Source organism: Methylibium rhizosphaerae (assembly GCF_006386545.1).
GTDB lineage: Bacteria > Pseudomonadota > Gammaproteobacteria > Burkholderiales > Burkholderiaceae_C > Pseudorivibacter > Pseudorivibacter rhizosphaerae.
The window spans coordinates 1-115,343 of record NZ_SWAR01000008.1 but is presented as its reverse complement, the minus strand read 5'-3'; the positions used below and the strand labels follow the sequence as shown (position 1 = coordinate 115,343).

67 protein-coding genes, 3 tRNA genes and 2 pseudogenes (1 of these 72 running past the window's edge) are annotated in these 115,343 nt (G+C 67.5%); 20 read left to right on the top strand and 52 right to left on the bottom strand.

From position 1 onward, the window contains the following. The 34 genes from E8D38_RS08640 to E8D38_RS08475 all read right to left on the bottom strand — a co-directional run. A protein-coding gene (locus E8D38_RS08640; protein ID WP_246099408.1) for a cation-translocating P-type ATPase crosses the window boundary here: on the bottom strand, window positions 1–2,290 show its 5' portion. Its footprint begins 374 nt before the window's first position; only the first 2,290 of its 2,664 coding nucleotides appear in the window; the start codon lies at window positions 2,288–2,290; the stop codon falls past the left edge of the window. Continuing rightward, complete coding sequence (locus tag E8D38_RS08635; RefSeq protein WP_140627919.1) at window positions 2,287–2,565, bottom strand: hypothetical protein; 279 nt, start codon at window positions 2,563–2,565, stop codon at window positions 2,287–2,289. Before E8D38_RS08635 ends, E8D38_RS08640 begins: the two co-directional genes overlap by 4 nt. 73 nt (window positions 2,566–2,638) lie before the next feature. Then, window positions 2,639–5,308 (bottom strand): bifunctional acetate--CoA ligase family protein/GNAT family N-acetyltransferase, encoded by a 2,670-nt coding sequence (locus tag E8D38_RS08630; protein ID WP_140627916.1) that lies wholly within the window; start codon window positions 5,306–5,308, stop codon window positions 2,639–2,641. Further along, complete coding sequence (locus E8D38_RS08625) at window positions 5,305–6,411, bottom strand: S1C family serine protease (RefSeq protein ID WP_219851690.1); 1,107 nt, start codon at window positions 6,409–6,411, stop codon at window positions 5,305–5,307. The genes E8D38_RS08630 and E8D38_RS08625 overlap by 4 nt, the downstream gene beginning before the upstream one ends. Next, window positions 6,402–7,799: an MBL fold metallo-hydrolase RNA specificity domain-containing protein gene (locus E8D38_RS08620; RefSeq protein WP_140627910.1), complete on the bottom strand. Its 1,398-nt coding sequence runs from the start codon at window positions 7,797–7,799 to the stop codon at window positions 6,402–6,404. Before E8D38_RS08620 ends, E8D38_RS08625 begins: the two co-directional genes overlap by 10 nt. Window positions 7,800–7,823: 24 nt before the next feature. After that, window positions 7,824–8,264 (bottom strand): universal stress protein, encoded by a 441-nt coding sequence (locus tag E8D38_RS08615; protein WP_181178998.1) that lies wholly within the window; start codon window positions 8,262–8,264, stop codon window positions 7,824–7,826. Between the two features lie 197 nt (window positions 8,265–8,461). Beyond that, window positions 8,462–9,052 carry an NUDIX hydrolase gene (locus E8D38_RS08610; RefSeq protein ID WP_140627904.1) on the bottom strand — a complete coding sequence of 197 codons (591 nt, stop codon included), beginning with the start codon at window positions 9,050–9,052 and terminating at the stop codon, window positions 8,462–8,464. A 67-nt stretch (window positions 9,053–9,119) separates the two neighbouring features. Further along, window positions 9,120–9,196, bottom strand: a tRNA-Asp gene (locus E8D38_RS08605). 49 nt (window positions 9,197–9,245) lie between these two features. Beyond that, window positions 9,246–9,321 (bottom strand) — tRNA-Glu (locus E8D38_RS08600). A gap of 33 nt (window positions 9,322–9,354) precedes the next feature. Next, a tRNA-Ala gene (locus E8D38_RS08595) sits at window positions 9,355–9,430 on the bottom strand. A 73-nt stretch (window positions 9,431–9,503) separates the two neighbouring features. Then, entirely contained in the window at window positions 9,504–10,904 is a 1,401-nt protein-coding gene (gltX, locus tag E8D38_RS08590) for a glutamate--tRNA ligase (RefSeq protein ID WP_140627900.1), read from the bottom strand. Between the two features lie 33 nt (window positions 10,905–10,937). Next, window positions 10,938–12,455, bottom strand: a complete 1,518-nt coding sequence (gene purF / locus E8D38_RS08585; protein WP_140627897.1) for an amidophosphoribosyltransferase — start codon at window positions 12,453–12,455, stop codon at window positions 10,938–10,940. 53 nt (window positions 12,456–12,508) lie between these two features. After that, entirely contained in the window at window positions 12,509–13,006 is a 498-nt protein-coding gene (locus tag E8D38_RS08580; RefSeq protein ID WP_140627894.1) for a CvpA family protein, read from the bottom strand. Between the two features lie 4 nt (window positions 13,007–13,010). Next, window positions 13,011–13,766, bottom strand: a complete 756-nt coding sequence (locus tag E8D38_RS08575) for an SPOR domain-containing protein (protein ID WP_181178997.1) — start codon at window positions 13,764–13,766, stop codon at window positions 13,011–13,013. A gap of 93 nt (window positions 13,767–13,859) precedes the next feature. Continuing rightward, window positions 13,860–15,170: a bifunctional tetrahydrofolate synthase/dihydrofolate synthase gene (gene folC / locus E8D38_RS08570; protein ID WP_140627891.1), complete on the bottom strand. Its 1,311-nt coding sequence runs from the start codon at window positions 15,168–15,170 to the stop codon at window positions 13,860–13,862. 75 nt (window positions 15,171–15,245) lie between these two features. Continuing rightward, on the bottom strand, window positions 15,246–16,118 hold the full coding sequence (gene accD, locus E8D38_RS08565; RefSeq protein WP_140627888.1) for an acetyl-CoA carboxylase, carboxyltransferase subunit beta: 873 nt from the start codon (window positions 16,116–16,118) through the stop codon (window positions 15,246–15,248). Further along, on the bottom strand, window positions 16,115–16,930 hold the full coding sequence (gene trpA / locus E8D38_RS08560) for a tryptophan synthase subunit alpha (RefSeq protein WP_140627885.1): 816 nt from the start codon (window positions 16,928–16,930) through the stop codon (window positions 16,115–16,117). Before trpA ends, accD begins: the two co-directional genes overlap by 4 nt. After that, window positions 16,927–18,144 carry a tryptophan synthase subunit beta gene (trpB, locus tag E8D38_RS08555; protein WP_140627882.1) on the bottom strand — a complete coding sequence of 406 codons (1,218 nt, stop codon included), beginning with the start codon at window positions 18,142–18,144 and terminating at the stop codon, window positions 16,927–16,929. Before trpB ends, trpA begins: the two co-directional genes overlap by 4 nt. Window positions 18,145–18,160: 16 nt before the next feature. Continuing rightward, window positions 18,161–18,835 (bottom strand): phosphoribosylanthranilate isomerase, encoded by a 675-nt coding sequence (locus tag E8D38_RS08550; RefSeq protein WP_281286092.1) that lies wholly within the window; start codon window positions 18,833–18,835, stop codon window positions 18,161–18,163. Next, window positions 18,832–19,614, bottom strand: a complete 783-nt coding sequence (truA, locus tag E8D38_RS08545) for a tRNA pseudouridine(38-40) synthase TruA (RefSeq protein ID WP_140627876.1) — start codon at window positions 19,612–19,614, stop codon at window positions 18,832–18,834. The genes E8D38_RS08550 and truA overlap by 4 nt, the downstream gene beginning before the upstream one ends. Before the next feature lie 93 nt (window positions 19,615–19,707). Beyond that, window positions 19,708–22,317 (bottom strand): motility hub landmark protein FimV, encoded by a 2,610-nt coding sequence (locus tag E8D38_RS08540; RefSeq protein ID WP_342779522.1) that lies wholly within the window; start codon window positions 22,315–22,317, stop codon window positions 19,708–19,710. A 332-nt stretch (window positions 22,318–22,649) separates the two neighbouring features. Continuing rightward, window positions 22,650–23,783, bottom strand: a complete 1,134-nt coding sequence (gene asd / locus E8D38_RS08535; protein ID WP_140627870.1) for an aspartate-semialdehyde dehydrogenase — start codon at window positions 23,781–23,783, stop codon at window positions 22,650–22,652. A 175-nt stretch (window positions 23,784–23,958) separates the two neighbouring features. Further along, window positions 23,959–25,038: a 3-isopropylmalate dehydrogenase gene (gene leuB / locus E8D38_RS08530; RefSeq protein WP_140627867.1), complete on the bottom strand. Its 1,080-nt coding sequence runs from the start codon at window positions 25,036–25,038 to the stop codon at window positions 23,959–23,961. Window positions 25,039–25,120: 82 nt separating this feature from the next. Beyond that, window positions 25,121–25,768 (bottom strand): 3-isopropylmalate dehydratase small subunit, encoded by a 648-nt coding sequence (gene leuD / locus E8D38_RS08525; RefSeq protein WP_140627863.1) that lies wholly within the window; start codon window positions 25,766–25,768, stop codon window positions 25,121–25,123. A gap of 14 nt (window positions 25,769–25,782) precedes the next feature. Then, a complete protein-coding gene (locus E8D38_RS08520) occupies window positions 25,783–25,914 on the bottom strand; it encodes an entericidin A/B family lipoprotein (RefSeq protein ID WP_140627860.1) in 132 nt (43 codons plus the stop codon). A gap of 24 nt (window positions 25,915–25,938) precedes the next feature. Further along, window positions 25,939–27,351: a 3-isopropylmalate dehydratase large subunit gene (gene leuC / locus E8D38_RS08515; protein ID WP_140627857.1), complete on the bottom strand. Its 1,413-nt coding sequence runs from the start codon at window positions 27,349–27,351 to the stop codon at window positions 25,939–25,941. Window positions 27,352–27,362: 11 nt separating this feature from the next. Beyond that, window positions 27,363–28,322, bottom strand: coding sequence for a LysR family transcriptional regulator (locus tag E8D38_RS08510; protein ID WP_140627855.1), 960 nt, complete (start codon window positions 28,320–28,322; stop codon window positions 27,363–27,365). A gap of 271 nt (window positions 28,323–28,593) precedes the next feature. After that, complete coding sequence (locus E8D38_RS08505; RefSeq protein ID WP_140627852.1) at window positions 28,594–29,904, bottom strand: citrate synthase; 1,311 nt, start codon at window positions 29,902–29,904, stop codon at window positions 28,594–28,596. 36 nt (window positions 29,905–29,940) lie between these two features. After that, window positions 29,941–30,207: an FAD assembly factor SdhE gene (locus tag E8D38_RS08500; RefSeq protein WP_140627850.1), complete on the bottom strand. Its 267-nt coding sequence runs from the start codon at window positions 30,205–30,207 to the stop codon at window positions 29,941–29,943. Between the two features lie 35 nt (window positions 30,208–30,242). Continuing rightward, window positions 30,243–30,950 carry a succinate dehydrogenase iron-sulfur subunit gene (locus E8D38_RS08495; protein WP_140627847.1) on the bottom strand — a complete coding sequence of 236 codons (708 nt, stop codon included), beginning with the start codon at window positions 30,948–30,950 and terminating at the stop codon, window positions 30,243–30,245. A gap of 49 nt (window positions 30,951–30,999) precedes the next feature. Continuing rightward, complete coding sequence (gene sdhA, locus E8D38_RS08490) at window positions 31,000–32,775, bottom strand: succinate dehydrogenase flavoprotein subunit (protein WP_140627846.1); 1,776 nt, start codon at window positions 32,773–32,775, stop codon at window positions 31,000–31,002. Next, on the bottom strand, window positions 32,775–33,140 hold the full coding sequence (sdhD, locus tag E8D38_RS08485; RefSeq protein ID WP_140627844.1) for a succinate dehydrogenase, hydrophobic membrane anchor protein: 366 nt from the start codon (window positions 33,138–33,140) through the stop codon (window positions 32,775–32,777). The genes sdhA and sdhD overlap by 1 nt, the downstream gene beginning before the upstream one ends. Window positions 33,141–33,166: 26 nt before the next feature. Beyond that, window positions 33,167–33,607 (bottom strand): succinate dehydrogenase, cytochrome b556 subunit, encoded by a 441-nt coding sequence (sdhC, locus tag E8D38_RS08480; RefSeq protein ID WP_140627841.1) that lies wholly within the window; start codon window positions 33,605–33,607, stop codon window positions 33,167–33,169. Between the two features lie 123 nt (window positions 33,608–33,730). Continuing rightward, window positions 33,731–34,519, bottom strand: coding sequence for a GntR family transcriptional regulator (locus tag E8D38_RS08475; RefSeq protein ID WP_140627839.1), 789 nt, complete (start codon window positions 34,517–34,519; stop codon window positions 33,731–33,733). Window positions 34,520–34,714: 195 nt separating this feature from the next. On the opposite strand from E8D38_RS08475, the gene E8D38_RS08470 reads away from it, so the two are divergent. The 7 genes from E8D38_RS08470 (at window position 34,715) to acnA (ending at window position 46,619) form a co-directional block, all read left to right on the top strand. Continuing rightward, window positions 34,715–35,701 (top strand): malate dehydrogenase, encoded by a 987-nt coding sequence (locus tag E8D38_RS08470; RefSeq protein WP_140627837.1) that lies wholly within the window; start codon window positions 34,715–34,717, stop codon window positions 35,699–35,701. A 95-nt stretch (window positions 35,702–35,796) separates the two neighbouring features. Further along, the gene (locus tag E8D38_RS08465) at window positions 35,797–36,789 is read left to right on the top strand and encodes an HpcH/HpaI aldolase/citrate lyase family protein (RefSeq protein ID WP_140627835.1); all 993 of its coding nucleotides are present in this window, start codon (window positions 35,797–35,799) and stop codon (window positions 36,787–36,789) included. Window positions 36,790–37,136: 347 nt separating this feature from the next. After that, on the top strand, window positions 37,137–37,631 hold the full coding sequence (locus E8D38_RS08460; RefSeq protein ID WP_140627833.1) for a hypothetical protein: 495 nt from the start codon (window positions 37,137–37,139) through the stop codon (window positions 37,629–37,631). Between the two features lie 155 nt (window positions 37,632–37,786). Beyond that, the gene (gene acnB / locus E8D38_RS08455) at window positions 37,787–40,378 is read left to right on the top strand and encodes a bifunctional aconitate hydratase 2/2-methylisocitrate dehydratase (protein ID WP_140627830.1); all 2,592 of its coding nucleotides are present in this window, start codon (window positions 37,787–37,789) and stop codon (window positions 40,376–40,378) included. Window positions 40,379–40,481: 103 nt separating this feature from the next. Then, window positions 40,482–42,989 (top strand): ankyrin repeat domain-containing protein, encoded by a 2,508-nt coding sequence (locus E8D38_RS08450; RefSeq protein WP_246099407.1) that lies wholly within the window; start codon window positions 40,482–40,484, stop codon window positions 42,987–42,989. 139 nt (window positions 42,990–43,128) lie between these two features. Further along, window positions 43,129–43,713, top strand: a complete 585-nt coding sequence (locus E8D38_RS08445) for a thioredoxin fold domain-containing protein (RefSeq protein ID WP_140627826.1) — start codon at window positions 43,129–43,131, stop codon at window positions 43,711–43,713. A 188-nt stretch (window positions 43,714–43,901) separates the two neighbouring features. Continuing rightward, window positions 43,902–46,619 (top strand): aconitate hydratase AcnA, encoded by a 2,718-nt coding sequence (gene acnA, locus E8D38_RS08440; RefSeq protein WP_140627824.1) that lies wholly within the window; start codon window positions 43,902–43,904, stop codon window positions 46,617–46,619. 62 nt (window positions 46,620–46,681) lie between these two features. Here acnA and E8D38_RS08435 read toward each other — a convergent pair whose 3' ends face one another. Together E8D38_RS08435 and E8D38_RS08430 are read right to left on the bottom strand one after the other, a co-directional pair. Then, entirely contained in the window at window positions 46,682–47,032 is a 351-nt protein-coding gene (locus E8D38_RS08435; RefSeq protein ID WP_140627822.1) for an ArsC family reductase, read from the bottom strand. After that, window positions 47,029–47,538 (bottom strand): outer membrane protein assembly factor BamE, encoded by a 510-nt coding sequence (locus E8D38_RS08430; RefSeq protein WP_140627820.1) that lies wholly within the window; start codon window positions 47,536–47,538, stop codon window positions 47,029–47,031. The genes E8D38_RS08435 and E8D38_RS08430 overlap by 4 nt, the downstream gene beginning before the upstream one ends. A 119-nt stretch (window positions 47,539–47,657) precedes the next feature. On the opposite strand from E8D38_RS08430, the gene E8D38_RS08425 reads away from it, so the two are divergent. Continuing rightward, the gene (locus E8D38_RS08425) at window positions 47,658–48,623 is read left to right on the top strand and encodes a tripartite tricarboxylate transporter substrate binding protein (protein WP_140627818.1); all 966 of its coding nucleotides are present in this window, start codon (window positions 47,658–47,660) and stop codon (window positions 48,621–48,623) included. 646 nt (window positions 48,624–49,269) lie between these two features. On the opposite strand, the gene E8D38_RS08420 is transcribed toward E8D38_RS08425, so the two are convergent. The 13 genes and pseudogenes from E8D38_RS08420 to E8D38_RS08365 all read right to left on the bottom strand — a co-directional run bounded on the left by E8D38_RS08420 (window position 49,270) and on the right by E8D38_RS08365 (window position 102,264). Next, the gene (locus tag E8D38_RS08420; protein ID WP_140627816.1) at window positions 49,270–50,439 is read right to left on the bottom strand and encodes a beta-barrel domain-containing protein; all 1,170 of its coding nucleotides are present in this window, start codon (window positions 50,437–50,439) and stop codon (window positions 49,270–49,272) included. Further along, a pseudogene (locus tag E8D38_RS29470) lies at window positions 50,436–51,152 on the bottom strand (ATP-binding cassette domain-containing protein); the annotation flags it as partial. The pseudogene E8D38_RS29470 and the gene E8D38_RS08420, both read right to left, overlap by 4 nt. 231 nt (window positions 51,153–51,383) lie before the next feature. Further along, window positions 51,384–52,205: pseudogene (locus E8D38_RS29465) on the bottom strand (ABC transporter transmembrane domain-containing protein); the annotation flags it as partial. A gap of 454 nt (window positions 52,206–52,659) precedes the next feature. Continuing rightward, on the bottom strand, window positions 52,660–54,036 hold the full coding sequence (locus E8D38_RS08410; RefSeq protein WP_140627812.1) for a TolC family protein: 1,377 nt from the start codon (window positions 54,034–54,036) through the stop codon (window positions 52,660–52,662). After that, entirely contained in the window at window positions 54,037–56,400 is a 2,364-nt protein-coding gene (locus tag E8D38_RS08405) for a hypothetical protein (protein WP_140627810.1), read from the bottom strand. A gap of 171 nt (window positions 56,401–56,571) precedes the next feature. After that, window positions 56,572–57,429, bottom strand: a complete 858-nt coding sequence (locus tag E8D38_RS08400; RefSeq protein WP_140627808.1) for an efflux RND transporter periplasmic adaptor subunit — start codon at window positions 57,427–57,429, stop codon at window positions 56,572–56,574. Then, window positions 57,426–59,456 carry a preprotein translocase subunit SecA gene (locus E8D38_RS08395; protein WP_181178996.1) on the bottom strand — a complete coding sequence of 677 codons (2,031 nt, stop codon included), beginning with the start codon at window positions 59,454–59,456 and terminating at the stop codon, window positions 57,426–57,428. The genes E8D38_RS08400 and E8D38_RS08395 overlap by 4 nt, the downstream gene beginning before the upstream one ends. After that, entirely contained in the window at window positions 59,456–61,654 is a 2,199-nt protein-coding gene (locus E8D38_RS08390; RefSeq protein ID WP_140627804.1) for a site-2 protease family protein, read from the bottom strand. Before E8D38_RS08390 ends, E8D38_RS08395 begins: the two co-directional genes overlap by 1 nt. 3 nt (window positions 61,655–61,657) lie before the next feature. Further along, a complete protein-coding gene (locus tag E8D38_RS08385) occupies window positions 61,658–63,286 on the bottom strand; it encodes an HlyD family secretion protein (RefSeq protein ID WP_219851688.1) in 1,629 nt (542 codons plus the stop codon). A 161-nt stretch (window positions 63,287–63,447) separates the two neighbouring features. Further along, window positions 63,448–64,863 carry a TolC family protein gene (locus tag E8D38_RS08380; RefSeq protein ID WP_181178995.1) on the bottom strand — a complete coding sequence of 472 codons (1,416 nt, stop codon included), beginning with the start codon at window positions 64,861–64,863 and terminating at the stop codon, window positions 63,448–63,450. A 265-nt stretch (window positions 64,864–65,128) separates the two neighbouring features. Next, window positions 65,129–65,842, bottom strand: coding sequence for a hypothetical protein (locus tag E8D38_RS08375; RefSeq protein WP_140627797.1), 714 nt, complete (start codon window positions 65,840–65,842; stop codon window positions 65,129–65,131). A gap of 53 nt (window positions 65,843–65,895) precedes the next feature. After that, on the bottom strand, window positions 65,896–101,148 hold the full coding sequence (locus tag E8D38_RS08370) for a tandem-95 repeat protein (protein WP_140627795.1): 35,253 nt from the start codon (window positions 101,146–101,148) through the stop codon (window positions 65,896–65,898). 333 nt (window positions 101,149–101,481) lie between these two features. After that, window positions 101,482–102,264 (bottom strand): AcaB family transcriptional regulator, encoded by a 783-nt coding sequence (locus E8D38_RS08365; protein WP_140627793.1) that lies wholly within the window; start codon window positions 102,262–102,264, stop codon window positions 101,482–101,484. A gap of 406 nt (window positions 102,265–102,670) precedes the next feature. Here E8D38_RS08365 and E8D38_RS08360 point away from each other — a divergent pair, with 406 nt between their 5' ends. From E8D38_RS08360 to E8D38_RS08325, 9 genes are all read left to right on the top strand, one after another. Next, window positions 102,671–103,480 (top strand): hypothetical protein, encoded by an 810-nt coding sequence (locus tag E8D38_RS08360; protein WP_140627791.1) that lies wholly within the window; start codon window positions 102,671–102,673, stop codon window positions 103,478–103,480. A gap of 215 nt (window positions 103,481–103,695) precedes the next feature. After that, window positions 103,696–104,007 (top strand): hypothetical protein, encoded by a 312-nt coding sequence (locus E8D38_RS08355; protein ID WP_140627789.1) that lies wholly within the window; start codon window positions 103,696–103,698, stop codon window positions 104,005–104,007. Window positions 104,008–104,034: 27 nt separating this feature from the next. After that, a complete protein-coding gene (locus E8D38_RS08350) occupies window positions 104,035–104,439 on the top strand; it encodes an ATP cone domain-containing protein (protein ID WP_140627787.1) in 405 nt (134 codons plus the stop codon). A 27-nt stretch (window positions 104,440–104,466) separates the two neighbouring features. Continuing rightward, a complete protein-coding gene (locus E8D38_RS08345; protein WP_140627785.1) occupies window positions 104,467–105,471 on the top strand; it encodes a DUF7146 domain-containing protein in 1,005 nt (334 codons plus the stop codon). 244 nt (window positions 105,472–105,715) lie between these two features. Then, a complete protein-coding gene (locus E8D38_RS08340; protein WP_140627783.1) occupies window positions 105,716–106,780 on the top strand; it encodes a DUF932 domain-containing protein in 1,065 nt (354 codons plus the stop codon). Between the two features lie 338 nt (window positions 106,781–107,118). Further along, a complete protein-coding gene (locus E8D38_RS08335; protein ID WP_140627781.1) occupies window positions 107,119–107,421 on the top strand; it encodes a hypothetical protein in 303 nt (100 codons plus the stop codon). Then, window positions 107,408–107,692: a hypothetical protein gene (locus E8D38_RS28245; RefSeq protein WP_181178993.1), complete on the top strand. Its 285-nt coding sequence runs from the start codon at window positions 107,408–107,410 to the stop codon at window positions 107,690–107,692. Before E8D38_RS08335 ends, E8D38_RS28245 begins: the two co-directional genes overlap by 14 nt. Window positions 107,693–107,696: 4 nt before the next feature. Further along, a complete protein-coding gene (locus E8D38_RS08330; RefSeq protein WP_181178992.1) occupies window positions 107,697–108,431 on the top strand; it encodes a helix-turn-helix transcriptional regulator in 735 nt (244 codons plus the stop codon). 18 nt (window positions 108,432–108,449) lie between these two features. Beyond that, entirely contained in the window at window positions 108,450–109,550 is a 1,101-nt protein-coding gene (locus E8D38_RS08325) for a fatty acid desaturase (RefSeq protein WP_140627776.1), read from the top strand. On the opposite strand, the gene mnmH is transcribed toward E8D38_RS08325, so the two are convergent. Next, entirely contained in the window at window positions 109,540–110,631 is a 1,092-nt protein-coding gene (gene mnmH, locus E8D38_RS08320) for a tRNA 2-selenouridine(34) synthase MnmH (protein WP_140627774.1), read from the bottom strand. The two genes, E8D38_RS08325 and mnmH, sit on opposite strands and share 11 nt — an antisense overlap. A 178-nt stretch (window positions 110,632–110,809) precedes the next feature. Further along, the gene (locus E8D38_RS08315) at window positions 110,810–111,490 is read right to left on the bottom strand and encodes a LexA family transcriptional regulator (RefSeq protein WP_140627772.1); all 681 of its coding nucleotides are present in this window, start codon (window positions 111,488–111,490) and stop codon (window positions 110,810–110,812) included. A 241-nt stretch (window positions 111,491–111,731) separates the two neighbouring features. Between E8D38_RS08315 and E8D38_RS28240 the strand changes: the two genes are divergently transcribed. Genes E8D38_RS28240 through E8D38_RS08305 form a run of 3 tightly spaced genes read left to right on the top strand, consistent with a single transcriptional unit; the run spans window position 111,732 to window position 114,768 of the window. Further along, window positions 111,732–112,316 carry a hypothetical protein gene (locus E8D38_RS28240; RefSeq protein ID WP_181178991.1) on the top strand — a complete coding sequence of 195 codons (585 nt, stop codon included), beginning with the start codon at window positions 111,732–111,734 and terminating at the stop codon, window positions 112,314–112,316. A gap of 13 nt (window positions 112,317–112,329) precedes the next feature. Beyond that, window positions 112,330–112,965 (top strand): FlhC family transcriptional regulator, encoded by a 636-nt coding sequence (locus E8D38_RS28235; RefSeq protein WP_181178990.1) that lies wholly within the window; start codon window positions 112,330–112,332, stop codon window positions 112,963–112,965. A 45-nt stretch (window positions 112,966–113,010) separates the two neighbouring features. Next, a complete protein-coding gene (locus E8D38_RS08305) occupies window positions 113,011–114,768 on the top strand; it encodes a TraI domain-containing protein (RefSeq protein WP_140627768.1) in 1,758 nt (585 codons plus the stop codon). A 65-nt stretch (window positions 114,769–114,833) separates the two neighbouring features. Here E8D38_RS08305 and E8D38_RS08300 read toward each other — a convergent pair whose 3' ends face one another. Next, the gene (locus E8D38_RS08300) at window positions 114,834–115,211 is read right to left on the bottom strand and encodes a zinc ribbon domain-containing protein (RefSeq protein ID WP_140627766.1); all 378 of its coding nucleotides are present in this window, start codon (window positions 115,209–115,211) and stop codon (window positions 114,834–114,836) included. Between the last annotated feature and the right edge of the window lie 132 nt (window positions 115,212–115,343).

Genomic DNA, 115,343 nt, shown 5'->3' with positions numbered 1-115,343 from the left:
ACAGCGTGTGCTGCCACAGACCGCCGCCCAGCACGCTCTCTCCGGGGGCGCGCGGCGGGCGCTGCATCACGCCCCGCTCGGCCGGCTCGGCGGCCAGCGCGAGGCCGGGCAAACCGTCGGTCACCAGGTTGACCCACAGGATGTGCAGCGGCAGCAATGGGATGGGCAGCCCCAGCAGCGGCGCGAGGAACAGCGTCCAGATCTCGCCGGAGTTGCCGGTCATCGCATAGCGCACGAACTTGCGGATGTTGTCGAAGATGCGCCGGCCTTCGCGCACCGCCGCCACGATGCTCGCGAAGTTGTCGTCCAGCAGCACCAGGCTGGCCGCCTGCCGCGCCACGTCGGTGCCGCCGCGGCCCATGGCCACGCCGATGTCGGCCGCCTTCAAGGCCGGCGCGTCGTTCACGCCGTCGCCGGTCATCGCCACGAACTGGCCGTGCGACTGCAGCGCCTGCACGATGCGGATCTTCTGCGCGGGGTCCACCCGCGCATACACCCGCACGTCGCGCACCGCTCGCGCGAGGCTCGCGTCGTCGAGCCGGGCGAGCTGGGCGCCGGTGAGGACCGCGTGTTCCCCGGCGCCACCCTCGCCTTCGGCCGGTGCGATGCCGAGCTGCCGGGCAATGGCGAGCGCGGTGGCCGGGTGGTCGCCGGTGATCATGACCGGCACGATGCCGGCGCTGCGGCAGGCCGTCACCGCCTCCAGTGCTTCAGGGCGCGGCGGGTCGGCCAGGCTCACCAGCCCGAGCAGCACGAGGCCCTGCTCCAGCGCAGGCGCCTGCAGTGCCGCCGGGTCGTGCAGCCAGCGGCGCCGGGCGATGGCCAGCACCCGCATGCCGCGGGCCGCGAGGTCGGCCGCGGTGTCCAGCGCAGCCGCCACGTCGAGCGGCTGTTCGCCTTGTGCGGTGGCCACCGCGGTGCACAGCGGCAGCACGCTTTCGGGCGCCCCCTTGGTGACGACCAGCCAGTCGCCCGGCTGCCCATGCAGCGTGCTCATGCGCTTGCGCTGCGAGTCGAAGGGCCATTCATGCCGGCGCTGCAGGTCCCGCCGCAGCGCCGCGGCATCGACGCCGGCTGCCTGCGCAGCCTCGGCCAGCGCGGTTTCCGTCGGGTCGCCGCTCCAGCAGCCTTCGGCATTCAGGCTGGCGTCGTTGCACAGCAGCGCGGCCTGCCACACGGCGGACGGCTCAAGGCGGCCCCAGCGTTCCAGCGCCTGCACGCGCATGCGGTTGCAGGTGAGCGTGCCGGTCTTGTCGGAGCAGATCACGCTCACCGAGCCCAGCGTCTCGACCGAGGGCAACCGGCGCACCAGCGCGTTGACCTGGACCATGCGGCGGGCCCCGAGCGCCAGCAGCACCGTCACCACCGCCGGCAGCGCCTCGGGGATGGCCGCCACCGCCAGGCTGATGGCGGTGAGTGCCATCAGCAACAGCGGCTCGCCCCGCAGCAGCACGCCCACGCCGAACATCACCGCGCAGATCGCCAGCACGACCAGCGACAGCCGCTTGCCGAAGTCGGCGAGCCGGCGCTGCAGCGGCGTGCTGCGCTCCTCGGTGTCGCGCAGCAGCCCGGCCACGCGGCCCAGCTCGGTGTGCACGCCGGTGGCCACCACCAGGCCTTCGGCCCGCCCATGGGTGACCAGCGTGCCCTTGAAGGCCATGTTGAGGCGGTCGCCCAATGCGTGTTCGCCGTGCGGCAGCGCTTCGCTGTGTTTTTCGACGGTGGCCGATTCACCGGTGAGCGCCGATTCGTCGACACGCAGTTGCGCCACCTCGTGCAGCCGCAGGTCCGCCGGCACCAGGTTGCCGGCCTCCAGCAGCACCACGTCACCGGGCACCAGCTGGGCGGTCTCGATGCATTGCGACAGGCCGCCGCGGCGCACGGTGGCCTGCGGCGTGGCCAACCGCTGCAGGGCTTCGAGGGCGCGCTCGGCCCGCCATTCCTGGGTGAGTCCGATGGCGGCATTGAGCAGCACGATCACGACGATGGCCGCGGTGTCGGCCGCATCGCCCACGAATCCGGACAGCACGGCCGCCGCCAGCAGCACCAGCACCATGAAGTCGCGGAACTGGTCGAGGACGCGGCGCAGCAGGCCGCGCGGCGGCGGCTCGGGCAACCGGTTCTCGCCGTGCACGGCACGCCGCTGCGCTGCTTCGGGCGGCGCCAGGCCGTTGCGCGGGTCGACCTCGAGTCTTTCGGCCACGAGGTCGGCGCTGTGCAGGTGCGCACCGTCGACCTGCCGGTGGCCGGCGCCGCCGGCAGGCGGCGCCTCGGCATGTGGCTGCCTCAAGGCTTGGGCATCATCTTGCATTCGCCTTGCATGGCCATCATGCCGCCGGCGCCTTGCGCCGGGGCCTGCCCATGATCTTGCGGCGCACTGGCGCCTGCCGCGGCATGCATCGGCATGCGCTCGTGACCGGCCTTCATGTCCTTCATGTGGCTGGCGCACTCGCTGCCCGCGGCGCCGTCCTTCGCCGCCTGCATGCCCGAGTGGCGGGGCGGCCCCGGCTGCGCGCAGCCGGCCAGTGCAGAGGCGAACACGATGCAGCAGACGAGGGTCTTCATGGCAGCTCCTAGCGAGTGATTCGGGTGGTGCACGCACTCTGCGCCGAAGCACGACGCGCGACCTTGACGCGCCTCAATGCCGCAGTTCGAGCTGCAGCAGCACCACATCCTCGACCGGGTGCCGCCGCGACTCGAAGCCGAGGCCGCGGGCCAGCGCCACCATCGCATCGTTGGCCGGCAGGCACTGGCCCACCAGCCGCCGCACGCCGCGCTCGCGCAGGTAGCGCAGCAGCTTGGACAGCAGCAGGCGGCCGATGCCCTGCCCCTGCCAGCCATGGCGCACCTGGATCGAGAACTCGGCCTGCTCGCCGTCGGGGTCGCACACCGAGCGCACCTCGCCCAGCAGCCCGGCCTCGCCGTGCGCCGGGGCCACCGCGACGAAGGTCATGTCGCGGTCGTAGTCGATCTGGCTGTAGCGGGCCAGCTCCGAACGCGGCACCTCCCGGCGGGCCAGGAAGAACCGCAGCCGCATCTCCTCGGGCGTGGCGCTCGCATACAGCGAGCGCAGCAGCGGCTCGTCTTCCGGGCGGATGGGGCGCAGCAGCACCGCCTCGCCGCCGAGCTGCACCGGCTCCTCGAGCTGCGCCGGGTACGGACGGATCGCCAGCGGCACCGCACCCTGCGCAGGCTGCAGCTTCACCCGGGCATCGAGCGCGAGCACGCCGTGTTCGTCGGCCAGCAGCGGATTGATGTCGAGCTCGGCGAGCTGCGGCAGGTCGCAGGCCATCTGCGACACCTTGACCATGGCCTCGTGCACGGCTCGCAGGTCGGCCGGGCTGCGGTCACGGTAGCCCGCCAGCAACCGGGCCACGCGGGTGCGGCCCACCAGGTCGGCTGCAAGGTTCGTGTTCAGCGGCGGCAAGGCGATCGCGCGGTCGGCCACCACTTCGACCGCCGTGCCGCCCTGCCCGAACAGCACCACCGGGCCGAACACCGCATCGCTGGCCAGGCCCACGATCAGCTCGTGCGCACGCGGGCGGCGCACCATGGCCTGGACGGTGAAGCCGGCGACGTGGGCGTCGGGCCTCAGCCTGGCCACGCGGGCCAGCATGGCGTCGGCTGCCTGTTGCAGCTCGGCGGCGGAGCCCAGGTCGAGCGCCACGCCGCCCACGTCGGACTTGTGCGAGATCTGCGGCGACAGGATCTTGAGCACCACCGGGTAGCCGATCTCCGCCGCCGCGGCCAGTGCGGCTTCGGTGCCGGGCACGCTGCGGGTGGCGACCACCGGCACGCCATAGGCGGCCAGCAAGGCCTTCGCCTCGGTTTCGTTCAGCTCGTCGCGGCCGTCGGCCAGGGCGGCCTCCAGCAACGCGCGGGCTGCTGCCACGTCGGGGGCGGCGCCATCGCCGCCCGCGGTGGGCGCCTGCAGCAGGGCTTCCTGGTTGCGCCGGTACTGCACCAGATGCAGGAAGGCCTGCGCGGCCCGCTCCGGGGTTTCGTAGGTGGGCACGCCGGCTTCGGCGCAGGCGGCGCGGGCCGGCGCCACCGCCGTGCCGCCGAGCCAGCAGGTCAGCACCGGCTTGGCGGCCGCGCGCATGAGGGGCAGGCAGGCGTCTGCGATCTCGGGGCTGGGCACTACAGCAGTGGGCGCGTGCATGAAGAGCACCGCATCGGCCTCCGGCGCTTCGAGCAACGCCTGCAGTGCCGCGGTGTAGCGCTCCACGGGGGCATCGCCAATGATGTCCACCGGGTTCGCATGCGACCAGGTGGCCGGCAGCGCAGCGTCGAGCCGCTGCAGCGTGGCGGCCGCCAGCGGCGCGAGCGCGCCCCCGGCCACCGACAGCGCGTCGGCGGCCAGCACGCCGGCCCCGCCGCCGTTGGTGACGATGGCCAGCCGCTCGCCGTGCAGCGGCTGTGCGTGTGCCAGCGTCTCGGCCGCATCGAACAGGTCTTCCAGGGTGAGCACGCGCAGCATGCCGGCGCGGCGCACCGCCGCATCGAACACCGCATCGGAGCCGGCCAGCGCGCCGGTGTGCGAGGCCGCCGCACGCGCGCCCTCGGGCGCGCGGCCGGCCTTCACCACCAGCACCGGCTTGTTGCGGGCGGCGGCCCGCGCGGCCGACATGAACTTGCGCGCGTGTTTCACCGACTCGACGTACATGAGGATGGCGCGCGTGCCCGCGTCGCTGCCCAGGTAGTCGAGCACGTCGCCGAAGTCGACGTCGGCGCTGTCGCCCAGCGAGATGAAGTGCGAGAAGCCGATGCCGCGCGCGTCGCTCCAGTCGAGCATGGCGGTGGCCAGCGCGCCTGATTGCGACACGAAGGCCAGCCGCCCGGGCCGCGCTGCCAGGTGCGCGAAGCTGGCATTGAGCCCCACGCCGGGCACCAGCAGCCCCACGCAATTGGGGCCGAGGATGCGCAGCAGGTGGGGCCGTGCCGCATCGAGCATGGCCTGCTCGAGTGTCGGCCCGCCGGGTCGTTGCGCGGCCTTGAGGCCGGCGGTCAGCACCACCGCGGCACGCGTGCCCTTGCGCCCCAGCTCGGCGACCAGGCCAGGCACCGTGGGCGCCGGCGTGCAGATGATCGCGAGGTCGGGCGCCTGCGGTAGCTGGCCGACGCCGGCCCAGGCCCGCAGGCGGGCCACGGTGTCGCGCTTCGGGTTCACCGGCCAGACAGGGCCGGCGAAGCCGCCTTGCAGCAGGTTGCGCATGACCAGCGCGCCGATGCTGCCGGCCCGGTCGGAAGCACCGATCACCGCCACCGAGGCGGGCCGGAACAAGGCTTCGAGGTTGCGGACACTCAATGCGGGCTCCCTGGCCATGCGAGTTGTCGATAGCCGCCTTCGCGGTACACGGTCATCACCGTGCCGGGCACGCTGCGCCACGCAAGCAGCAGCCGCACCAGCTCGGCGCTGTCGCCCACCGGCAGGCGGTTCATGCCGACCACGATGTCGCCCGCCTTCAGGCCCAGGCGTTCGGCCAGGCTGCCAGGCGACACCGCCTTCACGAGCGCGCCGCTGCTGTAGTGCCGGCCGGCGGCCAGCGCCAGCTGCGGCGGCACATCTTCGAACGCCGCGCCCAGCCGTGGCCGCTGGCGGCCGCCGCCGCTGCGCAGCTCGGCGGCCAGCTGCAGGACGATCTCGATGGGGATGGCAAGCGCCACGCCCGGTGCGCCGATGCCGCCCACCACGATGCGCGAATTCATGCCGACGATGGCGCCGGAGGTGTCGAGCAGCGGCCCGCCGGAGTTGCCCGGGTTGAGCGCCAGGTCGGCCTGGATGAACAGCACATCGCTGTCTTCGATGAAATGTCGGCGCGCACCGCCCACGATGCCGGCGACCACGGTGCGCTCCAGCCCGTAGGGCTCCCCCAGCGCCAGCACCCAGTCGCCCGGGCTCAGCGACAGCGAGCTGCCGAAGCGCGGCACGATGGGCTCGGCCAGCGGCACCTTCAGCAGCGCGATGTCGGCGTCTTCATCCACCCCCACCAGCTGCGCGGCCAGCACGCGCTGGTCGGCCAGCTTGACCACGATGGACTGCACGCTGGTGACCACGTGCGCCGCGGTGACCAGGTAGCCCTGCGCGTCGACGAAGAATCCCGAGCCGATGGACGCCGGGTCGCCTGTTCCGGGGTCGGGTTGGAGCTGTTCGGGCGCCATGCCGATGGCCGGCCGCGACACCGGGTCGGCATCGGCCAGGTTGAGCTTCTTGCCGACGCCGTAGACGCCCACCGCGGCATGAACGCCGCGGTTGACCGCCTCGGCGAAGTCGGCCGGACCGGGCGCTGCCAACGAGACGACAGCCGATGGCTGCGGGGCCGGCTGCCACGTGGCGCAGGCGGCCGGCATGCTGGCGAAGGCTGCTGCCAGCCACGCCCGCGAGGCGAGCGGCCACAGGCTCACGACCACGCCCCGCTGCCCAGGTCGATGCGGTCGCGGAACATCGGCACCCGCGCCGACCAGCCGAGCTCGCGCTCGATGCGCTGGCGCAGCGCGTCGGCGGCGCCCGCCTCGCCATGCGTGACGAACACGCCGCGCGGCGCCTGCGGCGCGGTGCGCAGCCAGTCCATGATCTCGCTCGCATCGGCATGTGCAGAGGCGCCTTCGAGCTGCACCACCTCGGCCCGCACCGGCACGTCGATGCCGTGGATGCGTACGCTGGGCGCGCCGGCGGCCAGCGTGGCCCCTCGTGTGCCGGGCACCTGGTAGCCGGCCAGCACGATGGCATTGCGGTGGTCGGACGCGAAGGCCTTGAGGTGGTGCAGCACCCGCCCGCCGGTGGCCATGCCGCTGGCCGAGACGATGACCATCGGCCCGCGCCGCGCGCTCAGCCGCTTCGAGTCTTCGACCGTGCGCACGAAGGTCGCGCCGCCGCACATGGCATGGCATTCCTCGTCACTGAGCCGGTGTTCGCGCCGGAAGTGCTTGTAGAGCCCGGTCACGTCGATGGCCATCGGGCTGTCCAGATACACCGGCAGGTGCGGGATCGCCTCGCGCTGGCGCAGCCTCGCGATGTGGTGCAGCAGCGCCTGCGCGCGCGCCACGGCGAAGGCCGGGATCACCACCACGCCCCCATGTGCGGCCACGCGGCGGATCACCGCGCCGAGTGCGTCCTCCAGGTTTTCGGCCAGGTGTTCGCGGTCGCCGTAGGTGGATTCGGTGACGAGCCAGTCGCAGGCCTGCAGAGGCTGCGGCGGCCGCATGATGGGGTCGTGCGGCCGGCCGATGTCGCCGCTGAAGGTGATGCTGGTGCCTGCCAGCTCGAAGCGCGCGCTGGCGGCGCCCAGGATGTGCCCCTGAGGAGCGAGCCGCACCTGCATGCCGGGGGCCGGCTCGAAGCCCTGGCCGAACGGCACCGTCTCGAAACGCTCCAGACTGGCGAGGGCGTCCGCCCGGGTATAGAGCGGCTCGGCAGGCTTGTGCTTGGAGAAGCCATGCCGGTTGGCGAAGGCCGCATCTTCTTCCTGCAGGTGGCCGGAATCGGGCAGCAGCACCTCGCACAGCGCGCGCGTGGCCGGCGTGCACCACACCCGGCCCTTGAAGCCGTCGCGCACCAGCCGCGGCAGGTAGCCGCTGTGGTCGAGGTGCGCATGGGTGAGGACCACCGCGTCGATGTGGCGCGCGCCCACGGGCAGCGGTTCCCAGTTGCGCATGCGCAGCGTCTTGTAGCCCTGGAACAGGCCGCAGTCCACCAGCACCCGGTGGCCCGCCGCCTCGAGCAGGTAGCGCGAACCGGTCACGGTGCCGGCGGCGCCGAGGAAGGTGAGCTGCGCCGAAGTGTCAGGTGGGGTGTTCATGCGAGGTCCTTGTGTGGGGTCTCTTCAGCGCAGCACCAGCACCGGCAGCTGCGTGCGGGCGAGCACGCCCTTGGTCCGCGAGCCCTTGAGCACGCCGTCCAGGCCGGTGCGTGCGTGCGTGCTCATCACCACCAGGTCACAGCCTTCGCGGCGCGCGATCTGGGCAATGGCGTCTTCGATGTGACCGGTGCACACGTAGTGGCCGCTGAATGGCACGCCCTGCGCCTGCGCCATGGCCGCGAAGCGCGACATGACCTGGCTGGCATGCCGCAGCTGCTGGCCGGCGTGTTCGTGCAGCGTTTCGAGGTAGTGCGAAGCCGAATGGCCCGAGCCCAGCGATGCCTCGGGCTCGACGATGAGGCCGGTGACGCGGGCCGCCATGGCATGGGCCAGCTGCACGCCGCTGCGCATGGCGGTCTCTGAGAACAACGTGCCGTCCACCGGCACGAGCAGATGGCGATACATGGTCGTCATTCGTCGGGGATGGGAGGCATCTTGCGTGCGCACCGCCCCGGCACGTTTGACGCGCGTCAAGGGCGCCTCGCCTGTGGGCCTGGCGCCTTGCTCGCGAGGAGCGGCCACTCTCTCCGTTCGTTCGGGCTGAGCCGTCGATACCTCAGGCCAGGGTATGCCTGGCGGCGCCCTCGCTCATGGTCCGAAGCTCATGGCCACCGAGGAATGGCCCCGACGCCATGCAGCTTTTCAAGGACGCGGCGCACCCGCGAATCTGTCGAGCTCGCCAGTTGCTCCACCGGCGCCCACTTCGCGGCGTGAACCTCCTCGAGCTGCGCTTGCAGTTCAAGATGCTCGGGCGCCACGGCCAGGAACTGGAAGTCGTGATGGACGTGCGGACCTTCCCCCTTGGCCGGGTTCGCAGGGATGTCGTGGCTGTCGATGTCGAGCGGGATGCCGTGGGCCAGCGACCAGGGATGCGCCTGCGCATCGGCGACGCCGGTCTCCTCGCGGACTTCGCGCAGCGCTGACTCCCAGACCGTTCCGCCCTCGTAGTGACCGCCGGGCGTCAGCCACTTGCGGAGGAACGCGTGCTCGATGAGCAGGATCTTCGTGCCGCCCGGATTGAGCACTGCCACGCTGCTGGTGAGGTGGCCCGTCATGTTTGACCGGATGAAGAGGTTCTCACCGCTGGCGAGCTGGCGCTGGAGCAAACCGAAGCGGTGGTGCTCACCAACGAAGTGACGCAGGTACTTCGCGAGAAGGCCCTCGACCTCCGCCCGGATGGATCCGTATTCCAAGACCGACTCCAAAGTCCAAAAGGCAAACGGGGCAACCACCGTAAAGTGATTGCCCCGTCTGGATTTGTGGCGGAGTGGACGGGACTCGAACCCGCGACCCCCGGCGTGACAGGCCGGTATTCTAACCGACTGAACTACCACTCCGCGTCGGTGACGGTGTTCGCGCACTGAGTGCGGCAAGTACCGTCGAACTTGGCGACCCCTAGGGGATTCGAACCCCTGTTACAACCGTGAAAGGGTCGTGTCCTAGGCCTCTAGACGAAGGGGTCATGTTCTTCGTCGACTTGAACTGCGCTTCCATTTGGTGGAGGTAAGCGGGATCGAACCGCTGACCTCTTGCATGCCATGCAAGCGCTCTCCCAGCTGAGCTATACCCCCTTATGGGTTTGCTTCATGGTTTTTACTCCGTGAAGCGCGCTGTTCAAGCGAGACGGAGAGTATATACCGCTTTTTACGCGGAGCGCAAGCGGGTCACGACTTCATCGCGTGAGAAGAGTTCGAGCACCGCGTCGATCGAGGGCGTCTGCGCACGACCGCACACCAGCACGCGCACCGGCACCGCCAGCTGCGGCATCTTGAGCTTGTGCTCGGCGATGGTGTCCTTGATGGCCTGGCTGATCGCCGCCTTGTTCCAGTCGGCATGCGCGAGCCGGTCGGCCAGTGCAGCGATCGCAGGCTTCACCGCGTCGGTCACGTGCGCGGCACGGTCTTCGTCCGATGGCGAGGTCGCGACGAAATACATCGCCAGCCAGTCCGCGAGTTCCACCGTGGTGGAGCAGCGGTCCTTGAAGAGACCGCACATGCCGGCCAGGCGTTGGTCCACAGGCGCGGTGATGCCGCGCTTGTCGAGCTGCACCTGCACCAGCGATGCGAGCACCGTGTCGCTGGTCATCTTCATGTGCTGGGCATTCACCCAGCGCAGCTTGGCCTCGTCGTACTGCCCTGCGCTCTTGCCCAGATGGTCGAGGTCGAACCATTGCAGGAACTGCTCGCGCGAGAAGATCTCGTCGTCGCCATGGCTCCAGCCGAGCCGCGCGAGATAGTTCACCACTGCGTCGGCGAGGAAGCCTTCGTCGCGGTACTGGGTGACGGGCTTGGCGCCGTTGCGCTTGCTCATCTTCTCGCCCTGCTCGTTGAGCACGGTGGGCAGGTGCGCATACACCGGCGGCTCCTGGCCGAGCGCACGGAAGATGTTGATCTGGCGCGGCGTGTTGTTCACGTGGTCATCGCCGCGGATCACGTGGGTGATCCGCATGTCGATGTCGTCGACGACCACGCAGAAGTTGTAGGTGGGGGTGCCGTCGGGCCGGGCGATCACGAGGTCGTCGAGTTCGTCGTTGCTGAACTCGATGCGGCCCTTGACCTTGTCCTCCCACACGACCGAACCGCCGATGGGGTTGCGGAAGCGGACGACCGGCTGCACCCCGGCCGGGACCGGCGGCAGGGTCTTGCCGGGCTCGGGTCGCCAGGTGCCGTCGTAGCGGGGCTTCTGCTTGGCCGCCATCTGGCGCTCGCGCAGTGCGTCGAGCTCGGTGGTGGACATGTAGCAGTGGTAGGCGAGCCCCGCTTCGAGCATCTGCCTGAGCACTTCCTTGTAGCGCTCCATGCGCTGCATCTGGAAGAACGGGCCTTCGTCGTGATCGAGGCCCAGCCACTTCATGCCTTCGACGATCACGTCCACCGCCGCCTGCGACGAACGCTCGAGGTCGGTGTCTTCGATGCGCAGGATGAACGTGCCCTGCTTGGCGCGCGCGAAGGCCCAGGGGTACAGCGCCGAGCGGATGTTGCCCAGGTGGATGAAGCCCGTGGGCGACGGCGCGAAGCGAGTGCGGATGTGTTGGTTGTTGCTCATGCTGGTTGCGGGGCCTTCGACCGGCCGGCTCGGCTATTCGTTCGCGTTCTGCAGCGCCAGGCGCGAGCGGGAGTCTTCTTCGTCTTCGGACTGGCTGCGGCGCTGTGCTTCCATGGCCGCGAAGTCGTCCGGGCTCACGTCGCCGGTGATGTAGACGCCGTCGAAGCACGACGCCTCGAAGCCCGCCAGCCCCGTGTTGAGCGAGCCGACCGCTCGCTTCATGGCGGCAACGTCCTGGTAGATCAGCGCGTCGGCACCGATGTACTCGCGGATTTCCTCGATGGTGCGGTCATGCGCGATGAGTTCGCTCTTGGTCGGCATGTCGATGCCGTACACGTTCGGGAAGCGCACCGGCGGCGCCGCGGACGCGAGGTAGACCTTTCGGGCACCGGCTTCGCGGGCCATCTGCACGATCTCCTTCGAGGTCGTGCCGCGCACGATGGAGTCATCGACCAGCAGCACGTTGCGGCCCTTGAACTCCGAGCCGATGGCATTGAGCTTCTGGCGCACCGACTTCTTGCGCATGCCCTGCCCCGGCATGATGAAGGTGCGGCCGACGTAGCGGTTCTTCACGAAGCCTTCGCGATACGGCTTGCCGATCTTCTGCGCGAGCTGCATGGCCGACGGCCGGCTCGACTCCGGGATCGGGATCACCACGTCGATCTCGTTCGGCGGCATGGTGGAGATGAGCCGCTGTGCCAGCGTCTCGCCGAGGTTGAGGCGTGCCTGGTACACCGAGATGCCGTCCATCACCGAGTCGGGCCGGGCGAGGTACACGAACTCGAACATGCAGGGGCTGAGGCTTGCATGGTCGGAACACTGCTGGGTGTGGATGCGGCCGTCGAGGTCGACGAACACCGCTTCACCGGGCGCGACGTCCCGCAGCAGCTTGTGGCCCGTGCCTTCGAGCGTGACCGACTCGCTGGCCACCATGACTTCCTTGCCGTCGGGCAGATCGGCCTCGCCGATGCACAGCGGGCGAATGCCATGCGGGTCGCGGAAGGCCAGCAGGCCGTAGCCGGCGATCAGGCACACCACCGCATACGAACCCTTCAGCCTGCGATGCACCACACGCACCGCCTTGAAGATCTCGGCCGGCGTGAGCTTGGGCAGGTCGCGCGCCGCAAGTTCGAGCTCGTGCGCCAGCACGTTGAGCAGCACCTCGGAATCGCTTTCGGTGTTGATGTGCCGCCGGTCGATCGCGAACAGCTCCTGCTTCAGCAGGTGTGCGTTGGTGAGGTTGCCGTTGTGCACCAGCACCAGGCCGAACGGCGCGTTCACGTAGAAGGGCTGGGCCTCTTCCTCGTTGTAGGCGTTGCCCGCCGTGGGATAGCGGACCTGGCCCAGGCCCACCGTGCCCGGCAGCGCCCGCATGTTGCGGGTACGGAACACGTCGCGCACCATGCCGCGCGCCTTGTGCATGAAGAACTTGGTTCCAACGGCGGTCACGATGCCGGCTGCGTCCTGGCCGCGGTGCTGCAGCAGCAGCAGCGCGTCATAGATCAGCTGGTTGACCGGCGCCTTCGAGATCACACCGACGATGCCACACATACTTCACCCCACAACAACGATCAGATCCAGAGACAGAGACGAGCGCTGGCCGATCAGGCCGGCAAGTGACGCACCACCTCGTCGGGCAGCATCGGCTTGAGTGCCTTGAGCCCTGCCTGCAGCAGCGCCACCCCGAACGAGTCGTGCCACGCATCAGTTTTGGCCAGCGGCGTCATCCCTGCAAGCGTCACGGCCACGAGCCCGATCAATACACCACGCGCCAGCCCGAAGACCGCACCCAGCAGGCGGTCGGCGACGCTCAGCGGCGACGCCTGCACCAGCTTCTGGATCAGCCACGTCAAAAAGCCCCAGCCCAGCAGCACCACGACGAAGCTACATGCGAACGCGGCGCCAGCATTCAAGGCCGAGCCCGGTGCGCCGACCGGCAGCGACGGCGCCACCACCGGGGTCAGCCACTGGGCCGCGAAATAGGCGATCACCCAGCCGAGCAGCGACAGCACCTCGTACAGGAAGCCCCGCAACAGGCCGACCAGCACCGAAAGGCCCAGCACCGAGATCAGCGCGATGTCGATCCAACCCACCGGCGCCATCCGGTCAGAGCGTGAGCAACGCAGGCGACAGCCCGGCCTGCTTGAGCTTGGCCACGGCTCTTTCGGCCTCAGCGCGATCGCCGTAGGGGCCAACGCGCACGCGGATGCGCTTGCCGCCCCCCGTCTCGACCACCTGGGTATAGGTCTTCAGCCCCAGCTTCTCGACCCGCTGGCGCACCTCGCGCGCGGCGTTCGCATCGCCGAAGGCACCCACCTGCACGACGAAGCGGCCCGCACCTTCTGCGGCCGCTTCGCGACCCTCGAGCAGCGCCTGGGCGCGCGCACCCTCCTTGGCGGGCTTGGCTTCGGCGGGCTTTTCGGGGGCCTTGGTCGGCGCAGGGGTGGCCGTGGGCCGCGGTGACGGCGTCGGGCTGGGCGTGGGCGTTGCAGCGGGCGTGGGCGCAGCCGCCACTTCGCGCGGCGCTTCGGCCGCAGGCACCGGCGTACTCGAGGGGGCCGGCCGCGACGAGGAAGTCGCAGCGGGAGCCGCCGTCGGCCGGGGCTTGGGTTGCGGCAGCGCCGCGACGCCGTCCTTGGCCGGGATCTCGATCGGGATGTCGACCGGCAGCGGCCTGGGCTGGGTATCGAAGAGGATGGGGAAGCCCACCACGCCCAGGCCGACCAGGACCGCAGCGCCGATGAGGCGCTGACGCGCCCTCGTGCGTGCACGATCGGCCTCGCCCGGCTCAGCGGTTCGCGCTGTCTTGCGGCCTGAGGAAGATTCGTCGGGGCTTCGTTTCAGGAATGACAGCAGACCCATGTGCGGTTGCGTAGGCAGTAGGAAGGTGCCGAACGTGGCGTGGGGCGCCACCCACTGCTGCGTTGAAACCCGGAACAGGGCCGGCGCGCGCGCTCAGCCCAGATGTTTGGCCGCCATGCGGGGCAGACCGTCCTTCATCACGCCGCCCACTGTGTAGAACGATCCGAAGACGACGATTCTATCAGCGGGGTCTGCAGCCTCGAGTGCCGCCAGGAGGGCCGAGCGCGGGTCGCCGTGCGCGCTCGCATCGATGCGAGCCGGCAGGACCGCGCCTCGGGCACGGGCCTCCCCTTCCGCGGAGCGCACGAGTTCGACGAGCGCTTCTGCCGTGGCGGCGCGCGGCGTGGGCAGGTTGGTGCAGTACCAGCCGTCCACTACCGGCAGCATGCGCGTCAGCAGCGTGGAGATGTCCTTGTCCGCCATCGCGCCGAACACGGCAAAGGTGCGCGGATAGAACGCCATCTGGTCGAGGTTGTTGGCCAGCGCCGCCACTGCGTGCGGGTTGTGCGCCACGTCAAGCACCAGCGTCGGCTGGCCCGGCACGATCTGGAACCGTGCCGGCAGCTCGACCAGCGCCAGCCCGGTGCGCACCGCCTGCGCGGAGATCGGCAGCCGGTGGTGCATGGCGGACAGTGCCGCCAGCACGCCCGAGGCATTGAGCAGCTGGTTGGCGCCTCGCAGCGCCGGGTAGGCCATGCTGTTGTAGCGCTTGTTGCGCCCGGCCCAGGACCACTGCTGCTTGTCGCCGCTGTAGTTGAAGTCGCGACCGAACAGCCACAGGTCGGCATCGATGGCTTGTGCGTGATCCTTCACGCTCTGCGGCGGCACCGGGTCCGACACGATGACCGGCCGGCCGGTGCGCATGATGCCGGCCTTTTCGCGGCCGATCGACTCGCGGTCGGGCCCCAGGTAGTCGGTGTGATCGAGGTCGATGCTCGTGATGATGGCGCAGTCGGTGTCTATCGCATTCACCGCATCGAGCCGGCCGCCCAGCCCCACCTCGAGGATCACCACGTCCACCTCGGCCATCGACAGCGCACGTGCGATGACGAGCGTGGTGAACTCGAAGTAGGTCAGCGACACCTCGCCTCGCGCGGCCTCCACCGCCTCGAAGTGCGGCACCAGCACATCAGCCTCGACCATCCTGCCGTTGACGCGGCAGCGCTCCTCGAAGTGCACGAGGTGGGGCTTGGCATACAGGCCTACCCGGTAGCCGGCCTGCAGCAGGATGCTCTCGAGCATTGCGCAAGTGGAGCCCTTGCCGTTGGTGCCCGCCACGGTGAACACCGGCACGTCGAACTTCAGGCCGAGACGCTGCAGCACCGTCTGCACGCGGTCGAGGCCCATGTCGATGGTCCTGGGATGGATGCGCTCGCAGTAGGCGAGCCAGTCGTCGAGGGTCATGGAAGCATGTGTGCCGGGAACGAAAAAGCCGGCGCCCAGGCCGGCTTTGCTTGCGCAGTGGAACCTACGGTGGCGTCAGGCCACCGCGTCGGCGGGCTGGCGCTGCAGCATCGCGACGATGCGTGCCACCGTCATGCGCAGCTCGCGACGGTCGACGATCATGTCGAGCGCTCCCTTGCTGAGCAGGAACTCGCTGCGCTGGAAACCTTCAGGCAGCTTCTCGCGCACGGTGTTCTCGATCACGCGCGGGCCGGCAAAGCCGATCAGCGCCTTGGGCTCGGCGATCACCACGTCGCCCATGAAGGCGAAGCCGGCCGAAACGCCGCCCATGGTGGGGTCGGTCAGCACGCTGATGTAGGGCAGCTTGGCCTTGGCCAGGCGGGTGAGCGATGCATTGGTCTTGGCCATCTGCATGAGGCTCAGCAGGCCTTCCTGCATGCGCGCGCCGCCGGTGGCGGTGAAGCAGATGAACGGCGTCTTCTGGTCGCAGGCGGCTTCGACCCCGCGCACGAAGCGCTCGCCGACCACGGAGCCCATCGAGCCGCCCATGAAGTCGAACTCGAAACCAGCGGCCACCACCGGCACGGTGTGCACGGCGCCGCCCATCACGATGAGCGCATCGGTTTCGCCGGTGGACTCCATCGCCTCCTTGAGGCGATCGGGGTACTTCTTGCTGTCCTTGAACTTGAGGGCGTCGACCGGCACCACTTCCTGGCCGATCTCGTAGCGGCCTTCGGGGTCGAGGAAGCCGTTGAGCCGCGCACGGGCACCGATGCGGTGATGGTGCGAGCACTTCGGGCAGACGTTGAGGTTCTGTTCGAGGTCGGTCTTGTAGAGCACCGTCTCGCAGGCCGGGCACTTGATCCACAGGCCTTCGGGCACCTGCCGGCGCTCGTTGGGGTCGGTAGGCTGGATCTTGGGCGGCAGGAGTTTTTCGAGCCAACTCATCTAGTCGCTCCTTTCATGTTGTCAAGGGCGCTGCGGATCTCGGCAATGAACTGCCGGCCCGCTGCAACCACGGTGTCACGCGTCTGCTCTTCGAGCAGTTGCACGATGCGAGAGCCGATCACCACGGCGTCGGCAACCTGGGCCACCGCCTGGGCTGTGGCGGCGTCGCGAATCCCGAAGCCTACACCCACCGGCACCTGGACATGGTTGCGAATGCGTGGTACGGCCTGCGCCACGGCGGAGGTGTCGAGGTGACCCGCTCCCGTGACGCCCTTGAGCGAGACGTAGTACACGTAGCCGGTGGCCACACGGCCCACGTCCTGCATGCGCTGCTCGGTGGAGGTGGGTGCGAGCAGGAAGATGGGGTCGAGGCCCGCGGCCTTCAGCGTCGAGGCGAAGGCCTCGCACTCTTCGGGCGGGTAGTCCACGATCAGCACGCCGTCCACGCCGGCCGCCCTGGCATCGGCCACGAACGCCTCTATGCCATAGCGCTCCACCGGGTTGGCATAGCCCATCAGGACGACCGGCGTGGTGTCGTTCCTTTCGCGGAAGGCCCGGGTCATGGCCAGCACGTGCTTGAGGCCGATGCCCTTGGCCAGCGCCCGCTCCGAGGCACGCTGGATCACCGGGCCGTCGGCCATCGGGTCCGAGAACGGCACACCGAGCTCGATGACATCGGCGCCGGCCTCGGCCATCGCCAGCATCAGTTCGGTGGTCGCGTCGGCAAACGGATCGCCTGCGGTCACGTAGGGGATCAGCGCCTTGCGGCCCTCGGCCTGCAGACGTTTGAAGGTGGCAGCGATGCGGCTCATCGGGCACCGCCTTTCATGAGGCTCACGCCGGCCAGGTCGGCCACCGTGTTGATGTCCTTGTCTCCGCGCCCGGAGAGGTTGACGAGGATGTGCTGGTCGGGCCGCAGGGTGGGTGCGAGTTTCATCGCATAGGCCACCGCATGGCTCGACTCGAGAGCCGGGATGATGCCTTCGGTGCGGCACAGGTGATGGAAGGCCTTGAGCGCCTCGTCGTCGGTGATGCCGACGTATTCGGCCCGGCCGATGTCCTTCAGATAGGCATGCTCGGGCCCGACGCCGGGGTAGTCGAGCCCGGCAGACACCGAGTGGGTCTCGATGATCTGGCCGTCTTCGTTCTGCAGCAGGTAGGTTCGGTTGCCGTGCAGCACCCCGGGCGAGCCGGCCGACAGCGAAGCCGCATGGCGGCCGGAATCGAGCCCTTCGCCCGCGGCCTCCACACCGATGAGCCGCGTGCCCTCATGCTCGATGTAGGGATAGAAGATGCCCATCGCATTGCTGCCGCCGCCCACGCAGGCGATCACCGCATCGGGCTGGCGGCCGGCGATCTGCGGCATCTGCACCAGGCATTCGTCACCGATCACGCGCTGGAAGTCGCGCACCATCATCGGGTAGGGGTGCGGGCCCGCCACCGTGCCGATGATGTAGAAGGTGTTCTCGACGTTGGTGACCCAGTCGCGCAGCGCTTCGTTGAGGGCGTCCTTCAGGGTCTTGGAGCCGCTTTCGACCGGCACCACCTTCGCGCCCAGCAGGTGCATGCGGTAGACGTTGGGCGACTGGCGCTTCACGTCTTCGCTGCCCATGTAGACCACGCATTCGAGGCCGTATCGGGCGCAGATGGTGGCGGTCGCCACTCCATGCTGCCCTGCCCCGGTCTCGGCAATGATGCGCGGCTTGCCCATGCGGCGCGCCAGCAGGGCCTGGCCGATGGTGTTGTTGACCTTGTGCGCGCCGGTGTGGTTCAGGTCCTCGCGCTTCAGGTAGATCTGCGCGCCGCCCAGTTCGCGGCTCATGCGCTCGGCGTGGTAGATGGGGCTCGGCCGGCCCACGAAGTGGGCGAGTTCCTTCCGGAATTCAGCCTGGAACGCCGGGTCGGCGCTGTATTTTTCGTAGGCGGCCTTCAGTTCGTCGAGCGCATGGACGAGCGTCTCGGCCACGAAGGTGCCGCCATAGGGTCCGAAATGCCCGCGCGCGTCGGGCTGGTGATAGTTCAGCATGGTGAGGGTGTCTTCTTCAGGCGATGCTCGAAGCGATGCGGGCGTCAGCCTCGCGCACTGCTTCGCAGAACCGGCGTATCGCGTCGGCATCCTTGATGCCTTTGGCGCTTTCGACGCCGGAACTCACGTCAACGGCCCAGGGCCTGACCTGAAGAACCCCATCGGTCACGTTTGCAGGATTCAACCCACCAGACAAAACGACCGGAGCGGGAACGTTTGGTGGAATGAGCGACCAATCGAACACCTTTCCGCCACCGCCGTAGCCCTCGACGAGAGCATCGAGCAACACGGCGCGGGCGCCAGAAAACCGAGCTGCGAAGTCTAGCAAATCGAGCCCCGGCCCCATGCGGGCGGCCCGCAGGTACGGCCGGCCCGCGGCTTCGCAGGCTTCGGGCGTTTCGTCGCCGTGGAATTGCAGCACGAGGTTCGGCACGGCCCGGCAGGCCGCTTCCACCTCGAACAGCTCTGCATTCACGAAAAGGCCGACCGGCGTGACGAAGGGCGGCAGCCGCCTCGCCAACGCAGCCGCGCGCTCGAAGCCGACGGCGCGGGGGCTCCTGGCATAGAACACGAAGCCGATGGCATCGGCCCCGCAGTCGACCGCCACGTCGACGTCCTGTTCACGCGTCAGGCCGCAGATCTTGATGCGCGTACGCTGGGGCATGGTGGTGGACCTTTGTCGCTCGCTCAGGGCAGCCAGTCCATCGCCGGCGTGCGTTCCGGGATGGCCAGCGAGGCTTCGTAGTATGGACCGAGAAAGTACAGGCCATCCGGCGAGAAGGTGGGCGCCGCCAGCTGCCGGCTGCGGCCGTCGAGCACGTCCTTCAGCCAGGCTGCGGGCCTGACGCCGGAGCCTACGGCAATGAGGCAGCCCATGATGTTGCGCACCATGTGATGCAGGAAGGCGCTGGCGTCGAAGTCGAAGCGCCAATAGGCGCCATGACGGCTGATCTCGATGCGCCGCAGCGTCTTGACCGGCGACGCCGCCTGGCATTCGGCCGAACGGAAGGCGCTGAAGTCCTGCTCGCCCAGGAGGTGGGCGGCGGCAGCGCGCATGGCGTCGCCGTCCAGCGGCCGGAACACCCAGCCGACGGAACCCGACTCGAGCGCCGGACGCACCGGCGACTCGAGCACGACGTAGGCGTAGCGCCTGCCGCGCGCGCTGTTGCGTGCATGGAACTGATCGTTCACCTCGAGGCACCACTGCACCGCGATGTCGGCCGGCAGGTAGGTGTTGGTCCCGCGCACCCATGAGAACACCTCGCGATCGAGCTCGGTGTCGAAATGGACCACCTGGTTGAGCGCATGCACGCCCGTGTCGGTGCGGCCGGCGCAGACGGTGCGCACCGGCTGAGCCGCGAAGCGCGCCAGCGCCGCCTCCAGATGGTCCTGCACCGTGCGCCCGCCCGGCTGGCTTTGCCAGCCGAGATAGTGCTGGCCGCGGTAGCTGATGCCCAGAGCGATTCGCATGGACCCTTGATGCAAACGGGGCCGCCCCGAAGGGTCGGCCCCGTGTTGATGAACCTGCCGCCTGCGGAGACCAGGATCTCCGCGACAGCGGCATCAGGCTAGGCTGTCGAGCATGCCCTGCGCCTTCGTCTTGAGCGAGCCGCTGGCCTTGGCCACCACTTCCTGCAGCAGGTCGCGCGCGCCTTCCAAGTCGCCGATCTGGCGGAATTCCTCGGCCAGCTCGAGCTTGCGCGCCAACGGATCGCCGTCGCCGCCACCGAGGCCTTCGGTCATGTCGAGGCCGCCGAGATCAGGCAGGTCTGCGTCAACCGGCGCCCCGCCGCCATTGGCCGGTGCGTTGAGGTCGAGCGAGATGCCTGCGAGATCGAACTCCAGCGACGAATCCTTCGCACCTGCCGTGGCGGGCACGGTCGGCGCCAGCGTGGGCAACTCGAAGTTCAGGTCGTTGTCGCGCACGTCGGCCGTGGCGGGTGCATCGAAGCTCGGCGGAGCCGTGAAGGGCTGCGTGACATCGAGCTTCGCGGCCGGAGCCGAGCCAAGGTGGTCGCCGGCGATGTCGAGGTCGAGGTCCACGCCCGAAGCGGAGTCGATGCCGGAATTCCCCGCTTCGAAGCGCGAGGGCGACGGGAGCACCGACTGCGGCATCGTGCTGGCGCCGAGCGGTTCGGCCACCGGCTTGCCGCCGGCCTGCACCGCCTCGGGCTGACCGCCCGGCTGGTACATCGGGTTGTCCGCGTCGATCGAAACACCGAGCTCCTGCGCCTTTGCCCAGTCTTCGCCTTGCCCGCCGGTCAGCGCGAACAGCTGCGTCGCAAGCAGTTCGAAGCCCTTCGTGTCACGACGCTTCGCATACACCTCGAGCAGCTTGGTACGAATGGCCAGGCGGTCAGGGCTGCTGCGCATGGCCTCCTTGAGGATTTCCTCGGCCTGCAGGTCACGGCCATAGGCCAGGTACACGTCGGCTTCCGCCACCGGGTCCACGTCGCCGATGGCGTCGAGCTGACTGAGCGAATAGCTCATCGAAGACGGCACGCCGGTCGCGTCACGCGTGTCGATGCGCTGGCCGCCGCTGGCGCCGAAGAAGGAGTCCGGCTGGAGGCGGCTCTCGAGGAAGGAGGTCTCGCCGCTGTCGGCCTTCTTCTGGGCGCGCATGCGATACAGGCCGAAGGCGGCCAGCAGCAGCACGAGCGCGCCGGCTCCCGGCAGCACCAACGGGTGCTCCAGCAGGTTGGCGAGGAAGCCAGGTTCTTCGACGGGCGGCGGAGCTGGACGCGGCGGCCGCACGGGCGGTCGCGCGGCAACCTCGGGCGCTGAGGCGGCAGCGGCAGCGGCAGCGGCAGACGCAGCGTCAGGCACCGAAGCGACCGGGTCAGCCGGCAATGCGGCGGACGCAGCCGGCAGGGACACAGCGGCAGGCGTCGGGGCAGGCGTCGGGGCAGGCGTCGGGGCAGGCGTGGGCGTTGCGACCGGCGTGGGCGCCGGGGTCGGCGCGGCAGCAACGACCGGAGCGGGCGTGGGAGTAGCGACGGGCGGCTTGACGGCCGGCGTCGGCGCCGCGGCCGGGACGCTGATGCCAGGCTTCGTTGCCGGCGCTGCGCCGGTGCCACCGGCCACGGCGCTTGCGCCCTGCAGTTTCTTCAGGTCTTCGACGTTCTTCGACAGCTCGGCCACGCGGGTCGCGGCGTCCTTCTTGGCACGCTCCTCGGCCAGCTTCTGCTCGGGCGCGGCGCCCTTGGCCGGGGCGGCGCCGCCCTTGCTCAGGGTCAGCTTGTCGGGGGTGGTCGCAGCACCCTGCTTGCGGTCCTGCACCTCAGCCTGAACCTGGCCGCCGGCCTTCTGCGCGGGGCTTTCGCCGGTTGCGGCCGGCACCTTGCCGGCGAGGCGCTGCCGGTAGGCACCGAAGTCGGCGCTTTGCGCCTGGATGAGCTTGCGCGCCTCGGCGGGAGACAGTTCCTGCGCCTTCTCGGCGCTCGGCACGGACAGCACGACACCGGACTTGAGCCGGTTCATGTTGTTGTCGAGGAAGGCCTGCGGATTGGACATGTACAGGCCGACCAGCATCTGGTCGAGCGAAACGCCGGGGCGCTGAGTCTTCGACGCGATGCGAGACAGCGTGTCGCCGCCGCGCACGCGGTACTCATCGGAGCCCTCGCCGGCGGCGGCAGGCGAGGCGGCAGCCGCCTTCGGCTCGGCAGGTGCAGCTGGCGCGCGGGGAGCGGCCGGGGCACGGGCAGCCGGAGCAGGCTCCGTGGTACGCGGGGCCGGTCGCGCCGCAGCCGCAGGCGCGGAGGCCTGCGGCGCCGGAGCGACGCCGGGCGAAGTGCCTGCCACTTGAGTCGGCGCGCGCAGCGTGGGCGGGTCGAACAGCAGCGTGTACTCGCGCACCAGCCGGCCCGTGTTCCAGGAGATGTCGAGGATCACGTCGACGAACGGCTCCTGGACCGCGCGATCGCTGCTCAGGCGAAGGTACGGCCGGCCGTCGGCGCGGCGCAGCAGCGTGACGGTGGTGTTGGGGAGGACGGCGTTGTAGTCGACACCCGCGGCGCGATACGACTCGGGCGGCGCGACGCGGACCCGCAGGTTGGACTCCTCATCGGGAGTCATGCTGGTGATGTCGATTTCCGCCTTGAGCGTTTCGCCCAGCGCGGACTGCACGTTGAGCCGGCCCAGGCCGAGGGCCCAGGCCTCAGGCGCGGCAGCCAACAATGCAGAAAGCGCGGCAATTGCCACGCTTTTTACAGCCCACTTCGCAGGCGACCGCCCTGCAGACATCGAGTTTCGTTTCAAGGCGTCTCCCAAAACATCAGCGGGCACAGGGAGGCGAGAGAGGCGCCCGGCCCGTCAGTTATCGCTGCGCCAGTGCGCAGATGTAGAAAACAGATGAAAACACAATAACATCAAGCAGATACGCTGACAAGCTAATCCAATTGCTGACGTTCGTTTCGGGCGCGAAGGAAGCGGTTATCCGGTACTTTGTCGCAACCGGGCAACGCGCCCCCTCTTCTCAACCCGCGTGCAATTTGTTACGCATCTTGTTACGCATCGAGCAGGATGCGCAGCATCCGACGCAGCGGTTCGGCAGCGCCCCACAGCAACTGGTCGCCGATCGTGAAGGCGCCGAGGTACTCCGGGCCCATCGCCAGCTTGCGCAGGCGCCCCACCGGGATGGTCAGCGTGCCGGTCACCGCCACCGGAGTGAGCTCGTGGATCGTCGCTTCACGGGTGTTGGGCACCACCTTCACCCACGCGTTGTCGTGCGCAATCAGTTGCTCGACGTCCGCCAGCGGCACGTCCTTCCTGAGCTTGATGGTCAGTGCCTGGCTGTGGCAGCGCATCGCGCCGACGCGCACGCAGAAACCGTCGACCGGCACCGGCGCAGTCCCGAAGCCCTCGCCCTGGCCGAGGATCTTGTTCGTCTCGGCCATGCCCTTCCATTCCTCGCGGCTCACGCCGTTGCCCAGGTCCTTGTCGATCCAGGGGATGAGCGAGCCGCCCAGCGGCACGCCGAAGTTGGCGGTCTCTTCCGCACCCAGGGCGCGCTGCTTCTCGACGATCTTGCGGTCGATCTCGAGGATGGCGCTCTTCGGGTCGTCGAGCAGGGCCTTCACCTCGGCGTTGAGCGCGCCGAACTGGGTGAGCAGCTCACGCATGTGCTGGGCGCCGCCGCCGGAGGCGGCCTGGTACGTCTGCGTGCTCATCCACTCGACCAGGCCGGCCTTGTAGAGCGCACCCACGCCCATGAGCATGCAGCTCACCGTGCAGTTGCCGCCGATCCAGTTGCGTCCGCCCTTGGCCAGGGCGTTCTTGATCACCGGGAGGTTGACCGGGTCGAGGATGATGACCGCGTCGTCCTTCATGCGCAGCGACGAGGCCGCATCGATCCAGTGACCGGTCCAGCCCGCCGCCCGCAGCTTCGGGAACACCTCGTTGGTGTAGTCGCCGCCTTGCGCCGTGATGATGATCTCGCAGCGCTTGAGCGCCTCGATGTCGTGGGCGTCCTTCAGCGTGGTTTCGTTCTTCGCGAAGGCCGGCGCCTTGCCGCCCGCATTGGAAGTGCTGAAGAACAGGGGCTCGATGTGGGCGAAATCGCCCTCCTGGCTCATGCGGTCCATCAGGACGGAACCGACCATGCCGCGCCAGCCAACCAGGCCGACCAGAGGTGTAGACATAGGAAACTCGCTCGCTAGCAAAAACAGATGAAATGGTGACACAACCGGGATGCCCGGCTGGCGATCGATCCATGCGGCGCGCAGGCCTGCCGGCCCGCACAAGGGCGTGATGTGCCCGAGCGGCCTGCCCGACCCGCGAGACCCATGGATCGCGGGCTCGCGGCGGGAGGCCTTCTCAGCCTTGGGTTTTCAGATGGGCGACCACGGCGTCGCCCATCTCCTTCGTTCCGACCTTCGTCGTGCCGTCGCTGTGAATGTCGGCGGTGCGGTAGCCCGCCTCCAGCACCGCCTGCACCGCGGCCTCGATACGTGCAGCGGCTTCGGGCTGGTTGAGGCTGAAGCGCAGCATCATCGCGGCGCTCAGGACGGTGGCCAGCGGGTTTGCGATGCCCTTGCCGGCGATGTCGGGGGCGCTGCCGTGGCTCGGCTCGTACAGGCCCTTGTTCTGGGCGTTTAGCGAGGCGCTGGGCAGCATGCCGATGGAGCCGGTCAGCATGGCGGCTTCATCGGACAGGATGTCGCCGAACATGTTGCCGGTGACGATGACGTCGAACTTCTTCGGCGCCTTGACGAGCTGCATCGCGGCGTTGTCGACATACATGTGGTCGAGCTCGACGTCGGGGTACTGCGCGTGCACCTCGGTCACCACGTCCTTCCAGAACTGGAAGGTCTCCAGCACGTTGGCCTTGTCGACGCTGGTGACGCGCTTGCCACGCTTGCGCGCCGCCTGGAACGCCACATGCGCGATGCGCTCGATCTCCGGGCGGCTGTAGCGCATGGTGTCGAAGGCCTCGGGGGCGCCGGCAAAGGCGCCGTCCGGCGACTCGCGGCGGCCGCGCGGCTGGCCGAAGTAGATGTCGCCGGTGAGTTCGCGAATGATGAGGATGTCGAGCCCTGCCACCAGCTCGGGCTTGAGGCTCGAGGCATGCGTGAGCTGCGGGTAGCAGATGGCGGGGCGAAAGTTCGCGAACAGGCCCAGGCTCTTGCGCAGGCCGAGGATCGCCTGCTCGGGACGCAGCGCACGCTCGAGCTTGTCGTACTTCCAGTCGCCCACGGCGCCGAACAGCACTGCGTCGGCCGATTGGGCGAGCTTCAGGGTGGACTCGGGCAGCGGGTGGCCGGCGGCCTCATAGGCGGCACCACCCACCGGGGCGCTTTCCATCTCGAACGAGAGGTCGAGCGCCTTCAGCACCTTGACGGCTTCCGCAACGATTTCGGTACCGATGCCGTCACCCGGCAACACTGCGATCTTCATGAGTCTTTCTCTCGAACACGCCCGGCCTCGCCGGCGGGCGAGGCGCCATTGTCTCAGTTCTTCAGGAGCCGCCCCGCGACGCCTACACGATGCGCTGGTTCAGCCACGGCTGTTTCGCCAGCCGCTGCGCCTCGAAGGCCTTGATCTTGTCGGCATGACGCAAGGTCAGGCCGATGTCGTCGAAGCCGTTGAGCAGGCAGTACTTGCGGAACGGTTGCACGTCGAACGGCAGCTCGGTGCCGTCCGGCTTGACGACCACCTGGCGCTCCAGGTCGACCGCGAGCTCGTAGCCGACGAAGGCCGCCACTTCGTCGAACAGCCTGGCCACTTCGTGCTCGGGCAGCGTGATGGGCAGCAGGCCGTTCTTGAAGCAGTTGTTGAAGAAGATGTCGGCAAAGCTCGGCGCGATGAGCGCGCGGAAGCCGTACTGCTCGATCGCCCATGGGGCGTGCTCGCGGCTCGATCCGCAGCCGAAATTGCGCCGGGCGAGCAGCACCGAAGCGCCCTTGTAGCGCGGCTGGTTCAGCACGAAGTCGGGGTTCGGCTTGCGCGAAGCCGGATCCTGGCCGGGCTCGCCTGGGTCGAGATAGCGCCATTCGTCGAACAGGTTGGGACCGAAGCCGCTGCGCTTGATCGACTTCAGGAACTGCTTGGGGATGATCGCGTCGGTGTCGACGTTCTCACGGTCAATCGGCGCGACCAAGCCCTTGTGGATACGGAATGCTTGCATGTCGTGGGCCTTGGTTACTTCTTGCGCGAAGCCGCGTCTTCGATCTTGTCGCCGACTTTCTGCACGTCCTTGCCTAAACCTTCCATGGTGTTGCAGCCGGCCAGCACGAACAGCGAAGCGATAAGGGTCAGCAGTGCACGGGTCATGAGTGTTCCTCGTGGAGTGGGTCTTCAGGCAATGCGACGGACGTCGACGAAATGACCTTCGATGGCGGCGGCCGCCGCCATCGCCGGGCTGACGAGGTGGGTGCGGCCGCCCGCGCCCTGCCGGCCCTCGAAATTACGGTTGCTGGTGGACGCACAGCGCTCGCCGGGCTCGAGCCGGTCGGCGTTCATCGCAAGGCACATCGAGCAGCCGGGCTCGCGCCATTCGAAGCCGGCGGCCTTGAACACCTGGTCCAGCCCTTCACGCTCGGCCTGTTCCTTGACCAGGCCGGACCCGGGCACCACCATCGCGAGCTTCACGTTCGAGGCCACCTTGCCGCCCAGGCGCCGCACGACTGCAGCCGCCTCGCGCATGTCCTCGATGCGCGAGTTGGTGCACGAGCCGATGAACACCTTGTCGATGCGGATGTCGGCGATCGGCTTGTTGGGCTCCAGCGCCATGTACTGCAGCGCCCGCTCCATGGCGTTGCGCTTCACCGCGTCCTTCTCGCGCTCGGGGTCGGGCACGCGGTCCTCGATGGACAGCACCATCTCGGGCGACGTGCCCCAGGTCACTTGCGGCCGGATCTGCGATGCATCGAGCTCGACCACGAGGTCGAACTTCGCCCCCGGGTCGGAGTGCAGCGTGCGCCAGCAGGCCACCGCCTGCTCCCATTCGACGCCGCTGGGCGAATACGGCCGGCCCTTGACGTACTGGATGGTGGTGTCGTCCACGCCGATGAGGCCGGCGCGGGCACCGGCTTCGATGGCCATGTTGCAGACCGTCATGCGGCCTTCCATGCTGAGCGCACGGATCGCGCTGCCGCCGAACTCGATGGTGTAGCCGGTGCCGCCGGCAGTGCCGATGCGGCCGATGATGGCGAGCACGATGTCCTTGGCGCCGCAGCCCTTGGCCAGCGTGCCCTCCACCTTCACCAGCATGTTCTTCGCCTTCTTGGCCAGCAGCGTCTGCGTGGCCAGCACATGCTCGACCTCGCTGGTGCCGATGCCGTGCGCCAGCGCGCCGAAGGCACCGTGCGTGGAGGTGTGCGAGTCCCCGCACACCACCGTCATGCCGGGCAGCGTGGCGCCCTGCTCCGGGCCGATGACGTGCACGATGCCCTGGCGCTTGTCGGCCATCTTGAACTGCGTGATGCCGTAGCGGTCGCAGTTCTTGTCGAGCGTCTCGACCTGCAGCCGGGACACCGGGTCGGCGATGCCGTGCGAGCGGTCGGTGGTGGGCACGTTGTGGTCGCTCACGGCCAGGTTGGCCGACAGGCGCCACACCTTGCGATGCGCGAGGTCCAGACCCTCGAACGCCTGCGGGCTGGTCACTTCATGCACCAGATGGCGGTCGATGTAGAGCACGGCGGTGCCATCCTCTTCGGTGTGGACGACGTGCTCGTCCCAGATCTTGTCGTACAGGGTGCGGGCGGTCATGGTGGGGGACCTCAAACAGAAGCAGGAATTTTCGCGCGTTTCACAGCCGCGCGGCGTGGGGTGGCGGGGGGATCGTCGCTCGGGCTGGCCTGGCGCGACAGAAATTCAACGAAGCGGCCGACCACCGCCGGCAGCACTTCCTGCTCGCGCACGGCGATCAGGTATTCGCGTTCGGCCCAGGGCTCGTCGAGCTGGAGCACCTGCAGCGAGAACAGGCGCGCCAGGCGCTGGGCCACCGCGGCCGGCATCACCGCCACGCCGAGGCCTGCCTCGACCAGCTGGGCGATGGCGTCGAAGCCGCGGACCTGGAGCCGTGCACGCAGCGGTTTGCCGACGGCAGCCGCCTGGGCGAGCATCTGCTCCTGGACGATCGCACCGGTGTGCAGGCCCACGATGTCGAAGTCGAGCAAGGCTTCGAAACGCACTGCGGCCTGCCCTGCCAGCGCATGCCTGGACGGCACGATGGCCGCGAGCCGCCCGCGGCGATAAGGACGGGTCGAAAGCCGCGGCTCGTGCTGCGGCGGCGCAAAGATGCCAACGTCGGCACGGCCTTCGGCCACACTGCGCTGCACCTCGGCGCTGGTCTGGTCTTCGAGGCTGATGCGCACGGTGGGATGGGCCCGCGAGAAGGCGGCGAGATCCGGTGGCAGGCACTCCGAGATGGACGAGGCGTTGGCGGCGATGCGCAGGTGCCCGCGTATGCCCCTGGCGAACTCGCTCACTTCGCTTTCCAGCGCATTGAGCGACGCATGCAGCGAATGGATGTGGCGCACCAGGGCCCGCCCGGCGGCGGTGAGTTCGACGCCTCGTGCCCGGCGCTCGAACACGGTGACACCCAGGCGCGCCTCGAGATCGGACACGCGCTTGCTGGCCGCAGCCAGTGCCAGATGCTCACGCTTCGCACCTTGCGTGATGCTGCGCGACTCGGCGATTGCGAGCACGAGATTGAGCGTGACCAGATCGAAGCGCATGGCGAGCGGGAACCGCGGGAAGGAGCGAAGGCGGGACCCGGCTTCGCGAACCACGTGCTCTGACCGGTAAGCCAGGCCGCAGTAGCGTTGATGCCGGCCGGTAAGCCGGCGCCCGCCGATGCCCCGTACCCGCACGATATGCGAAGGCTCAGTCGCGTCTCTTAGAGAGTTTTGAAGCCAGCCTTCGCAAGACACGAAGGATAAGTCATGCCACGCGCCAAAACAAAAACCCCGGCGCGGTGGCCGGGGTTTCGTGGCGCCAGGCGACCGCTCAGCGCTGGGCCAGCGGCTTGACGTCGCGCTTGCCGGAGCCCACGTAGAGCTGGCGGGGACGGCCGATCTTGTACTCGGGGTCGCCGATCATCTCGTTGAGCTGGGCGATCCAGCCCACCGTGCGCGCGAGCGCGAAGATGGCGGTGAACAGCGACACCGGGATGCCGATGGCGCGCTGCACGATGCCCGAATAGAAGTCGACGTTCGGGTAGAGCTTGCGGGCGACGAAGTATTCGTCTTCCAGCGCGATCTTCTCGAGTTCCATGGCCAGCTTGAACAGCGGGTCGTTCTCCAGACCCAGTGCGGTCAGCACCTCGTGGCAGGTTTCGCGCATCAGCTTGGCGCGCGGGTCGTAGTTCTTGTAGACGCGGTGGCCGAAGCCCATCAGCTTGATGCCGCTGGTCTTGTCCTTCACCTGCTTGATGAACTCGCCGATGCGCTCGACACCGCCGGCCTTCTGGATGTCTTCCAGCATGTTGAGCGCCGCCTCGTTGGCGCCGCCGTGGGCGGGGCCCCACAGGCAGGCCACGCCCGCCGCGACGGCGGCGAACGGGTTGGTGCCCGACGAGCCGCACAGGCGCACGGTCGAGGTGGAGGCGTTCTGCTCGTGATCGGCGTGCAGGATGAAGATGCGGTCCAGCGCACGCACCACCACGTCGTTGGGCTCGTATTCCTCGCACGGCGTGGCGAACATCATGCGGGTGAAGTTCGCGGTGTAGCTCAGCGAGTTCTTCGGATAGATGTACGGCTGGCCGATCGAATACTTGTACGCCATGGCCACCAGCGTGGGCATCTTGGCGATCAGGCGGATCGCGGCGATCTCGCGGTGCTGCGGGTTGTTGATGTCGGTGCTGTCGTGATAGAAGGCCGACAGGCCGCCCACCAGGCCGGTCAGCACGGCCATCGGGTGCGCATCACGGCGGAAGCCGCGCAGGAAGAACTGCATCTGCTCGTTGACCATGGTGTGGTTGGTCACGAGCTTCACGAAGCCGGCCTTCTGCTGGGCGTTCGGCAGGTCTCCGTACAGCAGCAGGTGGCAGGTTTCCAGGAAGTCGCAGTTCTCGGCCAGCTGCTCGATGGGGTAGCCGCGGTACAGCAGCTCACCCTTGTCGCCGTCGATGTAGGTGATCGACGAGTTGCACGACGCGGTCGACAGGAAGCCGGGGTCGTAGGTGAACTTGCCGGTCTGCGCGTACAGCTTGCGAATGTCGATCACGTCCGGACCGACGGTGCCCTTGTAGATCGGCAGCTCCATGGCGGGGCTGCCATCGGAAAACGACAGGGTGGCTTTGACGTCGGACGGAGTCATGGGCATTCCTCGGTTGGCTAAAGGAGAGAGTTTCTTTCAGGCAGGCGTTCGCATCAGGGCCAGCACGGCGTGCACTTCGTCGCGGTCGAGGTCACCCGAGGGCTCCTTGCGGGCCAGCAACAGGTCGAGCAGATCGTTGTCGGCGAGTTCCATCAGGGCCTCGAGGCCGGCAGCCTGCCGGCGCGTGAGCGTGGCTTCGTGACTCGAGAAGAAGCGCTCGATGAACAGGTCGTTCTCCAGCAGGCCCCGGCGGCAGCGCCACCTGAGCTTGCTGAGTGCTGCTGAATCGAGTGCAGTGTCCATCACCGGCCTTGCATGTGGCTGAAGGATGAACGCGCCTAGACGGCGCGCCGCACCATCAGTTCCTTGATCTTGCCGATCGCCTTGGTGGGGTTCAAACCCTTGGGGCAGACGTCCACGCAGTTCATGATGGTGTGGCAGCGGAACAGGCGGTACGGGTCTTCAAGGTTGTCCAGGCGCTGCGAGGTCGCCTGGTCACGGCTGTCGGCAATGAACCGGTACGCCTGCAGGAGACCGGCCGGGCCGACGAACTTGTCGGGGTTCCACCAGAAGCTCGGGCAGCTCGTCGAGCAGCTCGCGCACAGGATGCACTCGTACAGGCCATCGAGCTCCTCGCGCTCCTCGGGCGACTGCAGGCGCTCCTTCTCGGGCGGCGGCGTGTCGTTCACGAGGTAGGGCGTGATGGAGTGGTACTGCGTGAAGAACTGCGTCATGTCCACGATCAGGTCGCGGATCACCGGCAGGCCGGGCAGCGGCTTCAGCACGATCGGGTCCTTGAGCGTGCGCATGTTCGTGAGGCACGCGAGCCCGTTCTTGCCGTTGATGTTCATCGCGTCCGAACCGCACACGCCTTCGCGGCACGAACGGCGGAACGACAGGGTCGGGTCGACCGCCTTCAGCTTGACCAGCGCGTCGAGCAGCATGCGCTCATGACCATCGAGCTCGATCTCGATCGTCTGCATGTACGGCTTGGCGTCCTTGTCGGGGTCGTAGCGGTAGATCTGGAAGGTGCGCTTTTGCGTCATCGTGGGCTCCGAATACTTCCGAATGCTTTGCTTTGTGGGCGGCGCGGGGTCAGAACGTGCGGACCTTGGGCGGGATCGACTCGACGGTCAGCGGCTTCATGTTCACCGGCTTGTAGTCGAGGCGGTTGCCTTCGCTGTACCACAGCGAGTGCTTGATCCAGTTGGCGTCGTCGCGGTTCGGGAAGTCGTTGTGCGCATGGGCGCCGCGGCTTTCCTTGCGGGCGGCGGCGGAGATCATCGTGGCCTTGGCGCATTCGATGAGGTTCTCGACCTCCAGGGCCTCGACACGCGCGGTGTTGAACACCTTGGAGTTGTCGGCCAGGCCGATGGCGCCCACCCGCTTGTCGATCTCGAGGATCTTCCTGACGCCTTCGTCCATGCTGGCCTGGGTGCGGAACACGCCGGCATGCGCCTGCATCGACGCACGGATGTCATTGGCGACGTTCTGCGCGTACTCGCCATCCTTGGCGCTGTCGAGGCGGGCCAGGCGCGCCAGCGTCTTGTCGGCGGCGTCCTTGGGCAGCGGCTTGTGCGCCTTGTTCTTGAGGTTGAAGTCGACGATGTGGTTGCCGGCCGCGCGGCCGAACACCACCAGGTCGAGCAGCGAGTTCGTGCCCAGGCGGTTGGCGCCGTGCACGCTCACGCAGGAGCATTCGCCCACCGCGTAGAGGCCGTTGACGATGTCGTTGGGCACGCCGTTCTTCGGCGCCACGACCTGGCCGTGCACGTTGGTCGGCACGCCACCCATCTGGTAATGGATGGTGGGCACCACCGGGATCGGCTCCTTCGTGATGTCGACGTTGGCGAAGTTGTGGCCGATCTCGAACACCGAAGGCAGGCGCTTGTGGATGGTCTCGGCGCCCAGGTGGGTCATGTCAAGCAGCACGTAGTCCTTGTTGGGACCGCAGCCGCGACCTTCCTTGATCTCCTGGTCCATCGAGCGCGACACGAAGTCGCGCGGCGCCAGGTCCTTCAGCGTGGGCGCGTAACGCTCCATGAAGCGCTCGCCATTGGCGTTGCGCAGAATGGCGCCCTCGCCGCGACAGCCCTCGGTCAACAGCACACCCGCGCCGGCCACGCCCGTGGGGTGGAACTGCCAGAACTCCATGTCTTCCAGCGGCAGGCCGGCACGCGCAGCCATGCCCAGGCCGTCGCCGGTGTTGATGAAGGCGTTGGTGGAGGCCGCGAAGATGCGGCCGGCACCGCCGGTGGCCAGCAGCACGGTCTTGGCGTGCAGGATGTGCACCTCGCCGGTTTCCATTTCGAGGGCAGTCACGCCGACCACGTCGCCGTCGGCGTCGCGGATCAGGTCGAGCGCCATCCACTCGACGAAGAACTGGGTGCGCGCCTTGACGTTCTGCTGGTACAGCGTGTGCAGCAGCGCGTGGCCGGTACGGTCGGCCGCCGCGCAGGCGCGCTGCACCGGCTTCTCGCCGTAGTTGGCAGTGTGGCCGCCGAACGGGCGCTGGTAGATGGTGCCGTCGGGGTTGCGGTCGAACGGCATGCCGAAGTGCTCGAGCTCGTAGACGACCTTGGGCGCTTCGCGGCACATGAATTCGATCGCGTCCTGGTCGCCCAGCCAGTCAGAACCCTTCACGGTGTCGAAGAAGTGGTAGTGCCAGTTGTCTTCGGACATGTTGCCCAGCGACGCACCGATGCCGCCTTGCGCCGCCACGGTATGCGAGCGGGTGGGGAACACCTTGGACAGCACCGCGACGTTCAGGCCTGCGAGCGAAAGCTGCAGCGAGGCGCGCATGCCGGAGCCGCCGGCCCCGACGATCACGACGTCGAACTTGCGTTGAGGAAGAGTCGTTCCAACCAGCATCACAGTCTCCACAGCACCTGCACGGCCCAGCCGGCACAACCCACCAACCAGACGATCGTGAACACCTGAAGTACCAGGCGCACGCCCACGGGATTGATGTAATCCATCCAGATGTCGCGCATGCCCACCCACGCGTGGTAGAGCAGCGAGACGATGACCACGAAGGTCAGCACCTTCATCCATTGGCTGGAGAAGATGCCGGCCCACTTGTAGTAGTCCAGCGGCCCGGGCAGCAGCACCTGCACCAGGACGACGAGGGTGAACAGTGCCATCAGCACGCCGGTGACTCGCTGCGAGAGCCAGTCCTTGAAGCCGTAATGCGCGCCGACGACCAGGCGCTTGGAACCGAAGTTTTGTTGTGCCATCGCGGGTTCTCTTTTTTTGGATGCGTTCAGTACAGGCCGAACAGCTTGGCGCCCAGCACCACGGTGAGCAGCAGGCTGGCGGCGATCGTGAAGATCGCGGACGTCTCGCCCTGCTTCTTGCTCACGCTGTGGGTGATGTCCATCCAGATGTGGCGCACGCCGGCGATGAAGTGCTGCAGGTAGGCCCAGATGATGGCCAGCGCGACCAGCTTGATGAACCAGCCCGGCAGGAAGCCGGCGCCAGCCGAGAACACGCTGGTGAAGCGGTCGAACGAGATTTCATCGGAGACGCTCGTGTCGAACATCCAGATGATGAATGGCATCAGCAGGAACAGCACCCCGCCGCTGACGCGATGCAGGATCGACACGATGCCTGCGGGCGGCAGGCGATACGAGAGGATCTGCGTGATGTGGATGTTGCGAAAGACGGGGCGATCCTTCGCAGCTTTGGTGAGGGCTTCGGCCATTCGATCTCTCCGGACCTGCGTAACGAAAGTGAAACTCGTCGAGTGTATTGCAATGCAGCAAGCCTCTTGCATGTGGTGAGCGCGTAGCGCACGCACTTTTCACGCAGCGAGGCGCAGGGGTGGTCAGCTCAGTTCATTGCGATAGAAGTGGCCACTCGTGTTGTACAAGCCGCGCCGCAACTCCACGGGCTTGTCGCCATAGGTGAGGGACAGGCGCTCCACGCTCAGCAACGGGAAACCCGGCGACACCTGCAGCAGTTCGGCCGCCGCGGCATCGGCCGCCACAGCCCTGAGCTTTTCTTCGGCGCGGATCATGCGCACCCCGAACTCGGTCTCGAACAGCGCATACATCGGCCCGCGGTAGTCGCTCAGGCGCTCTGCGGTGAGCCCCTTGAACTGGGCACCGGGCAGCCAGATCTCGTCGAGCACGACCGGCTTGCCGCGAAACACCAGCATGCGGCGCACCGACACGACCGTGTCACCCGACTTGAGTTCGAGCGCACGGGACACGTCGGCCGGCGCTCGCAGGCGGCGGCAATCGAGGAGCTTGCGCTCGACCGGGCCGACCGCGCCTTCCTCGTCAGGCATCAGCCGCAGGAAACGGTACTGGGTCTGTTGTTCGGCATGGGTGGACACAAAGGTGCCCTTGCCCTGGCGGCGCACCAGCAGGTTTTCGGTGGCCAGCTCGTCGATGGCCTTGCGCACGGTGCCCTGGCTGACCTTGAAGCGAACCGCCAGCTCGACCTCGCTGGGAATGGCCTCGCCGGGGCGCCACTCGCCCGCCTGCAGGCTGCGCATCAAGAGCGCCTTGATCTGCTGGTAGAGCGGGCTGAAGGCAGGCCCCGCATCACCCTCGCGCAGCGCGGGATCGGCGCCTGGAGCGGCACCAATGGGAAGGGATGAGGTGGCCATCGGCGGATTGCATCACAACGGCTGGGGCAACGTCCAGACACTCATGATAAATGTCTTATATAAGACATAAGACCGTTGACACTTCCGAGATGGTTACCTAGACTGGCCTAAACTTGCTGCGCCGCGGAAGCCCCTCCCCTGCCGGGCTCTCCGATCGACACACCGAATTCCCCTTCTCTCCTTCGGAGCCTCACCATGAGCAAGAAACCCGTACGCGTGGCCGTCACCGGCGCCGCCGGCCAGATCGGTTATGCCCTGCTGTTCCGCATCGCTTCCGGCGAAATGCTGGGCAAGGACCAGCCCGTCATCCTGCAGTTGCTGGAGATCCCGGACGAGAAGGCCCAGAAGGCGCTCAAGGGCGTGATGATGGAACTGGAAGACTGCGCCTTCCCGCTGCTGGCCGGCATGGAAGCCCACAGCGATCCGATGACCGCCTTCAAGGACACCGACTATGCGCTGCTCGTGGGCGCCCGCCCCCGCGGCCCCGGCATGGAGCGCAAGGACCTGCTGTCGGCCAACGCGCAGATCTTCACCGCCCAGGGCAAGGCGCTCAACGCCGTGGCGTCGCGCAACGTGAAGGTGCTGGTGGTCGGCAACCCGGCCAACACCAACGCCTACATCGCAATGAAGTCGGCCCCCGACCTGCCGCGCAAGAACTTCACCGCCATGCTGCGCCTGGACCACAACCGTGCGCTGTCGCAAGTGGCGGCCAAGACGGGCAAGGCCGTGGCCGACATCGAGAAGCTCACCGTGTGGGGCAACCATTCGCCCACCATGTATGCCGACTATCGCTTCGCCACCATCGGCGGCGCCTCGGTCAAGGACATGATCAACGACCAGGAGTGGAACGCCAACGTGTTCCTGCCCACCGTCGGCAAGCGCGGCGCCGCAATCATCGAGGCGCGCGGCCTGTCATCCGCCGCTTCGGCTGCCAACGCCGCCATCGACCACATGCGCGACTGGGCCCTGGGCACCAACGGCAAGTGGGTCACGATGGGCATCCCGTCCGACGGCCAGTACGGCATCCCGAAGGATGTGATGTTCGGCTTCCCGGTCACCACCGAAGGTGGCGAATACAAGGTCGTGGAAGGCCTGCCCATCGACGCCTTCTCGCAGGAACGCATCAACATCACGCTGAAGGAACTGCAGGAAGAGCAGGACGGCGTGAAGCACCTGCTCTGATCCCTTCAGCAGGGCGCGAATGAAGGCCGGTCCCCACCGGCCTTTTTTTCGCCCGAGAATCGCTGTCGTCGACGACCCGAGCAGCAGACACCGCGATGCATCCACGCCTTGCCCTCTTCGAAAGCAGCGAACGCCCGACAAGCCTGCCGGTGTGCGATCACTACGCCGGCGTCGAAGCGCGCATGCGCAAGAGCATGGCGCTGCAGGCCGAACTCGGACCAGTGTTCGACCTGACGCTCGACTGCGAGGACGGCGCGCCGGTCGGCGGCGAGGCCGAACACGCGGAGATGATCGCGTCGTTCGTCAACAGTGCCGACAACCGCTTCGACCGCATCGGCGTGCGTGTGCATCCGGTGAGCCACCCCTGCTTCGAGCGCGACCTGCAAACACTCATCGGCCAGGCCGGCGGGCGGCTCGCGTACATCATGGTGCCCAAGCTGCAGTCGCTGAAGGAAGCGCAGGCGGCCTGCGACTGGATCGACCGCGTGAGCACCGAACACGGCCTGCTGCGCAAGATCCCGATCCATGGGCTGATCGAGACCTTCGGCGGGCTGCGCGACGTAACGCACATCGCCGCCCTGCCACGCATCGAGTCACTGTCGTTCGGACTGATGGACTTCGTGAGCGCGCACCGCGGCGCCATCCCGGCCTCCGGCATGAGTGTCGAGGGGCAGTTCAGCCACCCGCTGGTGCTGCGCGCCAAGCTCGAGATCGCCGCGGCCTGCCACAGCCACGGCAAGACGCCCTCGCATTGCGTCGTCACCGAGTTCAAGGACCTGCGAGCCCTCGAGCGCGCTGCCGGCCGCGCCGCCCGCGAGCTCGGCTACACCCGCATGTGGAGCATCCATCCGAGCCAGATCCAGCCGATCGTCGAGGCATTCGCGCCGTCGGCTGCCGAGGTGGACACCGCCGCGGAGATCCTGCTGGCTGCACAGGCCGCGTCATGGGCACCGACGGCCCATCGGGGCACCCTGCACGACCGGGCGAGCTATCGCTACTTCTGGCACGTGCTCGAACGCGCACACCGCACTGGCCAGCCACTGGCCTCTCAGGTGCAGGAAGCTTTTTTCCAGGAGCCCTCTGCCTGAGGCGCTGGCTGTCGCGCAGGTCCAACAGCTTGCGCGATGTTGGTAACACCACTTCGCAGGCGCACCTGATGTGACGGATTTCGGCAACCGGCGACCGCCCCCGTCGCATTCGTGAGGCAGACCGAACCAGCCGTGGAGCATCCGTGAATTCCGGCACACGAATTCATGACGGCACTCGTGGTGCGTGACTTGCATCAGTGGCGCGGACGGTTCCCTCCGTTCTTCAAAGGAGTGAGGGAAACGTGAAATGCGTCCTGTGAAGTGCCAGCTGAAGATGCAAATTGCAACGGTTGGCATGTAACAGCCCCACCAGAATGCCAGCACTCAACCTGACAGGAGTTAGTTTCATGAATCGCATGCTTTCGATTTCGGCCGCCGTGTGTGCCCTGGTGCTTGGTGGCGTGGCCACCGCGCAGACCACCGCACAACCCGCCGCCAAGTCGGCCGAAGCGAAACCTGCCGCCAAGAAGCCGGTGAGCCAGTCGCGCAAGGAACTCAAGTCCGAGGCGAAGGGCCTGGCCCTGGCCACCGAAGTGACCGAAAACATCAGCGCCAGCCAGCTCGAGATCGCCAAGCGCGTGTACGTTGGCAAGGCAGAGTGCGAGTTCAACCAGGCCGTGAATGTGGTCGCGCACGATAGCAAGCCGGGCGTCTTCCGCGTGTCGTTCAAGAACGCTTCGTACCTGATGGTCCCCGAGGAGACCACCACCGGTGCCGTGCGCCTGGAAGACAAGAAGAACGGGATCGTCTGGATCCAGATCCCGAGCAAGTCGATGATGATGAACTCGAAGATCGGCCAGCGCATGGTCGACAGCTGCAAGCACGCCGAGCAGCGCGTCTGACCAGCCCCTGAGCGCCCCGGCGCCCCGCAGCAAGCCGCCTCCGGGCGGCTTTTTGCTGCCCGGGCCCAGTTTGGGTTTGCCAAGTCTTATATAAGACATAAAATATCAGAGCAGGCCAACAGCCACTCAAGCACCGTCTTCTGGAGCCAACCCCCATGCTGCAAACCTATCGCCAACACGCCGCCGAACGCGCTGCCATCGGCATCCCTCCCCTGCCCCTGGATGCCAAGCAGACCGCCGAACTGATCGAGCTGCTGAAGAACCCGCCTGCCGGCGAAGAGAACTTCCTGCTGGATCTGCTGACGCACCGCGTGCCGCCGGGCGTGGACGATGCCGCCAAGGTGAAGGCCTCGTTCCTGGCCGCGGTGGCGCATGGCGACGTGAAGGTCGCGCAGATCCCGCGCGCCAAGGCCACGCAGCTGCTGGGCACCATGGTGGGCGGCTACAACGTGAAACCGCTGATCGACCTGCTGGACGACGCTGAAGTCGCCGCGGTCGCCGCCGAAGGCCTGAAGAAGACGCTGCTGATGTTCGACTTCTTCCACGACGTGGCCGAGAAGGCCAAGGCCGGCAATGCGCACGCCAAGGCGGTGATCCAGAGCTGGGCCGACGCCGAGTGGTTCACCTCGCGCCCCGAGGTCGAGAAGAAGATCACCGTCACCGTCTTCAAGGTGCCCGGCGAAACCAACACCGACGACCTCTCGCCCGCCCCGGACGCTTGGAGCCGCCCGGACATCCCGCTGCACTACCTCGCGATGCTGAAGAACACCCGCCCCGACGCGGCCTTCAAGCCCGAGGAAGACGGCAAGCGCGGCCCGATCCAGTTCATCGAAGACCTCAAGAAGAAGGGCCACCTGGTGGCCTATGTGGGCGACGTGGTGGGCACCGGCTCCTCCCGCAAGTCGGCCACCAACAGCGTGATCTGGGCCACCGGCCAGGACATCCCCTTCGTGCCGAACAAGCGCTTCGGCGGCGTCACCCTGGGCGGCAAGATCGCTCCGATCTTCTTCAACACCCAGGAAGACTCCGGCTCCCTGCCGATCGAAGTCGACGTGTCTACGCTCGAGATGGGCGACGTGATCGACGTGCTGCCCTACGACGGCAAGATCCTGAAGAACGGCGAAACCGTCGCCGAATTCGCCCTCAAGAGCGACGTGCTGCTCGACGAGGTGCGCGCCGGCGGTCGCATCAACCTCATCATCGGCCGCTCGCTCACAGGCAAGGCCCGCGAGTTCCTCGGCCTGCCCTCTTCCACCGTGTTCCGCCTGCCGGTGGCCCCCGAGGACAGCGGCAAGGGATTCACGCTGGCCCAGAAGATGGTCGGCCGCGCCTGCGGACTGCCCGAAGGCCAGGGCATCCGCCCGGGCACCTACTGCGAGCCCAAGATGACCACCGTCGGTTCGCAGGACACGACCGGCCCGATGACCCGCGACGAGCTGAAGGACCTGGCCTGCCTGGGCTTCTCGGCCGACCTCGTGATGCAGTCTTTCTGCCACACCGCCGCGTACCCGAAGGCGGTGGACGTGAAGACGCACCGCGAGCTGCCCGCCTTCATCAGCAACCGCGGCGGCGTGGCCCTGCGCCCGGGCGACGGCGTGATCCACAGCTGGCTCAACCGCCTGCTGCTGCCCGACACCGTGGGCACCGGCGGCGACTCCCACACCCGTTTCCCGATCGGCATCTCCTTCCCCGCCGGCTCCGGCCTGGTGGCCTTCGGCGCGGCCACCGGCGTGATGCCGCTGGACATGCCCGAGTCGGTGCTGGTGCGCTTCAAGGGCCAGATGCAGCCCGGCGTCACGCTGCGTGACCTGGTGCATGCGATCCCGCTCTACGCCATCAAGGCCGGCCTGCTGACGGTGGAGAAGAAGGGCAAGAAGAACATCTTCTCGGGCCGCATCCTCGAGATCGAAGGGCTGCCCGACCTCAAGGTGGAACAGGCCTTCGAGCTGTCCGACGCGTCGGCCGAGCGCTCGGCCGCCGGCTGCACGATCAAGCTGAACCCGGAGCCGATCAAGGAATACCTCACCAGCAACATCGTGCTGATGAAGAACATGATCGCCGACGGCTACCAGGACAAGCGCACGCTGGAGCGCCGCATAAAGAACGTGGAAGCCTGGCTGGCCAAGCCGCAGCTGCTCGAGGCCGACAAGGACGCCGAGTACGCCGCCGTGATCGAGATCGACCTGGCCGACATCAAGGAGCCCATCGTCTGCTGCCCGAACGATCCGGACGATGCCAAGTTCATGTCCGAGGTCGCCGGCACCAAGATCGACGAGGCCTTCATCGGTTCGTGCATGACCAACATCGGGCACTTCCGCGCGGCAGCCAAGCTGCTGGGCGGCGCGCGCGACATCCCGGTCAAGCTGTGGGTCGCTCCGCCGACCAAGATGGACCAGAACGAGCTCGTCAAGGAAGGCCACTACGCCACCTTCGGCACGGCCGGCGCCCGCACCGAAATGCCCGGCTGCTCGCTGTGCATGGGCAACCAGGCGCAGGTGAGGGAAGGCGCGACGGTGATGTCCACCTCGACACGCAACTTCCCGAACCGCCTGGGCAAGAACACCAACGTGTTCCTGGGCTCCGCGGAGCTGGCCGCGGTGTGCTCGAAGCTGGGCCGCATCCCGAGCCTGGCCGAGTACCACGAGGCGATGGGCATCATCAACAAGGACGCCGCCTCGGTGTACCGCTACATGAACTTCGACCAGATCGAGGAATACGCCGACGTCGCGAAGGACGTGGCCGTCTGACGGCCGGACCGGTCAACGGTCACTTGCGTTCACAAGCAAAAGCGGCCCTGCGGGGCCGCTTTCTCATGCTGGGTGCCGCGGCCTGAAAACTATGATGACCCGCATGAATCACAACCGCAGGGCAAGCGGAGCCGGGGCTCGGCTGGCCGTACTGGCGTTCAGCGGCTTGTTCGCGCTGGTGTTCAGCCTGGGAGGATTCATCGGCGGGCTGCAGCCGCTCTACCGCACGCTGAGGGCCGCATGGGAGGTGCAAGGCTGGCAGCCCGTGCCGGCCGAGGTGCTGGCCAGCGAACTGCAGAAGAGCCGCGGCAGCAAGAGCATCACCTACCGGGTCAGCGCGCGCTACCGCTACACCTTCGCGGACACGACGTACGAAGGTACCCGTGTCGGGCTCGACGATTCCGGCGGCTCCGACAACGTGGGCGACTGGCACCACCAGTGGCAGGCGCGGCTTCAGGCGGCCGGCTCGCAAGGGCGGCCGATCACCGCCTGGGTCAACCCGCAGCAGCCTTCGAGTGCATTGCTCGACCGCTCGATCCGGTGGGTCATGCTGGTGTTCCACCTTCCGTTTGCGCTGGTGTTCACCGCCGTGGGCCTGGGCGCCGCACGGATCTTCTGGCGCACGCTCGTGCCGCCGGGCTCCGCCCCTGGCAGCGAGGCCAGTCCGCAGCAGCCGCTGCAGAGTGCGGCGCCTCGCAGTTCGGCGAGCAGGTCGCAGGCCAGCCTCTGGTTCTTCGCGTTCTTCTGGTGCGGCATCGCCTTCCCGCTGGCCGCCGTGTTCTGGATGAGCGGGTCGCCCTGGTGGGTGCATGCCTTCACCTCGCTGTTCGTGGTGATCGGCCTGGCCCTGGTGTACCTCGCCCTGCGCCAGTCGGTCACGGCATGGCGATTCGCCGGCGCCCGGTGCCAGTGGCACCCGGCGCAGCCGCGCGCGGGGCAGCGATGCGAGGTGGTGCTGTGGATGAAGCCGCGCGCGGCGGCGGCCCGCAGGCACGGTACGGCGACGCTGCGCCTGGCCCAGTACCGGGTGGACGATGCCGGATCCGGCAGTCCCGAGCGCCTGGTCGAGTCCTTCGACCGCACGGCCGCCCTCGTGCCGGAGCCTGACGGCGGCGTTCGACTGGCTGCGCAGTTCGAGCTGCCCGAGGACGCACCCACCCACGGTGCGCGGCGGTCACGTGAACGTGTCGACTGGCGCCTGGAAGTGCTGCGCGACGATGGCACCGTGGAGGTGTCGTACGACGTGCCGGTGCAGGCGACAGCGCAGGCCGCCAGCGCACCGGATCGTTTTGCCGACCCGCCCGACTGGGGAAGGGAAGTCCCGATCAGCACCGCGCCGCAAACCGGCGCTGCACCGGCATGGCCCCCGGACGTACGCGTCATCGAGACGGCGGACCACTGGACCTTGTCCTTTGCGCAGCGCGGCTGGCGATGGGCGGCGTTCGCGGCGCTGATCGCCCTGGGCTTCTTCGTGCAGGCGTGGTGGCCCGACCTGCGGGCCGGTGGATGGCGGCTCCTGCCGCTTGGCTTCTTGCTGGCATTCGCCGTCCATGCGGCCACCCGCCGGTGGACGCTCATGGTCCGGGATGCCGGGCTTGCCGTGCGGCAGTCATCGTGGATGTGGCGGCGGGTGCGTCTCGTGCCAGGCGAGGCAACGACATCGCTGTTCCACAAGGTGCTGTACGCCTCCGGCTCGAAAGTGCAGGCACGGCAGACCTTCCACGCGGTGTACGCACGGGTGCCGGGTGAGCCGCAGGCCGTTCAATTGACCCCGGCGGTGGCCGGTGCCGACGGCGCGGTGGCGGTGGCCCGTGCGATCGGCGACGCCTGGGCGCATCGCCGTGGAAGGTTCAGCGCAGGCGCTGCCCGGCCGACCGGCGCATCCGCGAGCGGGCCGCAGGCAGGTTGGCTGGCTTGCGTAGTGTTGCTGGCCGGGCTTTGGGCCGCGGCGGGCCTGATGCCGGGCTCGCTGGCCGACGGCAGCGGCGCGTGGGAAGACAGCCTGCGCCCGGCGGACTCGAGGCTCGTCACGGCGCAGGACGCAGGCGATGCCGCCGGGCTCGAGCGCGCCCTGCGGGAAGGCGCCGATGCCAACCTGCTCAATGCCAGGGGATCGTCGATGCTGATGCTGGCGGCGCATCGCGGCCAGCTCGCGCACGTCGACCTGCTCCTGCGCTACGGCGCGGCTCCCGACCTGCGGCAGACCCGCAGCGACAACGAGCGCGGCGACACCGCGCTGTTGCGAGCCTTCTATGGCGGCCACCTCGCGGCGGCACAGCGGCTGGTGCAAGCCGGCGCCAGCCTGCAGGTGCGCAATCGCTGGGACTGGGGCCCTGTCCACATGGCGGCGCAAAGCGGCTGCGTGCCCTGCCTGCAGTGGCTGGCCGACCAGGGCCTGCCGCTGGACGAGCCGGCCGCCGCCAGCCGAGGAGAAACGCCGCTGATGCTGGCCGCCGCCAAGGGCAGGGTCGAAGCCCTCGCCTGGTTCGAGGCCCGCGGGCAGGACCTCTGGGCACGGGATCCGCATGGGCAGGATGCCCTTGGCTGGGCGCGCTTCGGCGGCCAGGCACAGGCCGAGCAGTGGCTGCTGGCGCGGCAGCCGCCGAGATGAAGCCGGCGGTGCAGGGGCGACCGTTTTGTTTGGGCCCGCGCCCGTGGACAATCCGCGACTTGCGAACCTGCCGACCCATCGGCGCTCAAAGAGGCTGCAACAACAAGCCCAACGGCTACCTCACCGACAAGGACCCAACGTGAACCGTCGCCTTTTCACCCTGGCCACCTCCGCTTCCGTCGCCCTGCTGGCGCTCTCCGCCTGCAAGGACAAGCCCGCCGAATCCCCCGCGGCAGCGACCGCACAACCTGCCGCCGCCCCGCAGCCTCCCTATGAGGCGGCCGCCAAGGGTCACGGCTTCACCATCGGCCAGATGATGGCGGCGAACGCGGTCTATGTGTTCTTCGATCCGACCTGCCCGCACTGCGCCCAGCTGTGGATGAACTCCAAACCCCTGCTCGGGAAGCTGCGCATGGTGTGGATCCCCATCTCGCTGCGCCCGTCCACCGCGGCGCAGGGCGCCACCATCCTCTCCGCCAGCGACCCGATGGCCGCCATGGAAGAGAACGAAGCCTCGGTGCTGCAGAACAAGGGCGGCATCACCGCCAGCCAGTCGCTTTCCGACGAGGTCAAGGCCAAGGTCAAGGCCAACACCGAGCTCTGGGCGAGCCTGGGCGCCGACAGCGTGCCCTACATCGTCTTCAAGAACGCCAGGAGCGGCCAGCAAGGCACGCACGCCGGCGCGGTCGACGCAGCGCGGCTGTCGGAGATGGTGGGCCTCTGAGCGCCCCGGGGCCGCACCGAGCGGCCCCGTCCCAAGCGCAGCCTCACTGCGCCTTCCCCCTGATTTCCTCCGACTTGTTGCCGGCGGCTTGCAGCAAAACGGCGCTGCAGGCAGAGTCCGTGGCTATTGTCACGGTGGCTTGCCCACAATCCCCCACAGTCATCCCCACCCCACCCGGAGGAATCGTCATGCCCCATGCCTTTGCGCAGACCCTCAAGACCTTCAAGACAGCGTCTGGCAAGTCCGGCAAATTCTTCTCGCTGCCCGAGCTTGCCAAGCAGTACCCCAATGTGGCCAGGCTGCCGGTGTCGATCCGCATCGTGCTCGAGAGCGTGCTGCGCAACTGTGATGGCAAGAAGGTGACCGAGGAACACGTGAAGCAGCTGGCCAGCTGGGGTGCGACCGACGAGCGTGTGGACGAGATCCCGTTCGTGGTGGCGCGCGTGGTGCTGCAGGACTTCACCGGCGTACCGCTGCTGGCCGACCTGGCCGCGATGCGCAACGTGGCCGACAAGATGGGCAGGAATGCCAAGACCATCGAGCCGCTGGTGCCGGTGGACCTGGTGGTCGACCACTCGGTGATGATCGACTACTACGGCAACAAGAAGGCGCTCGACCTGAACATGAAGCTGGAGTTCCAGCGCAACCAGGAGCGCTATCAGTTCATGAAGTGGGGCATGCAGGCCTTCGACACCTTCGGCGTCGTGCCTCCGGGCTTCGGCATCGTGCACCAGGTCAACCTCGAGTACCTGGCCCGCGGCGTGCACCGCGACGGCGAAGGCGTCTACTACCCCGACTCGCTGGTCGGCACCGACAGCCACACGACCATGATCAACGGCATCGGCGTGGTGGGCTGGGGCGTGGGCGGCATCGAGGCGGAAGCCGGCATGCTGGGCCAGCCGGTGTACTTCCTGACGCCCGACGTGGTGGGCTTCGAGCTGACGGGCGCGCTGCGCGAGGGCGTCACCGCCACCGACCTCGTGCTCACCGTGACCGAGATGCTGCGCAGGGAAAAGGTGGTGGGCAAGTTCGTCGAGTTCTTCGGCGAAGGCACCGCCAGCATCGCCGTGCCCGACCGCGCCACCATCGGCAACATGGCGCCCGAATACGGCGCGACCATGGGCTTCTTCCCGGTGGACGAAAAGACCATCGACTACTTCAAGGGGACCGGCCGCACCAAGGCCGAGATCGAAGCCTTCGAGGCCTACTTCAAGGCGCAGGGCATGTTCGGCGTACCGCAGGCCGGCGAACTCAGCTACACCAAGGTGGTCAAGCTCGACCTCGGCACCGTGGTGCCGAGCCTGGCCGGCCCCAAGCGCCCCCAGGACCGCATCGAGATCACCCACCTGGCGGGCAAGTTCCGCGAGCTGTTCTCCAAACCCATCGAGGCCAACGGCTTCAACCAGCCTGCCGAAAGGCTGGACCAGACGTTTGCCGCCGGCGACAAGCTGAGCCTGCGCAACGGCGACGTGCTGATCGCGGCCATCACCTCCTGCACCAACACCTCAAACCCCAGCGTGCTGCTGGCCGCGGGGCTGCTGGCGAAGAAGGCGGTGGAGGCTGGCCTCAAGGTGCAGCCGCACGTGAAGACCTCGCTGGCCCCCGGCTCGCGCATCGTCACCGAATACCTCGAAAAGGCCGGCCTGCTGCCCTACCTCGAGAAGCTCGGGTTCAGCGTGGCCGCCTACGGCTGCACCACCTGCATCGGCAATGCCGGCGACCTGGCACCCGAGATCAACGAGGCCATCGTCAAGAACGACCTCGTGTGCGCGGCGGTGCTGTCGGGCAACCGCAACTTCGAGGCGCGCATCCACCCCAACCTGAAGGCGAACTTCCTCGCATCGCCGCCGCTCGTGGTGGCCTACGCGATCGCAGGCAACGTCACGAAGGACCTGATGACCGAACCGGTCGGCAAGGGCAAGGGCGGGCGCGACGTGTACCTGGGCGACATCTGGCCGAGCAGCGGCGAGGTGCACAAGCTGATGAAGCATGCGATGGACCCGAAGGCCTTCAAGAACAACTACGAGAAGGTCGACAAGAAGCCCGGCAAGCTGTGGGAGAACATCAAGGGCGTGAAGGGCCAGGTCTACGACTGGCCCAAGAGCACCTACATCGCGCAGCCGCCCTTCTTCGAAGGCTTCGGCATGCAGCCTGCGGCATCGGACGTCGGCGTGAAGGGCGCGCGCATCATGGCGCTGTTCGGCGACTCGATCACCACCGACCACATCTCGCCGGCCGGCTCGATCAAGGAATCGTCACCGGCGGGCAGGTACCTCATCGAGAACGGCGTCACGAAGGCCGACTTCAACAGCTACGGTTCGCGCCGGGGCAACCATGAGGTCATGATGCGCGGCACCTTCGCCAACGTGCGCATCAAGAACCTCATGATCCCCGCCAAGGAAGACGGCAGCCGCGAGGAAGGCGGCCTGACGCTGTTCCAGCTCGACGGTGAAGAAAAGGGCCGGAAGATGTTCATCTACGACGCGGCGATGAAGTACATCGCCGCGGGCGTGCCCACCGTCATCTTCGGCGGCGAGGAATACGGCACCGGCTCGAGCCGCGACTGGGCCGCCAAGGGCACCCAGCTGCTGGGCATCAAGGCCGTGGTGGCCAAGAGCTTCGAGCGCATCCACCGCTCCAACCTGGTGGGCATGGGCGTGCTGCCGCTGCAGTTCAAGGGCACCGACAGCTGGGACAGCCTGGGCCTCAAGGGCGACGAGACGATCGACGTGGTCATCGGCGGCGAGCTGAAGCCGCAAAGCGATGCCACGCTCGTGATCACCCGGGCCGACGGCACACGGCAGGAGGTGACGGTGAAGCTGCGCATCGATACCGCCATCGAGGTCGACTATTACAAGCACGGCGGCATCCTGCCCTTCGTGCTGAGGCAGTTGCTGGCGGCCTGACGACGGCACGATCGAAAGCACAAGAAGCCGCGGCATGCCGCGGCTCTTTCGTGGGCGGCCGCTCAGCGCAGCTGGGCGTAGCGCGCGGCGTCGAAGCCGACCAGCACCTCGCCCGACGGCGTTTCGACGACCGGCCGCTTGATCACGCTGGGCTGCGACAGCATCAGCGCCCGGGCTGAGCCGGCATCGACCACCGCGGCCTGCACGGCGGCATCGAGCTTGCGCCAGGTCGTGCCCTGCCGGTTGAGCAGGCGCTCCCAGCCCACCTGCTCGATCCAGCGCTGCAGGCGCTCTTGCGGAACGCCCAGCTTCTTGAAGTCGTGAAAATCGTGTGCGATGCCCGCTTCGCCGAGGAAGGCGCGCGCCTTCTTCACCGTGTCGCAATTCGTGATGCCGTAGAGCCGGATGGTCATGAGGGCCGGTTGTCCTTGTCGTTGATGTCGCACATCGGGTCGGGGGTGTAGCCGAGATCGGCGACCTTGCCCTGTGCACTGAAGCCGACATTGAACCACTGGCAGAACACCGCGTCGTAGCGGTACGACCAGAGATCGAGCTTCTGCCACTGGATGTAGCTGGTGTGCGACGGGCGGCCCAGCTTCATCAGCACCTCGTCGCGGCTCATCCCCATCTGCAATGCATTGAAGTTCGCCTCGGTCAGCACCTGCTGCCAGCGCTGCAGGCGGCCGTTTGCATCGAAGTCGAGCATGTAGGTGTGCTTGCCGAAGGGCCCGCGCGCGAACTCGAGTCGCGTGCCGCCACTCGGCAACGCGTACTGCCCGGTGGGGGCCCCCATCAGCCGGACTGCCTCGTCGCGCGACGCGCCCTGCTGCAGCGACCCGGGGGAGTAGCCGGCGCAACTCATCAGCAGCGCGGCGGACGCTGCTGCAAGCAGCCGCACGATTGACGTCATGGCGTTCATGATGGTCTCCGTCGTCAAGGACGATGCGTGAGTCTGTCATCGCCTGGAGAGCCCGCGTTCATCCAGTGGCCGGTGCACCGATAGCATGCAGGTCTTTCGACAGGAAGGACCCTTCGCCCATGCAACGCAGACACCTGCTGGCCGCCGCGAGCGCGGCCTTCATCGCCGCCCCGGGCGTGCGCGCGCAGGAGCGCCCGATCCGCATCGTCGTGCCCTTCGCGGCCGGCGGCCCCATCGACGCCACCACCCGCCTCATCGCCGACAAGGCTCGCGATGCCCTGGGCACCGTGCTGATCGAGAACCGCCCGGGCGGAGGCGGGGGCATCGGCGTGGCAGCGGTCGCAAAGGCCGCGCCCGACGGCCATACGCTCGGCATCGCGGCGGTGGCCATGCATGCGATCAACCCGTGGCTGTATGCGAAGCTGCCGTATGACCCGCTGAAGGACTTCGCAGCGGTCACGCAGATGGTGCGCACGCCCAACGTGCTGGTGATGAACGCCGAGACGGCCAGGCGACTGAAGATCGCGAGCCTCCAGGACCTCGTCGCGTACGCCCGCGCGAACCCCGGGCGGCTGAACTACGGCAGCGGCGGCATCGGCAGCGCCGGCCACCTGGGCGGCGAGATCTTCAAGCAGCGCGCAGGGATCTTTGCGGTGCACATTCCCTATGGCGGCGGCAGCCCGGCGCAGCTGGCGCTGCTGTCCGGCCAGGTGGATTTCAACCTCGACAACCTCGCCACCGCGGCACCCAACATCCGCAGCGGCAAGCTGCTGCCGCTGGCGGTGACCACGGCACGCCGCAGCCCGCTGCTGCCCGAGGTGCCTGCCATGGCAGAGACCTGGCCCGGCTTCGAGATCGACACCTGGTGGGGCCTCATCGCGCCGGCCGGCACGCCGCCCGCCGTGGTGAGCCGCCTGAACGCGGCCTTCGTCGCTGCGCTCAACACGCCCGAGGTCAAGGCCCGCTTCGCGGACCTGATGGCCGAGCCGGCCCCCAGCACACCGGCGCAGTTCTCGCAGCTCATGCAGCGCGAGCTCGCACGCTATGAAAAGGTGGTGAAGGCCAGCGGCGCCAAGGCCGAGTAGCCGCCGGCGGCAAGAAAACAAAAGGCCTGTTGGCGATGCAATCGCCAACAGGCCTGTGTTCTTGGTGGGCCCTGAGTGACTCGAACACTCGACCTACGGATTAAGAGTCCGCCTAGAAGTCGAGGGAAATCAATGACCTTGGCCGATTTCTGTTCCGCAAACGGTTCGGACGGGCAGTCCGGAGAACGAGTGTCGGCGCGGGGCTCGGCTTGTTTGCGGAACAGTTTCCGGGCGACTGGTCGCACACCGGCAAAAAAGTACGGCGCCGAAGGTGTTCGGCGGAACCCCTTGCTTCGCTCGCATCGAATGGGGGCCTCCGAGCGCAAGTCCAGGAGGACGCAGTGCAGGCGTTGGAGCGCCGGATCAGGCGCCCCAGTCCAATCGCGTTGAAGGATGCGGAATCCCACATAGTCCTCCAACCCAGTCCCGCCGGCATTCCTTCAGCGTATCCAGCACGCGCCAAGCCGCATTCGACGTACACGTCGGTCCAGTCGTCGTACCCATCGGCTTTGCAATCCGACGCCCTCATTGGGCGGGGCACGTTGTTAATACGTCGTCGGGCAGGGCAACAACACAAGCCGACTACAGCGACCTGGCAGTATTTGTCGGATTAGTGGCGCCGGAGTGGTCCAATCGACGACCGTCATCACCTCTCACGCATCGACTCAGAGAGCGTCTTTGTGATGGGTTTGGTCAGATAAGACAGCACGGTGTGGTGCCCGGTTTCGATATCGACCACACACGTCATGCCAGGCTGAATCTCTATGCGCCGATCAGGGCGAGCCTCGCTCTGCGCTTCGGGCTGCGGCCGGTCAATCGCGATCTGCACCCTGTAGTAGGTGAGGTCACCCTGCGCCGTACGCTCCGACAGCGCATCGGGGCTCACGTACCTCACCTTGCCGCGAAGCGCCCCGTAAATGGTGTAGTCATAAGCGTCCAGCTTGATGGAAGTCGGAAGGCCCACACGTATGGTCGCTACGTCTGCCGGCTTGAGTTTGACCTCGACGATCAGTTCACCCCCCGTGGGGACCAGCTCGAGAATCAAATCACCGGCACGTACCTTGGCGTTCGGCGTGGTGGTTTGAATGTTCTTCACAATGCCGTCGGCGGGTGCCACGATCTCGGTGCGCTCGAGAATCGATGCGCGCTCCGCCAGCACTTGCCGTTGTGTTGCCAGTTCCTCTTCGGCCTTGGTCATTTCGGCTTGCGCATCCTGCAGGTATTTGCTGCGCTTTGTCGAGATCTGCCCGGACAGTTCCGCCACCACGCGCTTCAGCCGAATGATTTCCAGCTTGCCGATGTCGCCTGTGGCCACCAGGGGCTGGTTCAAGGCCAGCTCCTGTTCGGCCAGCGACAAACTCTCTTGCAAAGCCGCAATCTCGCTGTTCAAGGCACTCTGCCGCCGCCGAAACAACTCGGCCTGATTGCTCATGAAGTTGGGGTAGGCCTTCACCTCTTCGGGAAAGACCAGGGGGCGCCCAAACACTTCTGCATTGAGGCGAACCAGCGCGGCGCTCAGTGCGGCGACCTTGCCCTGCGTATCGAGAAACGCCGCTTCGGTCTGGCTGCGGTCGAGCCGTGCGAGAACCTGCCCCGCAGTGACCTGCTGCCCTTCCTTGACCAGAAGACCGGCAACGACACCTTCCATTGCCGCCTGTACCGATTGCGTTCGAGCGCTGGCGATGACCTGCCCTTGCGCATGCGAGATCTGCACGATCTCAGAAGCGGTCGCCCACCACGTGAACAGCAACAACAAGGCAGCCACCACGCCGAAGCCAACAATGCTCGACCGCAAGGCGCGTGAGTCTTGATTCACTCCACAGCTCCTGACCGTGTGACGACGGCTGTCCCTGTGTGGGCGGCAGGTGCGACGGCGATGCTCGCGGGCTCAGTTTGCGCACGCAACAGGTGCTGCAATGCTTGCGTCACCTCGGCCCTGCTCCCGTCCACCAGAATGCCCTTTTCGGTCAAGACGACGATGCGATCAACCATGCTCAAGACCGTGGGCTTGTGGGTGACCAGAACCGCTGTCTGGTGCTGACCAATGCTCTTTCGCAGCACGGCCAGGCATCGCGCCTCCGACTGTTCGTCCATCGAGGCGGTCGGCTCATCAAGCAGCCACACGTTGGGTCGGGCGAGGATGAGGCGCGTCAGGGCCACCAACTGCTTCTGCCCGCCAGACAGACCTTCTCCGCCCTCCACGATGGGAAGGTCCAACCCCTTGGGATGACGGGCGATCACGTCGGCAACACCAGTGCTTCGGCACACCTCCAGAAGGTGGTCCTCGCTCACGGCAGCCACCCCCATCAACAGGTTGTCTCGCAGCGTGCCCGCGAAAAGCTTGGGCTGCTGCGGACAGAACCCGACTTGCTCGCTGAGCAAGTCCCGATCGATCTGCTGGATGTCGAGCCCGTCCAGGGTCGCCGTGGTCGCCTCTGCGCGATACAGGCCCGCCAGGACCTTCAGCAGCGTGCTCTTGCCGGCACCAATGGCGCCAACGATGCCCACCTTCTCCCCCGGCCGGATCGAAAGCTGCCGGATCGCCAGCGTCTCGGAGCGACCGGGGTAGGTGAAGCGCAGATTGGTCAGCTCGTAGGCTCCCCGGATCCGTTCGGGCGCGAGCGGCTGCTCCACCGAGTGGTTGTCCTGTTCCAGCTGGAACACCTTCTCGAGACTGTCGAGCGCGGTGCGCGCGTGGGCCCACTGCACGACGATGCCTGGCAAGGCAGCAACGGGCGCCAAGACCCGCCCGGCGAGGATGGAAGCTGCAATCAGCGCGCCCACACTGAGTTGCCCTGACGTGCTTGCGATATACGCGCCAACGCCGACGACGGCGATATAGCTGACTTGCTGAATGAATCCGGCGACGTAGGTCGCATGCTCGGTGTGGTGCCGCAGCTGGGCGTCCTCTTCCACCGAGGTGCTGTTGAGCGTGCGCCACAACGTGGATTGCCGCCAGCGACCGCCGTAGGCTTTCAGCAGCTCCGCGTTTTCGACGGTCTCGACCAACACGCCGAACTTGCGGTTGGACACCGAGGCACCGCGGGCGGCATGCGCGGCGATGCGGCGGCGATAAAACAGCCCCACCAGCAGAGCGAGCACAGCGAACGCCAGCGGAACGGCGGCCAGCGCAGGCCCTGCAATGGCAAGAATGACGAGCAGGAACAACAGCGCGAACGGCGCATCGGCCGCCAGGTACATGGTGGCAGAGGCCAGGAAGCCGCGGATCGACTCGTAGCTTCGCAACTGCGCTGCGAGATTTCCGACGCTGCGCGGAAACTGATCCATCCGGATGCGCGTGACCCGCTCAAAGATGTCTTGCGACACCGAGACGTCCATCCGCTTCACGACCTCTTCCAGCAGGCGGGATCTCACCAGCTTGATGAACAGCTCCAACACGCTGGCGAAGCCTGCGCCAATGGTCAGCACCGCGAGGGTCGAAAGACCTTGGCTCGGAATCACGCGGTCGTAGACCTGCATGCTGTAGAGGGAGCCCGCCAGCGCCAGCAGATTTGCGCACAAGGCGGCACCGGCTGCCACGACGAACAGCGGCCAGCGCTGCAGAAGTGCGGCGCGAAACATCGACTCGGCGCTGTCACTTCGCGAACGATCGTGGCGAGACTGCAGCAGCATGGGCGTGAATCGCGGGCTGCCCGTCGGCTCGGAACTCCGCATGGCCTGCGGGCCCAACCGGAAACGACCGCGGGCCGACTCAAAGTGCCACTCGCCCCGCGCGTTGCGCCCCAGGATCACGCCCCAGCCTTTGCCGGGCACATGGCCGACCATGGGCAGCAGATGTTGCGCCGGCTGCGCAACCCACGCGGGCTCGCTCAGTCCCATCACACTGAACAATGCCTTGATCGGCCCCCCCTCCTCTTGCGCAGCGGCGGCTCGCGCAGGATCGGCAAGCCAGGATTCAGGAACCCGTGCCAACGATGGATGGACAGCACGGCATCGTTGTGCGATCCAACGCAGATCGGCCTGCAGATCGTGTTCGTTCTTCACGCCCAAGACCTCACCGTGAGATGTATGCACATCATGGGCTGGCCTTCATCCATTCGGGCTCGACAGCGTACAGCGCCAGTCGGTAGCGGCTGGCGCTCGCCTGCGCTTCGGTGTCCGCGACGGCCAGCTCCGCATCAGACAATTCACGGGCCGCGTTCATGACGTCCAGCCAGCTGCGCTTGCCGACGGCAAAAAGTCGTTCGTAGGACGCCAACACGCGGCCTGCGGCAGCCACGTGGAGCAGGCCATCTTCTCGCCTCATCACTGCGGACCGCAGCTCCTCATATTCGGCACGAATTCTGGACTCCAGGTCTGCTCGCGCCGCCTCGAGACTGGCACGCAGCGCGTCAACCTGGGCATGCGCCGCACGTGCCGAGGCCAGCGAAGAGAACCCTGCGCCGGGGTTGAACTGCAATTGCAGACCCACCGAGGTCGAGCTCTGCGTGTTGGGGACTCCGCGTTGCAGGTGGCGCTGCGCGACGAGCGCGACCGTCGGCCACCGCTGCGCGGCCTTTGCGCTCACTTCGCCTTGCGCAGCCCGCACGTCCTGAGCGATGCGACGCAGCACCGGGCTGAGCTGCTGACTGCGATTCAGCACGTCGCCCAGGTTGGGCACCTCGGGCGAGTAGGCATCGCGGACCACCGCCTCCGGGGGCAAGTCAACGCTCGCGAGCACGGCGAGTTGGCTGCGCGCGACACGCTCGTTCGAGCAGGCCAACCTCAGTTGACCGGTGGCCAAGGCGTGGCGAGCTTGCAGCAACTCCAGTTCTCCGGAGGCCGAGGCCCCACTCTGCACGCGACGTTGCATGCTCTCGCGATATCGCTCCAGTCGCGCGAGAAAGCGATGCATCACGGCAGCGCGCCCTTGAGCCTGCGCGAAGCCCTGGTAAGCGTTGACCACTGCAAAGCCCACGCTTTGCACAGACTCGGTGACGGCGTGATTGGCAGCCTGGGTTCGTGCCTCGGCAGCGTCGACGAGCGCGCCGATCCGACCACCAGTCCACAGGGACTGCTCCAAGCTCAGCACCGTGGTACGCCCACCGCCAGCGCCTGGAGATGTCTGCGCAGACGGCGAAGGCCAGTTCTGGAGTTGGGCTGCATCCCACTCCGCCTGGGCCGCTTGAACACCGGCCCGCTTGGCCGTCACGCTCGCGTGGCTCGCGGCGGCGAGCCGGGCCAGAGCGTCCAGGCCATGTGCAGTGACTGAGTCCGTCGTACGCCCCGTGTCCGTCGCTTCGCAAGGCACGGTCGTGAGCTCGCGATCAGGCACTGCCGATGACGGTTCCAAATCGGCCGCCCCGTCCGCTGAGACGGCCACGGCCGGGTTCAGAGCCAGCAGCGCCAGCGCAGCGATGCTGGCGAGGAACCGGTTTGCTGACATGTGACCTGAGCGCAGCGGCTGCAGCAATCAGGACGGGATCACCTGCGTAGCGTTCGCAAAAGCCTGCACCTGATTCACCTGTTCGAACGCAAGCGCGGGACTCTCGCCATGCACGGCTTCATGCGGGACGTCGGCCAGCATGACGTCTCGCACGCTGCCGACTTGTTCGACGGCCCCAGGCTTGACAAAGCCAGCGTTCCGCACCGAATTCACCAGTGCCTGAAGCTCGGCCAAGGTATCGACGCCGCTGCCGTCATCGGCAGTGGCCTGAATCGAGTTGGTCACCGCAGTCAGGTTGGTCGTCGTCGCACCGGTGATGCCCAGTGAGGAAAGGTCGCTCAACGTCAGGGAGGCAACCGGTGCGCCGGAAGCGACGTCCATCACATGATCCACCGCCGCGGCCAGCGAGTTGAGTTCGGCTGGCGTATCGACCTGGGTGGTGGTCTTGGTCGGCAACACATCAGAGAGCAGCCGCGCAGCCGACGTGTGCAGGGCATCCGCGGCGTTGCCTGCGTGCCCCGAGATCCCCAGCGCAACGTAGTCGGCCGCCGCAGGGTTGATGGCGGTGTTGCCATCTGCGGCCACGCCATTGGCCTCGTTCAATACCCTGAACAACGCAGCACCCAGCTGCTGGATCTCGCCCAGGGTGTCCAGATTGGCGTCTGTCAGGTTGTCAACGAAACTGTTGAGGGTCGCCACGTCGGAAGCCGACAAAGGCACGGCCACACCCGCCACGTCATCGCGCCGAACGCCGATGCGTGCGTAGTCCTCGGCGGTGGGCAGGGCAGCAGTCTTCGTCACCGCAGAGTCACTGGCCCAGACGCGCAGCACTTGCAGGCTCACCAGCGTCTGGAGCTCGGCCAGGGTGTCCACGTCGGCGGGCTCGGAGTCCCGGACCGCAACGCTGAGCAGGTCGGCCACGGCCTGGTTGTTGGCCCCGCTTGACGAAAAGCCGCTCAAGCCGAGTCTGCTCAGCTCGACCGCGCTCAGCGTCATGGCGGTGTCGCCACTGGGGCGTGCGGCGATGGCAGCCACCTTGTCCAGCGTGGCTGCAAGGGCATTGATCTCCGCGACCGTGTCCACGTCGGCACGCTGCAGTCCACCCACCACGTCCACGAGCATCGTGAGCGCAGATGTAGAGGTGGCCGCTTGACCGACGTTGGACCCGATTGCAGCGAAGTCGGCTGCCGTCGGGTTGCCGGTCACATCGGCATCAGGCGTGCTGCCATTGGCCTCGGTCAGGATCCTGTCGTAGGCCGCCATCAGGGTCTGCAACTGGGCAACGCTGGACACGTCGGAGCCGTCGTCGCTCGTGGCGCCAATGGCCGAGACGATGGCCGTCAGGTTGTCCTTGGCGTGCACCGCATCCAGTTGCTGCTGACTGAAACCCATCAGCAGCAAGTCATCCGTGGTGAGTGCAGACGCAGGCGTCACGCCGGCTGCAATCGTCATCACCTTGTTCACCGCCGCGACGATGGCCCGCAGCTCGGTCACAGAGTCACCGCTCTCGCTGACAAGCCCTTTGATCACATCGTTCAGCAGGGCCAGCGCGTTGGCATTGGTTTGCTGCGAGCCCAGAAGCACGCCCAGGTTCTGATAGTCGTCCGCAGTCGGATCAGCACCAGGGGTCGCATCGGTGGCCGAGCCGTTGGCTTCGCCGAGGATCCGATTGAACGAGTCCGCTACCCGCTGAACGTTCTGCTGGGCCGACATGTCCAGAGGCGTGGTCGTCAGGGCAGAGTTGACCGCGGCCACGTTGTTGGCATCCACCCCTTGAATGCCTGCATTGGCATAGTCGCTGACCGTGGGCGTGGCCGCATTGGGCGTGCGATTGGCGAATGCCTTGATCTTGTCAAAGGCCGTCGGCTCGCTGGTTTCCGATTTGTCACCCCCGCCAGCAGCAGCGGCGCCCGCTACCAGCGCAAGGGTTCCCGCACCGAGCCACAGCCAGCCTTTTTCTCCATCGAACCACCCGTCGCCCGGGGGCGTGGACAGCCCTGCTACGGACTCCTGGCCATCCACCATGGAGGCGGCGCTGATGCCGTTGGCCAGCGAAGACGAAGACCAACCTGTGTTGTCGTAGACCCGCCACTCTCCGGTGGAGCTTCGGCCCATCATCGCGACGTCTTGAGCGTCGAAGTAGCCCTTGATCACAAGGTCGGGCGCGCTCGGATCGCCCTCGGGCAGGACAAGCAGCAAGTCCGCGCCTTTGCGCGCAATGCGCAACCTCGTCGGTCCGGTTTGGCTCAGCGTTTCGAGCAGGTGGAAGCGCATGCCGGACTGCGCTTGCAGCACCAAGGCCTTTCCTTCTTTGCCCGCACGCGCTTGCAAGTCGATGGCCGGCTGCGTTTGGCCATACTGAACGATACGGACAGAGTACTTGGAGGTCATGGCGAACACCGACAAAACCAAGGGAGGGAAGAGTCTCGTGTCGGGTTGAAGTCGGTTCGGTCGACACGAGCCCATTGCACGGCCGGCCCGTCAGCCGACACGTGCTTCTTCAAGTCATGAAACGGTTCGGGAGGAACCGTTGTGCTGGCAGGCGATGCCATCAACGGCGCGTCAGCCGTCGACGCCCGCGATGCGAAGCTTGCACCGGATACCTCCGGGCAGGGCCTGGCGAGCGTTGGGCAATTCTAGGTGGACACCAAAGGTGCCCGCAGCCAAATCAATCACACGATCCACCGTCTTCACGCGTGCTGCGATCTCGGACTGGGCTCCCTTGTTGAAGGGGGGCTCGGGCAGCACCGTGGCGGCGGCACCCGCCTGCACTTTCGGGAAAAAGCGATAAGGCACGATCGACCGGACGGCCAACGGATGCGTCTGCGCGATCTTCAGGATGGGTTTCTTGCCGTCCCCGCCGTCGACCAACGCGCCCGGGTACAAGAACTGGTCCATCACCACACCATCGAACGGACTGCGGATCGTGCGCCGTCGCAGTTGGTCGTACGCCTGCTGCGCCTCGAGCTTCGACATCTGGCTGTTCTCCTGCGCGGCGAGCAGCTCGGTCTGAGCCTGCTTGTACTCGGCGGCCGCATCGTCGCGGGCCTGGGCCGACACGAACTCTTCCGCAAACAGTTCCTGCATGCGTTCGGCCTTGGCCTTCGCTGCCGCCAGTTTCGCCTGCGCTTGCGCCAGATTGCCGGTGGTCTGCGCCTTGTACTGCGCAGTGGCGGCCGCGCTGCTTTCGACGGTGGACTCGATGGTGACCAGCAAGTCGCCCCTGCTCACGCTCTGACCTCGCTTCACATGCACCCGCTCCAGGAGGCCCACGACCGGGCTGCGCACCTCGACCATTTGCGCAGGTTCGATCATGCAGTCGAAGTCCGCCGCGATCGCGGTCGCGCCCCCCATGGACAGCATGCCGAGAGCGACCCAGCGGCCGCTTGGCCATCGGGTCGATGCTTGTATCTTGCTCATTTCACTTTCCCGGCGAACCCCAGGGTTCGGCTCAGTTCTCGATCTTGCTTCAGTGTTTGCATGCGGGCGCGCAAGGCCTGAGCCTCGGCGCTGCCTTGCGCCAGGGACAGCCACCAACGCAGCAACCAGCGCTGGTGCCGGCTGCCCGCGACACCCAGCAGCCGGCGCTGCCAACCCGCAAGTGGCTTGAAGACCTCGTCGGCACTGCACACAATGGCCCGCGCGGTCCCGGCGTCGCCTTGTCGACCCGCACGGCCGAACAACTGCCGGTCGACGCGAGGCGACTCATGGAATTCCGTCAGGATCACATGCAAGCCTCCGGCCTCACGCGCCCGCGGCGTCAGCTTGATGTCGGTGCCTCGCCCCGCCATGTTGGTGGCGATCGTGATGCGACCGCTCTCTCCAGCCTGCCCCACGATGTGAGCCTCCTCGCTGTCTTGCCGTGCGTTGAGCACCACATGCGGCAGCCCGAGTGCGTCGAACTCCCGAGCCACCCGCTCGGAGGCCTTCACGCTGCGCGTTCCCACCAACACAGGCTGTCCGCGTTGTGCCGCAGCCTGAGCGTCGCGCGCCACGGCGCGCCACCTCGCATCGTCGTCCGCAAAAACCTGATCCGGCAAACGCCGGCGCTTGGAGGGCCGGTGCGGCGGAACACGGCAGATCCGCAATCCATAGACCCTGTACATCTCGCGAGCCGCTTCGGAAGCCGTACCGGTCAGGCCGGACAGCAGGTAGTAGCGCCGAAAGAAGCGCTGGAACGTCAGCCGTGCCAAGGTGTCGCGACCCTGTGTCGTATCCAGCCCCTCCTTCACCTCGATGAGCTGGTGCAAGCCCTGCTCCCAGGAGCGGTCCGCCATCACGCGCCCGGTGGACTCGTCGATGATCTGCACCTTGCCTTCCGCGATCATGTAGTGCTGATCCAGGTGGAACAGATTCAGCGCCGTGACGGCTTGACGCAGCACCAGTTCGCGCCACGTCCTTGCAGACCACACCGGTGCAACATCCGGCGGGAGCGGGTCGCAGGCCGGCAATGCCGCGGGCATGAGTTCCACAATGCGTTCTTCCATGACGCGGTAGTGGACGTTTAGCTCAAAGCGGCGCGCCTGCTTGATCGCCCATTGCAGCAGTTTGTCGTCGTACAGCCCCGGCGCTTCTCTTGAGAGGATCATCGGCGTGCGTGCCTCGTCGATCAGCACGCTGTCGGCTTCATCGACGATGGCGAAATGCAGGGCCGGCAACAGCGCAGACCTGTCGCCCTGCGTCGCGGCATCGATCCCCAGCTGCTGGAGATGACTGACCCGCCTCGGCAACATGCCATGCCCTGCCAACCGATCTTTCAGATAGTCGAACACCAGCTCCTTGCCGGCAACGTAGCAAATCGGGTGGCGGTAGGCCGGTCGCCGCTCGTCAGCCTCCATGCCGCCGATGACGAAGCCGGCCGACAAACCAAAGAAGCGGAACAGCGGCTGCATCTCCTCGCAATCGCGCTGGGCCAGATAATCGTTGGTGCTCACGACATGCACGGCCGCGCCGGTTGCGGCCATCAGCGTGGCGGCCATCGCGGCCACCAGCGTCTTGCCCTCGCCCGTGTTCATCTCAGCCAGCCCGCCGCGCAGCAGCACCTGCGCCCCCGCCACTTGCACCGGGTGAGGCCGAAAGCCGAAGCACCGCAAGCACGCCTCGCCGATGCATGCCATGGCCTGCGAAGCCGCGGGATCGTGCAGTACCGAGAAGCGCTCAAGACGCCTCAGCGCTTGCACGGCGTCGTCGAACTGCCGACGAAGTGCCTCTTCGTCCATGCTTTGCAGCGGCCCCGCAGACCCAGCCACTGAAGCGCCGATGCGCTCCACTTGCGAGCGCGCCGCGCGCCGCACGGCAAACCCAGCGGCGACCCAGCTGGCGAACCGCTCGATCCACCCTTCCCTGGGATGGGCGCGCTCGTCCCGCGAGGTGTCGGCACGTTGGAACGCCGCGCCCGCCAGGCGGCGCGGCAATGAACCGTCGAATCGCTCGATGCCGGCTGCCATCACACGCTCATCTGGCCCAAGAACAACTGCCGCAATCGCAACAGCCATTGCCAGCCCAGCGGCGTGGCGCCCAGGTCGAAACGAACCTGGCAGCGGTTGCCGAAGACCAAGCCTTGTTGCTGCGGTGGATGGTCAAGCAGGAGTTCGAGATCGAAGACCCGATGCAAGGGCTTGACGCCCTGCTCGTCCTGCGGGTCCACGGCGATCTCACCGCCCCCCGTCGTGCCCAGCGCAGGCGAAACCAACTGCTGCTCGCCGCCGCTCAAGGCCCGGTGCAAACGCGCGGGGATGGCTGCCTGATATGGAAGACGCACCTCGGCGCGAACGCCGTCGTCGCGCGCGCGACGCGCGATCAAGTCCATGTCCTCCTGGGTCACTGCCACGCGCACCCGCTGTGTCGGACGGTCCACCACATAACCCATCAGCTCGCCACGCTTGACGAAGCGCCCGGCGGGCAAGGTGGGCCACGCCGGGTGCCATGTGCCGCTGCCGCCGGCCACAACGCGCAGAGCCTGCTCGCGGTGCAGGCGCTCCTGCCAAACGGCGCGTCGCCCTTCAAGGTCGGCTCGCAGGTTCTGCGCCTTTGCCGGGTCTTCCGCTTCCGCCCGCCGCAACTGCACCTCGGCCTGCGCAAGCTCGGCAGCCGCCACGGCCAGCTCTGACGCGACCGTCAAGCTCTCGAGCCGCAGCAGCAGTTCGCCGCTCCGCACGGCCTCGTTGGCGATGGCCACCCGTTCAGCGTGGTCCGGCGACACCGCTTGCGTGCTCATCACATGGGCGGTCACAGGCGCCCGAACGACCGCCTCGTCGGGCAGCCACATCACGCCTTGGCGGACTGCATAGAACGGCGCCGGCACGGCGAACAGCAGCACCCCGACCAAGCCAAACAAGACGATCAGGCGGCGTCGCAACCAGGCCCGGCGAGACACCAGCGCCGGGCTATCGCGCAGGTGCTTCCAGCCGCGCCACAGCGGCATGCCAATACTCGTCCATGCCGTGAACAAGGCCAGCACCACGCCGACCCAGAAGTACTGGCCTGCCACGAACCAGCTCAAGCCGATGGAAACGCCCAGTCGGTAGATCGGCGCGATGGCCCCGTACGTCAGCAGCCACCAGCGCTCGGCATGCGATCCCATCGGCGGGTGCGCATCCGCAGAGCCCAACAGGTAGCGGTCGGAGAGATAAGTCCAGTACTGCGTACAGCGCTGAGCCAGATTCGGAATCTCGATGAGATCGCTCAGCATGTAGTAGCCGTCGTATCGCATCAGCGGATTGCCGTTGGTCACCAGCGTCGAAAAGCCGGCAATAAGGACCACGTTGTAGGCGATGGCCGTGACCACGCCGGCTTGGGCATTCAGCCAGACATACAGCGCAATCGCGCCGAGCAACAACTCGGCCATGATGCCGGCGGCCGCCACCGCCGCCCTTTGCCATTTGGAGTCGAAGCGGTAAGACGATGTCGCGTCCACGTACGGCACCGGCACGAACATGATGAACATCACGCCCACTTCGCGCACCGTGCCGCCCCACGCCTTGACGGCCAACCCGTGGGCCAGCTCATGTATCGCCTTCGCCACGGGGTAGACCAGCCACAGCAACGCCAGATTGCCGGCGGACAGCACCCGATCCGACAGGTTCTCCGTCAGCGCCGACCAGTGCTGCCACGCCAGCGCCATCGCCGGTGCCACCAGCGCCAGCCACACGAGGAACGCAGGCCAGGAGAAGAGTCGACGCGCCAGTGCAGCGCGGCCTTCAAACCAGGCATCCGGGAACAGCAGCGGCAGCTTGATGCTCATCGGGTTGAGCCAGCTCTGCTTCAACTCCGCGCGCCGCATGCGCCGATGGCGCTCGAACACTTCTTCGGCATCCGGCGAGACCTGGGACTGCAGCAGGTCGTTGCTGTACAGCCCCCCCATCAGTTGCACCAGCTCCTGCTGGGTGATCACCGTTTGCCGCCCGTCCTGCCCGCCGCGCGAGACTGCCTCGGTCCACACCTCGTCCAGCGTCCGCTTTCCGTCCAGCAAGGCCACGACGTCCCACACCGGCGGCGACAAGCGATGAAAGCGGCCCGTCAGCGGGTCTTGCAGCAGCACCCAGTTGTGGCCTCGCAACCGGCGGAACAGAGGTTTGACGCCCTCGCGCAGACGTGGGCGCAAGAAGCGCACGGCATGCCAATGCTCAGAAAACAGTGCCGCCACGGTTCACCACCACCACGTCCACCACTTCATGCGCAGCCAGTCGATGGAACTGCGCATCCAGATGGTCATTAGGTTGGCGCGCCCCACGGTGACCTTGCCGACGCCCTGCATGCCCGGGCTGAGCGAAGGCACCGGGCCCTGCCAGTCCGCCTCGACCCGAAAGCCATTGGCGCCTTCGTGCACGCTGGCCGTGGCCGTGACCAAGCTGACGCGGAAGGGATAGGACCGATGGGGCGAGCCGGCCAGGCGCAGTTCGCCCGCCTGCCCAGGGCGAACGCGTGCGATGTCGCTGTCCGCCACATGCAGTGCCACACGGTAGCGATCGACCGCGGCAATCTCGAACAGCTGCTTGCCCACTTCAAGCGGTGCGCCGATCTGCTGCGCCCAATCGCCGCTGACCACCAAACCGTCGAGCGGCGCCAACACGACCGCACGGGCCAGTTTGTTCTCGATCAGGTCCAGTTGCGCCTGTGCCTGCTGCACCTGGGCCGAGGCCAAAGCCGCAGCGGCGGCGTCGTGTTCGGCCATGGCCTGACGCAGCTTGCCAGCGGCCTGCTCATGGTCGCTGAGGTGTTTCGCCTTCTCGACCTTGAGTTCGCGCGTCTCCAGGGCCAGCAGTTGCTGCCCTCTTTGCACACGCTCCCCGGGCCGGGCGAACACCTCGGCCACAAAACCATCGAAAGGCGCCGTGGCCAACTGGCGCGTCTGCCCTTCGATGGACAACGGCGCAGACACGCGTTCGTCAAACGGGATGGCCAGCAGCACCACGGCCGACAACAAGGCCGCTGCAGCACCGAGCTTCCAGCGCAGGTGACCGTGCTCTTCTGCGCGGGTCAGTTGACGAACGGCGTGGACCGACGCATCCCAGCCGTGGTGCCACAGCGGTCGCTCGGCCAATCGCCATTCACGCAGCAAGGGCTCCACCAGCGACAGGCTGCTGCGCAGCACGCGCAGCACCTCATCGCTCGAACCGCCCTCGCCTTGCCGTACCACCAGTACCGCCGTCGCGCGCCCCTGGGCCAACGCAGGGACGGCACACCATCCTGCGGCGTGCACTTCGTCAAGCGAAGCCACGGCTCGGCTGGCCTGCTCCGTAGCCTCCAGCACGGCCGGCGCTGCCTTTTGCGCCCAGGCAGTGTCAGAGCCGACCCACCATCGGGGCCGGCCGTATCGAACCTCGAACAGCGCCAAACCGAGGCCGGCGTTTTCACCAGGCGTGCCGGCCAGGCACTCGCGCGCCCAGACAGCCGTGCGATTCACCCACTCCTGCGCAGCGGCATGGGCTCCTTCCTGAGACGCGACGTGTCCCAGCACCTCGAGCAAGCGCGCCGTTTGCAGCAAGGCCGTGTGGTGGTGCTCCGTGAGGGACCACTGCAAACTGGCCAGCGCCAGCAATACCGCACGCACGGTCCGCTCGCTGTGAGGCGGCGGCAGGCACAGGCCGACGACAGCCGTTTGCCCCTGACCGTACCCAAAGTGCGCCGCCATGACCAAGTGCGGCACGCCTCCCTTGCCTTGAACGGTGGTGACGTTGCATCGTTCCAGTGCCACACCCTGTTCGGCGTTCACCCTGGCGAGCAGGTTCGTCCACACCGCCGCGACGTCGCTGCCGAGTTCTGCGGGGAACGGCACCCTGGACGCTTCGGTCTGCCCGTGCAACGCCACTGCCGCGCAGGGCGTTCCAGCGCCCTCCAGGCGCTCACGCCAAGCCTGCAGACGTGGCCCAAGGGATTCGTCTGCTCCTGCAGCACGCACGAGCGCCGGCTCAGGCCGGTCGTCCGGTACCGCCGCGCTCATCTGGCCACCCCTCGATCTTCCGGGCGCGCGGCACCCAAGGGGCGCAGCTTCAACTGCGGCAACTCGACCGGATGAAGGATGTCGTCGGACAACTCCATGGGTTCGCTCAGCGGCTTCAGCAGCCCGTCCAGGTGCGAGATGTCGTACTCGTCAAGCTGGCCTGCAGCCCCCTTGAGCTTGAAGTACGCCAACCAGGCGTCGTAGTGCGCCCGAGACAAATCCCGCTGCGCCTCGGACAGCTTGGCCAGCGCAGCCAACACCTCCGAGTTCACCTTCATGCCGACCTGATAAGCGCGCTGGTTCGCTCGCACGGCAACGGTTTGCGATTGCACGGCCGTGCTCAGCCCTCTGGCCTGGCTGATCGCGCTTTGCGCCGCCGAAAAGTCTTGCCGAAGGTTGAGCGCCAAGCTACGGCGAGCAGACTCCAGATCCGCCTGCGCCTTCTCCTGCAAGACCATCGCTTCACGCTGTTTGCTGCGCGTCGCGCCAGATGCAAACAGCGGAACGTTCAGCGTGATGCCCGCCTGGATTTGCGTGGCCAGCCGCGGCTGCGTGCTCGTCACCGAACCCGTGTCCCAAGTCTTGGTGTAGCCGTAATTCGCGTCCAACGTGGGCGCATGGGCCATGGTGGCTTTGATCGTCTCCTGCCTGGCTGCTTCGAGCGCCCATTGCGCCTGGCGCAGCGCCGGGCTGGCGACATGGGCCTCGGTCACCCAGTCGCGCAGGCTGCCGGCATCGACGTTGGGGAGCACATCGGCCTCCAAGGCCCGCGACAAGAGTTCCGGCGTTTGGCGGCCGACCAGGTCGAGAAACACCTGGTGCCGCAGCGCCAGGTCGTACTCGGCCGCAGTGACCTGCGCGGCCACCATGTCGGCCCGGGCCTGCGCATCCCTCACGTCTGTCACTGAAACCGTGCCGACCGTGAAGCTGCGTTTGGCTTGGGCCAATTGCACTGTCGTGGCCTCCTGCTCCACTCGCTGGTAGCGCAACGCATCGCGGGCCTTGAGCATGTCGAAAGCGGCTTCCACGAAGCGCAGCATGAATTCGACGCGGGCTTGTTCGCTTTGCAGACGGGCCTGCTCGCTTTGCGCCTTGGCTTGCTGCAACTGCGGCCGCAATGCCGGCTTGTACAGCGGCAGACTGAACTGGACCGCGGCCTGGCGCGAGTTGAAGGTTCGAGGATCGGGCGTGACCGCATTCGAAGGCTCAACGTACTGCGAATGGCCGTTGCTGTACGTGAGGTTGGCCGTGACCCCGTACGCCGCGCGAGCCTGGTCGACGCGATGCAGCGTCGCCTCATGTTGCGCGCGGGCACTGGCCGCCGCCGGGTCTCCCAGCTCCGCAGCCCGATACAGATCGAGCAGGGACTGCGCATGGGCGACACCGATCCCCAACGGCGTGAACACCGCCATCGCACCAACGCAGGCGGCAAGCCACGCCTGCCTCAACGCGGCGACACACCGACCAAACACCTCAACTCCCCTCCCCGCCGCATGGCGCATCTCCAGCCAACGACGGCCCAAGCCGCTCTTCGCGGAACGCTGCGGCAATCCGCAGCAAAGTCCGCGAGTTTATGGGGTCTTCACGTCAGGGAGCACCCCCGGCTGGGGGACGGGAGCGGTGGTATTGCACGCTGGGCGGACTCTCCTCACCGGGAGCGGTGCGCTCCCTTGCCCGCTAGCTGAGATGGGCGCAGCCCGTCGGAGGCTGGGCGCCGAGCTTGCGCAACTCCTGCTTCAGCGCCTCCTCCATGCTGATACCTCTGGATCGCGCGTCCTGCTCCAAGCGTTGCTCAAACTCCCTCGCCGCGCCGGGTTTGGGACCGCTGCCCGTATCGCTCAGGATGCTGGCAAGATTTCGCAGGCAGATCTGGCTTCTTGCGGGCAATTCGAATCCCTGCCCTGAACCGCCAGCACGCGATGCCGTCAGGTCGGACGGCAGGTAGACCTTCCATCCGACCCAGCCGATCGCAAAGCCCACCAATGACGCAACCACCACCGCAATCGCTGACTGACGCAGGTTCATCGGTTCGTCGTCCGTCGTCTTGCCCAACCAGACCAGAAATATCACCAGGAGTACCTCATAGACAAGCGGCAGCAGCACGGCAGCAGTCGGACTGCTTAGAACCCTCGCCAGCCGGATGCCGGCCAGTAGCAACGCCAGTTCCACCAGTCCTAAAACGGCAAACCCCAGGAATGCGGCCTTGAAGGCTGACCCGAACGTCAGAGACACCCCCAGAAGCAAGCGAGTGGCCAGGACGAGCAGCAGTGCAGTCATGGCACTAGCGGCAAGCGCGAAAGCAAACAAGGCGAGAAAGAACATCAATACCTCTGTGACGTTGCGCCGGCGAGTATCACGGATACCGGAGGCTGTGGTGTCGAGCACTTGCACGGGGTAACGGGCGGCGCCTGCAGGCGCCGCCCGTCATCACTTCCGCAAGGCGCCTACATGGCCGCCCCAGCGAGCTGAGCCCACTGCGCCTGCGCCGCCTGCTCCAGCTCCAGCAACCAAGCCTCCGAGAGGGCCTGGGCGCGGTCCTGGTCGGCCGCCTCCTCTTCCTCCCAGCTGCGCGGCGGAGTGGCCGGCGGCGCTACGGTCAGCGTGAGCAGGCCGCTTTCATCCACCAGCGCTTCGCTCACGATGATGGGCTGCTGCTCGGCCTCGCTGCCCGCGGTGCTGCTGGTGGAGCCCGTGCCGCCCGTGAGGCTGACGTACGGGTTCACGCCCACCGGCGTGACCACCGCCGTGCCGCTCAGCACCTTCACCGTGATGTCCTGCGTGACGCTGGCGGTGGCACCGTTGGACGCCTCGGTGCTTGTGGCTTTGACCTGCAACGACAACGTGCCGACGAAGCAATGCGGTGGCACCAGGCTCAGCGTAGCCAAGTTCCAGCCGGTAACGTCCACCGAGCCGCCGCCGCACTCCAGCGTGATCGAGCGCGTGCCGTCGGACAGCGTGGCGCCGGCCGGCAGGCCCAGCAGTTCCACCTTCAGGCTCTCCGAACCGTCGGTGTCGGCCAGGCTGGCATTGATGATCGGCAGCGCGATCGCCGTGCCCGCCAGGCCATACACCAAGTGGTTGCCGGTGGGCAGGGTCTCGACGATGCGGAGGTCGTCCACCATCGCGCCGCGGCCATTGCAGGCGGTGTCGCCGCCTTCGATGCGGATCAGCAGCTCGCGCGCCCGCCCGTTGCCGGTGAACTGGAAGTTCAGCGTTTGCCAGTTCAGGCTGTTCAGGCCGCTGGTGCCGGCGTAGCTGCCCACCAGTTGCCCATCGACGTAGATGCCCACGCGGGTGTTGGCCTCGGGAAGGCCGAGCGCGCCTGCGTAGTCGAAGCTCAACGTGTAGACCGCACCCTCGACGGTCTGGATGCCGCGGTAGATGCCCAGCGTCTGGTGGCCTTGGCCGGCGCCGTTGTTCAGCTGCAGCCAGTTGCGGCCGTCGCCGGGCGCCGCCTGCACCGTGACCGGCTCGCCTGCGGTGTTGCGCATCTGGTCGCCCGAGCTCCAGATCTCGAACGCCGTCTGCTTGCCCCAGTCGGAGCGAAGCACGCTCCAGCCTTCCAGCGTGCTCCACGGGCTGCCGGCCACCAGCGTGAAGGTGCGGTTGCGGTTGCGCACGCTCTCCCAGCTGGTGGACAGCACTTCGCGGCTGACGTTGACGTCGCGCGCCGTCATGGTGAGCACCGGCACGTCGGCCACCGCCGCCACCTGCACCTGCAGATGCTTGGTCACTGTGGCGCGGCCGCCGGTGGCGGTCTCGATCGAGGTGGCTTGCACCTGCAGGTTGAGCGTGCCGCTGAAGTTGGCCGGCGGCTGCAGCGTGAGCGTCGCGGTGTTCCAGCCGGTGACGTTGGCCACACGCGCGTCCTGGGTGACGGTGAAGCTGTGGCTGCCGTCAGCGAGCACGCTGCCGATGGGCATGCCCATCAGCGTGAGCACCATCGACTCGGAACCGTCGGTGTCGGTGAGCGAGGCGGCGATGCCTTGCAGTGGCACACGCGTGTCCTCGGCACCGCGGTTGAGCTGGGTGGTCTCGGTGAGCGCGATGTCGTCGAGCATCGTGCCGCGGCCCTGTTCGCTCAGGCGGCTGGCCTCGGTGACGATGCGCAGGCGTTGCGCCCCGCCGCCGCCGGTGAAGCTGGCGCTCACCGTCTGCCAGGCCAGCGAGCTGCTCGGGCTGGTGGGGCTCACCTCGAGCAGCTTGGTGCCGTCGAGGTAGACCACGACCCGGGTGTACGACGCGCTGTAGCCCAGCCGGCCGGCCACGTCGAAGCTGAGCGTGTAGCTCGCGCCCGCCACGGTGTCCACCGTGCGCTCGATGCCCAGCGTCTGCGGCATGTTGCCGCGGGCGTCGTTCAGCTCCAGCCACTGGTTGCCGTTGCCGTCCATGGCCCGCACGCTGCGCAGGTTGCCCCAGGCGTCGGCCATGCGGTCGCCCGTGGCCCAGACCTCGAAGCCGTCGGCGCCGCCGCACGACGGGTCGGGCTCGGTGACGAGCGTCCAGCCGTCGAGCACGGACTGCTGCAGCAGCGTGGAGGTGGCATCCGGGTTGGACACGCCCTCCCAGCCGGTGCGGAACAGTTCGCGGGTGCTGCTGTTGGCGCCGGTGAAGGCGAGCTGCGGCGCATCGGCCAGCGCGGTGATGTCCAGCGTGACGAAGGCCTCGGGCGCTTCGACCTGGCCGTCGCTGACGACATAGCCGAAGCGCGCGTAGTGGACGCGGCGGTTGCCCCAGCCGCTGTGCGCATAGCCCTCGCCGCCGGAGGCGTCGGCATCGGGCACGAAGCGCAGGCTGCCGGCCTCGATGTCGGCCTGGGTGAAGCCGTCGCCCACCACCACGTCGAGCCAGCTGTCCTCGCCGGCCACTTGCACCTTGCGCTGTAGCACGCCTTCGGCCGGCAGGCCGGTGATGCGGATGCTCAAGGCATCGCCATCGACATCGGCCACGTCGAAGTCGCTCCGGGCGAGGATCAGCGCCTGGTCTTCTTCGCCGATGGCCAGGCTGTCCAGCGCGGTGGGGGCGTCGTTGACGGCGGCCACCGTGATGCTGAAGGTCGCCACGGCCGACGTGGCCGTGCCGTCGCTCACGCGCCAGCTGAAGCTGTCGGTGCCGTTGAAGTTGGCCAGCGGCGTGTAGCTGAAGCTGCCGTCGGCGTGGACGCTGAGCGCGCCGTGCAACGGGCCTTCGACGATGGCGGCCGTGAGCGAGTCGCCGTCGACATCCAGAGCACCCGCGAGCGGTTGGATCGTCAGCACGCCGTCTTCGATCAGGGTCTCCGTGCGGTTTTGCAGCGTCGGCGCGTCGTTGACGGCGCGCACCACCAGGCTCAGCGTGGCGACGTTGGATTCGAGCTCGTCGTCGCGCAGGCGGAAGCGCAGGGTGTCGATGCCGTGGAAGTCGGCCTGCGGCACGTAGGTGTAGCTGCCATCGGCGTTGAGCGTGAGGCTACCGTGTGCCGGCGGCTCGACGATCAGTGCATTCAGCCCGGCGTTGTCCACGTCCAGGCCGAAGGAGCGCAGGTCGAAGACGAGCGTGCCGTCCTCGTCAAGCGTGGCGCTGGCATCGTGGGCCACCGGGGCATCGTTGACCGCGGTGACGGTGAGGCTCACCGTGGCCACCTCGGACTCGGCCGTGCCGTCGCTCACCACGTAGGTGAATCTGTCGGCGCCGAAGTAGTCGGCCTGCGCGGCATAGCTGAAGGTGCCGTCGGCATTCAGCGTCAACGTGCCGTGCTGCGGGCCGGCCACGATGCGGGCCGCCAGGGCGTCGCCGTCCACGTCCACCGCGCCAGCCAGCGGGTTGATCGCGAGCACGCCGTCTTCGAGCAGGGTTTGGGTGCGGTTGGCCAGCGTGGGGGCGTCGTTCACCGCGGCCACGGTGAAGGTCAGCGTGGCTTCGTTCGACTCCAGTTCTTCGTCGCGCAGACGGAAGCGCACGAAGTCTGCGCCGTGGAAGTTGGCCGCCGGCACGTAGGTAAAGCGGCCATCGGCATTGCGCGTGAGCGTGCCGTGTTGCGGTGCGGCCGTGATCACCACCTCCAGCACGGCGCTGTCCACGTCGAGGCCGAGGCTGCGCAGGTCCACCACGACCTGGCCGTCCTCAGCGAGCGTGATGGCGGCGTCTTGGGCCACCGGCGCGTCGTTGACCGCGGTGACGGTGAGCTGCACGGTGGCGACGTTGGAGTCGGCCTGGCCGTCGTTCACGCGGTAGGTGAAGCTGTCGTTGCCGGCGTAGTTGGCGTGCGGCGTGTAGGTGAAGCGGCCGTCGGCATTGAGCACCAGAGTGCCGTGGGCCGGGCCGGCGACGAGGGTGGCGGTGAGCGGGTCACCGTCCACGTCGCTGGCCTGGGGCTGGTTCGTCACGCTCCCGTCTTCGGCCACGCTGGCGGCGAGGTCGGCGGCCACCGGCGCATCGTTCACCGCATCGACAACGAGCGTGAGCACCGCCTCGCTGGAGACAAGGCGGCCGTCGCTGAGCGTGAAGCGCAGGCCGTCCTGGCCGTTGAAGTTGGCTTCCGGCGTGTAGAGCCAGCGGCCGTCGGGCTGTTGCACCAGCGTGCCGTGCGCGGGGGGTGCAACGACGCTACCCGCGATCGCATCGCCTTCGCCGTCGCTACCGTAGGCGGTGAGGTCGATGAGCAGGCTGCCGTCTTCGGCGACATGCACTTCGGCATCACGAGCCACCGGTGCCGTGTTGGCCGGCAGCACGGTGAAGTGCAGCGTCACCGGTTCGGAGGCCAGTTCGCCGTCGCTGACACGGTAGCTCAGGCTGTCTTCGCCCACGTAGGTGAGGTCCGGCGTGTAGGTGTAGCTGCCGTCTGCGTTGTGCACCAGCGTGCCGTGTGCCGGTGCGGCGAGCACGTCGACGGCCAGCGTCGCGCCCTCCACGTCCGATGCGCCGGCCAGCGGGTCGAAGGTGTACGGGCGGCCGGCCATCACGCTGCCCGGCGCCGCTGCGGTGACGGTGGGCGCGTCGTTGACGGCGCGCACCGTGAGTTGCACCGTGGCGGTGTTCGACGTGCGACCTTCGGCATCGATGATGCGGTACGAGAAGCTGTCGGCGCCGAAGTAGTTCGCTTCGGGCTGGTAGCTGAAGCTGCCGTCGGCGTTGAGGGTGAGCTCGCCATGCTGCGGGCCGCTCACGAGCGCCACCTGGGCCGCGACGTCGCTGGCGACGATGTCGTTGCCGAGCACGTTGCCCGTGGCGGTGGTGTCTTCGTCGGCCGACACGGTGTCGCTGGTGGCGACCGGGTCGCTGACGAGGCGGATGTCGCGCAGCGCCACGCTGCTGTGGGCGGCGCCGAAGCCGAGCAGGTCGAACGACAGCATCACCGGGGTGCCGGCCAGCGCAGTGGGCAGCTCGATGTAGTAGGTGGCCGTGCCGTCGGCGTTGACGAGCTTGCGCACGCCGGAGGCCAGGCGCTCGGTGCCGTCGGTCTGGACGTTGAGCAAGGCGTCGCTGCGGCTCAGGGGCACCACGCCGGCGATCGTGCCGAGTGCAGGCAAGCCGGTGTTGGCGTTGAGCAGGGCGACTTCGAAGGCGTCGCCCGGGCCGCGGCTCCCGTTGGCATTGAGCGAGCGGTCGGCCACCGTGAAGCTCAGGAAGCGGTCACCCGGGTTGAGCAAGAAGCCTTGCGCCAGGTGGGTCTGGCGGGTGGCCGATTCGCCGAGCGTGACCACTTCGCCGTTGACCTGCACTTCGCCTTCGGCCACCCAGCCCTCCAGGCCGTCCATGCCATCGGCGGCACCGAAGTCGCCGTTGGCGAGCGTCGGGTTGACGACGCCGAGGTAGTCGGGGCCGGACGACGCCGGGCTGCCGCGGCGCGCCGCTCGTGTGCCAGTGCTGCTGCGCTGCTGGGTGGGCAGGAAGGGGTCCGTGGGCGAGGTCGGCGACGGCGGTGCGTCTGGTGAGCTGCCGTCTGCGGCTTGCTCGGCCTTGAGTTCGGCCACTAGGCGGCTCATCAGCGCGAGTTCGTCGGCAGTAGGCAGGCGGCGCTCGCCGGGCTGCAGCGCCGCGCCCATGAAGTCGCGGCCGTCAGCGCTGTGCTCCAGGCCGAGGGCGTGGCCGTACTCGTGCAGCAGCACCGAGAGCATGTCCATCTTGCCTTCGGCGGCGCTGCCGGGGCGGGCCTTCCAGACGTTGGGGTCTGCGGTGGGGAGGAATTCGGTGTTGTCGTCCGGTGTCGAATCGACGAACCAGCCATGCCCTGCCGCGTCGAGGTCGAGAACGATAGTGGCATGCGGGCCTTCGCCGAGCGCCTCGCCAACCGCCGTTCCGGAGAGCTGTTCGAAGCGCAGCTGGCTGGCGCTGAATTTGATGTCGGCGCAGTACTTGTACTCCTCCGACACCAGCGGCATGACCAGGATGTTGAGCACGGTCTTGAAGCGCTTGCCTTGAGCTTCGACTAGATAGGTAATGCGGTCCGTGCCCTCGTAACCCTTCTGCGGCGCGTAGTTGTAGTGGTAGGTCGATTCTGAGACGACGCTGATCTGCCCATGCTTGGGTGCTTCGAGCAACGTGATCTTCGGGTTAAGGGCCTTCAGCCATTCGGGGGACAAGCCATCGACCGGTGACCCCAGGCGCCGCAGCAACTGCAGGCTGAACGGCGAGAAGCTGTTCGCCGCGGAGTCGGGATAGAGGTACTCCATGTCCTGACACGTGGTCAGAACGCTGTCGAATCCGCTGCGTTTCGGCGTTGCGACCGGCGCCGGCTGCGATGCGCCGCTGGCCTGCGCAATCACTTGGACCGTCTGGTCCATTGGTTCGGGAGGAATGAGCATGTCGAACACAAGAGTCTCCTCGGGTTGGATCGCGGCGTCGATCGCCGGCTCGGTCGTCGGTGAAACTTCCGCATGAAGCGCATGGCCCCCAATGTCCAAGGCCTGCGGCGGCCTCAAATAAACGTGGAAGTGATTCTGATGGCCCCCCGACGTGGCCGCAGTGATCCCGAGGTTGGACAGAACGCGACCGATGTTCGGCAAGCTGTTCTGGCCACCGGTTCCACCGACGAGCACGTTCGAAATCAACCCATGGGCGGCGGTGCCGTCACCAAACAGGGCGGTTCGCACCTGCTCACGCCTCGTGCCTCCGTTGATCAGGGTCAAGGTGGTCCGCGAGCCCTGGTTGGCCGCGCCTGTGCCACCGCCGTCGCGCGTCACCGAGTACAGGGAGAGGAAATCCTTCACCGCAGACTGCTGCCGGTTGCTCCCCAGGTTCACGTTGACGCCATTTATGAGCTGGTAATACGCAGCGGTCTCGGGAAGCGTCGATTGCCCTGCTTGACTGACCGCGTTGTCGTTGCTCCAACCGACAGCATTGGCCACGACCGTGACCGTCTCCTGGCTGTTGAACTGGTTGCCGTTGTTGCTGCCACCGGCCGGACGGATAGCGCTGACATAGGTCCTGATTCCCAGGTCCAACGCCATGCCGAGATCGTGCGAGCCATGCCCGGACGGCGTGAACCCATGGTTCGCGTCAACGGCACCGTTGAACAGGAATTGCCTGGCTCCGCGCAGCGCCGGCGCCGCAGAGTTCGAAGCCAACATAACGTCGCGCAGCCAGCTAGTACCGAAGTACTCGACCTGTCCCGTTCGCGCCTTCCACTGCTGAAGCGTTTCGTTGGGGAGCTGAGGGCTCGACGAACCCGTCTGCGAGTTGTTCCATCCCGGGACGCCTGATCCAGGGATGTTCAGCCAGTGGGCCGCGTTGTAGGCATTGAGCCAACTTAACGTCGTCCCAGCCCCACGCGCAGCGCCGACAACGAAGCTGTTGGCCGCGCTGGCCAATGCCGCGAAATAGGCCGTCTGGTTGAAGCCACTTCCATGTGGCGAGTTGACCAACTGCTGACTACCCGGACCATTGCCGTAGTTGACTACCTTGGAAAACAGATAGGCTGCCCTGCGCTCAGCCTCCGCCCATTCCCCATTGACGTCGAAATCTTGAATGGAGTTGTTGGCACGGCTTGGTAGGCCCTGCGCGTTGGACGCCCCCATAGCGGGGAACCCGAGGTATCTCAAGCGCTGCTCAACTTTGTAGACATCGAGCCTATCGATAGTGCTGTTGTCCGCCGCTGCTTTGCTGACTGCACCCCGAAGCCGCATCGCCGAGTACCCTGGATCGTCCAACGGCCGATCGCCGAAGAACACGTTGCTGACCGTGGCGTAGTCGTTCGCCTGCACGGTGATGAACAGCAGGCGCGGAACCCGGGTGACGCCATCGTCATCGAGCTGCGTGAAGTGCACGGTGAACGTGACCTGCTTGCCCTCGCTCACGGGCTGCCCTTGGCGCAGCCGCGCGAGGTCTTCATTCGTGATGTTGGGCACGAGGTACATCCGTCCGGTGTCCGTGAATGTCGCGGTACCAAGATTTGGATCCCGCGACAGCGGCACGTTCGACGACGCTGACTCTGTCACCAGCTTGAGCTGCGAAGTGGGCTCCTGCAGGGCGAGCGCATAAGCGAAATCCAGCTCGAAGTCCTTCAGTCGCAGTTGGACCTTCTTGTCGCTGATCTCGTTGATTGCGTCTTGCCTGTCCCTTTCGCTCATGGCTCGCCATGCAGCGCTGTCGTTGTCCGGGATCCCCAGCAAGCTGCGAGCGATCACATCCTCGATATCGACTTCGATGACGTCACCCATGCGCCCGGTGGCCGATCCAGTCACGATCTCCGGATCAAACGCCGTCCCCGCCGGCACCCCGAACGGCACCGGGATCAGCTGCTCGGCCTCCGTGGGCGGCCGGATGTGCTTGGACATGCGGTCCTCCGGCCGCATCGCCAGCGCCGCCTCGATCAGCATGCCGGTGTTCCAGGCGTGGTGCTGGTGCGGCTTCTGCCGGAACTGGTCGATCGTGCCGTAACCGCCCTTGAGCTGCCCGATCAACACCTGGCCGTCTTCAGACAGGCTCAGGTTGGTGATGCCGTAGCCGTCCAGCGGCAGCGTGGCGCCCAGGTACTCGGGCTGGCCCTGGCGGCCGAACGGGTCTTTCACGATACCGAGCTTGCCGCCCACCGCCACCTTCTTGGCGCTGGCGCTGCCACCGAATGCGCTGGGCGGCCCGAACGGGCTGGTCTGCACGAACATCGGCGCCTCGAACATGGCGCGCCAGTACGCGTCTTCGTAGTTGTGGTTGTCGTCGGCGACGATGGCGTATTCGACGCCGTCGTGTTTGACCAGCACCGCGCTTTGCGCGCGCTGGATGTTCAGCCGGTCCACACGAAGGGCCCCGCCGGGCTGCGTCATGCGGATGGCGTTCATCTGCGCGCTGGCGATGCGCCCTTGCCCGTTGCGCGTGATCGTCAGCGTGGACAGGCCCTTGTCGTAGTCCTTGACGTTGGCCACCAGGAAGCGATCGGCGTCGTAGGTCGCCGTGATGGTGGACGGCGCCTTGCCGCCGAAGTCGGCGGGCAGTTCGGCCTGCACCACGGTGACGTCACCGGTGCGCAGGTTCAGCGTCTTGAGGTCGATCACCACCACGTGGCCGGGCTGCCTTCTCGCGTATTGCAGGTCTTGCGACTGCGGGACGGCCACCACCAGCGTCGAGCCATCGGGCCCGACGGTCATGCCCGAGACGCCCAGCGGCGAGGCTTCGACCCCGGTGCCTCTGAGGGTGGCGATCACCTCGTTGTAGCGGGCGCTGCCGGGGCTGACGTCCATGACCATCAGCCGGTTGTTGCTGGCGCCGCTGCCGTAGCTCTGGCCTTCGCCGATGATCAGCCAGCTGCCGGCGGTGGCCAGGCTGGCGATGCTCTTGCCGCTGGGGATCTCGAGCTTCGACAGCTGCTTGAGCGTGAGCATGTCGAACACGTAGATCACGCCGTTGCCGCCGACGAACACGCGGCTCAGGTCCTGCGAGAACGCGATCGGCTGGGACTTGCGGCCGCTGAGGTAGTTGTCGAAGTTGTTGTGCGAGCCGAGCATCTCGAGCAGGTTGAGCGTTGGCTCGGCACCTTCTTGCTGCTGCGGCTGGCGCACGAAGTCGATGCCACTGCGCGTGAGCACGGCGGCCATGTGGGGCTTGGCACTGATCTGCAGCACGTTGCCGGCAAACGGGATCAGCTCGCCATTCGACGGGTTGCCCGACGGCATCACGACGCTGCTGGGGATCAGCCGCACCAGTTGCCAGCGCACGCTGCCGATGGCGATTTCCTTGCCTTGGGGGATGGGCTGCAGCGGGCCGGTGAAGCTCGGGTCGGTGGGGTCAGGCAGTGGGGGGGTGTTGGGGTCGATCTCGAGTTCGCCGCTGAAGTCGCCCGACACGATCTTGACGTAGCGGTGCGACCCGTCGGGGAACAGCATCTTCACGCCGATCTGGCCGACGAAGGCTCCGGGCTGTGCGCTGGCCACCGTGAGCTTGAGGCGCCCGGTCGTTTCATCCACCGACGCTGCGGTGAGCTGGGGCGGCACCACGTTGCCGTGGGGCGTTTGAACCGCCGGCAGGGCCGCGGTGGTGCTGACGGTGGCGGTGTCGCCCGCCGGCACGCGCGGCAGGTCGATGGGCGCGAACTGCGGGACGCCGAAGCGGTAGCGGCCCGCGGTGCCCAGGGTGGCCATGTTCGCGATGGCGGCGATGATGTCGGAGGCGAGGTTGACCCCGTTCATACCGCCGCCGAAGGTGATGCCCAGGCCGCCCAGTCCTTCGAAGGTGAGCCATTCGGCCGCGCCGATGGCCAGGTCGAGCGAGCCGCTGATCACGCCCGGCAGACGGTTGCAGACGAGGTATTCACCGCTGCTGTCGAGGCCGTAGTACGGCGGGCTGGCGGTGCGTGCCACGCCGTCGGCGCCGACGAAGCCGTTGTCGACCACCCACCAGGTGTCTTTGTAGGTGCCATCGGCGGTGAGCACCGTGCCCTTGCGCAGGAACAGCACTTCGTCGCCGGCTTGCACCTGGCTGCCGGCTTGCACCGGGATGGCCAGTTGCAGCGGGACGTTCGAGGCTAGAGCGCCGATGTCGAGCTTGAAGGCGCCGAGGGTTTGCAACACAGCCGGCGCCGGTGCGCTCACGCCGAGCTGCGCCTGCAGATCTGACACGTCGATGCGGCGGATGGAGACGGCGGTGTCGCCTTGCAACGCGCCGGCGCCGATCATGACGGTTTCGCCGGTGTCCGCGGCCACCACGCCGCCCGCTGCCTTCGACACCGCAACGGCCCGCGGTGCGGCGGTGGCCTCGTTGTCGTCGGTGGTCTGCGCGGCCCGTACCGTCAGGGTGATGTCGCTTTGGCCGATGGCCTGCGCCAGCAGCTGCTGGCCGACCACGTAGCCGTCGGCGTCGAAGGTGGGCAGCCACTGCGAGCCGAGGTGGACGACGCTGAGGGTGACGCGCCCTTCGCGGTGCGCGGTGATCAGGCCGTCGGCACTCACGCTGGCGATGCTCTCGTCGCTGCTGAAGTAGCGTGTGCCGGCGGCGGCCGCGGCGATGTTCAGCGACTGGCCTTGCAGCGCGTCGAGGCGCTGCACCTTCAGCTGCCGCGTGCCGCCCGGCGCCAGCGCCAGCGTGCCCGGGTAGACGTCGGGCTGCACGATGAACGACTCGTCGTCGTGGCCCTCACCCTCGTCGATGGGGTTGCCTTCTTCATCCAGCACCACTTCGGAAGCCGGTTGCGGCGCAGCTTCCACGTTCAACGCAGCCACCGCCCGCACCACACGGCCGTCGGTGTCGGTGCGGCTGACGTTCAGCAGCGCCGCGCCAGCAGCGTTGGCGCGGATGAGGTCGCGCGTGTCGTCCACGGCGATGGCGGTGGCGCCCACATAGCCCAGCGGCGCCAGGTCCTGCGCCGTCACCGTGAGGTAGCCGCCGCCCAGGCCGAGGTCAACGTTGGTGTCGTCTTCGAAGTCGGCCACAGCGCGCAGCAGCACGTTCTGGCCGGTGCTAAGGCTGGGCAGCGGCTGCAGGCGGATGGCCAGCAGCCTGGCGCCGCTGACGTTGACGCTCAGCTCGATGGGCGCGCCCAGCGCGAAGCCGTCGTCGGCCTGCAGGCGCACGCTGGCCTGGCCGGCATAGCCGGCTTCGGGCGTGAACAGCAGGGTCTGGCCGTCGCCGGCGATGCGGGCGCTGCCGTGGGTGGCGCCCACCACACGCCAGAACACGACGTCACCTTCCAGGTCGCGCGCGATGGCGTCGAGGCTGCGGCGGCCTTGCAGGTCGGTGTGCGTGCGCAGCGCGGGGCCGGCTGCCTGGGTTTGGGCGACTGGCGCCTGGTTGGCGCGCCAGCCGTAGTTGGCAAACAGCACCTGGCGGTCGCTGGCGTTGACGCTGCCGTCGCCGTTGAGGTCGGCCAGGCTTTGGCCGGCCGCGGCGGCTTGCTCCAGACCCTGTTCCCAAAGCGCGCTGTCGCGCCCGTCGATCACGCCGTCGCGGTCCAGGTCGCCAGCCAGCGAGATGCGTGCCGTGGCGGCGCCCTCGCCTTGCAGGCGCAGCAACTTGAGGCCGGCTTCGGTGACGCGCAGCAGCGTGACGGTGCGCCCGCCGCTGGTGGCTTGGCCGAGCACGGTGGCGCCTTCGGCGCTGAGCTGTACTTGGCCTGTGGTTTGCAGCGCCACGATCACCGCGCCACTCGCCCCGGGCGTCTTGATGGTGGAGGCCAGCTCGCTCTCGCGCACCACGAAGCTCAGGGTCACCGGCGTGCCGGCGCTGAGCGTGCCGCTCCAGGAGTGCGTGGGGGTGGCTGCGTTGGCCAGCCAGCCGACGGCGGCGCCCAGGTGAGCGGTCACGGGGTCGGTGATCAGGCTGCCGTCGGCGCGGTAGCCGTACATGGCGCCGGCGTCGGCGCTGTAGAGGCTGCGCGCGAGTTGCAGGCGGCCCTGCGCGTCGTAGCGGTAGGCGATGGCCAGCGGCTCGCCCGAGGTAAGCGCGCCGGCGATGCTTTCGATGGCGCCTTGCGCATTGCGCACGATCTCGATGCGCTCGCGCGGGTCGACCGCGCCCACCAGGGCGATGCCGGAGTCGCTGACCAGCCATTGCTGGCCGTCGGCGAACGTGATGCGTTGCGTGCGGCCTTGGCCGTCGAGGTTGTAGCGGGTGCCGTCCGGGCCGGTGAGCACATAGCCTTGCGGGACCCACGGCAGGCCGGTGGTCTGGTCGAACAGGCGCTGGCCCTGGCGTTGCAATGCCACGGGCTGGGTTTCGTCGCCGCTGTGGGCGGTCAGCGTCCAACCGTTGCTGCTGGCGAAGACGGGGCGTGCCACCAGCGGCGCACCCGGCAAGGTGCTCAGGGGTTGGGTTTCGGTGCCGAGGGTGAAGCTCAGGTGCAACTGCGCTGCCTGTGTCGTCTGGGGTGGCGACAGGCTGGCAGGCACTTGCAGCCACACGCGGGCGCCTTCCATCCACGGCGCTGCAGTGCCCAGCTCGGTGAGGCTGGGTTGGTCGTGCGTGAGCTGGGTGTCCAGCAGCGGCAAGGTCCAGTTGCCGAAGCCGGGCACATCGCCCCCTGAAGACCCAATTTGGGCGTTGGAGCCGGAAACGGGGTTTGCAGGCAGCACGCGCGTGAGCGCCAGGCTGTGGTTGCCCAGTTGGAACACCGCGTCGGTGGCGCTGGCTTGCGTGAGCGCCTTGTCGGCCGAGTCGATGACGACACGGGCGGCGATTTCGCTGGTGCGGCCGGTCAGGTCCCACGCGCGCAGGCGCAGCTGGTAGACGCCGTTGGCCAGCGTGGCGGGGTCGAGCGTGGCCAGGCCTTGCAGCACATTGCCGTTGGCCGACACGGCGGCGTAGTCTTGCCGGGCCAGCGGCTGCCATGCGGCGCTGCCGTTGGCAGGAGCGATCTCGAGCTGATAGCCCATCAGCTGCTGCTCGCCCAGGCGCGACAGCAGTTGAGTGGCGCGGGTTACGGTGACAGGCAGGCTTTCTGCGCTGCTGCCTTCCAGGCCGCCCCCCCAGGCAAGTTGCGGCGCGGTGGTGTCTTGCGGGTCTCGCACCCGGATGGTTTGGGTGCGGGTCGCTGCAAAGCCGTCCGCATCGGTCGCAGTGACGCGCATTTCCACCAGTCCGGGTGCCGTGGCGCTGATGCGCAGGCGGCCCGAGCTGTCGAGCGTGGCGGCTTGCCAGTCGCTCGCACCGATGGCGCTGCCGCGCACCTGCACCTCGATGCGCTCGATGGGGCTGAACGCTTCGGCACGCACTGTGGCCAGCACCGCCTGCCCCGGCAGCACCGGGGTGGAGGGCGTGGTGTTGATCAGGATCTTCGGTGCGTAGGCCTCGTTTTCAGCCACCACGCGCAGCGTGAAGCTTTGCGTGGCGGTGTTGCGGCCGTCGCTCACGCGGGCCAGCACAACGAAGTCGCCCACCTGGCCGGGGCCGGGGGTCCACAGCAGGCGGCCCGTTTGCGCGTCGTAGCTGGCGCCTTCGGGCAAGTTGCTGAAGGAGACAGTCAACGCTTGGGTTTGCGCGGCGCCGTCGGCGTCACTCACGCGGATGTCACCTGCGCTGCCCGTTGCACCGCGCACCACCGGCAGGCTGAAGCTTTGGCCGACCAGCAGCGCGTGGCTGGCGGCGCTGATCTGCGGCGTGCGGTTGACGTCGAACACGCGGACCTGCACGGTGCGCAGCGTGGTGGCACTGCCGTCGGTGGCCGAGAAGTTGAAGGTGAACGCGCGGTCGTTGGCTTGCGCGTTGTTCACCACCTCTGCGCTGGGGGTCCATTCGAAGTAGCCACTCGTCGGGTCGAAGCTCACGCCGGACGGTGTGTCGGCGTCGTGCAGCAGCGCCAGGCGCACGGCATCGTTGTCGGCGTCGACCCCCAACATCGTGAAGGCCAGGGTCTGGCCTTCTTGCACCAGTTGCAGCGGCATGGGCAGCAGGCGCGGCGCCTGGTTGGCGTTGCGCACCACGAACTCGATTTCGCGCGTGGCGGCCGAGTGGCCGTCACCGGCCTTCAAGACGAGGCGATAGTGGCCCGGAGTGGCGCCGTTGCTGTTGTCGGACTGCGCGGCAAAGAGCCCCGGCGTCCAGCGCAGCACGAGGCGCGACTGGCCATCGGTGCCCGACGAAGGCTCGATCGTCAGGCCCGAGGGCAGGCCGCCTTCGATGCTCCAGTTCACGAAGTCGAGGTCGGGTTCGCGCGCAGAAAGCTCCAGCGCGAGCGGTACGCCTTCGTCGGCCACCACGGTGGTCAGCCCGCCGGCCAGCGGGTCGCCGGCAATCTCAGCGCCCATGGCCTGCACGGCAATGAGTTCGGGCGCCAGGTTGGCCGAGCGCACGACGATGCGCAGGTCGCGCACCGTAACGTTGGGCACGGGCACCGCATCGGGGTCGGGAATGATCCCTGCATCCTGCGGCGGCAGGCCGCTGTCGCTGACTTCCAGGCTCACGTCGTGCACGCCGGCCTGAGCGGCCGTGGGCGTCCACACGATGTAGGCGCGGCCGTACTGCGGCTCGGTGACGATGCTCGCCCCGGCGGGCAGGCCCTGGGCCGCGTAGCTGAGCGCGTCCTGGTCGAGGTCTCGCACCGAGATCGGAATGCGCACTTGCTGGCCGATGACCGCGACGGACTGCCGCGGCACGGTGACCTCGGGCGCTTCGGTTTCGCTGCGCACGGTGACGACGAAGCTGCGCGCTTCAGCCAGCACCTGGTTCACGTCGCCATCGCCGTTGTCTTGCGCGACCACGGTGATGGTGTAGTCGCCACGGTGGCCGGCACCCGGCGCGAAGCGGATGACACCAGCCGCGGTACTGCCCGTGGCGGTTTGCGAGTAGGTGGCAAAGGGCGGCAGGCCCGACACCGTGAGCGTGACCGGGTTGCCGTCGGCATCACCCGCGCCGACCGGAATCTCGAGCACGGCACCACGATCGACGAACGCGTTGCTCACATTGCCGAGGAGCGGCGCGCGGTTGGCATTGGCTACGACGATGGGCAGCGTGACCTGGCTGGAAAGCGGCGTGCCGGTGCTGTTGCCCTCGTCGGTGGCCGTTACCGTGACGTAGTAGGTACCGGCCTGTGCGTAGCCGGGCGTCCAGACGATTTCGAGCGTTTCGGCGTCGAAGCTGGCGCCCGGCGGCAAGCCGTCCACCTGGTAAGTCACGGTGGCAGCCGTACCCTCGCCGCTCACTGCGGGCGAGGTGGGCGACAGGCGCACCTTGGGCTCAAAGCCAGGGTTGTCGGGGTCGAACGCGAACACGCTGACGCGCAGCGGCTGGCCTTCGAGCACGTTCCAGGTTTCGGCCGCGTCGAATACCGGCGCACCGTTGGCGTTGAGCACCTGCAGCACCACTTCGCGGGTCACGCTGGTGGTCACGGGCTCGCTGCCGTCGGTCGGCGTGTAGGTGGCCGTCAGCGTGACCGGCAGCTTCAGCGTGCCGGCCTGGGCATAGCCCGGGGTCCATTCGAACCAGCCGGTCTCGGTGTTGAGCGTGGCGCCGCCCGGCAGCCAGGGGCTGCTGTAGCTGAGCGTGATGGTGGTGCCATCGGCCTGCTGGAACGGACCCGCAGGGGCCCTGCCCTGCTCGCCACCCGGCATGCTGCCCGGCAACTGCAGTGCGTAGCGTTCACCTTCTCGCAGGGTTTGCTGCGGCACTTCGGCCAGCACGGGCTTCGCATAGCCCTGCTCCACGCGCAGCGTGAAGCGTTCGGTCACCGTGGCTTTGCCGTCGGTGGCCACGACCGTGACGTCGCGGTATTCGCCGGCCTGGTCGTAGCTGGGCGTCCAGGTCAGCAGGCCGGTGGCGGCGTCGAATCGAGCACCGGGCGGCAGGTTGCGCACGGAGACGGTCACGGTTTCGCCGTCTGCATCGGCCGCGGTGAGAGGGAGCGTCAGCGTTTCGCCCTCGGTGAGCGTGATGTCGCCGGAGGTACCGAGCACCGGCGCGTGGTTGCCGCCTGCTACGTCGATCGTGAAGCGGCGCAGCGCCACGCCGCCACGGCTGTCGATCACCCGCACGAGGATCTCGGTGTTAGCCAGGTCGCGGGTTGTCGGCGTCCAGCTCAGCGTGGCGGTGTTGTGGTAGCCGTCGGCATCGCTTTGCACGTCACCCGAGCCGGTGATGCTCATGCCTACCGGTGCTTGCACCAGCTGCCAGAAGAAGCGTGCGCCATCGCTGTCGTGAGCCTGCAGGGTGCCTGTCCACGGTTGCCCAGCCGTCGCGGCCGGCAGCGCGTTGGTCTCGGCAAGGGCATCCGCCACTTGAACGCTCGGCGGGGTGTTGTCGAACGGCACCGCGTAGATGCCATGGCCCAGGTTGAACTTGACCAGCGAGCTGGAGCCGGGCGCCGTGCCAAAAAGGCTGGCCGGCCGCACGCTCACGGTCTGGTCGGCCAGCGTGGCACCGACGGCCAGGCGTCCGCCGGTGGCTTGCAGGCCTGCCGTGAGATCGACGATCCACAGGTCGGACTGGTTGCCGCTGCCTTGCGAACCACCCACCACTTCGGCGCCGAAATAGCGGCCCGGGTCGAGCAGCAGCATCAGCGGGCCGCGCAGGTCGTCCACGCCGATGTTGGTGATGCTGACGTCGTAGCTCACCTCGGCGGTGGCGCGGTCGGCACGGGTGTTGGTGAAGTCCAGCCGCACGACATTCGTGAGGTCGGCGACGGTGGTGAACGCCGTGACGAAAGACTGCGCCAGACGCACCTGTGCCGCGCTGCGCATCTGCGGCAGCACTTCGAGGCGCCAGCCGCCGGCCGCCAGGTTGGGCAGCGTCAAGATGGCGCTGCGCGAACCGGCATCCCAGCGCACGCTGTCGGGCTGCAGCACGAGGCTGCTGTTGGCGCCCGTGGCCACGAAGCGGTAGTTGGCCGGGTTGAGCACGCTGGAGAGGTCGCTCGCGTCCGCCCCGGACGCACCTGTCCACATGAGCTGGTCGAAGGTGACCGAGATCTGCGTGAGCGGCAGCGGCAGCAGTGCGCCGTCTTGCACGCTGGCCTGCAGCACGTTGGGCGCCTTGATGAGGGCGATTTCGTCGATGTGCTGCGTCTGCGCCACGAGGATGCGGCCGTCGTGGGTGGCCACCAGGGTTTCACCGCGCGTGCCGCCGTTGGCGAGTTGCAGAACGCGCCGCGATTGCAGCTCGATCGTCCAGACGGCGGACGTGTGCGGCACGCTGCCTGCGCCCTGCACCACCGGGCGTTGCGCCAAGTTGCTGGAGGCCAGCAGCAGGCCGCCCAGGGGCGTGCCGCTCTTGCCGAAGGCGATGCTGTCGATCACGCCGCCCAGGCGGTACTCCACCTCGGCGCGGCCCTGCGTCCGACCGTTCATCGGGAAGCTGATGATCTCGGTGGTGCTGCCGGGCTGGGCGGAGGCGACGTCGGAGCCAGTCCACCGCACGCCCCATAGGCGCGCGTCAGGGCCGAAGGCGAGGTCGCCCACACGCGTATTGGAGAAGTGCTTCCATGCAGCGGTCGTGTCCGTGGCCCGCGGATCGAACACTTCGACGCCGTTGCCGGAAGACACGTAGATGAGGCCCGACGCTGGGTCGATGGCCAAGGCGTGGGTGAGCGGATCCTGGCCGGGGCCCATGTAGCGGGCGATCACCGCGCCGCTGCCTGCATCGACTTGCAGCAGCTCCTTGCCGGTCATGATCCACAGCTGGCCGAGCGCATCGACTGCCATGTCGAGCACCGGAGCGTCCAGCACGAACAGCGGTGTCGCGGCGCGCCCACCCTCCTTCGCGAAGCGGAACACTTCGTTGCGCAAGGCGCCAGCGCTGGCCAGCACGGTGCCGTCGGCCAACTCGACCATGGCCAGTGCGCCGATGTCGCCATCGCTGGCGGCAAACCCGTCGCCGAAGCTGCGCACGCCCATGGGCGCCAGCACGCTTTGCAGATCGCCGGCCTGCACAGGCGCGACAAAACCCGGGAGACGCAATGCGGCTTGTGCGAACAGATCGCTGGCTACGTAGCTGCGATCCGCTGTAGCTGCGGGCAGCTCGGCTGTGGCCGTGAGCTGCTCGTTGGAACCCAGGGCCTGCTGCGCATCCTGGCGGCTGCCGTCGTCGGGCAGCACGGCGTTGGCAATGACGGCCGCTTCGCGGTTGCCGGCGGCGTCGGTCGCCACCGCGAGGAATTCGTAGCTCTTGCCGGCCTCACCCGTGAAGACCGCCTGGCCGGCGTCGCCCGCTACCTGCTTGAGCCAGATGCGGAAGTCGCCGCCGTTTTCGGAGACGTACACGGTGACGTGCTTGACACCGCTGGCGTCGTCGGTGGCCTTCCAGCTCACGTCGAACGTCGGGGCGCCGCTGGCGTTGGCACCGGCCGAGCGGACCTGCAGCGCCGTGGTGGGCGCGGCGGCATCGAGCGTATGGGTCACGGAGCCGCTGTCGAGCGGCGGAGCGTCATCGAAGAAGACTCGCGCCTGCGCACCAATGGCAACACCGGTGGCCGCCAGGTCGGATGCGCGCACCGTGTAGCTCACGAACCCGCGAGCCGCCTGGCCGCTGGCATCGGGCGCCAACAGGCCGCGGGTCGCGTCGTGCAGTACCTCGCCGGTATCGGGGTCGATGGCCTGGAGCAGCCAAGTCGCCACACGGGTCTGCGCGTCGACACCTGCGCTCACGCGCAACACGTAGCCTTTGTTGCCGGTGAAATCGAAGTCGCCCTGGAAGACGGCCCGGTCGCCGGGGATGTGGACGTTGATGTCGCCGATCTTCAGATCACCCAGCCGCAGGCTGCGCGGATCGACGTCCGCATCGAGTTCGGTGACGATGCGCAACTCGCCGACCGCACGCTCCGTGGGGTTGGAGAGCTCGACCGTGTAGGGCAGCGCATAGTCGGCCGGCACGTAGGAAACACCATCGGCAGCGGGCAGCGACTGCGGCCCGCGGATCGACACGGTCGCTTGCGTGTTGCTGTCGCGTTGGGCCGCCTGCTGCAGGTACTGCGTGAGGTTGAGCGCCTGCGGGCCGACCGGGCGGAACTTCTCGTCCAGCACACCGATGTGGCGCAGGTATTCGAGCTCGGCAAGCCCGCCTGCAAAGACGTCGAAGCTGATGAAGTGCGTGTCTTGCGTGGCGTTGCGGTCGTAGTCGGCCGGATCAGGTGCCACCGGCACCGGGATCGAGACCGAGCCACCGTCCTCCGTCTGGCGAATCTCGTAGTAGTCGACCGGCGCGACTTTCGCTTCGGGGTCGCCAGCCCAACGCCCGGTATCGCCGTACCACTGCTGCACCTTCGCAAAGAAGCCCAGCAGGTCTGCTTGCGTACGGTAGGTCTCGCCGCCCTTGCTGAGCAGCACGCCGGTGGCCAGCGTGGCGTTGAGACTCATGACCTGGGCATCGAGCCGGATCGGCGGCGCTTCGTCAGCCGGGCGCAGCAGGCCCGCGGCTTCGAGAGCCGCCAGCCAGCCTTGCACCCACTGCGCTTCGTCTGCCGCCAGCACCCCCAGGGTGCTGGGAGCGCTGGCATCGGCAAGGATGGCCGTTCTCAACCTCTTCGCGTGGTCGGTCTGGTCGGCGATGAACTCGTCGCGCGTCAGCGGCGTGGCCGCCCCCAGCGTATCGAATCGGAACGCCATCGCCAGCCGCTCGAGTTTGGTGACGTGCTCCTCCGGGTCGCGCGACAGGAACTTCCTCGTGAGACCCCGTTGGATCTTGTCCAGATCGGCCACCCCGCCGTCGAGCAGGCCCTGCGCCTTCCAGTCGGGGCGGATCGCATAGAGCTTGCTGCGCAGGCCCTCGAAGTCGTAGGCCAGCCATTCGGCCAAGCCGGGATAGGTCTGGACGTTGAAACTGAAGCCGACAAAGCCGCCGGCTCCCACGTCGAAGGCATAGCCCGGTGCGAGGTTCCAACCATTCGTGTTGGTCGCACCGTCGAGCGACGCCCAGGGAACGTCCGATCGCACCGGCGTGGTGGGGGTGGCACCGTAGGCTTGGGTGTTGCCCGACGTCTGCGCTGTGGCCCCGTCGGGCTGCCCGGCCACGTTGGACGAGAACACGACGTACGGCAGCTTCAAACCTTCGAGAACGTTTTCGCTGCGCCCCATGTCGGTCGCGCCCACGTCGAAGCGAACATAGGGCGTGTCGACGTTGGTCAGGCTCTGCAGCGTGACGCTGTAGGTGGTGCCTCCGCCCGGGGCCAGGACGCGAGAACCGCCAATGCCGATGGTGACATCGGCTTCGATCGCGCGCTCGACCAGATAGCGGTAAGGCTCGGTCACGCGCTGACCATCGGGGTTGGTGACGACGATGTCGTACAGGCCAAGCGGCACGTGGCGCAGGTCGAAAACGGCGCGAATGTGCGTGGCATCGAGCACCTGCCAGCGCTCGGGTTCGACTTCGAGCACGCCGGGCCGGCTGAGCTTGACCAGCGCTCCCGCGGAGAAGCGCGCGCCATGGATGTCCATGGTGACCCAGCGATGCGCGTCGTCGCCTGTGCCGCCCTGGTCGGGCGTGACGCGCGTGATGGCCAGCGGCAGCAGGTCGGCACGCAGTGTGACCGCCGTGTCCAGCGGCGACTGGCGCGAGCGCACGAGCACGTAGTAGTCGCCGGCCTGCGTCGTGGGGATCAGCACTTCCTGATCGGGAGCGACCGGGTTGCCGTAGGCAGCGTCGTAGGCGTAGCCGGTGGGGATGTCGCCGTAGCGCACGTAGAGCTCGTTGGCTCCTTCGGCCGCTGCGGAATCGAGGTTGATGCGCAGGGTTTCACCGGCCGCCACGCTCACCTTGTAGAGCTGCGTGCCACCGGTGGCCAGCGTGGTGGACAAAGGAGAACCGACGGCGAGGCTTGGCACTTCGACCCGCAGCACACCACCCGAGGCCTGCCGGTTGTTGGCTTCGCCCGGTGGCAGGTTCAAGCCCGTGTCCGTGTAGACGATGCGGCCTTCGAAGACTTCGTTGTAGAGGTCGGGGCGCACGACGATGCGCCATTGCCCGTCTTTCAGCGCAGGCAGCTTCGCTTTCAGCGTGCCCGTGTAGCTGCCGTTGGCGGCCACGTCACCCACGTGGGTGACCTTGCCCAGCAGTTGGTCACTGAGATCCCAGCTGTTGTCGGCGGAGAGATAGAGCGCGTCGGTCCAGCGACCATAGGCGGGGTTTGTCGAGGCGTTGGTCACGGTGAAGGTGATCTCCACCTCCTGGCCTACCGTTGCGCTCGCGGGAACGACGACGTTGCTGACCTGCAAGTCGGCAGGTGGCGGCGTCTCGATCAGCATCGGCTGCACGGCTGCCGAGGCGTTGTTGTCGTCGTTGCCGAACTCGAGCACGCGGCCGTTTTCTCCCGAACCCCAGTGACGCGCGGGGTCGGACACCACGAACACGTAGTAAGGCCCTTCCATGTCTCGCGGCGCAGCGAGGTTCAGCGTGCCTTCGTAGCTGCCACCCGCCGGCATACCGCCGTTGTGAGAGACGTAGCCCAGGTAGCGGTCCTTGTTGATGTCAAGGAACCGGTCCTTGGAGAGGTAGACAAGGTCGTGCCACTGTTGCTGGTCGGCAGGCGTTCTGCCACCCAGGTTTTCCACGCGATATGACACCGCGAAGTTCTGCCCTGCAATCACCGAAGTGGGCACATTGACTTGTGTCACCTGCAGATCGGGCGGCGGCGACAGGCTGATGGGCAGCGCGATGGAGCTGACGTTGTTGCCTTCGTCGGCGAACTCGAGCACGGAACCCGGCCCGCTGCCCTCCACCACGTCGAGCCCCTTGCGGATGGTGCTTTCCACCACGACGTTGCGTGCCTTGGAAGTGGACGTGTCGGCCTTGACGATGATGTGGAAATCGCCGCTGATGGACGAAGGCAGCGTGAAGGTCGTCGAGTTCGTGTAGGACTCGCCGGGCTTGAGGAAACGTGGTTTTTCGTCGGGGCCGATCAGGTAGGTGCTGCGGATGCGCGCTCGAACCTCGAAATCGCTACCCCGATCGACCACCGGGTAGTCGCTGTCGTCCAGCGATGCGTCGCGCGACAAGTAGATGCCGTCGAACCAGCTCGGCGTGCGCGTTTCGCGTGTACCGCGGTTCGTGGCGGTCCAGGTGACCGTGATGGTTTCGCCGGATGAGGGGTTTGGATTCGACACGGTGATCGTGTCGATCTGGAGATCCGGCTCGCGGTAGGTCACGTTGAGCGTGCCGCGGCCGAGGTTGTTGTCGTTGCGCAGGCCTTCGAAGACCGACTCGGCGTAGTGCTCGTCGCGCGCAGGTGCGTTGCGCTGTTCGCCCTGAATCAGCTCCTGCGAGGGGCGCGAATCCGTGATGACGTAGATGTAGTACGGACCATCCGTACCCGGAGGCAGCTTGAATTGCGCCGTCGAGGTGTAGCTCGCACCACTTGCAAGCCCGCCGACGTTTGCATGCTTCACCGTACCCAACGCCGTGGCTCGCTGAGGAATGAACTCCGGGTCCGGGCTGAAGTACACGCTGTCGCTCCAACTGCGCGTGCCGTTCCAGACGTCGGCGCCGAAGTTGGTGACAGTCCAGCTGATGGTCGTTTCCTCGCCCGAGAAGTTTTCTGGCAGCGTCTGGATCGCGGTGACACGCAAGTCGGCCGGGCGGTTGTCCACCACGGACACGGTTGCCCGCGCGTTGTTGACCTCGTCGGTCTCCGCGACCTCGCCACGCGATGCCAGGCCGGCATTGGACCGGTCTACTTCGACCACCAGCCACCCGCCCTGCACCGAAGGCGCCAGCGCAACGGTTTGTGTGGTCGTGTAGCCCTCGCCGTTGGCGAGGCTGCGCTGCTGCCGGTACTCGCCCAGGAGCCACATCACCTTGGCCTTGGAAAGGTCCGCGTTGTCGGCGATCCAGACCTTGTCGGTCCACTCGCCCTCGAACACATCGCCCCGGTTTTGCACCGAATAGCTGAAGGTGTAGTCGCCGGCCGCCGTCATCGCCGGCGTGGCCTGCAGCTGGCTCACCACCAGGTCGGGGGGCGTGATGCCCAGCACGCTGATCGGCCGCGCCTTGTAGTTGTTGTTGTCGATCTGGCCCGGATCGTCGGGATTGATGTTGACCGCCATCGTGTCTTCGAGGATGGCGTCGTAGGTGTCACTCCAGACGGTGATGTAGTACTGGCCCGAGCGAGTGCCCTCGGGAATCTGCACGTTCAGCGTGCCGAGATAGTCGGCGCCGACCGCCAGGTGCCCGTTGTGCGTGATCTGCCCGATGCGGATGTCGCCCTTTGACGGTGACGGCCTGCGGCGATCGACGCTCAGCCACACGGTATCGGTCCAGCTGTTGACTGCGGAACTGTCGCCTTGCGTGGTCGCAGCCCCGCGGTTGGCAACGCGGTAGCGGACCTCGACCGTGGAGCCGTGCACCGCCTGTTCGGGCGCAACGACGTCGCTCGCCACGAGGTCCGAGAACGGCACGGCATTGACGTGGAAACGCTCGGCCTTGGTGTTGTTGGCCTCGTTGGGGTACTCGTCCACACGTGCGTTGCCGTCGGCCGACACGATCATGAACACGTCGCCGCGATAGCGGATCGGGATGTTGATCGCCGACGTCTCTGAGGTGTAGCTCTCCCCCGGTGCCAGCGCCGCACCACTGTCGATGCGAGCTGCCAGGATGTCGTCGCCGCTGAGCGTGCCGTCCAGCGACAGGTACACGAAGTCACTCCACTGGCCGGTGGTGGCTTCCGAACCCATGTTCGTGACGGTGAAGCGGACCGCAGCGGTCGTACCAGCCGTCGCGTTTTCGGGCACGACGACGGCGCTGACGCGCAGGTCCGGGCGCGACTTCAGGTTTACCTGCGTCGCATCGCCCGCGATGCTCGTGTTGTTGTCGCGTGCAGAGCCGTGTTCGTAGACCTGAACTGCCGACGCCGAGCCGATCCCGCTGTTGGTGACGACGCGCAGGCGATAGGCGCCTTCGATCTTGGACGGCAGGCGAACCTGTTCAGTGCGCGTGTAGCGCAGGCCGGCATCCAGGCCGCGGTCGTAGGTAAAGGTGCCCAACGCAATGGCCGCGCCCGTGCCCGACGCCGGGACAAGCAGCACGGTATCGATCCACTGCCCTGCTGCCCTTGCCTCGCCCTGGTTCAAGACCGTCCACGACAGATCGACCAGTGCGCCCTCTTGCGCCATCGCTGGAGCCACGATGGTTTCGACAACGAGGTCCGGCGATGCCGACAGGTGGACCGGAATGCCCAGCGAGGTACCGGTGTTGTTGTCGGTGTGGATGAATTCGAACGGCCCGCCCGTGGAAACCTGCAGGTAGTAGGTGCCCGAGATGCCCTCGGGAAGAGTCGCCTCGATTGTGCGGGTGTAGCGGTCACCCGGCGTGAGTTGGCCGATGTGCGAGGTCGAGCCTAGTTGCCAGCGTTGGCCGCTCCCGTCAGCGTTCGCGGTGAGCCAGACCGTGTCGGTCCATTGCCCGGAGTCGGTGATCCCGATGCCTTGGTTGGCAATGGTCCAGGTCACGCTGATGGGCCTGCCACTGAATGCGTCGCTCAATGCGGAGACGGACTCCACTCGCAGATCGGCATAGGCGATCGGCATGATGTCCATTGCCTCGGCCGCCGCGGCCTGGTTGTTCGACTCCTGGGCGTTTTCCCACACGGCGCTCGCCGCGTCGGCACGAACGAACACCTTGCCGTGGCGCGAGAAGCCGGGGCCGAAGCGATACGTGATGCTGCCGGTGTAGCTGTCGCCGGCCTGCAGCCCGCCGTCGTGAACCAGCGACCCCAACACGATGTCGTCGATGTCGCCGACCACGTCGTTTTGCGAATAGATCACGCGGTCGGTCCACGAGGTGGTGCGGCCCACGCCGGTGCCCAGGTTGCTGACGGTCCACTCCACCGTGATGCTGGCCGGATCGGCGATCACGCGCTGCGGCGCGCTCACCGAGGTGACGGCCAGGTCGGCGTAGTAGTCGCGCACGACCGAGATCGCCACCGAGTCGGTGTTGTTGGCCTCCGCGCCGTTCTCGTTAACCTGCGCGTTGCTGTCGGTCACCACGACGAGCCGGTAGCTGCCCTCGGCATCCACCGGCAGCGTGAAGCTCAGCGTGCCGGGTGATGCGCCGCCGGCGGCGATCGAGCCGTGATTGAACTCGCCGAGCTTGATGTCGCCGTTGTCCACCACGCCGTCGCGCGAGAGGTACACGGCATCGCGCACCGTCGAGACCGGGGCCGTTCCGGCATTGCGCGTGGTCCAGGTGAGCGTGACCTGTTCGCCGCCTTGCAGCAGCCCGGTGGTGCCGAGGTCGGTGACCGTGAGGTCCGGCGCCACCACCGACACCGCGGCCGAGCTGGTGTTGTCGCTCTCGTTCGATTCAGTGACATAGCCGCCGTTGTCGGCCTGCACCTCCAGGCGCCAGTTGCCGGCCGGCATGGCCGGCACGGTGAGACTCAGCGTGCGCGTGAACGACGTGCCCGGCACGAGGTCGCGGTGGGTCCAGTTGCTCCAGTTCGCCAGCTCGACCGGCGCGTGCACGCCGTTCACGTCGACCAGGCGCACCTGCTCCTTCATGTACGACGCGACGCGGTCGTTGCCGGCGTTGCGCACGGTGTAGCTCACTTGCACCGTCTGGCCGACGCGCCATTCGCCGGGCGCGCTCAGGCCCTCGACCACGAGGTTCGCGCGTGGCTCGGGCTGCACCGTCGTCGCCGAGGTCGCCGCCGCCGCATTGTTGGCCGTGCGCCCCAGCTCATAGACCGCCCCGAAGGCATCGGTCTTCACGATGAGGTACTTGCTGCCCACGGCGTCGCGCGGGATCAGCACGTCCATGCCTTCGGCGTAGCTCTGGCCCGAGGCAAGGCCGCCCACGTGGGTGACCGAGCCGAGCAGGACCGCCGAGGCGCCCAGCGTCGGGGTGTCGGACAGGTACACCTGGTCCACCCAGCGGGTCACGTCGGTGGACAGCGTGCCGTCATTGCGGACGGACCACTCCACCCGCGTGCTGCGATTGGCGTCCGCAGTGGCCGGTGCCAGGGTCACCGTGGGCACGAGGTCGGAGTAGGTCTGGGTGACGTCGATCGCGCCGGACAAGCGCAGGTTGTCGGCCCGCGTGTCGGGCTCGCGCACCGACGCGTTGGCGTCGCTGAGCACCGCGATGCGGTAGCTGCCCTCGATGCGCGCGGGAATGCGCACGCTGGCGCTTTGCGTGTAGCTGCCGTTCGGGTCGAGCGCGGTGTCGTGCTTGACGTTGAGCAGGATCACGTCATCGGCGTTGCCGGTGACGGTATCGCGCGTGAGGATGATGCGGTCGGTCCACGTGCCGGTGGCAGCGGCGTTGCCCGCGTTGGCGACCGTCCAGGTGATCGTCGCTTCGCCGCCCGATTCCACCGACGCGGGCACGACGAGGCTGGTCACCGACAGGTCGGCATAGGGGCGCGCTGTGGCGCTGAAAGCGGTCGAGCCGCTATTGTTGGCTTCGGCATCGCCGGCAACGTTGGTCTCGAACAGCAGTCCTGCGCCCGCGGCGTTGCTGTCGGCGGTGACGGTGACGTCGAAGTTGCCCGTGCCGAGCAGGCCGTCGGGCAGGTTGAAGGTGAAGCTGCGCAGCCGGGATTGCCCCGGGCCCAGCGGCAGCGCCGCGTCGCCGGTGAAGCTGACCGCGGCGTTCACCACCACGGCGCCGGACGAGCCGTCGGCGTTGCGCTGGCGCACCACCACCCGGTCCTGGTAGGCCGCGGGCGTGGGCACCGCGCCCTGATTCACGTCTTCCCACTGCAGCGTCAGCGTGTCGCCGGAGACCGGTGCAGTCTGCAGCAGTGCGACGTTGCGCACCGTTAGGTCGGGGCCGGCCACGAAGGCCTGCTCCGCGGTGTTGTCGCTTTCGAGCGCACCGCCGGCGTTGTACTCGGGCACCTGCGCCAGCGCATCGATCGTGACGCGCAGGCGGAAGCTGCCGATGGCATTGAGGCCCTGCGGCCAGGCGAAGGACAGGCTGCGCCCGGTCTGGCTGCCGGCCGCGATGCTCTGCGCGGTGAACGGCAGCGTCTGGCTGACGACCACCGAGCCGGTGGTCAGGTTCAGCAGTTCGACGCGCTCGCTCCAGGCGCCGACGGCCGCCGCGGTGCCGCTGTTGGCAGTGTTCCAGCTCACCGAGACGGTGTCGCCCGCGTTCCAGTTGGACGCCGGCTGCAGCGACAGGCTGTTGACCTGCAGGTTGGCGTAGTCGGCCAGGGTGCTGCTGAAGCTTGCGCTGCCGCGGTTGTTCTCCTCGGCGGAGCCGCCTTCGAGTTGTTCGTTGGCGGCATCGGTTTCGACCACGATGCTCAGGTCGCCCGCGCCCGAGGGGCCGTCCGGCAGGCGCAGCGTGGCCGTGCGGTTGACCAACTGGCCCGGCAGCAGCGGGCCATTGCCTTCGGCCGACTCGTCGTAGGACACGGTCATCTGCGCGACGACTTCGTTCGTGCCGGTGCGGCGCACGATGATGCGGTCGGTGAAGTCGCCCAGGGTCGAGATCGAGCCCTGGTTGCGCACGGTCCACTGCACGCTCACGACGGAGCCAGAGGCGATGGCCTGGCCCGCCTGTTGCGGCGCCACCGAAACATCGGACACCACCAGGTCCATGGCCGGCGGCGCGCCGGACAGGTCGATGTTGCGCGGCTCGCCCGGCCCGTAGACGTACACCGCCATGCGGTAGGGCACCGCCGTGTCGTACATCAGGCTGTCGTCGAGCACGATGGTGTAGCGGCCGCTGACCGTGGCGACCAGCTCGGCATCGCCGAGTTGCAGGTCGGACACGACCCGGCCATACGGGTCGATCACGCGCAGCGCGCCGGTGTAGTTGTAGTGGTAGAAGCCGCGCGCGGAATCGTAGGCGTAGGTACGGGCCGCCAGGTCGCGCAGATCGACGTAGAGCCGGTCGCCGGCATTGGCCTGCACGCTGTACGCCGTGACCTCGCCGCCGGATTCGAGGCGCCCATCGACGATGGTGCCGCTGGCCACGGGCGTGGCGCCGGCGAGGTCGATCAGGCGGAAGGCATAGCGCGTCTCGCTGAGGGCACTGGTGGAGACGCGGACGGTGTACTGCCCGGGCAGCAGCATGAAGCTGGGCTGCGACGGCGTGCTGGTGCCGTCGCTGATGCTGCCGCTCACCACGGTGGAGCCGGTCGTCGCGTCGATGATGGCCCAGCTGGAGGAGCCGACGGTGCTGTTCAGGCGGTCGAACTGGATGGCCGTGTCAGCCGCGAGCGTCAGGCTGTAGTCGCGGCTCTGCACCGAGGCCGTGAGCGTGCCCGATACGGTCTGGTCGAGCGCGATCGGCGCGACCGCGCGGCTGGCGAGGTTGTCGATCTCGAACGACGCCGCGCCGCTGTAGCCGGAGCCATAGGTGTAGCCCACCCAGTCCAGCACCACATAGACCGGCCCGCTGTCGGTGATCGCCAGGCTGGTGGAGTCGCTGTTCGTCCAGGCCCAGCCGCTCAAGGCTTGGCCGTACCGGTTGAAGAAGGCAAAGCGCGGCGTGCTGCCCGAGGTGCCGAGGGTGTTGAACTGCAATACGTCGCCGGCCTGCGCATCGATGCGCCAGGCGCGCGCCACGAAGGTGGAGGCGCTGGGCGCGTTCACCGCCTCCCCGTAGTTCAGCACCGGCGCCTGGGCGGCGGAGTCCAGCCGTCGCAGCGCGAAGTCGAACGAGCTGGCGGACTGCGTCTGGCTGATCTTGACGGTGTAAACGCCCGGCGTCAGCCAGGCGGCCTGGTCATAGCCGCCGATGCGCGCGACGCCGTTGGCATCGGTGACCGAGGCGCTCTGGTAGTAGTAGCTGTAGGAGTCGGGGATGCTCGCGTGATCCAGGTACCACAGGCCCGGCTCGGTGAGCTCGAACTGGTAGGTCTGCGTTGCATTGGCCGCGATCGAGCCGGCCGCGCTGAAGGTGGAGACCACCGGCTGCGGCGTGTCCGCCGTGCCCCAGGTGGCGGCGAACGCCGCGCCGGCGCCGAGCCCGGGCGTGGTGGTGATGCCGTTGCGCACGAGGCGCAACAGGTGCGCACCGGCCTGGGTGAGGTCGAAGTCCTGCGTGGCCGCGGTGGCCGGCGTCCAGCTGCGCAGCACCGCGCCGTTGGGCGCGACGAGCTGGGCGGTCCACCCGGCCGGCCAGGAGGTGTTGGCCGCGAGCGTGAGATGGTCGCCCACGCGCGCATCCAGCGTCCACAGCGACACGGTCTGGGTTTCAGCGCCATCGGCCGCAACGCCGCGCGCGATGCCGCCCTGGCGGTCCAGGCGCTGGGATGCCGGCACCACCGTGGCGGTGAACTGGGCGTTGCCGGTGAAGCCGTCGCCGTTGGCGATCACGCGCACCGCATAGCGGCCGGCGGGCAGGTACTGCGACCAGGTGCCGTTGGAGGCGCTGCCGAAGCCGCTGCGCGCGCCCACCTGCGTGCCGTTGGGCGTGACGATCTGGAAGCTGACGGCGCTGTTGGGCGCGTTGAGGCCCTGCAGTTCGACCCAGCCCGGCTCTTCGAGCGAGAACGAATACGTGGCCTGGTCCTGCCGTGTCGCCAGGGGCACGGACACCGCGGCATCCCAGGCCAGCGCAGCATTCGTGGCGACGGGCTGGCGCAGCGTCGCCTCGAAGTGGACCGGGCCGGAGGACGAGTAGTACTGCTTGGCCAGCAAATAGACCGGGCCGAGCGAGGGCCCGTTGAAGGCCACCGACGAGGCGTTGGTCCAGGCCACGCTGCTCAGCGTGCGGCCGTAGGCATCGACCAGCGTGTAGCGGAAGTAGTCCGGGTAGTTGACCGGGGTGGTGAAGTCGAGGTTGTAGCCCACGCCGGGCGCGGCGGTGTCGAAGCGGTACGCCACGAGCGTGCGACCTGCCGGCAGGTCGCCGCTGAGCTGGGAGGTGGTGCCGCGGTCGATGGCCGCTGCAAGGTCCAGCAGGCGGAAGCCGTAGCTTGGCGTCGAGGTGCCGGAGGCACTGACGGTGATGGTGTAGGTACCGGCCTTCAGCCGGCGCGCGTAGTAGCTCTCGACGCCGCTGAGGCCGAAGCTCAGCTCGCTGCCCAGCGGGCCATCCAGCGTCAGCGTGGCGCCACCGCCCTGCGGGTCGAGCAGGATGGTGGTCTCGTCGGTGAGCGTGAAGCGGTACTGGTTGACGTTGCCCGGCGCCGCGATGGCACCGCTGATCTGGTCGCCCAGCGCGATCGGGGCCATCGTCGTGGCGTAGGCCGACACCAGCACGGTCGTCGTGCGTGCGCCGGTCGAGGCGTAGTGGCCGTAGGCGTGCAGCACGTAGGTGCCGTCCAGCGGCAGCTTGACCTTCGTTGCGGCGTCGTTCTGGTTGTATTGCGAACCGGAGGCGACGACGCTGCCGTTCGGCCCGACCAGCTGCCAGTACTCGGAGCTGTAGGTGTCGGTGGTGCGCAGGTCGATCAGCAGATCCTGCCCGGCGGTGCCCGCGATCTGCCAGGCCGTGTCCTGGCGGCTTTGCGCCACGGTCTGGGAAGCGCCTTGGCCCAGGGTCAGCACGGGCAGCGCACTGACAGGCTGCACCGCGACATGGTACGAACCGGGGTTCGGACGGTTGGGCACGAGCCGCAGCTCGTAGCTGCCTGCCAGCAGGTTCTGCACCGCCGCGTAGTCGCTGGAATCGATGCTGGTGGTGAACACCGTGCCGGGTATGTCGGTGCGCACGAGCGTGGCGGTGTAGTAGTCGCCGCTCAGGTTGAACCACAGCCGATCCGGGTCGGCCAGCGTGAAGCGGTACACGTCCTGGTCGGCCGGCGTGGACAGCGATCGATCGACCGACGTGCCCAGCACCAGGGGCTGCGCGCTGCGCACGCCCGCGGTCTGCGCGAAGATGGTGGTGCCGCTCATCGAGGTGCTGCCGTTCATCGACGCACCCGACAGCTGCACGGTGTAGTTGCCCGCCGTCGTGGCGGTGACGGCAAAGCCCGCGGCCGTGCTCCAGTAACCGCCCGAGAGGTAGCCCCGGGCCACCTCGACGCCCAACGGACCGAGCACGCGGTAGTCGAGCCGGTCGTAGTAGCCCAGTGCCGGCGACGGCGCGATCCAGCGCGATTCGCCGCCAGCCATCGAGAACTGCAGCTCGCGGTCGGGTGCGCCCGCGCTCCAGGTGACGCTGGCGGTGCCGCCGGGCGCCCAGGCCTGGGAAGCGGGCTGGATGAAGCGCGTGTTGAACGCAAAGGCGACCGGGTTCGCCGGGGTGGAGCTGGAGGCGTAGCGCACGCGCAGCGTGTAGCTGCCCGGGCCGAGCGCCCACACCATGTCGGTGTAGTTGTCGCTGTAGTTCAGCCGGGCCACGGTGCGGCCCGCCGAGTCGAGCACGTCGTAGGTGTCGCGCGTGCCGCCGTTCTGCGTCTCGCGCACCGCGAGCTGGGTGGGGCTGGTGACGCTGAAGCCATAGGCGTAGGTCTGGCTGCCCAGCAGGAACTGGCCTTGCGTGGCACCGGCGTTCAGCGCCGCATTGCGCGGCGTCTCGTACAGCGCGAAGCGCAAGGCGGCGCCACCCAGCGACGCCCCGGTGTTGCGGGCCACCGCCAGCAGATAGTGGCCGTCGCGCGGCACGTTGAACGGCAGCGCCGTGGCCTGCGCCGGGTTGCCTTCGGCCACCAGTCGGCCGGCGTTGTCGTAGAGACGGAAGTAGTTGCCCGTGCCGGCGCCGCTGTCGGCGCGGAACCATTGGTCGGCATCGGCGTCGAGCACCACGTCGAACAGCTCGTACGGATCGTCGCTCGCGAGATCGACCGCCACATGCGTGTTGGTGGCGGTGTGCTGCGCGCCATCGATGGTGCGCACGGCGAAGCTCGCGCTGTTCTGCAGGCCGTCGAGGCCGATCACGTAGTGCCCCGCGGGCAGCCACAGCACGGGCATCTTCCAGACCCCGCCGCCGGTGACGGACACGCCGACCGGGCCGCTGGCCTCGATGCCGCGCGGCCCGCGCAGCACCCACGTCTGGGCCCCGTCACCCTGCCATTCGAGCGCCACCACGCCATCGGACGCCAGGTCGAACTCGTAGTACTGCATGCCGGACGACGGCGCCGCGGTGACCAGCGTGCCGACGGTGATGGCCGTGCCGCTAACCGGCTCCAGCGATGCCGGCGTGCGGCGCGCGAGCAGCGACGGCGTCGCCGACGACTGCTGCAGGCGCGTCACCCGCAAATACACGTCGCCGCTGGCTTCGCCCTGGGTGAAGTGCGCCTGAGCCTGCGTGCCGCGGAACAGCTCGCGCCCGAAGGCATCGAAGGCCGCAATCGCGAACTCGCCCTCGGCAGCCACCGCGAGGTCGAAGGCGTCCTGCCGGTCGGAGGCGAGGTGCCAGAGCGCCGAGGCGCCCACCTCCAGCGCGGTCAGCGAAGCCGGCACGTCAGGCTGCAGCAGTTGCGCCTGCGCCAGCGGCATGGCGGTGATGCTGAACGGTGCCGAGGCCAGCCGCACGTGCAGCTGGTAGCTGCCGGCGGCGAGGTACAGCGCCGAAGCGCCCGCCCCACCGCTCTCGGAGAAGGTGTGCCAGTCGGACACCACGCCCTGCGGGCCCACCAGCTGCCATTGGCCGTTGTCGGCGGACTGCGGGTCGAACACCCAGGTGCCTCCCGCGGCCACGCTGAGCCCGAAGGTGCGAACCTGGCGCCGGTTCGCCAACCCCGTGTCGGACAGGGTGGCCGGAGCTGAGGCGGTGAGCGAGGCACTGCTGGGCGCCGGATCGCTCCAGCGCTCGATGTCGAAGCTGCTCGTGGACGGGGCGTTCTGGTCGCGGTAGGTCCACAGGTAGTAGGTACCGGCCTGCGGCAAGGCAGCCACGTTGGACTGTCCGCTGGACAGCGCGCCGACGGCCACCGTCGCGCCGGACTGGTCGGTGACACGCCACGCCGCCCCCGTGGCCGTTCCGATGGCCGTGCCGATGTCACGGGTGATCGTGAGCGACAACGTGCCGGTGGCGCCCGCGGTGCCGCTGTTGGCGACGTTGGGGTTGTAGCCGGTGTTGGACCAGCCGCTCAGGCCGATGTAGTAGGTGCCGGTGGCGCTGACCGTCCAGTTGAGCGGGCCATCGTCAGCGCTGGCCACCACCTGGCCGGCCGCATTGAAGACGCGCTCGTAGCCGTCGAAGGTGCCGTTGGGCGTGGTGGTGCGCAGCACTTCGCCGGCCTGCAACGTGACCCGGTACATGTCGACGTCGCGGTTGCCGGCCGAGCCATCGCCGATGTTGACCGGCACCGTGATCGACGTGCCGCGCGGCAGCACGAGCGCGCGCGCACTGGCGATCACGTCCGGCACGTCGCCGCCTTGCGGCGCCGCCTCGGCCACGCCGATGCGCGTGACCGACAGAGTGAGGCTGGCCGCGGGCACCGCGGCGCCGTTGCCGGTGAAGGCCACGCGCGGGTCGTAGGCCGCGTTGGCTTCGCGGCTCACGCCGACGTAGTAGACGCCCGAAGCCGCCACGGCATAGCGCAGGGTGTCGCCGCTCACTGTGGCGAGCTCAGTGCCGCTGGCGTCGAACAGCCGCAGCCGCGGGGCAAAGCCTGCCGCCGAGGAGGACACCAGCAGCGGGTCGCCGGCCAGCGCATCGATGCGGTACAGGCGCACCTCCTGGTCGCCGGCGGCGTTGCGGCCGAGCGTGACGGACGCCAACGCTGAGCCACCCGCGTCAGTGAGCAGGTCGATGGCAGACGCAATGGAACTGCCGTCGGCGGCTCCATCGATCCGGTAGGCCACGGCCAACAGCTCCGCAGCCGCGGCGTCGATGCGCACGACCTGAGCCGCGCGGCTGGCATCGCCGGTGAGCGTGAGGCCGGCCTGCGAGCCGACCGCCGGTGCGCCGGTGGAGGCCAGCAGGCGGAAGCCCACCGTGCCGGTGGAGCGCGACTGCGCTTCGAGCTTCAGCGTGTAGCTGCCTGGCACCAGCTGCAGGGGCGCGGTGTTGCCGTCCACCGCATCGAGCAGGGAGGTTGCCACCTGGGCGCCGGCACTGTTGAGCAGCGTCCAGCGAACGCCCGCGTTGGGCCCGGAAAGCTGGTCCCACGCCACCTGCGTGGTGTCGGTGAGCGTGAACGTGTAGCTCGCCGCCGCGCCGGGCACCGGCAGGTCGGCCGTGTAGGCCTGGCTGAACTGCAGCACAGTCTGTGCCGGCGTGCTGCGGAACAGAGTGAAGCCGTAGTCAACCGCGGTGGTGGCGCCGCTCTGGCCCTCGATGCTCAGCCAGTAAGTGCCGCTGCGGTCGGCTGTGAACACCCCGCCATCACCCCAGCCGTTGGTACCGCTGACGATGTTGGCCGAGGGACCGAACAAGGTCCAGCGCGGACTGCCGCTGGCGCTGCCGGTCTGGAAATAGTAGCGGTCGCCCGCCTGGGCGTTGAATGTATACAGCGCCGCCTGCGTGCCCGGCTCCAGGCGGCCGGTGGCCGGCTGGTTCACCTGCAGCGCAGAGGCCGCCTGTTCGCCGATCAGGCGGAAGGTGTAGTTGCCCACCGCGTCGTTGAGGCCATCGACGGTGAGGCTGTAGGTGCCCGGCTGCAGCTCAAGGAAGCGATCGCCTTCGGCAGTGAGGTTGCGGCTGCTGAACAGCGACGTGTTGCCCTGGTTCAGCTGCCACTGCACCTGACTGCCGTCGACGCCGTCGAAGAACAGCTTGGTCTTCTCGGTGACGACGAACTCGTAGGCGTCCTGTTCGCCAGGCTGGTCGATGGTGCCTTCGATGCGGGCTACGCCAGGGACCGCATCGGCCGACAGCAGCAGCCGCGGCTCCAGCGACTCGATCTTCCAGTTCGGGGGCTCGACGGGGGCGGGGCGGTCCTTCTCGTCGCCGGCCTGGGCCTGCGCACTTCGCTTGGTTTGCGGCTTCAGCGCATCCCGGCTGGCCCGGGCAATGGTGCGGATGCTGGCACGGAAAGCGGACGCGGAACGGCGCAGCGCGGCGCCAGGGCGCCGGGACTTGGTCGACATGAAGGGACTCCCTCGGACTGTTTGTTGGGCGCGGTCGCCCGCGCGCGACCTGGGACGACCCCTCACTTCAGTGCCGTCCGGCCGATCGCGCCGCGATTCTCTCTGTTACGAATTGGGGCGCAACCCCCCCCTGTTTGGGGTCAACCCGTCATTCGTGAAATATGACCGCCGGCGTCCCCGGCAGCCCCTCGGCACGATCCCGCCACTCCATGACCAGGGGCAGGATCCGCGGTTTGGCAAACGGCGCTTCAGCTCGCGGCCCACCAAGCACGATGCGGCGACGCGCCGCGTTTGAATTTGTCGGCCCTCGCCGCGGTTGCCCGCGGGGACAGGTCAGCTTTCGATGCCGACGTCGATTCGGGCGCCCATCACCACATCGGCGATGGCATCGTTATCGCCCTCCGGCGATGCTTGTTCGCCATCCCTCGCCGGCACAACATTCAAACGGCGCCGTAGCCCGGTGGCAAGGCGCAGCGCCGTCCGCTGAACGGACTTCAGCAGTCGGTCGACGCGCGCGAACTCCTTGTCGCACTCCGTGTTGGTGATCAGGCCGCGCAGCCGCTGGTACTCGAGCAGGCTGAATAGGCGGTCAGTCTTCATCAGCAAGGTCAGGTACGTCCCGCAGTGTGGTGACACGACCTCTGCCGGTACAAGCAGAGGACCGGTTCCGTAGCGGACCGACTGGCTCACGCCGTTGTCGGCCATCACCTTCTGCGTCTGTTCGATGAGCGCATCGACCTCCTTGTCGGCGGCCCGGATGGACTCGGCCACCATGTGCTCGGCCTGTGCGATCAGTTCAGGGTGGTCCCGCAGCCTCTCGTGTGACCGGGCGTGCACCTCCATGAAATGGAAGTTGTAGGCCGTGTAGCTGTAGTAGCGGACGAAATGGCTCTTGATCTTCGGGTGGCTGAACGCGCAGTCCTCGATGTCGCGCGCACCCTCGATGCGAGCCAGCGTGTTGGCATCGTTGCCGCCGATGCGCGCGTAGTACTTCGCGTTGATACCGGGCACCGACGCGCAGCGAGCGAAGAAGGTCTCGTCGGGACGGCCCGAGCGCTCGAACGCGGCCTTCAGTTCGGCCGCATAGAAGTGGGAAAACGGGACGTTGATCTCCATGGCGCTGCTCCCGGTACCGGCGGCCCATCGTGCAACGTGAGCATCGCTCGGGCCACTCGGAACCGGCCGTCGAACTGCGTCGGTTCTGCAGTCGCCATCCGTTGACGCGCGACAGGCCCTTCGCTACCTTTTCGTGCAGGGACCAGCTGGCGTCCGGCAACCAAGCGAGCGACAGCACCGGGCACGACCTGCAACACGCAGGCCTCGCTCGCCCGACCTCATGTAAAGCATCGGCGCACTCACGTGCGGCGGTGTCACCGACGGCAGCTGGCACGCCGTCGCACGCGGCAACCCGCGGCATCAAGCCAGCGATCCCGAGCCACCGGCATGCGCCGGCCAATTCCAACCCATCGGGGGCAGCCGTCCCCGTGGGCGCGTCGCCTCCGTCCCTTCCAGGAGGTGAAGCATGAGCCCCCATGTGGCATGCGCGCCGAAAGGCGCTGCGCTGTTTCCGGAGCCCCTGAACCCGGCGTGGTTCGAGAACACCGTCGCAGAGCCGGACGACTGCGACGACAACCCATTCGAGCCGGCAGTCGACATTGCATCCTTCAGCGAGCTCGAGCTGCTCGGCCTGGCGCAGGACTTCGTCGAGCGCAGTGCGATGCTGATCGACGCGGTCGCCCCGCCTGCGTGGGAAGACGAAGACGATCTCTTCGGCGGCGAGGTATTCGACGACGAGCGAGCCGAGTACCAACGACTGGCGGCGGTCAATCCGACGCCGGCGCAGAAGGAGGCCATCGCGCGGGGTCTGATGGCGAACGAGGCGGCACGCTATCCAGGCTGCACGGCCGGCTTCCTCGTCGCGCTGGCGCTGACCTACCGGCGCATCCTGCTGGACGGTACCGCCGATCCGCACGACAAGGTCGAGATCCTGCGACGCGTGTACAGCACCCACGAGCCGCAGTGGATGACGGCGGAAATCGTCTACCTGCACTTCGTGCTGCTGGACCAGTGCCGCTACCTCGCGCGCCCGAGCGCGAGCATCGAGCGCAAGGAGGAGACGCTGCGCTGGATCTTCACGGAGCCCGAGCTGGAGGACCGGCCGTTCTCGTTCAAGAGCTGCGTGAGGCTGGTGACCGGCAATGCCCCCGAGTTCGGCGCCGTCTACCGGCGCCTGAAGGAGGAGCTGCGCCCCGCTCTCGCGGCCTGGCTGCGCGAGTCGCTGGCGCTCAGGCGCACGGCGGATGACCGGCAGAGCGAGCTCTTCGACCTGTGAGACGTGACGGACCGTTCGAACCCTTCGGTTCGGACGCGTCCGTCCACGCGCTGGTGCCTGCGCCCTTCCGACATCTCGCGACTGCCCGCCTCGCAAGACCGGCAATCGCGAGCTGTTGCTCGCAGGGACGTTCCTTCCCACGTGGAAGAACCGGCAGCTGGCGGCACGCCAGCGACTTGAGCAACGGCCGACAGGCCACTTCTGGAGATACCGCCATGCAAGCCACATCGCATCGGCACCCCACCCCACCGGCCCACCTCCCCGTGCGGCCGCAAGACGAGATCGCCGACCTCGTGAAGGAAAGCGAGATCCGCACCGGTCTGCCCGGCCGGTGCTTCGTGATCGGGGGCGCCGAACGGCTGACCTACCGCGTCGTCGCGCACCCCGGCGGCCTGGAGATCACCCGCCTCGACGACGGCGGCCATTGCGCCGACTGCGTCTACGTGGGCGCCGGATCCTTCGAGCACCACCCGCTGGCACATGCGCAGCGGGCCGGGTGCCTGTACACCCCGTCGCTCCCGCGCTGAGGGCGACCCGCATCCAAGGAGATCGAGATGAACGAACCGAAATACCAGAGCTTCACCGTGCGCCGCCGCGACGGGTCGATCGTCGCCTTCGAGCGCTCGCGCATCGAACATGCGCTGGCCCGCGCCTTCTTGCGCGACGCCAACGGCCGGCCGCGCGAGGCCTGTGATGACGAGCTGCTGCCGGCCGAGCAGGAAAAGATCACTCGCTTCACCGAGCAGGTGATTCATGCCGTGAGCCGGCGCCCGGATGCCGCCCGGCATCCGATCGACATCGAGGACATCCAGGACCAGGTCGAGCTGGCGCTGATGCGCAGCGGCGAACATGAAATCGCCCGCGACTACGTGCTCTACCGGGATGGCCGGCGGCAGCGACGCATGGGCGATCCAGGGACAAGGGTTCCCGGCCCAGGCGCGTGCGAGGCCTGCCAATGAGCCGCGACTGCGATCGAGGAGGTCACCATGGACCCTCAGGAGTTCGAGGCACGCGTTCGCGCCGTCAAGCAACGCGCGCATGGGCAGTGGACGCAGGTCCTGTTGGCACTCGGCGTGGCCGAGGAGGTGCTGAACAGGAAGAACCAGCCCTGCCCGATGTGCGGCGGCACCGATCGCTTCCAGTACACGGACCGCTTCGGCGAAGGCAATTACCACTGCCGCGGCTGCGGGCCGGGCGGCGGGCTGAAGCTGGCGCAGGCCAGTTTGCAGGTCGGCTTTGCCGACTTGCTGCAGCGGCTCGAACGCCTTGTCGGCGGCCTGACGCCCTGCACTTCGCAGGCCGCGGGCGGCCCGTCGCCGGAACGCATGCAGGCTCTGAGCCGCAGGATCTGGAACGAGGCAAAGCCGATCACCCTCGGTGACGAGGTCGACCGCTACCTGAGGAGCCGCGGACTGCAACTGGACGTCTACCCGAAGACGCTGCGCTGCCATCCGTGCCTGGGGTACTTCGAGAGGAGCGGCACCAGGTCCATCAAGGTGGCCGAGTACCCCGCGATGCTGGCCTGCGTCCAGGGACCGGACGGTCACTGTGTGAGCTTGCACCGCACCTATCTCGAGGCCGACCGCAAGTTGGCCGATCGCACGCCGAAGAAGCTGCTGTGTGCCGGCATCAACGGCGCAGCGGTGCGGTTGCAGGAAGCCACCGAGGAGCTGTCGGTGACCGAAGGCATCGAGACCGGGCTGGCGGTGTTCGCCAGCACCGGCTCGCCCGTTTGGTGCGCCCTCAGTTGCGGCAACCTGGAGCGCCTGTGGGTGCCCGACACCGTCGCCCGCATCCGGCTGTACGCCGACAACGATGCGGATGCGCAGTTCGATGGCCAGGCCTCCGCCTACATCCTGGCGCGCCGGCTGACGAAGGAGCGGCGCACGGGCGGCACCCGGCATGTCGAGGTGTACGTGCCCCGCCAGGCGGGCAGCGACTATGCCGACGTGTGGCTGCACCGGCTTTCGCTGGTGCCTGCGGCGGCGTAGGGACAGAGGGACGGTGGTGCGGCAGCAATGCCGCACCACCTTTTCAGTGGCTTCGGCGAGGCCACCGAAAAGGTTCCGACTGGTCGCTGTCGCACCAGGCCGCATCGGCGAAGACAGCGTTGAAGAGCGACACGGTACATGCCGCGTCCATCGAGAGCACCGGCTCGTTCCTCGAGCCTTTCACCACCCCGCGGGGCCAAGCGCCCTGCCGGGTGCTGCCTCGTTCAACCGTTGGAGATTGACCATGAAGACTGGACGTTCCCTTGTTGACCTGGCCCAGGAACTGAGCCGTCAACTCAAGGCCAAGCAGGACATGATCGTGCCGTCGCCGCTGATGCGCTTTGCCACCGACAGCGGCGGCACCAGCAAGGTGACGGTGGAGGCACCGCACGGAGCCGCACAGTTCGGGATCACCGAGCTGGCCAAGCGCCAGCTGGCCGAAAAGCTCGGCATCCCCTACGCCTATTTCGAGCGCATGCGCGAGAAGCAGCCGGACCTGCTGGACCGCAACGTGAACACGTGGCTGCACAGCGAAGGCGATCGGCGCCTCGTGCGCACGCTGGACGGCAACGTTCGCGCGGTGCTGTCCGACCGCTACCGCCGGCTGGACAACTACGACCTCGCGGAGCACGTGCTGCCGATCCTGCAGCGCCTGCCGGGCGGCCGGCTCGCGTCGGTCGAGCTCACCGACACGCGGATGTACTTGAAGTGGATCACGTCGGAGGTTCGCCAGGAGATCCGGCCCGGCGACGTTGTCGAGGCCGGTGTGGTGGTGACGAACTCCGAGGTGGGCCTCGGCAGCCTCTCGGTGCAGCCGCTGGTCTACCGGCTCGTCTGCCGCAACGGCCTGATCGCGACCGACCACACGATGCGCAAGACGCATGTGGGCCGGCTCAAGGAGACCCAGGACGATGCCGTCACCGTCTTCAAGGACGACACCCTGGAGGCGGAGGACAAGGCGTTCTTCCTGAAGGTGCGCGACGTCGTCGAGAGCGCGGTGTCCGAGGTGACCTTCCGGCAGCTCGCCGAGCGCATGCGGCGCACGCTGGGCATCCTGCTCAGCGGCGACCCGCTCAAGAGCGTGGAGACGGTGGGCACCAAGTACCTGCTGAACGAAGAGGAGCGCAACGGCGTGCTGCGCCACCTGATCAGTGGTGGCGACCTGTCCGGCTACGGGCTGGTCAACGCGGTGACGCACTACTCGCAGGAGGTCGCGGACTACGACCGCGCCACCGACTTCGAGGCGCTGGGCGGCAAGCTGCTCGACCTGTCGGCGCGTGAGTGGCAGGAGATCGCGGCAGCAGCGTGAGGTCAGGGGTCCCGGATGGGACCCCTCCTCCACTGGCCGGAACGACGCCCAGAGACCTGCTCAGACGCTGGGCCGCCAGTGCTCCGGGACCGCGAACAGGTGGTAGCCCTGCAGCCCCGCGACGTGGGTCCTTCGTGCCTCGATGGCCAACTCGAACGCGGCATCGAAGCCGAAGAGGGAAACGGAAAACGACTTGCCAGCCCTGGCGTCTGCACATGGGCACACCAATTGCCGCGCCCCCGCAAGCGCCGACTCAAATGTGACGGCGCTGGAATTTCACCGCAACGCGAGCTAAGACAAGCGGGAAGACGTTGCCCATTCATTGCAGGGAGAGGGCCATGCCCAGTTCGCTTCTGCTCGACTCATCGACGCTGGTGATCCAGTGTCCGCATTGCGGCCACACCGAGCCCGATGACTACGAGCTGATGCTGCCCGACTGCATCGAGCAGATGCGCTGCTCGCGCTGCGGCGGTGTCTTCCACTTTGCGTTGCTCGAATGCCGCAGGTGCGCGAGCGAGTCGGTCTTCCACTGGCTGCACCGCCCTGCCGACGAAGCCATCGCCCATCTCGCATGCCATGCCTGCGGCTACAGCCATGCCCAAGACGAGGCCACTGAACCTGGTGCACATGCCGGCGCCTAGCATCGCCGGGTCGCGCAGGGTGCGCAGCGCCGACGGTGCGGTCGTGTTCACGCTGGTCCCCACCGCGCGAGGCGTGGCTGTCGAGCGCGTGCTGGTGCATGGCGGCAACGTCGTCTCGCAGGTGGTCGCCTTTGCCGACGCCGAGAGTTTTCACCGCTGGTGCGATGCCAACCCGATGCGCTTCGAAAACCCGTCGATCCATGTGGAGGTCACTCGTGATGGAGATGCCATCATCCTCCGGCAGGGCGTGCAAGACCGCCTCGCTCGCTGAGGCCGTGGCCGCCCCCGGCTACGCCGCGCGCGCCAGCGAGGCGATCCAGCGCATCCCCGGCGCCGCCGATCCGTTCGAGGCGTTGTCGTTGCTCGAACAGTCGAGCCGCCGGATCGGCGCGGATGCAGCGGCCTTCGTGAGCTTCATCCGCAACGACCCGTCTCACGAGTCCTTTCGATTCCTGCTGGCGTGCGACCCGGTGTGGTGCCTTGAGTACGAGCAGCGCGCCTGGTACGCCAACGATCCCTGGCTGCAATACGCGCTGGGTCGCTCGGAGCCGGTGCGCGCGAGCGAGATCGTGGTCGAGTCGGGCCAGCAGCGCGCACTCGTCGAGCTGTCGCGGCGCTTCGGCTTCCGCTCCGCGGTGGTCGTGCCGGCACCGTCGAGCGGTGGGCATTCGCGGGTGGGCGTGCTGTGCCTAGGTTCGGACATCGAGGGCTATTTCGAGGGTGACGGGTTCACAGCCCTCAAGGTGGTCGCGCGCAGCCTCGCGATGGAACTGCATGAGTGGTGGGTTGGGCAGGTCAAGCGCGAACTGGTGTCGCGCGCCCAGATCTCGGACGAGGACCTCGTGCTGCTGCGGCAGGAACGACAGGGGCACAGCACGAAACAGATCGCGGCCGAACTGGAAACGACACCGAACTCCGTCAACTCGCGCTTCCAGCGCCTCAACGAGAAGCTGGGTGTCCCGAACCGCAAGGCCGCGGCGCGCCTGGCTACCGAGTACGGGTTGATCTGACGCTGGCCTGGATCCGTGATGGACACCTGGAAGCAATGGGCCCTGGCACTCGGGTACACGTCGATCTTCGTGACGCCCGCGCTGCTGCTGGCCGGCGTTTGGCTGGATGTGCCGGCGCTGGCCTTTGCGGCCGTGATGCTCGTGTACCCCGGCCTGCGCTGCTTCGTCGGCTGCGTGCGCCCGGGCGACACACCGCTCTGGCGCGAAGACACAGCGACGGTGCTCGACCGCCTGCCGATCGTCTATGCCATGCTGCTCGTCGCGGTCATCGGTCTGATGCTGCGGCATCTGGCCGCTGGAAACGCCTTGGCGGGCCTGGCAGTGGGACTGAGCCTGTGGGTGACCCTGCTGTTCGCCACCTGCGTCGCCCACGAGTTGATCCACCGGCAAGGCGCCCTCGACCGCGCGCTGGGCCAGTGCGTTGCCGGCATCGCGGGGTATCCGGTGCTGGGGCTCGAGCACCTGGCGCACCATGCCCGGGCCGGCGATACCAGACGAGCCGAGTGGCCGCGCGTCGACGAAGCAGCCTGGTGCTTCGCGACCAGGCGCCTTGCTCGGATCGTGGCAGGTGCCTACGGCTCGACGTCTCCGTTCTGGAACAGGCGCTCGCCGGGCCCGGCCCTGCGCGGCGTCCGGCTGGCGACGGCGATGTGGATGACCACGCTGTTGCTGTTTTGGCATGCAGCAGGGCTGGCTGGCGTCATGCTCTATGCAGTCGTCAGCGCTGCCGTGGCGCTGGGCGTGCAGTTGATCAACTACATCCAGCACTGGGGCCTGGGCGACGACCGGCTCGGCAGTCGGGCCGCTGAAGGCCATGCCTGGGAAGACGACTGCCGCTTTCAGGCTTGGGTCACCCTGGGCATCAGCCTGCACCGCGCACACCACCGCGACATTCGCCGGCCGTACTACCGGATCGCGCTGGAAAGCGACTCGCCGCGGCTGCCGGCGGGCTATCTGGTGCTGATGGTCCTGTGCCTCTTTCCGGCCCTGTGGCGGCGCGTGATGCTGCCGGCGCTCGAGCACTGGGAGCGGCACCCGCAACTGCCTCGTTCACCGGGTCGCCGGCTCCATTGTTTCGCCCCGCCCCACCCTTCTCCGATGCACAGCGTCAATCGCTGAACGCCTCTGCAAGGTGTGCCACTGCCGTCGCGAAGCCCGGCGGCTGCAGCGACCGCAATTCGACGACGTGCTCGTCGCCCGTTGCGCCATGGCCGCGCTTTGCCGAGCGCGCATAGCAGGGGTCGTAGTGGCGCGTCATGACGCTTTCGAACAGGGCGTCTGCCCGGCCGCTTGTCGCGAGCTCCATCCACTCGGCCAGCAGCTCCTTGCCGACCAGGGTCTTCAGCGGTTCCAGCTTGTGCACCATGCCGACCGGGTCCGCCGCGAAATGCGCATAGTCCTCGCGCCACAGGCGCACACGCTCGCTCATCGGCGTGGTGATGTTGAGCACCGACGAACGCTGCATGGCTTCGAACAGCGCGTCGGGTAGCTGCAGGTTGCCGATCTTCTTGCTCTCGGCCTCGACCCATACCGGCCGGCCCGGATCGAACCGGCGCATCACATCGAGCAGCGCCGAGTCGAACAGCTTCTGTGACGGCTGCGGCTGGCCGGGCAGCGCGCCCAGCAGCGAGCCGCGGTGACATGCGAGGCCCTCGAGCTCGAGCGCCTGGTGGCCCTGCCGTTGCAGCTCGTGCAGCACCCGCGTCTTGCCGCAGCCCGTCGGGCCGCCCAGCACCCTGAACATGAAGGCGCGCGGCAGCGCCTGCAGACCGGCGCGCACCCAGCGCCGGTAGTTCTTCCATCCGCCAGCCAGCACATCGACCTCGAAGCCGATGGTGCGCAGGTTGTCCGCCCACAGGCGGCTGCGCTTGCCACCGCGGAAGCAGTAGACGAGGAACCGGTCCTGCGGCGTGTACTTCGAGATCAGCGGCTTGATCTGCGCCGCGATATTGCGCAGCGAGTATTCGACACCGATGAGGTAGGCCGCGTGCTGGTCGCTGCGGTGGGTCGTGCCGACCTCGGCGTACTCGTCGTCGTTGACCACCGGCAGATTGATCGCACCAGGGATGTGGTCCTCGGCGTACTCGCGCGGCGAGCGCGCATCGATCACGAGCGCGTACGAACCGAACTCCTGCACCTCGAGCTGGTGCGGGTGGACCAGCGCGGCCACGGTCTCGGCGTTGTCAGTCAGTCTTGGCATGCAGCGATCCTGCTGAATTTCGGGCCAAATTCATCGCCCCCGAACCGGCGTGGCCGCCTAGAGTTCCTACGCGAGCCAAACAACCTGGGAGCGTGGCATGGGCCGCAAACGCACTCTAGGCCTGCGCATGCGGGCTGCCAAGCAGCGCAGGAAACGCCGCCCACTGCGGTCGCAGCCGCTATGCCGCGGCTATGCGCAGATGAAACAGCACCTTGCCGAGGATGGAGAGCGCCTCGGTCTCAGCCTGCGGCACGGCGACGGGACCGTAGCGCTCGTTGGCACAACGAAGCATCAGCCCCTCGGACACCCGATCCTCGACGATGCGCACCATCGCGCGCCCGCGGTAGCCCACCACATAGGTCCCGTTGCCCGCCACCTGCCGGACGCTGCGATCGACGAACAGGACGTCGCCGTCGCGGATCCCCGGCTCCATCTCGTCACCCGGCATGATGATCGGTTCGCAAGCCGCCAGCACACGGGCGGTCGAGCTCGGGATGCGGTCGAGCCAGGGCTCGGGCGCCGCTGCTTCGTCGCCGGCTCGGTGGTTGGGGCCCGCTGCGCCATCAAGCCCCAGCAGGTGTTCGGCGGCGATGCCGAGGCTGCGGCACAGGTGGGCGAAGGATTCAAGGTCCGGCAGCCCGGGCTGCTCACCCGTGAGCCAGCGGCGCACGGACGGCGCGGCCCGCCCGGTGATGCGGCCGAGTTCGGCCACACGTCGGCGCGGTGCGATGCCGGCAGCGTCGAGCGCACCGACCAGGCGGTCGCGCAGCCCTGGCACAAGATCGTGCTGCTGTCGCGACGCGACGCGCTTGGAGGCCGGCTTGCGTCGGCGCGGCTTGCTGGTCCCGGTTGTTTTCATTGTGCTTGCACCTGCATCGCCCTCGAAGGCGTTGGTGCGCGGATCCTATCGCCAAGCACGATGCCCCAACAAATCAAGCCGCCAAAGCAATAAATATGTTGCACAACGCACCCTAATAGCACCCGAAGTCGAGCGCATAAAGAAAGCACTTGCACATTTTCCGCGGAGACAGGAATGTTTTGCTGTTGACATACCGGCGCGCCGCACTACGCTGTTGCGCTGCACAGGGAGACACATCGGCATGCTTGGCACACCACCTGCACTTCACGTCCTCAACCTGACGAACCTCAGGTGGCTGCGCAGCGAGTGCCGCGCGTCGCCCGATCGCGCCGGCGACCTCTTCGGCATCGACCCCACCACCGTGGATTGCTACCGCGACCTGACGGACCCGGACGCCGACACGCTGTGCTTGGATCTGGATGTCTCGCTGTTCGTCCCGCGCTTCACTGCAGAGTCGCTGGCGCGGCTGGCTCCGACGGCCGGGGCAGCAGATGTCGCGGCCGGCCTGTGGTCGGACCTCGACCTTCACAACCTGCGCAACCTCCAGAGCCTGCATGACGCCTGCCGCAGCAGCAGCGCGCAGGCCGTGTGGGTCTATCGCATCGACCAGGAGACCGCGACGGCCTGCGGCGCCCTGGCGGGCACAACGATCCTTGCGCTGTCCAAGGGGCTGGCGGCATCCGCCTTCGCCCCGCGCTACAACGCGCCGGCCATTGCCAAAGTGCTCGACAAGCCCGCCGGATCGCGCGCGCTTTTCGCGGCGGCCTACGAGACCGAAATCGCCACTGCCAGCGAGGCGGCCCGGCGCGCCTATCTCACGCACTGATGACGAGGACACCATGCCGCACCACACCTACCCTCACTTCCGTCGCCTGGACATTGCCCGCGAAGCACTCGACCTCGGCGCGCGGCGTTCAGTGGTCCAGTTGATCACCGGCATCTCGGAAGGGGAGTTGCGCCGCGTCTTTGGCGCCTGCCCCGCGCTCACGACCAACTGGGGCGGCCGGCCCAGCTCGGTGGAGAAGCTCTTCCAGGGCCGGCAGATACACCTCCACGCCTCGGACTTCTACAACGGCTTCCACCACCTGTTCCATCGCGGCGTACCGCCGGACGAGGCGATGGTGGCCGCCTACAGGCACTACCACGGCCGGCATGCGGGCGACGCGCGTTTGGGCTTTGATCGCGCGTTCTCCGTGGTGACGTCGGTGTGCCGGTTGTGGACAACCGCAGCACCGTCGCTGAGGCCGCTGCGATGCAACGCATGTGGCGCGCTATTCCTGGCGCCGATCGGCACGAGCGAGCATGACGAAACGCCTTGCACCTATTGCAAGGTCGCCAAGCGGCTAGCGAGGCATGACCGAGGGCTCAGCAACGACGTGTCGGACCGTGTTCGCAGCTCGCCACCCTTCCAGCTCGCTGGCATGACTGCTTCGCGCACGTCGGCGATGGGCGCCTCCTCAACGCCGGTCCAGTAGCGGTGAAGCGATCGCACAGCACGGCTGCTGCCTCATGGATCGCACATGCTTCTGCATCATCTTCTTGCCAATGCGAGCCGACTCCTTGGCATTCGCATAACCGAAGCGACACCAAACCCTTCGCCCCCCGCTGCACCGCCGCAGACGGCGTTGTTCACCGAAGCGGTTCTGGCGCCATACGCTTCGCTGGTGCGTCGCATTCGCGTGGCGTACGGGTATCCGGATGACGAGTTCCGTCGGCACCTGCACACCCCCATCGTGGCGCTTGCCGCTTGGCTTCACGTCCTGCCCGGACATCCCGGGGGCGGTTTCGAAAGACGCGGCGGTGCGGTCGAGCAGGCGCTGACGAACTGCCTCTTCAGCCTGCAGGCCGCAGACGGGCGTACGTTCGAAGCCGGTAGTGCCGATGTGCCGACATCGCCCGATCACATGCAGAGCTGGCGCCTCGCATGCGCGCTTGCGGGCCTGGTCATTTCGCTGCCCGAAGTCCTGGGACGAATCGAAGTCGTTTCGGATGAGGGGTGCGTCTGGCCAAGCATGGGCATGCCGATGCTGGACTGGCTCGCGTCCCTTGCCGCCCCGAGGTATCGCTACCGCTGGACATCCGCCCGTAGAGACCTCAAATGGTCTGCGGTATACGCGACATCCAGATGCATCCCGCCGGACGCCATGTCGTTTCTCGCACGCGCTGACATGCGCATCGCTGCAGACCTCATGAGCTTCATGGCCGCATCACATGGTGCCCAGGGCCAGGTCGCCCAGCTGATCAGCAGGGTCGCGGCAGCGGTTGCGGTACGCGAGCAGTCCGGCGCAGTGGTGACGCCTCTGGACGAGCTCGCAGACACGCTCAAGCGCATGCTCGCCACCAGCGACTGGCTGCCGAACTCACCCGGCGGCCACGTTTGGTACGGCACGGACGGCTTCTACCTGCTCTGGCCGGACGCGGCGACGAAATTGCTCAACGCGATGCCCGGGGCGGGCAGCACTACCGAGGCCACTTCGCACGCCACGCTGCTCCAAGAACTCGTCGACAGCGGTATCGTTGTGGCGACCCCCTCGCCGCTGGTGCACATCCAAACGCCGGGGTGCGACAAGCCGAACGTGGCGGTGCGGCTTGCGAACCATCGTCGGCTGCTGGGCGACCTGAGGCGAGGCGCCACACCGCTCGATCTTCGGATGCATGTCCCGGCGCGCGGCCGAGTCGCGGACGACACCTTGGGTGCGCAGAGCGTCCCCCTTGGCAGCGACTCGATTCCCGCCGATGTCGTCGCGGCACCGCCAACCGGGCAGTGCACTCTCGATTTCACCGGCGAGCCCGCGGATGTCGGCGCCGGGCGCGAATCGTCGTCGGCCCGGTCGGCACTGTCACTGGACACCTCGCGGATCTCGAACCCTCGCATGCGCGAGGCCGTCGACCAGGTGGTTGCGCGGCTGGATCACTCGTTCGACAGCATGCTCGCCAAGACAGCAAGCGGCGGCGTGTTTGTTGCATTGGCCGAGTTCGTCGGGCAACACGGGGACGGAGGCGCTATCGTCCGGGCGCTTCACGAGGCACAGTTGCTTGCGAGCGACGGCGCAACACCGGATCGACGCGTTGTCAGCGAGAGAATGGAGGGACTCGAGCTGATGGGCGTTGTCCTCCGGGCATCCGCGTTTGTCGGCTACTCCGACTGGCTCCATCGGTGGAAGGCAGATCTCTTCGTCGTGTCGCATCGCAGTACTCCCGTCGAAGCGCACGCGGCTACTCCTGAAGGCTGCTTCAGACGGGACAGCGTGTCAACGAAACCGGTTCAAGCTCCGTGAACCGCCCCGGATTTTGAGGAGGCTCCATTCTCCATCGAAGGAGCCTCCTCAAAACCCGGGGCGATTCAGTCCGCTCGATGGAGGGGTTGGGTTTCATCGCCGAAGCTCCGCATGGGTGTTGCGACCCATGACCACCTGCTCGCCTTGAGCTCCAACCAAGTAACCTGGAATCGTTCCTCAGCGTGCGGACCAACCCACACGCCGTTTGGCATGGGCTGCTCGCAACTGCTGCATACGAAAGGGTGGCTCTCATCAAACAAATCATCCCGCTTTGATAGGTCATCGCCGTCAAGGAAGACCGTGTCGACTTCGTAGTCCATCAGATAGACGTGACCGCAGTTCGGGCACTTGAAGAGCGCAAAGTCTTCATCGCCCATATTGCGACCACCTCGCCGAAACACGGCTTCGTAGTTGACGGCGGACTCGGGGACGTAGAGCGACATCGTATGAAACCTAACGAATGAAAGGGACTTCCCCGTCCGGAGCTAGCCGCGTAGCGGCAAACGGCAACGAGTGCCACGATGGGGTTGCGAATCTCATCAACTCACTCCGAAGGGGAAGTCCATGGCCATTGT

What these genes read in the sequence shown, in the direction of transcription:
- E8D38_RS08635 (WP_140627919.1), bottom strand. Translation starts at nt 2,565, where the DNA reads ATGAAGACCCTCGTCTGCTGCATCGTGTTCGCCTCTGCACTGGCCGGC.
- E8D38_RS08620 (WP_140627910.1), bottom strand. Translation starts at nt 7,799, where the DNA reads ATGAACACCCCACCTGACACTTCGGCGCAGCTCACCTTCCTCGGCGCC.
- E8D38_RS08615 (WP_181178998.1), bottom strand. Translation starts at nt 8,264, where the DNA reads ATGTATCGCCATCTGCTCGTGCCGGTGGACGGCACGTTGTTCTCAGAG.
- gltX (WP_140627900.1), bottom strand. Translation starts at nt 10,904, where the DNA reads ATGAGCAACAACCAACACATCCGCACTCGCTTCGCGCCGTCGCCCACG.
- purF (WP_140627897.1), bottom strand. Translation starts at nt 12,455, where the DNA reads ATGTGTGGCATCGTCGGTGTGATCTCGAAGGCGCCGGTCAACCAGCTG.
- E8D38_RS08580 (WP_140627894.1), bottom strand. Translation starts at nt 13,006, where the DNA reads ATGGCGCCGGTGGGTTGGATCGACATCGCGCTGATCTCGGTGCTGGGC.
- E8D38_RS08575 (WP_181178997.1), bottom strand. Translation starts at nt 13,766, where the DNA reads ATGGGTCTGCTGTCATTCCTGAAACGAAGCCCCGACGAATCTTCCTCA.
- folC (WP_140627891.1), bottom strand. Translation starts at nt 15,170, where the DNA reads ATGACCCTCGACGACTGGCTCGCCTACTGCGAGCGCATCCATCCCAGG.
- accD (WP_140627888.1), bottom strand. Translation starts at nt 16,118, where the DNA reads ATGAGTTGGCTCGAAAAACTCCTGCCGCCCAAGATCCAGCCTACCGAC.
- trpA (WP_140627885.1), bottom strand. Translation starts at nt 16,930, where the DNA reads ATGAGCCGCATCGCTGCCACCTTCAAACGTCTGCAGGCCGAGGGCCGC.
- trpB (WP_140627882.1), bottom strand. Translation starts at nt 18,144, where the DNA reads ATGCTGAACTATCACCAGCCCGACGCGCGCGGGCATTTCGGACCCTAT.
- truA (WP_140627876.1), bottom strand. Translation starts at nt 19,614, where the DNA reads ATGCGAATCGCTCTGGGCATCAGCTACCGCGGCCAGCACTATCTCGGC.
- asd (WP_140627870.1), bottom strand. Translation starts at nt 23,783, where the DNA reads ATGTCTACACCTCTGGTCGGCCTGGTTGGCTGGCGCGGCATGGTCGGT.
- leuB (WP_140627867.1), bottom strand. Translation starts at nt 25,038, where the DNA reads ATGAAGATCGCAGTGTTGCCGGGTGACGGCATCGGTACCGAAATCGTT.
- leuD (WP_140627863.1), bottom strand. Translation starts at nt 25,768, where the DNA reads ATGCAAGCATTCCGTATCCACAAGGGCTTGGTCGCGCCGATTGACCGT.
- E8D38_RS08520 (WP_140627860.1), bottom strand. Translation starts at nt 25,914, where the DNA reads ATGACCCGTGCACTGCTGACCCTTATCGCTTCGCTGTTCGTGCTGGCC.
- leuC (WP_140627857.1), bottom strand. Translation starts at nt 27,351, where the DNA reads ATGACCGCCCGCACCCTGTACGACAAGATCTGGGACGAGCACGTCGTC.
- E8D38_RS08510 (WP_140627855.1), bottom strand. Translation starts at nt 28,322, where the DNA reads ATGCGCTTCGATCTGGTCACGCTCAATCTCGTGCTCGCAATCGCCGAG.
- E8D38_RS08505 (WP_140627852.1), bottom strand. Translation starts at nt 29,904, where the DNA reads ATGACTCCGTCCGACGTCAAAGCCACCCTGTCGTTTTCCGATGGCAGC.
- E8D38_RS08500 (WP_140627850.1), bottom strand. Translation starts at nt 30,207, where the DNA reads ATGGACACTGCACTCGATTCAGCAGCACTCAGCAAGCTCAGGTGGCGC.
- E8D38_RS08495 (WP_140627847.1), bottom strand. Translation starts at nt 30,950, where the DNA reads ATGACGCAAAAGCGCACCTTCCAGATCTACCGCTACGACCCCGACAAG.
- sdhA (WP_140627846.1), bottom strand. Translation starts at nt 32,775, where the DNA reads ATGCTGGTTGGAACGACTCTTCCTCAACGCAAGTTCGACGTCGTGATC.
- sdhD (WP_140627844.1), bottom strand. Translation starts at nt 33,140, where the DNA reads ATGGCACAACAAAACTTCGGTTCCAAGCGCCTGGTCGTCGGCGCGCAT.
- sdhC (WP_140627841.1), bottom strand. Translation starts at nt 33,607, where the DNA reads ATGGCCGAAGCCCTCACCAAAGCTGCGAAGGATCGCCCCGTCTTTCGC.
- E8D38_RS08475 (WP_140627839.1), bottom strand. Translation starts at nt 34,519, where the DNA reads ATGGCCACCTCATCCCTTCCCATTGGTGCCGCTCCAGGCGCCGATCCC.
- E8D38_RS08470 (WP_140627837.1), top strand. Translation starts at nt 34,715, where the DNA reads ATGAGCAAGAAACCCGTACGCGTGGCCGTCACCGGCGCCGCCGGCCAG.
- E8D38_RS08465 (WP_140627835.1), top strand. Translation starts at nt 35,797, where the DNA reads ATGCATCCACGCCTTGCCCTCTTCGAAAGCAGCGAACGCCCGACAAGC.
- E8D38_RS08460 (WP_140627833.1), top strand. Translation starts at nt 37,137, where the DNA reads ATGAATCGCATGCTTTCGATTTCGGCCGCCGTGTGTGCCCTGGTGCTT.
- acnB (WP_140627830.1), top strand. Translation starts at nt 37,787, where the DNA reads ATGCTGCAAACCTATCGCCAACACGCCGCCGAACGCGCTGCCATCGGC.
- E8D38_RS08450 (WP_246099407.1), top strand. Translation starts at nt 40,482, where the DNA reads ATGAATCACAACCGCAGGGCAAGCGGAGCCGGGGCTCGGCTGGCCGTA.
- acnA (WP_140627824.1), top strand. Translation starts at nt 43,902, where the DNA reads ATGCCCCATGCCTTTGCGCAGACCCTCAAGACCTTCAAGACAGCGTCT.
- E8D38_RS08435 (WP_140627822.1), bottom strand. Translation starts at nt 47,032, where the DNA reads ATGACCATCCGGCTCTACGGCATCACGAATTGCGACACGGTGAAGAAG.
- E8D38_RS08430 (WP_140627820.1), bottom strand. Translation starts at nt 47,538, where the DNA reads ATGAACGCCATGACGTCAATCGTGCGGCTGCTTGCAGCAGCGTCCGCC.
- E8D38_RS08425 (WP_140627818.1), top strand. Translation starts at nt 47,658, where the DNA reads ATGCAACGCAGACACCTGCTGGCCGCCGCGAGCGCGGCCTTCATCGCC.
- E8D38_RS08405 (WP_140627810.1), bottom strand. Translation starts at nt 56,400, where the DNA reads ATGACCTCCAAGTACTCTGTCCGTATCGTTCAGTATGGCCAAACGCAG.
- E8D38_RS08400 (WP_140627808.1), bottom strand. Translation starts at nt 57,429, where the DNA reads ATGAGCAAGATACAAGCATCGACCCGATGGCCAAGCGGCCGCTGGGTC.
- E8D38_RS08395 (WP_181178996.1), bottom strand. Translation starts at nt 59,456, where the DNA reads ATGGCAGCCGGCATCGAGCGATTCGACGGTTCATTGCCGCGCCGCCTG.
- E8D38_RS08380 (WP_181178995.1), bottom strand. Translation starts at nt 64,863, where the DNA reads ATGGCGGTGTTCACGCCGTTGGGGATCGGTGTCGCCCATGCGCAGTCC.
- E8D38_RS08370 (WP_140627795.1), bottom strand. Translation starts at nt 101,148, where the DNA reads ATGTCGACCAAGTCCCGGCGCCCTGGCGCCGCGCTGCGCCGTTCCGCG.
- E8D38_RS08365 (WP_140627793.1), bottom strand. Translation starts at nt 102,264, where the DNA reads ATGGAGATCAACGTCCCGTTTTCCCACTTCTATGCGGCCGAACTGAAG.
- E8D38_RS08360 (WP_140627791.1), top strand. Translation starts at nt 102,671, where the DNA reads ATGAGCCCCCATGTGGCATGCGCGCCGAAAGGCGCTGCGCTGTTTCCG.
- E8D38_RS08355 (WP_140627789.1), top strand. Translation starts at nt 103,696, where the DNA reads ATGCAAGCCACATCGCATCGGCACCCCACCCCACCGGCCCACCTCCCC.
- E8D38_RS08350 (WP_140627787.1), top strand. Translation starts at nt 104,035, where the DNA reads ATGAACGAACCGAAATACCAGAGCTTCACCGTGCGCCGCCGCGACGGG.
- E8D38_RS08345 (WP_140627785.1), top strand. Translation starts at nt 104,467, where the DNA reads ATGGACCCTCAGGAGTTCGAGGCACGCGTTCGCGCCGTCAAGCAACGC.
- E8D38_RS08340 (WP_140627783.1), top strand. Translation starts at nt 105,716, where the DNA reads ATGAAGACTGGACGTTCCCTTGTTGACCTGGCCCAGGAACTGAGCCGT.
- E8D38_RS08335 (WP_140627781.1), top strand. Translation starts at nt 107,119, where the DNA reads ATGCCCAGTTCGCTTCTGCTCGACTCATCGACGCTGGTGATCCAGTGT.
- E8D38_RS28245 (WP_181178993.1), top strand. Translation starts at nt 107,408, where the DNA reads ATGCCGGCGCCTAGCATCGCCGGGTCGCGCAGGGTGCGCAGCGCCGAC.
- E8D38_RS08325 (WP_140627776.1), top strand. Translation starts at nt 108,450, where the DNA reads ATGGACACCTGGAAGCAATGGGCCCTGGCACTCGGGTACACGTCGATC.
- mnmH (WP_140627774.1), bottom strand. Translation starts at nt 110,631, where the DNA reads ATGCCAAGACTGACTGACAACGCCGAGACCGTGGCCGCGCTGGTCCAC.
- E8D38_RS08315 (WP_140627772.1), bottom strand. Translation starts at nt 111,490, where the DNA reads ATGAAAACAACCGGGACCAGCAAGCCGCGCCGACGCAAGCCGGCCTCC.
- E8D38_RS28240 (WP_181178991.1), top strand. Translation starts at nt 111,732, where the DNA reads ATGCTTGGCACACCACCTGCACTTCACGTCCTCAACCTGACGAACCTC.
- E8D38_RS28235 (WP_181178990.1), top strand. Translation starts at nt 112,330, where the DNA reads ATGCCGCACCACACCTACCCTCACTTCCGTCGCCTGGACATTGCCCGC.
- E8D38_RS08305 (WP_140627768.1), top strand. Translation starts at nt 113,011, where the DNA reads ATGCTTCTGCATCATCTTCTTGCCAATGCGAGCCGACTCCTTGGCATT.
- E8D38_RS08300 (WP_140627766.1), bottom strand. Translation starts at nt 115,211, where the DNA reads ATGTCGCTCTACGTCCCCGAGTCCGCCGTCAACTACGAAGCCGTGTTT.